Annotated in this window: 106 protein-coding genes and 1 tRNA gene (1 of these 107 running past the window's edge); 44 read left to right on the forward strand and 63 right to left on the reverse strand. The window is 67.3% G+C overall.

The features are described 5' to 3' along the window. Nucleotides 1-515 precede the first annotated feature (515 nt). The 4 genes from SB771_RS03960 (at nt 516) to SB771_RS03975 (ending at nt 4314) form a co-directional block, all read left to right on the forward strand. Nucleotides 516-1733: a DUF2863 family protein gene (locus tag SB771_RS03960; RefSeq protein ID WP_105830682.1), complete on the forward strand. Its 1218-nt coding sequence runs from the start codon at nt 516-518 to the stop codon at nt 1731-1733. A gap of 215 nt (nt 1734-1948) precedes the next feature. After that, entirely contained in the window at nt 1949-2779 is an 831-nt protein-coding gene (locus SB771_RS03965; RefSeq protein ID WP_105830683.1) for a LuxR C-terminal-related transcriptional regulator, read from the forward strand. 76 nt (nt 2780-2855) lie between these two features. Beyond that, nucleotides 2856-3530 (forward strand): energy-coupling factor ABC transporter permease, encoded by a 675-nt coding sequence (locus SB771_RS03970; protein WP_175660164.1) that lies wholly within the window; start codon nt 2856-2858, stop codon nt 3528-3530. A 136-nt stretch (nt 3531-3666) separates the two neighbouring features. Then, a complete protein-coding gene (locus tag SB771_RS03975) occupies nt 3667-4314 on the forward strand; it encodes a BspC domain-containing protein (RefSeq protein ID WP_041491223.1) in 648 nt (215 codons plus the stop codon). An 84-nt stretch (nt 4315-4398) separates the two neighbouring features. On the opposite strand, the gene SB771_RS03980 is transcribed toward SB771_RS03975, so the two are convergent. Together SB771_RS03980 and yaaA are read right to left on the reverse strand one after the other, a co-directional pair. Beyond that, nucleotides 4399-5553, reverse strand: a complete 1155-nt coding sequence (locus SB771_RS03980; protein WP_175660165.1) for a carboxypeptidase family protein — start codon at nt 5551-5553, stop codon at nt 4399-4401. A gap of 136 nt (nt 5554-5689) precedes the next feature. Further along, nucleotides 5690-6472, reverse strand: a complete 783-nt coding sequence (gene yaaA, locus SB771_RS03985) for a peroxide stress protein YaaA (RefSeq protein WP_175660166.1) — start codon at nt 6470-6472, stop codon at nt 5690-5692. A gap of 57 nt (nt 6473-6529) precedes the next feature. On the opposite strand from yaaA, the gene SB771_RS03990 reads away from it, so the two are divergent. Together SB771_RS03990 and SB771_RS03995 are read left to right on the forward strand one after the other, a co-directional pair. Continuing rightward, nucleotides 6530-7027 carry a putative toxin-antitoxin system toxin component, PIN family gene (locus SB771_RS03990; protein WP_011657467.1) on the forward strand — a complete coding sequence of 166 codons (498 nt, stop codon included), beginning with the start codon at nt 6530-6532 and terminating at the stop codon, nt 7025-7027. 31 nt (nt 7028-7058) lie between these two features. Beyond that, the gene (locus tag SB771_RS03995; RefSeq protein ID WP_410721764.1) at nt 7059-8231 is read left to right on the forward strand and encodes a pyridoxal phosphate-dependent aminotransferase; all 1173 of its coding nucleotides are present in this window, start codon (nt 7059-7061) and stop codon (nt 8229-8231) included. Between the two features lie 48 nt (nt 8232-8279). Here the strand turns inward: SB771_RS03995 and SB771_RS04000 are convergent, their stop codons facing one another. Then, nucleotides 8280-8936 (reverse strand): glutathione S-transferase, encoded by a 657-nt coding sequence (locus SB771_RS04000; protein ID WP_175660168.1) that lies wholly within the window; start codon nt 8934-8936, stop codon nt 8280-8282. A 211-nt stretch (nt 8937-9147) separates the two neighbouring features. Here SB771_RS04000 and SB771_RS04005 point away from each other — a divergent pair, with 211 nt between their 5' ends. Next, nucleotides 9148-9939 carry an oxepin-CoA hydrolase, alternative type gene (locus tag SB771_RS04005; protein ID WP_175660169.1) on the forward strand — a complete coding sequence of 264 codons (792 nt, stop codon included), beginning with the start codon at nt 9148-9150 and terminating at the stop codon, nt 9937-9939. 172 nt (nt 9940-10111) lie between these two features. Beyond that, nucleotides 10112-10804 (forward strand): glutathione binding-like protein, encoded by a 693-nt coding sequence (locus SB771_RS04010; protein ID WP_175660170.1) that lies wholly within the window; start codon nt 10112-10114, stop codon nt 10802-10804. A gap of 51 nt (nt 10805-10855) precedes the next feature. On the opposite strand, the gene SB771_RS04015 is transcribed toward SB771_RS04010, so the two are convergent. The 28 genes from SB771_RS04015 to SB771_RS04150 all read right to left on the reverse strand — a co-directional run bounded on the left by SB771_RS04015 (nt 10856) and on the right by SB771_RS04150 (nt 37550). Then, the gene (locus tag SB771_RS04015) at nt 10856-11332 is read right to left on the reverse strand and encodes a MaoC family dehydratase (protein ID WP_175656599.1); all 477 of its coding nucleotides are present in this window, start codon (nt 11330-11332) and stop codon (nt 10856-10858) included. Continuing rightward, the gene (locus SB771_RS04020) at nt 11329-11790 is read right to left on the reverse strand and encodes a MaoC family dehydratase (protein ID WP_011657473.1); all 462 of its coding nucleotides are present in this window, start codon (nt 11788-11790) and stop codon (nt 11329-11331) included. The genes SB771_RS04015 and SB771_RS04020 overlap by 4 nt, the downstream gene beginning before the upstream one ends. 34 nt (nt 11791-11824) lie before the next feature. After that, entirely contained in the window at nt 11825-12958 is a 1134-nt protein-coding gene (locus SB771_RS04025; RefSeq protein WP_175660171.1) for an acyl-CoA dehydrogenase family protein, read from the reverse strand. Nucleotides 12959-12977: 19 nt separating this feature from the next. Further along, the gene (locus SB771_RS04030) at nt 12978-14174 is read right to left on the reverse strand and encodes an acyl-CoA dehydrogenase family protein (protein WP_011657475.1); all 1197 of its coding nucleotides are present in this window, start codon (nt 14172-14174) and stop codon (nt 12978-12980) included. A gap of 54 nt (nt 14175-14228) precedes the next feature. Next, nucleotides 14229-14651 carry a DUF1178 family protein gene (locus SB771_RS04035; RefSeq protein WP_059499251.1) on the reverse strand — a complete coding sequence of 141 codons (423 nt, stop codon included), beginning with the start codon at nt 14649-14651 and terminating at the stop codon, nt 14229-14231. Between the two features lie 137 nt (nt 14652-14788). Beyond that, the gene (locus tag SB771_RS04040; RefSeq protein WP_012364314.1) at nt 14789-15379 is read right to left on the reverse strand and encodes an NUDIX domain-containing protein; all 591 of its coding nucleotides are present in this window, start codon (nt 15377-15379) and stop codon (nt 14789-14791) included. Between the two features lie 36 nt (nt 15380-15415). Then, the gene (locus SB771_RS04045; protein ID WP_175660172.1) at nt 15416-15712 is read right to left on the reverse strand and encodes a DUF2818 family protein; all 297 of its coding nucleotides are present in this window, start codon (nt 15710-15712) and stop codon (nt 15416-15418) included. Next, entirely contained in the window at nt 15712-17166 is a 1455-nt protein-coding gene (gene nuoN, locus SB771_RS04050) for an NADH-quinone oxidoreductase subunit NuoN (protein ID WP_175660429.1), read from the reverse strand. The genes SB771_RS04045 and nuoN overlap by 1 nt, the downstream gene beginning before the upstream one ends. Before the next feature lie 36 nt (nt 17167-17202). Next, entirely contained in the window at nt 17203-18693 is a 1491-nt protein-coding gene (locus SB771_RS04055) for an NADH-quinone oxidoreductase subunit M (protein ID WP_175660173.1), read from the reverse strand. An 18-nt stretch (nt 18694-18711) separates the two neighbouring features. Further along, nucleotides 18712-20766, reverse strand: a complete 2055-nt coding sequence (gene nuoL / locus SB771_RS04060) for an NADH-quinone oxidoreductase subunit L (RefSeq protein WP_105830695.1) — start codon at nt 20764-20766, stop codon at nt 18712-18714. A 17-nt stretch (nt 20767-20783) separates the two neighbouring features. Continuing rightward, the gene (gene nuoK / locus SB771_RS04065; protein WP_004185739.1) at nt 20784-21089 is read right to left on the reverse strand and encodes an NADH-quinone oxidoreductase subunit NuoK; all 306 of its coding nucleotides are present in this window, start codon (nt 21087-21089) and stop codon (nt 20784-20786) included. Nucleotides 21090-21106: 17 nt separating this feature from the next. Then, nucleotides 21107-21757, reverse strand: a complete 651-nt coding sequence (locus tag SB771_RS04070; RefSeq protein ID WP_006750464.1) for an NADH-quinone oxidoreductase subunit J — start codon at nt 21755-21757, stop codon at nt 21107-21109. 114 nt (nt 21758-21871) lie between these two features. Then, nucleotides 21872-22360 carry an NADH-quinone oxidoreductase subunit NuoI gene (gene nuoI, locus SB771_RS04075; protein ID WP_006398806.1) on the reverse strand — a complete coding sequence of 163 codons (489 nt, stop codon included), beginning with the start codon at nt 22358-22360 and terminating at the stop codon, nt 21872-21874. 15 nt (nt 22361-22375) lie between these two features. Beyond that, nucleotides 22376-23443 (reverse strand): NADH-quinone oxidoreductase subunit NuoH, encoded by a 1068-nt coding sequence (gene nuoH / locus SB771_RS04080; RefSeq protein ID WP_105830696.1) that lies wholly within the window; start codon nt 23441-23443, stop codon nt 22376-22378. Next, complete coding sequence (nuoG, locus tag SB771_RS04085) at nt 23444-25774, reverse strand: NADH-quinone oxidoreductase subunit NuoG (protein ID WP_175660174.1); 2331 nt, start codon at nt 25772-25774, stop codon at nt 23444-23446. It lies immediately after the preceding gene. 84 nt (nt 25775-25858) lie between these two features. Then, nucleotides 25859-27169, reverse strand: a complete 1311-nt coding sequence (nuoF, locus tag SB771_RS04090; RefSeq protein WP_006756904.1) for an NADH-quinone oxidoreductase subunit NuoF — start codon at nt 27167-27169, stop codon at nt 25859-25861. Continuing rightward, nucleotides 27166-27651: an NADH-quinone oxidoreductase subunit NuoE gene (gene nuoE, locus SB771_RS04095; protein ID WP_006756903.1), complete on the reverse strand. Its 486-nt coding sequence runs from the start codon at nt 27649-27651 to the stop codon at nt 27166-27168. Before nuoE ends, nuoF begins: the two co-directional genes overlap by 4 nt. A gap of 168 nt (nt 27652-27819) precedes the next feature. Continuing rightward, nucleotides 27820-29073, reverse strand: a complete 1254-nt coding sequence (locus tag SB771_RS04100) for an NADH-quinone oxidoreductase subunit D (RefSeq protein WP_011657482.1) — start codon at nt 29071-29073, stop codon at nt 27820-27822. A 9-nt stretch (nt 29074-29082) separates the two neighbouring features. Beyond that, a complete protein-coding gene (locus tag SB771_RS04105) occupies nt 29083-29685 on the reverse strand; it encodes an NADH-quinone oxidoreductase subunit C (protein ID WP_006750458.1) in 603 nt (200 codons plus the stop codon). Between the two features lie 21 nt (nt 29686-29706). Beyond that, nucleotides 29707-30186, reverse strand: coding sequence for a NuoB/complex I 20 kDa subunit family protein (locus SB771_RS04110; protein ID WP_006398799.1), 480 nt, complete (start codon nt 30184-30186; stop codon nt 29707-29709). A 63-nt stretch (nt 30187-30249) separates the two neighbouring features. After that, nucleotides 30250-30609, reverse strand: a complete 360-nt coding sequence (locus tag SB771_RS04115) for an NADH-quinone oxidoreductase subunit A (RefSeq protein WP_006398798.1) — start codon at nt 30607-30609, stop codon at nt 30250-30252. Nucleotides 30610-30763: 154 nt separating this feature from the next. Then, nucleotides 30764-30848: transfer RNA gene (locus tag SB771_RS04120), tRNA-Leu, on the reverse strand. A gap of 110 nt (nt 30849-30958) precedes the next feature. After that, the gene (gene secG / locus SB771_RS04125; protein ID WP_175660175.1) at nt 30959-31336 is read right to left on the reverse strand and encodes a preprotein translocase subunit SecG; all 378 of its coding nucleotides are present in this window, start codon (nt 31334-31336) and stop codon (nt 30959-30961) included. 72 nt (nt 31337-31408) lie between these two features. Further along, the gene (tpiA, locus tag SB771_RS04130) at nt 31409-32164 is read right to left on the reverse strand and encodes a triose-phosphate isomerase (protein ID WP_011657484.1); all 756 of its coding nucleotides are present in this window, start codon (nt 32162-32164) and stop codon (nt 31409-31411) included. A 141-nt stretch (nt 32165-32305) separates the two neighbouring features. Further along, nucleotides 32306-33325 (reverse strand): NAD(P)H-quinone oxidoreductase, encoded by a 1020-nt coding sequence (locus SB771_RS04135; RefSeq protein ID WP_011657485.1) that lies wholly within the window; start codon nt 33323-33325, stop codon nt 32306-32308. A gap of 143 nt (nt 33326-33468) precedes the next feature. Beyond that, entirely contained in the window at nt 33469-35613 is a 2145-nt protein-coding gene (gene pnp, locus SB771_RS04140; RefSeq protein ID WP_011657486.1) for a polyribonucleotide nucleotidyltransferase, read from the reverse strand. Nucleotides 35614-35904: 291 nt separating this feature from the next. Next, a complete protein-coding gene (gene rpsO, locus SB771_RS04145; protein ID WP_006398792.1) occupies nt 35905-36174 on the reverse strand; it encodes a 30S ribosomal protein S15 in 270 nt (89 codons plus the stop codon). Between the two features lie 116 nt (nt 36175-36290). Further along, complete coding sequence (locus SB771_RS04150) at nt 36291-37550, reverse strand: branched-chain amino acid ABC transporter substrate-binding protein (RefSeq protein WP_175660176.1); 1260 nt, start codon at nt 37548-37550, stop codon at nt 36291-36293. Between the two features lie 191 nt (nt 37551-37741). Here SB771_RS04150 and SB771_RS04155 point away from each other — a divergent pair, with 191 nt between their 5' ends. From SB771_RS04155 to SB771_RS04165, 3 genes are all read left to right on the forward strand, one after another. Continuing rightward, nucleotides 37742-38254 (forward strand): hypothetical protein, encoded by a 513-nt coding sequence (locus SB771_RS04155; protein ID WP_011657488.1) that lies wholly within the window; start codon nt 37742-37744, stop codon nt 38252-38254. A 393-nt stretch (nt 38255-38647) separates the two neighbouring features. Further along, nucleotides 38648-39289, forward strand: a complete 642-nt coding sequence (locus SB771_RS04160) for a carbonic anhydrase (RefSeq protein WP_175660177.1) — start codon at nt 38648-38650, stop codon at nt 39287-39289. Between the two features lie 37 nt (nt 39290-39326). Further along, nucleotides 39327-40877, forward strand: a complete 1551-nt coding sequence (locus SB771_RS04165; protein WP_175660178.1) for a SulP family inorganic anion transporter — start codon at nt 39327-39329, stop codon at nt 40875-40877. A 71-nt stretch (nt 40878-40948) separates the two neighbouring features. Here the strand turns inward: SB771_RS04165 and SB771_RS04170 are convergent, their stop codons facing one another. The 6 genes from SB771_RS04170 to SB771_RS04195 all read right to left on the reverse strand — a co-directional run bounded on the left by SB771_RS04170 (nt 40949) and on the right by SB771_RS04195 (nt 47944). Further along, on the reverse strand, nt 40949-42493 hold the full coding sequence (locus SB771_RS04170; protein WP_105830704.1) for a 2-isopropylmalate synthase: 1545 nt from the start codon (nt 42491-42493) through the stop codon (nt 40949-40951). 313 nt (nt 42494-42806) lie between these two features. Next, nucleotides 42807-43676 (reverse strand): CDP-diacylglycerol--serine O-phosphatidyltransferase, encoded by an 870-nt coding sequence (gene pssA, locus SB771_RS04175; protein ID WP_006750448.1) that lies wholly within the window; start codon nt 43674-43676, stop codon nt 42807-42809. Between the two features lie 15 nt (nt 43677-43691). Next, complete coding sequence (locus SB771_RS04180; RefSeq protein WP_006750447.1) at nt 43692-44336, reverse strand: phosphatidylserine decarboxylase; 645 nt, start codon at nt 44334-44336, stop codon at nt 43692-43694. Between the two features lie 127 nt (nt 44337-44463). Then, nucleotides 44464-45480 carry a ketol-acid reductoisomerase gene (gene ilvC, locus SB771_RS04185; RefSeq protein WP_006750446.1) on the reverse strand — a complete coding sequence of 339 codons (1017 nt, stop codon included), beginning with the start codon at nt 45478-45480 and terminating at the stop codon, nt 44464-44466. 96 nt (nt 45481-45576) lie between these two features. Beyond that, nucleotides 45577-46068 (reverse strand): acetolactate synthase small subunit, encoded by a 492-nt coding sequence (gene ilvN / locus SB771_RS04190; protein ID WP_006750445.1) that lies wholly within the window; start codon nt 46066-46068, stop codon nt 45577-45579. A gap of 112 nt (nt 46069-46180) precedes the next feature. Beyond that, complete coding sequence (locus tag SB771_RS04195) at nt 46181-47944, reverse strand: acetolactate synthase 3 catalytic subunit (RefSeq protein WP_006750444.1); 1764 nt, start codon at nt 47942-47944, stop codon at nt 46181-46183. A 354-nt stretch (nt 47945-48298) separates the two neighbouring features. On the opposite strand from SB771_RS04195, the gene SB771_RS04200 reads away from it, so the two are divergent. The 11 genes from SB771_RS04200 to SB771_RS04250 all read left to right on the forward strand — a co-directional run bounded on the left by SB771_RS04200 (nt 48299) and on the right by SB771_RS04250 (nt 57826). Beyond that, nucleotides 48299-48862 (forward strand): RNA polymerase sigma factor, encoded by a 564-nt coding sequence (locus SB771_RS04200; RefSeq protein WP_011657493.1) that lies wholly within the window; start codon nt 48299-48301, stop codon nt 48860-48862. Continuing rightward, complete coding sequence (locus SB771_RS04205; RefSeq protein ID WP_105830705.1) at nt 48859-49299, forward strand: DUF3619 family protein; 441 nt, start codon at nt 48859-48861, stop codon at nt 49297-49299. Before SB771_RS04200 ends, SB771_RS04205 begins: the two co-directional genes overlap by 4 nt. A 26-nt stretch (nt 49300-49325) precedes the next feature. Then, nucleotides 49326-50090: a DUF3106 domain-containing protein gene (locus tag SB771_RS04210; RefSeq protein ID WP_006754248.1), complete on the forward strand. Its 765-nt coding sequence runs from the start codon at nt 49326-49328 to the stop codon at nt 50088-50090. A 6-nt stretch (nt 50091-50096) separates the two neighbouring features. Next, the gene (locus SB771_RS04215; protein ID WP_165751784.1) at nt 50097-50606 is read left to right on the forward strand and encodes an RDD family protein; all 510 of its coding nucleotides are present in this window, start codon (nt 50097-50099) and stop codon (nt 50604-50606) included. 242 nt (nt 50607-50848) lie between these two features. Then, nucleotides 50849-51787 carry a UDP-2,3-diacylglucosamine diphosphatase gene (locus SB771_RS04220; RefSeq protein WP_175660179.1) on the forward strand — a complete coding sequence of 313 codons (939 nt, stop codon included), beginning with the start codon at nt 50849-50851 and terminating at the stop codon, nt 51785-51787. Between the two features lie 29 nt (nt 51788-51816). Further along, entirely contained in the window at nt 51817-52851 is a 1035-nt protein-coding gene (locus SB771_RS04225) for a glycosyltransferase family 4 protein (protein ID WP_175660180.1), read from the forward strand. Continuing rightward, a complete protein-coding gene (locus tag SB771_RS04230; protein WP_011657499.1) occupies nt 52848-53384 on the forward strand; it encodes a diacylglycerol kinase in 537 nt (178 codons plus the stop codon). Before SB771_RS04225 ends, SB771_RS04230 begins: the two co-directional genes overlap by 4 nt. Nucleotides 53385-53577: 193 nt before the next feature. After that, on the forward strand, nt 53578-54333 hold the full coding sequence (locus SB771_RS04235; protein ID WP_011657500.1) for a TetR/AcrR family transcriptional regulator: 756 nt from the start codon (nt 53578-53580) through the stop codon (nt 54331-54333). Further along, nucleotides 54330-54914 (forward strand): TIGR00730 family Rossman fold protein, encoded by a 585-nt coding sequence (locus tag SB771_RS04240; protein WP_011657501.1) that lies wholly within the window; start codon nt 54330-54332, stop codon nt 54912-54914. Before SB771_RS04235 ends, SB771_RS04240 begins: the two co-directional genes overlap by 4 nt. 22 nt (nt 54915-54936) lie before the next feature. Beyond that, complete coding sequence (locus SB771_RS04245) at nt 54937-55698, forward strand: SDR family oxidoreductase (protein WP_175660181.1); 762 nt, start codon at nt 54937-54939, stop codon at nt 55696-55698. Nucleotides 55699-55927: 229 nt separating this feature from the next. Then, nucleotides 55928-57826, forward strand: a complete 1899-nt coding sequence (locus SB771_RS04250) for an ArnT family glycosyltransferase (RefSeq protein ID WP_175660182.1) — start codon at nt 55928-55930, stop codon at nt 57824-57826. A gap of 80 nt (nt 57827-57906) precedes the next feature. Here SB771_RS04250 and SB771_RS04255 read toward each other — a convergent pair whose 3' ends face one another. The 16 genes from SB771_RS04255 to SB771_RS04330 form a co-directional block, all read right to left on the reverse strand. Continuing rightward, nucleotides 57907-58524, reverse strand: a complete 618-nt coding sequence (locus SB771_RS04255) for a DUF924 family protein (protein WP_126228238.1) — start codon at nt 58522-58524, stop codon at nt 57907-57909. Beyond that, on the reverse strand, nt 58521-59252 hold the full coding sequence (locus SB771_RS04260) for an alanyl-tRNA editing protein (protein WP_175660183.1): 732 nt from the start codon (nt 59250-59252) through the stop codon (nt 58521-58523). The genes SB771_RS04255 and SB771_RS04260 overlap by 4 nt, the downstream gene beginning before the upstream one ends. 104 nt (nt 59253-59356) lie before the next feature. Next, nucleotides 59357-59767: a group II truncated hemoglobin gene (locus tag SB771_RS04265; protein ID WP_175660184.1), complete on the reverse strand. Its 411-nt coding sequence runs from the start codon at nt 59765-59767 to the stop codon at nt 59357-59359. A 43-nt stretch (nt 59768-59810) separates the two neighbouring features. Further along, entirely contained in the window at nt 59811-62315 is a 2505-nt protein-coding gene (locus tag SB771_RS04270; RefSeq protein WP_175660430.1) for an ABC transporter permease, read from the reverse strand. A 107-nt stretch (nt 62316-62422) separates the two neighbouring features. Further along, the gene (locus SB771_RS04275) at nt 62423-63040 is read right to left on the reverse strand and encodes a DUF4126 domain-containing protein (protein ID WP_012364337.1); all 618 of its coding nucleotides are present in this window, start codon (nt 63038-63040) and stop codon (nt 62423-62425) included. Between the two features lie 222 nt (nt 63041-63262). Further along, nucleotides 63263-63583, reverse strand: a complete 321-nt coding sequence (gene sugE, locus SB771_RS04280) for a quaternary ammonium compound efflux SMR transporter SugE (RefSeq protein ID WP_011657508.1) — start codon at nt 63581-63583, stop codon at nt 63263-63265. A 170-nt stretch (nt 63584-63753) separates the two neighbouring features. Then, nucleotides 63754-64038 carry a DUF333 domain-containing protein gene (locus SB771_RS04285; RefSeq protein ID WP_175660185.1) on the reverse strand — a complete coding sequence of 95 codons (285 nt, stop codon included), beginning with the start codon at nt 64036-64038 and terminating at the stop codon, nt 63754-63756. 161 nt (nt 64039-64199) lie between these two features. Continuing rightward, entirely contained in the window at nt 64200-64898 is a 699-nt protein-coding gene (gene kdpE, locus SB771_RS04290) for a two-component system response regulator KdpE (protein ID WP_012364338.1), read from the reverse strand. Further along, nucleotides 64891-67728, reverse strand: coding sequence for a DUF4118 domain-containing protein (locus SB771_RS04295; protein ID WP_175660186.1), 2838 nt, complete (start codon nt 67726-67728; stop codon nt 64891-64893). Before SB771_RS04295 ends, kdpE begins: the two co-directional genes overlap by 8 nt. 145 nt (nt 67729-67873) lie before the next feature. After that, nucleotides 67874-68455, reverse strand: a complete 582-nt coding sequence (gene kdpC, locus SB771_RS04300) for a potassium-transporting ATPase subunit KdpC (RefSeq protein WP_175660187.1) — start codon at nt 68453-68455, stop codon at nt 67874-67876. A 24-nt stretch (nt 68456-68479) separates the two neighbouring features. Then, nucleotides 68480-70591 carry a potassium-transporting ATPase subunit KdpB gene (gene kdpB, locus SB771_RS04305; RefSeq protein WP_105830718.1) on the reverse strand — a complete coding sequence of 704 codons (2112 nt, stop codon included), beginning with the start codon at nt 70589-70591 and terminating at the stop codon, nt 68480-68482. Between the two features lie 54 nt (nt 70592-70645). Then, nucleotides 70646-72451, reverse strand: coding sequence for a potassium-transporting ATPase subunit KdpA (gene kdpA / locus SB771_RS04310; protein ID WP_175660188.1), 1806 nt, complete (start codon nt 72449-72451; stop codon nt 70646-70648). Further along, nucleotides 72448-72540, reverse strand: coding sequence for a K(+)-transporting ATPase subunit F (gene kdpF / locus SB771_RS04315; protein WP_006752209.1), 93 nt, complete (start codon nt 72538-72540; stop codon nt 72448-72450). Before kdpF ends, kdpA begins: the two co-directional genes overlap by 4 nt. A 309-nt stretch (nt 72541-72849) precedes the next feature. After that, nucleotides 72850-73824, reverse strand: coding sequence for a quinone oxidoreductase family protein (locus SB771_RS04320; RefSeq protein WP_175660189.1), 975 nt, complete (start codon nt 73822-73824; stop codon nt 72850-72852). Between the two features lie 183 nt (nt 73825-74007). Beyond that, nucleotides 74008-74400 carry a methylglyoxal synthase gene (locus SB771_RS04325; RefSeq protein WP_006752212.1) on the reverse strand — a complete coding sequence of 131 codons (393 nt, stop codon included), beginning with the start codon at nt 74398-74400 and terminating at the stop codon, nt 74008-74010. A 54-nt stretch (nt 74401-74454) separates the two neighbouring features. After that, nucleotides 74455-75234 carry an SDR family oxidoreductase gene (locus tag SB771_RS04330; RefSeq protein WP_105786948.1) on the reverse strand — a complete coding sequence of 260 codons (780 nt, stop codon included), beginning with the start codon at nt 75232-75234 and terminating at the stop codon, nt 74455-74457. Nucleotides 75235-75458: 224 nt separating this feature from the next. Here SB771_RS04330 and upp point away from each other — a divergent pair, with 224 nt between their 5' ends. From upp to SB771_RS04400, 14 genes are all read left to right on the forward strand, one after another. Further along, on the forward strand, nt 75459-76109 hold the full coding sequence (gene upp / locus SB771_RS04335) for a uracil phosphoribosyltransferase (RefSeq protein WP_006478229.1): 651 nt from the start codon (nt 75459-75461) through the stop codon (nt 76107-76109). A gap of 216 nt (nt 76110-76325) precedes the next feature. Further along, nucleotides 76326-77054 (forward strand): YebC/PmpR family DNA-binding transcriptional regulator, encoded by a 729-nt coding sequence (locus tag SB771_RS04340; protein WP_006752214.1) that lies wholly within the window; start codon nt 76326-76328, stop codon nt 77052-77054. Between the two features lie 105 nt (nt 77055-77159). After that, nucleotides 77160-78440, forward strand: coding sequence for a phosphoribosylamine--glycine ligase (gene purD / locus SB771_RS04345; protein WP_126228245.1), 1281 nt, complete (start codon nt 77160-77162; stop codon nt 78438-78440). A gap of 107 nt (nt 78441-78547) precedes the next feature. Continuing rightward, entirely contained in the window at nt 78548-79468 is a 921-nt protein-coding gene (gene hemF / locus SB771_RS04350; protein ID WP_011657520.1) for an oxygen-dependent coproporphyrinogen oxidase, read from the forward strand. Beyond that, nucleotides 79465-80223 (forward strand): nicotinate-nucleotide adenylyltransferase, encoded by a 759-nt coding sequence (locus SB771_RS04355; RefSeq protein ID WP_126228247.1) that lies wholly within the window; start codon nt 79465-79467, stop codon nt 80221-80223. Before hemF ends, SB771_RS04355 begins: the two co-directional genes overlap by 4 nt. 4 nt (nt 80224-80227) lie before the next feature. Continuing rightward, entirely contained in the window at nt 80228-80668 is a 441-nt protein-coding gene (rsfS, locus tag SB771_RS04360) for a ribosome silencing factor (RefSeq protein WP_006752218.1), read from the forward strand. A 19-nt stretch (nt 80669-80687) separates the two neighbouring features. Beyond that, entirely contained in the window at nt 80688-81158 is a 471-nt protein-coding gene (gene rlmH, locus SB771_RS04365; RefSeq protein ID WP_059468149.1) for a 23S rRNA (pseudouridine(1915)-N(3))-methyltransferase RlmH, read from the forward strand. Nucleotides 81159-81208: 50 nt separating this feature from the next. Then, entirely contained in the window at nt 81209-81841 is a 633-nt protein-coding gene (locus SB771_RS04370; protein WP_175660190.1) for a Maf family protein, read from the forward strand. Nucleotides 81842-81849: 8 nt separating this feature from the next. Next, nucleotides 81850-83319, forward strand: a complete 1470-nt coding sequence (gene rng / locus SB771_RS04375; protein ID WP_011657524.1) for a ribonuclease G — start codon at nt 81850-81852, stop codon at nt 83317-83319. A gap of 121 nt (nt 83320-83440) precedes the next feature. Then, nucleotides 83441-83776 (forward strand): YggL family protein, encoded by a 336-nt coding sequence (locus SB771_RS04380; protein ID WP_006752222.1) that lies wholly within the window; start codon nt 83441-83443, stop codon nt 83774-83776. Between the two features lie 456 nt (nt 83777-84232). Further along, nucleotides 84233-85411 (forward strand): collagen-like triple helix repeat-containing protein, encoded by a 1179-nt coding sequence (locus tag SB771_RS04385; protein WP_175660191.1) that lies wholly within the window; start codon nt 84233-84235, stop codon nt 85409-85411. A gap of 263 nt (nt 85412-85674) precedes the next feature. Next, nucleotides 85675-86640, forward strand: a complete 966-nt coding sequence (locus SB771_RS04390; protein WP_175660192.1) for a PRC-barrel domain-containing protein — start codon at nt 85675-85677, stop codon at nt 86638-86640. Next, a complete protein-coding gene (locus SB771_RS04395) occupies nt 86637-87896 on the forward strand; it encodes an MFS transporter (protein ID WP_105830725.1) in 1260 nt (419 codons plus the stop codon). Before SB771_RS04390 ends, SB771_RS04395 begins: the two co-directional genes overlap by 4 nt. Nucleotides 87897-87920: 24 nt before the next feature. Further along, entirely contained in the window at nt 87921-88487 is a 567-nt protein-coding gene (locus tag SB771_RS04400) for an FUSC family protein (protein ID WP_175660193.1), read from the forward strand. Between the two features lie 52 nt (nt 88488-88539). On the opposite strand, the gene SB771_RS04405 is transcribed toward SB771_RS04400, so the two are convergent. Then, a complete protein-coding gene (locus SB771_RS04405) occupies nt 88540-88920 on the reverse strand; it encodes an RcnB family protein (RefSeq protein WP_006752228.1) in 381 nt (126 codons plus the stop codon). Nucleotides 88921-89016: 96 nt separating this feature from the next. After that, nucleotides 89017-90768 (reverse strand): lipid A export permease/ATP-binding protein MsbA, encoded by a 1752-nt coding sequence (gene msbA, locus SB771_RS04410; protein WP_011657530.1) that lies wholly within the window; start codon nt 90766-90768, stop codon nt 89017-89019. Between the two features lie 223 nt (nt 90769-90991). Between msbA and SB771_RS04415 the strand changes: the two genes are divergently transcribed. The 3 genes from SB771_RS04415 (at nt 90992) to SB771_RS04425 (ending at nt 94149) form a co-directional block, all read left to right on the forward strand. Then, entirely contained in the window at nt 90992-91744 is a 753-nt protein-coding gene (locus SB771_RS04415; protein ID WP_175660194.1) for a glycosyltransferase family 2 protein, read from the forward strand. A 145-nt stretch (nt 91745-91889) separates the two neighbouring features. After that, nucleotides 91890-92732, forward strand: coding sequence for a glycosyltransferase family 2 protein (locus tag SB771_RS04420; protein WP_175656579.1), 843 nt, complete (start codon nt 91890-91892; stop codon nt 92730-92732). A gap of 136 nt (nt 92733-92868) precedes the next feature. After that, entirely contained in the window at nt 92869-94149 is a 1281-nt protein-coding gene (locus SB771_RS04425) for an O-antigen ligase family protein (RefSeq protein ID WP_175660195.1), read from the forward strand. A gap of 169 nt (nt 94150-94318) precedes the next feature. Here SB771_RS04425 and SB771_RS04430 read toward each other — a convergent pair whose 3' ends face one another. From SB771_RS04430 to dnaE, 3 genes are all read right to left on the reverse strand, one after another. Continuing rightward, nucleotides 94319-95497 (reverse strand): glycosyltransferase family 9 protein, encoded by a 1179-nt coding sequence (locus SB771_RS04430; protein WP_175660196.1) that lies wholly within the window; start codon nt 95495-95497, stop codon nt 94319-94321. Between the two features lie 573 nt (nt 95498-96070). Further along, nucleotides 96071-97165, reverse strand: coding sequence for a glycosyltransferase family 9 protein (locus SB771_RS04435; RefSeq protein WP_175660197.1), 1095 nt, complete (start codon nt 97163-97165; stop codon nt 96071-96073). A 323-nt stretch (nt 97166-97488) separates the two neighbouring features. Next, entirely contained in the window at nt 97489-101022 is a 3534-nt protein-coding gene (gene dnaE / locus SB771_RS04440) for a DNA polymerase III subunit alpha (RefSeq protein WP_175660198.1), read from the reverse strand. A 222-nt stretch (nt 101023-101244) separates the two neighbouring features. On the opposite strand from dnaE, the gene SB771_RS04445 reads away from it, so the two are divergent. Both SB771_RS04445 and gluQRS read left to right on the forward strand, forming a co-directional pair. After that, entirely contained in the window at nt 101245-102099 is an 855-nt protein-coding gene (locus SB771_RS04445) for a sulfurtransferase (protein WP_175660199.1), read from the forward strand. A 22-nt stretch (nt 102100-102121) separates the two neighbouring features. Further along, nucleotides 102122-103015 carry a tRNA glutamyl-Q(34) synthetase GluQRS gene (gluQRS, locus tag SB771_RS04450; RefSeq protein WP_175660200.1) on the forward strand — a complete coding sequence of 298 codons (894 nt, stop codon included), beginning with the start codon at nt 102122-102124 and terminating at the stop codon, nt 103013-103015. 255 nt (nt 103016-103270) lie between these two features. On the opposite strand, the gene SB771_RS04455 is transcribed toward gluQRS, so the two are convergent. From SB771_RS04455 to purT, 4 genes are all read right to left on the reverse strand, one after another. Then, the gene (locus SB771_RS04455; RefSeq protein WP_175660201.1) at nt 103271-104815 is read right to left on the reverse strand and encodes a DEAD/DEAH box helicase; all 1545 of its coding nucleotides are present in this window, start codon (nt 104813-104815) and stop codon (nt 103271-103273) included. A gap of 446 nt (nt 104816-105261) precedes the next feature. Then, a complete protein-coding gene (locus tag SB771_RS04460; RefSeq protein WP_166725539.1) occupies nt 105262-105645 on the reverse strand; it encodes an MliC family protein in 384 nt (127 codons plus the stop codon). Nucleotides 105646-105743: 98 nt separating this feature from the next. Next, nucleotides 105744-105938, reverse strand: a complete 195-nt coding sequence (locus SB771_RS04465) for a DUF6726 family protein (protein ID WP_175660202.1) — start codon at nt 105936-105938, stop codon at nt 105744-105746. An 18-nt stretch (nt 105939-105956) separates the two neighbouring features. Then, the gene (gene purT, locus SB771_RS04470) at nt 105957-107171 is read right to left on the reverse strand and encodes a formate-dependent phosphoribosylglycinamide formyltransferase (protein ID WP_126228264.1); all 1215 of its coding nucleotides are present in this window, start codon (nt 107169-107171) and stop codon (nt 105957-105959) included. Nucleotides 107172-107395: 224 nt separating this feature from the next. Here purT and SB771_RS04475 point away from each other — a divergent pair, with 224 nt between their 5' ends. Together SB771_RS04475 and SB771_RS04480 are read left to right on the forward strand one after the other, a co-directional pair. After that, entirely contained in the window at nt 107396-107941 is a 546-nt protein-coding gene (locus tag SB771_RS04475) for an META domain-containing protein (protein WP_175660203.1), read from the forward strand. Nucleotides 107942-108121: 180 nt separating this feature from the next. Next, nucleotides 108122-113050: a DNA translocase FtsK gene (locus SB771_RS04480; RefSeq protein ID WP_175705434.1), complete on the forward strand. Its 4929-nt coding sequence runs from the start codon at nt 108122-108124 to the stop codon at nt 113048-113050. Between the two features lie 101 nt (nt 113051-113151). Here SB771_RS04480 and SB771_RS04485 read toward each other — a convergent pair whose 3' ends face one another. After that, entirely contained in the window at nt 113152-114399 is a 1248-nt protein-coding gene (locus SB771_RS04485) for a lactonase family protein (protein WP_175660205.1), read from the reverse strand. A 166-nt stretch (nt 114400-114565) separates the two neighbouring features. Here SB771_RS04485 and SB771_RS04490 point away from each other — a divergent pair, with 166 nt between their 5' ends. Next, nucleotides 114566-115343: the beginning of a glycoside hydrolase family 15 protein gene (locus SB771_RS04490; RefSeq protein ID WP_105830617.1), read on the forward strand. It continues 1058 nt past the right edge of the window; 778 of the gene's 1836 nt are visible here — the first part of the coding sequence; it begins with the start codon at nt 114566-114568; the stop codon falls past the right edge of the window.

Raw genomic sequence — 115343 nt, forward strand, 5'->3', positions numbered from 1 at the left:
TGACAGGAATATGAATCACTTCATAAACCTGACTTACTTTAGTGTGAGACTCTTGATACTTTCGCTATCTGATCCGAGGATCAGCTCGCTTCCATCAAGCGCCCACACTTATCGGCTGTTAATTTTTAAAGAGCATTTCTGCGAGAAACCTTCTGTTCCTCAGCAGCGCTGCGTTTTCAGCAGCAGAGAAGCGAGATTATGAACCGTCTTTCTTCGCTCGTCAACAACTTTCTGAACTGCTTCGTTGCGACGGCGAGGGGTTCAACTTCGTGTGCGCCGGGGCTTCTACAACCTTCCCCGTCAGCACCGCTTCCCTCCCCTCCCGCGCCGCGTTTCCGTTAGCGCGAAAGAGGCGTGATTGTAGGCACCCGCCTCGAACCGCGCAAGGGGTTTGATGGATTTTTCTTCGCCCCCGTCGAGACGGCCTTCCGGCCATGCCGAAGCACAAGGCCGCTTATGGTGCAAAGAACGGACTAGAATGTGAGGCTCTTCGCCCCTTTCTATACGTATTTAATATGCGCCAGCGAATCGCCAAACGCCTCCCCCCCGACGCCGACAAACTGGTCGGCCTGTCGCTTGCGCTCTTCGCCTCGGGCAGCCGCATCGAGGATCGCTTCTGGGAAGCGAAGCTCGACGCACTGCTCGCCAAGATCGTTCGCAACGGCAACCAGACCACGCTCGACGCGGCACTCGACCATCTACAGCAGAACCACCCCGATGCCTACGGCGCGCTCGCCGACATGGCCGAGACGCACAGTGAATCGATGGTGATCGAGCACGACGGCCAGCCGTACGATGCACTGCTGGTGGCCGTCCCCGTTCTCGCGTGGACGCGCTACATGATTCCATCAGGCCCGCTGAAAGGCGATGTCGCCGACGCACTGCGCACGCAACTGCAGGCGCACGTGCTCGCGAGCGGCACGCTCGTCGGACTGGCCCCGTTCCTGTACAGCATCGACCAGCTGCCGCGCCACCACGTCGAGACCTACCGGCTCGCCCAGCAACTCGCGCATGCGGCAATCGGCCAGCACGCCGCCAAGCTGAGCTTCGGCGACCTGCCCGAAACTTCGCCGATCCTCGCCGACCCGCGCTTCCTGCTCGCCGTGGTGGCCGCGCCGGCCGGTGCACCGCTGTTCCGCTGGCAGGAAGAAGAGCACGGCAACCGGATCGAACGCGGCCAGTGTCTCGAGCAGTGGACCGCCCAGGGCGGCCCGAGCCTGTCGGTCGCCCTCCCCGGCTGCGAGTTCGAATGCCTGCTTCCGGACGCGTACTACTCGGCCTGCCGCGATGCGGACGAGAGGATCCGTCCGCACACGGTCCGAACGGCCATCCGTTATCTTTTCGACACACTTGGTGCGGCACCGCAGGAACTTCGCGCCGTGGTCGCGGGCTTCGGCGAGCGCCGGATCGACGAGTATCGCGTCGGCTTCACGCGACGTGCCAGCAACGACGTGATCTATGGCGTCGTGTGGCCGCTGTACGGCCGCGAGAACGGCGACGTGTCGACCGACAACGCGACGCTCGAAGGCGAAGCGCCGATGGAAGGGCCGATGGAGGAAATCGTGAGTCTGCTGAAGGAATGCGGCGTAACCGACGTCCGGCGGCACGCAGGCCGCTTCGAGCCCGAGTACTGCGACGACTGCGGCGTGCCGCTCTATGCGGACCCACTCGGCGAGATTGTCCACGCCGAAATGCCGGAAGACGCATCGCCGGCCCAGCCGCACTTTCACTGATCGCGCACTGCAGGCTCGTCGAGCCTGCCCGACAAAGCCGCTCCCGGTTCCTGCCGGAGCGGCTTTTTTCTCGCCCGCATTTCCCTCCATTCAAAATTTCGGACTTTTCCTAAGCCTTTCAGCCAAGCAGACATCGTGTAAGGTCTTTGTCATGATCGGATCCAAGCCAAGACATGCCGACGATAGATCAATGACTCACCTTATGGAGCTTGAATATGCGATTCCTGGTGTTGAACTCAGACGCCGAACGGCGTGACGGACTGAAGGCCCTGCTGCGGCAGATCGACCGTCACGCCAGCATCAACGATGCGCCCGACGGTTTCCAGGCGCGCCGATTGCTGCGCGCCCAGCGTTTCGACCTCGTCGCAATCAACTGGCCGGACGTCGGCCGGCTCAGCGAACTGCAGGCACTCTGCAGCGCCTGCTCGCCGACGCCCGCCGCGGTATTGATCGACGAATCCACGCCGGAAGCCATCCAGCGCTTCTACAACTATGGCGTCGCGGGCGTGATTCCGCACTCCATGCGGCCGCACCTGATCGTGCGAGCTCTCGAAATGGTGCTGCTGGGCGGGCACTACATTCCGCCCATTGCGCTCAGCCTGCTGCCGTCCGCCGCCGCGGCCCGCCACGACGCCCATTTCCAGACGCTCGCCGGATCGCTGCCGCGCCGCCCGGCAAGCCGCCTCCTGTCGCCGAGACAGGCGCAGATCATGCGCTTCGTCCACATGGGCAACACCAACAAGATGATCGCCCGCACGCTCGGCATCAGCGAAGGCACCGTAAAGATCCACCTCGCCAGCATCTTCCAGCAGCTTGGCGCGGCAAACCGGGCCGCGGCCGTCGCGATCTACAACGGCTGGCTGTCGCCGCATCTCGAGGTGCTGCTGGCAAACCGTGAGCGTGCGGACAAGCCGACCATCGGCGAACGCGGCCCGGTCCCGCTGCGCATGCAACGGAAGAACCGTCCGTATCCGCTGCCGGACGCAAACACCGCGGACCTGCCGCTCGCGGCCGAACCGCCGGCGCGTTTTCGGCGCGAACGCTAGTCGGACTAGTATCGATATTGCGACGGTCAGCAAGTGCGGATTCCCACCTTTGATGCTCAACGAGTAATATGGACGCATGGGTTTTCTTTTCACACCGCTTCCGCTCTGGGTTGGCATCGGCGGCTGGATCGGCGCCGTGGCTCTGCTCGCGCTCGCGCTCTGGAATCGCCCCTTCGTCCGCCTGCAGGACGCAACGCTCCAGCACGTGTGGCTCGCGCTCGTCACTGCAATTACGGTTCTGTGGGCCTCGAATGCATGGCTCGAGGACGGCATCGTCATGCACCTCCTCGGCGCGACGCTGCTCGTCACGCTGTTCGACTGGACGCTTGCGCTGATCGCGATGGGTGCCGTCACGGGCATCGCCGCGATCGTCTTCGACGCGCCGTGGCACGGCATCGGCCTCACCTATCTGATCTACGGCGCGCTACCGGTGGCCGTGTCCGCGTTGCTGCAGCGCGCCGTGATCGCATGGCTCCCGCCTAACCTCGCATCGTTCATCACCGGCCAGGGATTCCTGTCTCCGGCCATCGCGATCGTCGCGGTCGCCGCGGCCGCGGCCGGCGTCCAGCTCGCGCTCGCGGACGGCGTGCCCGTCGTGATTCCCGCCGGCTATCTGCTCAATACCGCGCTGCTCGCGCTTGGCGAAGCGTGGTTCACCGGCATGGCCACCGCGCTCATCGCCGTCTATCGTCCGGCGTGGGTCACCACGTTCGACGTGCGGCGCTATCGTCTCGGCGGCCCGCGCGCCTGAGTGCGCCGGTTCCGATGCGATCGGCACACGCGCCGATCCGCTTGCGCAGCGCGGGAGAGTGCGGCACCTACTGCCGCCCAACTTTTTTACGCTAAGATTGAACTCCTGTTCTTCATCGGGCATCTATACCTGCCCGATGCCTCATTCGCTCCTCACCAATAACCAGATGGACAGCTCTCCTGCCTCGCTCCGGATTTTCCGGGCGCTCGGCAAGCTGGCAGCCTGTGTCGCCGGCCTGTCGCTTGCGCTTCCGGCACCGGTATTCGCCGACCTCCTCGACCAGCGCTCCGAACTGATCAACAAATTCGTCAACGAGATGCATGCCGATCCGATCGTCGCCGATTGTGCGGCGCACGGTAGCTTCATCGCCAGCACGTCGTCGGCCTTCGATCGCGTCGACTTCGCGCCGAAGGCGTTCGAAAGCGGCAACGCGGCGATCACGCCGTGGAACGATTCGTTCGATCAGGGCAAGCAGCGCGTAAAGGTGGACAACATCGTCACCGTCGACGGCCTCGGCATCCATAGCGACGGCAGCGACCCGACACCGCTGAAATTTCGCTGCGGCTATGTCGGTCAGCAAATGCTTGCGTTCAGTTGGAACGATCCGGTGCCGCCGCTGAAGCCGCGCGTCGAGCGTCCGTCGTCGTCGACGAAGAAGTTCACGGGCAAGTCGCACCGCGGCAAGGTCAAGGCAACGAGCCGCACCGGCAAGAAAGCCGCCGCAACGAAGAAATCAAGCGGCCAGAAGAAAGTCGTGAAGAAGAAAACCGCGAAGAAGTCCTGATCGGACGGTAGCGGCCACGACAGAAGCGAAAAAGCCGGCGCATCGCACGATGCGCCGGCTTTCTTCATGTCGACGGCGATGCGCTTACGCGAACGTCTCGACGTGCACCAGGATTGCCGCCAGCATCGCGGCACCCAGCGCCGCACTGCGTTCGCCGTTCCAGCCGACCCGCTCGTCGGGCAGGTTCGCGTTGTCCTTGAACGGCATCTCGAGCGTCAGCGACAGGCACCCGAACTGGTGGCCGATGTACTTCGATGCGAGCTTGAGCGCGTCTTCCTTGTACTTGCTCGCCGCGTAGCCGTGCTCGGTCTGGAAATCCGGGCTCGCGACCTTGAACGCATCGATGAACGCGGTCTGCTCCTTGCGCTGCTGCTCGGTGAAGCTCGGCAGCATCTCCGAACCCGCGACAAACACGTACGGCAGATCCTCGTCGCCGTGAATGTCGAAGAACATGTCGCAGCCGATCGCATGGATCGCGTCGCGCACGGCCAGCACCTCGGGGCTGCGCTCGGCATCGGGCTCCATCCACTCGCGGTTCAGGTTCGCGCCCGCCGCGTTGGTGCGCAGGTTGCCGTGCACGCTGCCGTCCGGATTCATGTTCGGGACGATGTAGAACGTCGCGCGATCGTAAAGCTTGCGCGCCACCGGATCGCCCGCCCAATCGCCCCATCCGGCCAGCCGCTTGACGAGCCCTTCGATGAACCACTCGGCCATCGTCTCGCCGGGGTGCTGACGCGCGATGACCCACACCTTCTTCTTCGGTGCGCCGTCGACTTCCGGCGTACCCAGCGTCAGCAACGACATCGGCCGGTCTTCGACCGTGCGGCCAAGCTCGACGACGCGCGCCTGCGGCAATTGCTGGATCGCGCCGAGGAACGCCGCGTGGCGCTCTTCCGAATACGGCTCGAAATACGCGTAGTAGATGCTGTCGAACTCGGGCGTATGGTCGATGGTCATCGTCTTGCCGTCGAAGGTCGTCGGCACGCGGAACCAGTCGACGCGGTCGTAGCTCGCGACCGCGCTGTAGTTACGCCATCCCGACGGATACGCGCATTCGGCCGCATTCTCGAACGACATCACGCAACGCTCGCCGCGCGCGCCCGTGACGCGGTAGTAGAACCATTGGGCGAATTCCGAGCGGTTGTCGCCGCGCACGCGCAGCCGGATCGCGTCCGGGCTGTCGCACGACACGACGTCGATGGCGCCCGCGTCGAAATTGCTGGTGATCGAAAGGGTCATCTGTCTCTCCTGTGTCGACGGGAGTTAGTGCTTCAGCACTTACTCCGGGCCCATGCAAAGCTGTCGAGCGGAACGGGCGGTTGGCCGCCTGCCCGGCCGCATGCATGCGCCGGCCGTCTCGTGAACGGCCGCCAGGTCACTCGCCGATTCGCCGGCGATATACGTAAGTCGAATCGTTCGATGCAGCGGCGTCGAACGCGTAGTCTTCCATCGCGAAATCCTTCAGCGCCGCCGGTTCGGCGATGCGGTTCTCGACGATATAGCGCGCCATCAGGCCACGCGCGCGCTTCGCGTGGAAGCTGATGATCTTGTAGCGGCCGCCCTTCCAGTCCTCGAACACCGGCGTGACGACCGGTGCGGCCAGCAGTTTCGGCTTGACCGACTTGAAGTACTCGGTCGACGCGCAGTTGACCAGCACGCGCGCCGCGCCGCTGCGCGTCTCGAGCTGCTCGTTCAGCGCACGCGTGATCCGGTCGCCCCAGAACGCATACAGATCCTTGCCCCGCGCGTTCGCGAAACGGGTGCCCATCTCGAGCCGGTACGGCTGCAGCAGGTCGAGCGGACGCAGCAGTCCGTACAGGCCCGACAGCACGCGCACGTGGTGCTGCGCGTAGTCGAGATCGGCAGCCGACAGCGATTTGGCATCGAACCCTTCGTACACGTCACCGTTGAACGCGAGCACCGCCTGCTTCGCATTGGCCGGCGAGAAGGTCGGCGACCAGTCCGCGTAGCGCTGGAAGTTCAGGCGCGCGAGCGGGTCGGAAATGTCCATCAGCGTCGCGATGTCCTGCGGCGACAGCTTGCGCAGGCCGTCGATCAGTTCCGACGCATCGTCGACGAATGCAGGCTTCGTGTAAGACGGGACGTGGGCGGGCGTATCGTAGTCGAGGGATTTGGCGGGAGAGAGAACGATTATCATAGAGGCTCGCTGGCACGCCGTGCCTTGCGGTCAGACGAAAACCACCGATTGTAACGAATGACCCGCTCCTCCGCCCCGCACGCCGCACATCGCGTCGTGCTCGACTCGAACGTCTGGATCGACATACTCGTATTCGACGACCCTGCCACACGCCCGATCCGCGCTGCGCTCGAACGCGGCACGCTGGCCGCCGTGATCGACGGCCGCTGCCTGAACGAACTCGAGCTCGTGCTCGACTACCCGCAGTTCCGCGAGCGCGCGATCGACAAGGCCGAAGCGCTCGCGACCGTCGCACGCCTGACGAGCCGCGTCGAGCCGCCGCCCGTCGACGCCGACGCGCCGCCGCTGCCGAAGTGCAAGGACCGCGACGACCAGAAGTTTCTCGAGCTCGCGCGCGCCGCGCAGGCCGACTGGCTCGTGTCGAAGGACCGTGCGCTGCTCAAGCTCGCGAAGCGCACCGCACGCGACTTCGGCTTCCGGATCGCGCAGCCCGCGCCGTTTACCGAAGCCTGCGCGCTCGATGCCGCGTCGGCCATCCCCACCACGCCGGCCTGACGGGCCGACGCAACACGCTGCGACCGTATCGATGAACGCTCCTTCCGACATGCCTACGAATCCCGTTTTCCCATCGCGCCTGCCGAACGTCGGCACCACGATCTTCACGGTCATGAGCGCGCTCGCCGCCGAGAAAGGCGCCGTGAATCTCGGCCAGGGCTTCCCGGATTTCGACTGTGATCCGCGCATCGTCGACGCGGTCGCGGCCGCGATGCGCAACGGCCACAACCAGTATCCGCCGATGGCGGGCGTCGCGCCGCTGCGCGACGCGATCGCCGACAAGATCGCGCATGTCTACGGCCGGCGCTACGACCCGGCCACCGAGATCACGGTGACGGCCGGCGCGACGCAGGCACTGCTGACGGCGATCCTGTGCGCGGTGCATCCGGGCGACGAGGTGATCGTCGTCGAGCCGACCTACGATAGCTACCTGCCGTCGATCGAGCTCGCCGGCGGCAAGCCGGTGTTCGTCACGCTGGAGGCGCCCGACTACGCGATCCCGTTCGATCGTCTCGCCGCCGCGATCACGCCGAAGACGCGGATGATCATGATCAACACGCCGCACAATCCGACCGGCACCGTGTGGCGCGAGGCCGACATGCGCAAGCTCGAGGCGATCGTGCGCGGTACCAACGTGCTGATCCTGTCCGATGAAGTGTACGAGCACATGGTCTACGACGGCGCCCGGCACGAGAGCGTCGCGCGCTACCCGGAATTGGCCGAGCGCAGTTTCATCGTGTCGAGCTTCGGGAAGACTTACCACGTGACGGGCTGGAAGGTCGGCTATGTCGCTGCGCCTGCCGCACTGATGGCGGAGTTCCGCAAGGTCCATCAGTTCAACGTGTTCACGGTGAACACGCCGACGCAGATCGGGCTCGCCGACTACCTGCGCGACCCGGCACCGTACCTGACGCTGTCCGACTTCTACCAGAAGAAGCGCGACTTCTTCCGCGCCGGCCTCGAACGCACGCGCTTCAAGCTGCTGCCGTGCACGGGCACGTACTTCCAGTGCGTCGACTATTCGGCGATCAGCGACCTGCCCGAAGCGGAATTCTCGAAGTGGCTCACGTCGGAAATCGGCGTGGCGGCGATTCCGGTTTCGGCGTTCTATCACGAGCCGCACGAATCGGGCGTCGTGCGCTTCTGCTTCGCGAAACAGGAAAGCACGCTCGCGTCCGCACTCGAACGGCTCGCGCGCCTGTAAGTCCGGCACGGGCAGCAAGGCGCTGCCCGCTCTGTGTCCGGCTTGTGCTTACGAACGCGTGGCGGCTGTCGCCTCGACATAGGCCTTGCGATCGGCCGCCACGCGCTGCGCGGCCGGCCGCTCACCCACCAGCTTCGCGTGCGCCTTCCAGTCGATGCCGGCGTCGAGCAGGAAATCGCGGCCGAAGATGACCTTCGTCGCCATCCCGATCACCGGCAGGTGGACCGATGCGGCGATGTCTGCCAGACCAAATGTGTCGCCGAGCACGTAGGGCGAGAACTGCGTCATCCGCTTGAATGCTTCGATCGCACGCGGCAGCCGCTTCTCGACATGCGCCTTGGTCCCGTCGCTGACCTTGCCGCCGAAAAACGCTTCCGTATAGACCTCACGCGCGGGCCATTCGAGATACAGCTCGAGCGTCTCGACGAGTTCGCGCACCTTCGCGGCCGCGAACAGCCCCGCCGGAAAAATGGCCTTGTCGGGATAACGCGCGGCCAGATACTCGATGATCACCTGCGACTCGAACAGCGCACCCTCTTCCGTCTTCAGGAACGGAATCTTGCCGAGCGGCGAATCGGCGAGCAATGCAGGATCGCTGACCGGCAACGTGCATGTCGCTTCCTCGAACGGGATGTCATGTTCGAGCAGGACGAACTTCACCTTGTTGTAATAGTTGGACAACGGAATACCGCACAGCTGTAGCATCGGAGTCTCCTTCGTTGCGGGAGCGCGGCCGCAGCGACGCCGGCCGCACCAGGATTCGTCGCGCTGAAAAGCACGTTCGTGCTAGTCTAAAGCAGTTTCATGTCCGTCACGACAACAATGCATCCGCTGCGGCAGCGCCCTCGCGGGTATGCGCACGAGCCCGCGCAACGCGCGGCGCCGCAGCCTCGCCATCCGATGGAGACACCCCCGCATGAGTGCTGAACTGCTGGCCTCGCGTCCGCCCGAGAGCGAATCGACGCTCGTCCTCACGCTGTCCAATCCCGGCGCGCGCAATGCGCTGCATCCCGACATGTATGCGGCCGGCGTCGAAGCGCTCGCCACCGCCGAGCGCGATCCCGCGATTCGCGCGGTCGTGCTCACGGGCGCCGATCGTTTCTTTTGCGCGGGCGGCAACCTGAACCGGCTGCTCGAGAACCGCTCGAAGGATCCGTCCTACCAGGCCGACAGCATCGATCAGCTCGGCGCGTGGATCACGGCGATCCGCGCATCGACGAAACCCGTGATCGCGGCGGTCGAAGGGGCGGCGGCCGGCGCGGGCTTCTCGCTCGCGCTCGCGTGCGACCTGATCGTCGCCGCACACGACGCGAAGTTCGTGATGTCATATGCGCGCGTCGGCCTCACGCCCGACGGCGGCGGCTCGTGGTTCCTCGCCCGCGCGCTGCCGCGCGCGCTGGCCGCCGAAATCCTGTTCGAAGGCAAGCCCGTCGCGGCCGAACGCCTGCATGCGCTCGGCGTCGTCAATCGGCTCGCCGTGCCGGGTTCCGCATTGTCCGATGCGCTCGCGTGGGCCGACTCGCTTGCCGGCATCTCGCCGAACGCACTCACGCGCATCAAGTCGCTGCTCGACGATGCGCCCGCACAGCCGCTCGAAACCCATCTCGGCACCGAGCGCGATCACTTCGTCGCATCGCTGCATCATGCGGACGCGTTCGAAGGCATTACCGCGTTTCTCGAGAAACGGCAGCCGCGCTACAAGCGCTGATCCGCGCAATCCCGCTGTTCTAACGGCCTCGCCGCGCCGCATCGACACGCGTGCGCCGGCGCGCGGCCGCGCCGGGCCGCCGCCTGCAGCGCACGTCGATCCATGCTCTAATGACCGCCTGTCGCGGCGTCCTGCCGGCGCCGTTTTCGCGCATGCAACGAAGGAGTTGACGATGATCGACGTCTACAGCTGGGCGACCCCGAACGGCCACAAGGTACACATCATGCTCGAGGAAACGGGCCTCGCGTATCGCGTGCATCCGGTCGATATCGGTGCGGGCGACCAGTTCAAGCCTGAATTCCTGAAGATCAGCCCGAACAACAAGATCCCCGCGATCGTCGACGCGGACGGCCCCGGCGGCAAGCCGATCTCGCTGTTCGAATCGGGCGCAATCCTCGTGTACCTTGCGGAAAAGACCGGCAAGTTCCTGCCGACCGACCCGGCCGGGCGGTACGCGACGCTCGAATGGCTGATGTTCCAGATGGGCGGCATCGGCCCGATGCTCGGGCAGGCGCACCACTTCCGCCTGTACGCGCCGGAGCAGATCGAATACGCGGTCAATCGCTACACGAACGAAGCGAAGCGCCTGTACAACGTGATGGAAAAACGGCTCGGCGAATCCGAATATCTCGCGGGCGACACGTACACGATCGCGGACATCGCGACGTTCCCGTGGACGCGTTCGTGGCAGAACCAGGGCATCGTGCTCGATGAACTGCCGAACGTGAAGCGCTGGCAGGAAGCGATTGCCGCGCGTCCGGCCGTGCAGCGCGGCGTCGAAGTCCTCGCGTCGATGCGCAAGGCACTGCAGGACGACAAGGCGCGCGAGATGCTGTTCGGCGCGACGCAATACGCGAAGCACTGAAGCAGCACGCGCGGGCAACGCGGGCGGCATCCGTCGATGCCGCCGCGCGCATCAGAAGTAGTGCAGCGTAATGAATTCCGCCGCGCAAACCAGCAACGGCGTGTCGGGACGCTCGGCCTGCATCGATACCGACCATGTGACCTGCACGCCGCCCCGCGCGGCCTCCGCGGTTTCCTTCACCGCGAACAGCGCGCGCACACGCGTGCCGACCGGCACCGGCTTCAGGAACCGCACGCGATTCAGTCCGTAGTTCACGCCCATCTTCTGCTCGAAGCGCATCGCCTCGGCCATCAGCGCGGGAATCAGCGACAGCGTGAGGAATCCATGCGCGATCGGACCGCCGAACGGCGACTCGCGCCGCGCGCGCTCGGGGTCGACGTGGATCCACTGGCGATCGCCGGTCGCGTCGGCGAAACCGTCGACCCGACGCTGGTCGATCTCGACCCAGCCGCTTGCCAGCGGTTCCGCGCCGATCTGTGCATGGAGCGCCTGCGGCGACGCGATCAGCGGCAATGTCACGTCCGTCATGCGCCCGCTCCTTGCGGATGGCGCAGCCCGAAGATCACCTTGGTATGCACGGAGATCACCGTGTCGCCGGCGCCGTTGATGCCGATCCACTCCGACGACACGATGCCGCGGTCGGGCTTGCTCGCCGACACGCGCTTGTCGTGGATCTTCTGGAGCATCGTGATCGTATCGCCGGCACGCACGGGCTTGAGCCAGCGGATCGAATCGATGCCGGGCGAGCCCATGCTGGTCGAATCCGGCCCGAGCTTCTTGACGAGGAGGCTCATGAACACCGAACACGTATGCCAGCCGCTCGCGACCAGTCCGCCGAACGGCGATGCCTTGCCGGCTTCCTCGTCCAGATGGAACGGCTGCGGATCGTAGCGTTGCGCGAACGCCTTGATGTCGTCCGGTTCGAACGTGTAGCGGCCGATTTCGGTCGTACTGCCGACTTCAAGGTCTTCGTAACTGATACCCACTGTGTGTCTCCTGTGGCGCGCTCGCGCGTCGCCGTCATGCCGCGTCGGCCTGCGCGAAATCCGGCAGGGCCGCGATGCGCGCAAGGTGGTGATCGGTGTCGCCGAGGGTCGTCTCGATAATCGACAGCCGCTTGAACAGATGCGCGGCGGCGACCTCGTTGGTCACGCCCATGCCGCCGTGCAGTTGCACGGCCTGCTGGCCGACGAAGCGCGCTGCCGCGCCGACCCGCGCCTTCGCGGCCGACACCGCCTTGCGCCGCGCATCGGCATCGCCGCCCGCGTAACGCACCGCGGCCAGGTAGGTCAGCGAACGCGCCTGCTCCGCGTGAATCAGCATGTCGACCATCCGGTGCTGCAGCGCCTGAAAACGCGCGATCGGCACGCCGAACTGTTCGCGCGTCTTCGTGTATTCGACCGTCGCGCGGTTCAGTTCGTCGAGTGCGCCGACCGCTTCCGCGCAGAGCAGGAAGGTCGCGTAATCGGCAATCTGCTCGAGCGCGGCCGCATCGCGTGCGCCGCCGGTCAGTTGCCGCGCGGGCGTTTCATGCAGCTCGATGGTTGCGGCGCGCTGGCCGTCGATCGTCCGATAGTCGACGAGCTTCACTCCCGCGGCGTCGCGCTCGACGACGAACAGGCCGATGCCGCCGCCGTCGACCCGCGCGGGCACGATCCACGCATGCGCCTGTGCGCCGTGCTGGACGACCGACTTGGCGCCGGTCAACCGGCAAGCACCGCCCTGCTCGCGTGCCTGCGTGCCGAGTTCGTACAGGTCGTAGCGCGCCCGCGGTTCGTGAAATGCAACCGCCAGGCGCTTCTGCCCCTGTGCGACCGCTTCCAGCAGCGCGGCATCGTCGCCCGTGCCGGACCCGGCAATCCGCAGCGCCTCGATGCCGACCGCCGTCGCCCAGTACGGCTCGACCACGAGTGCGCGGCCGAGCTCCTGCATCGCGACCAGCATGTCGACCGGGCCGCCGCCGAATCCGCCCTGTGCGTCCGGCACGGGCAGCGCGGTCAGGCCCAGCTCCGCGAATGCGCTCCATTGCGCGTCCGACACGCCCGCATCGCTGCGCACGATGGCCTGGCGCGCGTCGAAACCGTACTGCTCGCCGAGATAGCGGCGCAGCGCGTCGGCGAACTGTTGCTGCTCATCGGTAAAGCTGAAATCCATGGTTGTCTCCGTTCCCTGATCACAGCCCGAGGATCATCTGCGCGATGATGTTCTTCTGAATCTCGTTCGAGCCGCCGTAGATCGACGTCTTCCGATAATTGAAGTAGTACGCGGCGAGCGGCGCGGCATCGTCGTCGCCGGCGATGCTGTGTTCGCGCTCGCCCTCGAGGAACGGCACGTCGAACGGCGCCGCGAGCGGCCCGATCGCCTCGAACATCAGCTCGGTGAGCGCCTGCTGCACCTCGGTCCCCTTGATCTTCAGCATCGACGCCTCGGGGCCCGGCCCCTTGCCGCTCGTCTCGCGGCTCACGACGCGCAGCACCGTCACCTCGAGCGCCATCAGCTCGACCTCGAGCGCCGCGACCTTCGCGGCAAACACGGGATCCGCGAGCAACGGCTTGCCGTTCTTCTGCTGGTGCGACGCCACACGCTTCAGGAACACGAGCTCGCGCTTCGACGCGCCGACGCGCGCGATACCGGTGCGCTCGTGGCCCAACAGGTATTTCGCGTAGGTCCAGCCGCGGTTTTCGTCGCCGACGAGATTCTCGACGGGCACCTTCACGTCCTCGAAGAACACCTCGTTGACCTCGTGATCCTCGTCGAGCGTGATGATCGGACGCACCGTGATGCCGGGCGTCGCCATGTCGATTAGCAGGAACGAGATGCCCTCCTGCTTCTTCGCCGCGGGATCGGTGCGCACGAGGCAGAACATCATGTCCGCGAACTGGCCGAGCGTGGTCCAGGTCTTCTGACCGTTGACGACGTAGTGATCGCCGTGGCGTTCGGCGCGCGTGCGCAAGGAGGCGAGGTCCGAACCGGAGCCCGGCTCCGAATAGCCCTGACACCACCAGTCGGTGCCGTCGAGGATGCGCGGCAGATAGTGGCGCTTCTGCGCTTCGCTGCCGTATTTCATCAGCACCGGCGCGACCATCGACACGCCGAACGGCAGCACGGTCGGCGCGCCGATGCGGGCGCACTCCTCGTCCCAGATGTGGCGCTGCGTCGCGTTCCAGCCCGGGCCGCCGTATTCAGCCGGCCACGCGGGCGCGGACCAGCCGCGCTGGCCGAGAATCCGGTGCCAGCTCGCGAAATCCTCGCGGTCGAGTCGTTTGTGATCGAGTACCTTGGCGCGCAGGGCGTGAGGCAGATTGGCCTCGAGCCAGGCGCGGACGTCAACGCGGAACGCGTCGTCGGCGGGGGAATAGTCCAGATCCATGCGCAGTGTCTCCTGACCGCGGCCATCCGGCCCGGCCAGGACCCACTGCGTATGTCATTGCAGCGGTTCTTTCAGCGCGGCGGGAATCGGCAGCGGCATCACGTCGATGCCTTCTTCAACCAAGGATTGCGCATCCTCCGGCGTCGTGACGCCGCGAATGCTGCGTGCCGGCGCCTCGTTGTAATGGATGCGCCGCGCTTCCTCGGCGAAGCGCTCGCCCACATTCTCGGTCTTCTCCAGCACCTCGCGCAGCGCGCGCATCACCTGCGCCTGCAGCGCACGCGGATCGACCGGCTGCGCCTGCGTCGCACCCGACAGGTTCAGGCGCGGCGCCGACGGCATCCGGTTGATCTCGGTCGTCCCGCACACCGGACATTCGACCAGCTTGCGGGACAACTGCGCTTCGAACTCATCGGCGGAAGCGAACCAGCCTTCGAACCGATGACCGTGCGGGCACTGTAAATCGAGGACCTTCATGCTGTGAATCAGGGCGTGTGACGAGTGTAGCGCAAAACGCGCTTTTGTGAACGATCGTGCTAAATCGGATCGCGCGGCCGGAAAGCGGCCGCGTCACCGGATTGTAACGCGGCGCCCCACCCGCCGCTGACGCGCGGTCAGGGCTTCACGACCGGGCCGAGCGGCCAGGTGCCGGACAGTACCTTGTCGAGCCACATCATGCCGATGATGGTCTTCACGTCGGTGATCTGGCCCGTGCGCACCCATTCCTGCAGGTCGGCTTGCGTCGCCGTGAAGGTTTCGAGGAATTCGCCTTCGTCTAGCTTGCGCTCGCCGGCCGTCAGCCCGCGCGCGAGATACAGGTCGATGAATTCGGTCGAGTAGGAAATGATCGGATGAATGCGGGCCAGGAACACGTATTCGCGTGCCGTGTAGCCGGTTTCCTCGCGCAGCTCGCGCACCGCGCAGGCGAGCGCGCCTTCGTCCGGATCGAGCTTGCCGGCCGGGAATTCGGCCATGACCTTGCCGATCGGATAGCGATACTGGCTTTCCATCAGCACGCGGCCGTCGTCGAACAGCGGGATCACCATCACCGCGCCCGGGTGCTGAACGTATTCGCGCGTGGCGCGCTTGCCGTCCGGCAAACGGACGGTATCGCGCTTGAGCTTGAGGAATGAGCCTTCGAAAATCGCCTCGCTCTCGAGGCAGGTTTCGGTCAGTGCGGCGTCGTGATTAGGTAGTTCGGCCATCGGCGGCTCCGTGGATGAGCACGACGGCCGAAGCCGTCAGCGTCGTTTGACGAGATACTGGAACGTGAAGCCGGGAAACGCGAACACGACAAAGAGACTGAAGGTGATCGCGTAAAACTGCCAGCCCTGTTCGAAGTGGTTGCCGGCACGCGACTCGAGCCAGAAGCCGAGGGCGCCGACGACGAAATACAGCACGATCAGCTCGCCGATCCGAACCCACGCGTTCTTCTTCGTCGCGCCGAACGGCACGACGGCGAAGAGGCGTTGGTTCAGGAACGGCACGTTGGCGCAGACGAGCGCCAACAGCACGATGAACCAGCCGGCTGCCGACATTACAGCGGCAGCGTATGACGGATCGCCTGCAGGCAGGCCGTCAGCAGGTGGCTCGGGAACAGGCCGAGCACGACGACCGCGACGCCGTTCAGCGCGAGGATCGTGCGCTTGCAGAAATCGCCGGTGATCGGGGCCGTGTCCTGCGGCGCATCGAAGTACATCAGCTTGACGATGCGCAGGTAGTAGAACGCGCCGAACAGCGACGTGATCACGGCCAGCACGGCCAACCACGTGAGACCCGCGTTGACGGTCGCCTCGAGCACCGCGAGCTTCGCGTAGAAGCCGACGGTCGGCGGGATACCGGCCAGCGAGAACATCATGACCATCATCACGAACGCGAACACCGGGCTGCGCTTGTTGAGGCCCTTGAAGTCGTCGATCGTCTCCGCTTCGAAATCGCGGCGTGCGAGCAGCATCACCACGCCGAACGAGCCGAGCGTCGTGATCAGGTAGACGATCGCGTAGAACATCGCCGAGCTGTACGCGTTCGCCGGTGCGGCCGCGTCGCCCTTCACGATGCCGGCCAGCAGGCCGAGCAGCACGAAGCCCATGTTCGAGATCGCCGAATACGCGAGCATCCGCTTGATGTTGCGCTGGACGATACCGGTGATGTTACCGACGATCAGCGACAGCGCGGCGAGGATCACGAGCGCGGTCTGCCAGTTCTGGGCGAGCGGCAGCAGGCCCATCACCAGGAAGCGCAGACCCCACGCGAACGCGGCAACCTTCGGGCCGCCGCCGACGAACAGCGTCATCGCGGTCGGTGCGCCCTGGTAGACGTCCGGCACCCACATGTGGAACGGCACGGCGCCAAGCTTGAACGCGATACCGGCGACGATGAACACCACGCCGAACATCAGCACGGCTGCGTCGGTGTTGCCGCCGACCGCCTTGTACACCTCGCCCAGCTCGAGCGAGCCGGTCGCGCCGTAGAGCATCGAGATGCCGTACAGCACGAAGCCCGACGCGAGCGCGCCCAGCACGTAGTACTTCATCGCGGCTTCGCTCGACTGCGGCGCATCGCGACGCAGCGCGATGACCGCGTACAGCGACAGCGACATCAGTTCGAGGCCGAGGTACAGCGTCAGGAAGTTGTTGCCCGACACCATCACCAATTGACCGAGCAGCGAGAACATGCCCAGCAGGAAGACGTCGCCGCGGAACATGTCGCGGTCTTCGAGGTACTTGCGCGAATAGACGAGCGAGACCGCGAAGCCGATCGACACGACGGCCTTCATCATGCTCGCGAACGAGTCGACGACGACCATCCGCGAGAAGAAGTAGTACTGGTGCGGGTCGAGCGCCTGCACCGCGAACCACACGCCGGCGACGACCGACGAAACCACCGCGATCAGATAGGTCAGGCGGCGGCCAGCGGCACCGGTAAAGGTGTCGTTCAGCCATGCGACGACGACGGCGACCATCACCAGCGCGTCAGGCAACAGGACATTCATAGGTGCGTTCATGATCTTGATTTCCTCCGCTCGCGATTACTGGGCCAGCGGCAGTTTCGACTGCCCGACATGGGAGAGGAGGTTTTCCACGGAAACGTGCATCACGTCGGTGAAAGGCTTCGGATACAGGCCCATCAGCATCGTGAACGCGGCCAGCACGGCCAGCATCAGGAATTCGCGACGGCCGATGTCCTTCAGCTTGGCAACGTGATCGTTCGCGACCGCGCCGAAGTACACGCGCTTGTACATCCACAGCGTGTAGGCGGCGCCGAGGATCAGCGTGAATGCCGCGCCGAATGCGATCCAGAAGTTGTACTGGACGGCCGCGAGAATCACCATGAACTCGCCGACGAAGCCCGACGTGCCCGGCAGGCCGCAGTTGGCCATCGAGAACAGCATCGCGAATGCCGCGAACTTCGGCATCACGTTCACGACGCCGCCGTAGTCGGCGATCTGGCGCGAGTGCACGCGGTCGTACAGCACGCCGATGCACAGGAACATCGCACCCGACACGAAACCGTGCGAGATCATCTGGATGATCGCGCCTTCGACGCCGAGCTGGTTGAAGATGAAGAAGCCGAGCGTCACGAAGCCCATGTGCGCGATCGACGAATACGCGACCAGCTTCTTCATGTCGGCCTGCACCATCGCGACGAGGCCGATGTAGATCACCGCGATCAGCGACAGCGTGATCACGACCGGCGCCAGGAAGTGGCTTGCGTCAGGCGTGATCGGCAGCGAGAAACGCAGGAAACCGTACGCGCCGAGCTTCAGCATGATCGCCGCCAGCACGACCGAGCCGCCCGTCGGCGCTTCCACGTGCGCGTCCGGCAGCCAGGTATGCACCGGCCACATCGGCACCTTCACCGCGAACGCGAGGAAGAATGCAATGAACAGCAGGATCTGCGGCGTCATCGCGATCTTGGCGTTCTGCCACGTCGCGAGGTCGAACGAATGCGTCTGCGTGTACAGGTAGATCAGCGCGACCAGCATCAGCAGCGAGCCGGCCAGCGTGTACAGGAAGAACTTGAATGCCGCATACACGCGGTTCGGGCCGCCCCACACGCCGATGATGATGTACATCGGGATCAGGGTCGCCTCGAAGAACACGTAGAACAGCAGGCCGTCGGCCGCCGAGAACACGCCGATCATGATCCCGGACAGGATCAGGAAGGCCGCGAGGTACTGCGCGACGTTCTCGGTGATCACTTCCCACGCGGCGATCACGACGATCACCGTGATCAGCGCGGTCAGCACGACGAACCACATCGAAATGCCGTCGACGCCGAGGTGGTACGCGATGTCGAAGCGTTCGATCCAGGTCGACTTCTCGACGAACTGCAGCGCGGCCGTGCTCGAGTCGAAGCCCGTGATCAGCGGGATCGTGACCGCGAGACCGAGCAGCGAACCGATCAGCGCGACCCAGCGGGCCGTCCCCGGATTTTTGTCGTTACCCACCGCGAGCACGAGGAGGCCGAAAACGATCGGCAGCCAGATCGCGGTACTGAGAATCGGAAAAGCGTGCATTAGTGTTGTCTCCCCGCCTTATTTGCCGCCGAGCGTTACAAACAGGGTCAGGAGCCCCAGCATGCCGATGATCATGGCGAACGCGTAGTGATAGATGTAACCGGATTGGAGGAAGCGGATCACGCCGGCGAACCAGCCGATGAACCGGGCGCTGCCGTTGACGAGGCCGTCGATCACGACGACGTCACCTTCCTTCCAGAGGCCGCGGCCGATCGCCACCGAACCACGGGCGAACACCACTTCGTTGATCTTGTCCATGTAGTACTTGTTGTCCAGCAGCGTGTAGATCGGGCCGAACGCGCGGCGGATCGACGCCGGCAGCTCCGGACGCTTCAGGTACAGGAACCATGCGACGACGACACCGGCGAGCGCCAGCCATACCGGCAGGCCCGACACCGAGTGCAGGCCCATGCCGACCCAGCCGTGGAACTCTTCGGCCATCTCGGCCAGTGCCGGATGGTTCGCGCCGATGAAGATCACCTTGTCGAATGCGACGCCGTGCTGGAAGAAGTCGCCGAACAGCATCGGGCCGATCGCGATCGCGCCGATGATCACCGACGGAATCGCCAGCAGGACCAGCGGCACCCACACGACCCACGGGGTCTCGTGCGGCTCGTGCGCATGGTCGTCATGACCGTGGCCATGGCCGTGATCGTCGTGGCCGTGCGCGGCCGCCATGCCCATCGGCGATTCCGGATGCTTCGGCTTGCGGAAGCGCTCTTCGCCGTGGAACACAAGGAAGTACATGCGGAACGAGTACAGCGCCGTGACGAACACGCTCGCGACGACCGCGAAGTACGCGAAGCCGGAGCCCGGCAGGTGCGACAGCTTCACCGCGTCGATGATCGAGTCCTTCGAGTAGAAGCCCGAGAAGAACGGCGTACCGATCAGCGCCAGCGAACCGACGAGCGACGTGATCCACGTGATCGGCATGTACTTGCGCAGGCCGCCCATGTTGCGCATGTCCTGATCGTGGTGCATGCCCATGATCACCGAACCGGCGCCGAGGAACAGCAGCGCCTTGAAGAACGCGTGCGTCATCAGGTGGAACACGGCGACCGGGTAAGCGGACACGCCGAGCGCGACGGTCATGTAGCCGAGCTGCGACAGCGTCGAGTACGCGACCACCCGCTTGATGTCGTTCTGGACGATCCCGAGGAAGCCCATGAACAGTGCCGTGATCGCGCCGATCACCGTGATGAACGACAGCGCGGTATCCGACAGCTCGAACAGCGGCGACATGCGCGACACCATGAAGATGCCGGCGGTCACCATCGTCGCCGCGTGAATCAGCGCGGAGATCGGGGTCGGGCCTTCCATCGAGTCGGGCAGCCACACGTGCAGCGGGAACTGCGCCGACTTGCCCATCGCGCCGATGAACAGGCAGATACAGGCAACGGTCAGCAGGCCCCAGTCGGTGCCCGGGAAGTGCAGGCTCGCGAGCTCGGCACGCTTCGCGAACACTTCGCCGTAGTTCATCGAACCTGCGAACGCGAGCAGCAGGCCGATGCCCAGCAGGAAGCCGAAGTCGCCCACGCGGTTCACGAGGAACGCCTTCATGTTCGCGTAGATCGCGCTCTCACGCGTGAAGTAGAAGCCGATCAGCAGGTACGACACCAGACCCACCGCTTCCCAGCCGAAGAACAGCTGCAGGAAGTTGTTGCTCATCACGAGCATCAGCATCGAGAACGTGAACAGCGAGATGTACGAGAAGAAGCGCTGGTAGCCGTCTTCCTCCGACATGTAGCCGATCGTGTACACGTGCACCATCAGCGAGACGAAGGTCACGACGACCATCATCATCGCGGTCAGCGAATCGACGAGGAAGCCGACTTCGAGTTTCAGCGAGCCGACGTTCATCCATTCATAGACGGTCGCGTTGAAGCTCGCGCCGCCCATCACGTCGAGGAAGACTTTCGCCGACAGGAGGAACGCGATCAATACGCCGAGGATCGTGATCCGGTGTGCGCCCTTGCGCCCCACTGCGTTCCCGAACAGCCCCGCAATCAGCGAGCCGGCCAGCGGAGCGAGCGGAATCGCCAGCAGCAGGTTTTCATTGAGTGTCATTGACATAACAGCGTTGCCTGAAATTAACCTTTGAGCTGATCGAGATCCTCGACATTGATCGTGTCGAGCTTACGGAACAGGGTCACCAGAATCGCGAGACCGATCGCGGCTTCCGCTGCGGCGACGGTCAGCACGAAGAACACGAAGATCTGGCCGTGCACATCGCCGAGGTAGTGCGAGAACGCGACGAAGTTGGTGTTCACCGCCAGCAGCATCAATTCGATCGCCATCAGGATGATGATGATGTTGCGGCGGTTCAGGAAAATCCCGACGATCGCGATCGCAAAGAGGATCGCGCCGAGTACGAGGTAGTGAGCAAGAGTCAGCATGGTTTCTTTTCCTCCGCTTAGCCGTTGGTGCTCGTACCGGCTTCGCTCTGCGCCGTTTCCGGCTGCGGCTTTTCCGCTTCCATCTTCACGAGGCGCACGCGGTCGTTGCGGCGCACCTTGACCTGATCCGACACGCGTTGGCGCTTGCTGTCCTTGCCCTTGCGCTCGGTCAGCCCGATCGCGGCGATGATCGCGACCAGCAGCACCAGGCCGGCGATTTCAAACGCGAAGATGTAGTCGGTGTAGATCACCTTGCCGATCAGTCGCGTGTTCGACCAGTCGGCCATCGCGCCCGTCGCCATGGCGTGCACCGTGTGCGTGTCGCCGTAGCCGCGCCACAGGATCAGCGCGGTCTCGACCACGATGATCGCGCCGACCACCGTTGCCATCGGCACGAAACGCTTGAAGTCGCGGCGCAGGTAATCGATGTTGATGTCCAGCATCATCACGACGAACAGGAACAGCACCATCACGGCGCCCACGTACACCAGCACCAGCAGGATCGCAAGGAACTCCGCTTCCAGCAGCATCCAGATCGCGGCGGCGTTGAAGAACGCCAGCACAAGGAAAAGCGCAGACGCCACCGGGTTGCGCGAAGTGATCACCTTCAGCCCTGATACCACCAGGAGCAGCGCGAAGATGTAGAACAGTACGGTCGTGAATTCCATGATTACCGGTTCATCGTTAGGCCATAGTCAGGCGCGGCTTGCGGGACGCTCTCGCGTGCCGCACCCGTCGCGGCGGCTCGACCCGTTCATGCCGGGCCGGCACTGCAAACACAATCAACGATACGGCGCGTCGGCGGCCTTGGCCGCAGCGATGTCCTTCTCGTAGCGATCGCCCACCGCGAGCAGCATTTCCTTCGTGAAATACAGGTCGCCGCGCTTTTCGCCGTGATACTCGAGAATCTGCGTCTCGACGATCGAATCGACCGGGCAGCTCTCTTCGCAGAAACCGCAGAAGATGCACTTCGTCAGGTCGATGTCATAGCGCGTCGTGCGGCGCGTGTTGTCCGCACGCGTTTCCGATTCGATCGTGATCGCCAGCGCGGGGCACACGGCCTCGCAGAGCTTGCACGCGATGCAGCGCTCTTCGCCGTTCTCGTAGCGGCGCAGCGCATGCAGCCCGCGAAAGCGCGGCGAAATCGGAGTCTTCTCTTCCGGGAACTGCACGGTGAACTTGCGCCGGAACGTGTAGCGACCGGTCAGCGCGAGCCCTTTCAGCAGCTCCGTCAGGAAGAAGGTCTTAAAGAAGTGTTGGATTGCCGTCATGATTTCGTCCGATCTTTACTTCACCCAGATGTTGAGCGGCGACATCATCCAGAAGCCGACCACGACCACCCAGATCACCGTGACGGGCAGGAACACCTTCCAGCCCAGACGCATGATCTGGTCGTAACGGTAGCGCGGGAACGTCGCGCGAACCCAGATGAACACCGACAGCAGCGCGAACACCTTCAGCACCAGCCAGAAGACGCCCGGAATGAACGACAGGAATTCGAACGGTGCATCCCAGCCGCCGAGGAACAGCGTCGCGGCGAGCGCCGAGATCACGATCATGTTGATGTACTCGGCGAGGAAGAACAGCGCGAACGCCATGCCCGAGTAATCGATCATGTGACCCGCGACGATCTCCGACTCCCCTTCCACCACGTCGAACGGGTGGCGGTTCGTTTCGGCGATGCCGGACACGAAGTAGACGACGAACGCCGGCAGCAGCGGCAGCCAGTTCCACGACAGAAAATTCACGCCGTGGCCGGCGAAGAAGCCGTGCTGCTGCGAGCCGACGATTTCCGACAGGTTCAGGCTGCCGGCCGTCATCAGCACGAGCACCAGCGCGAAGCCCATCGAGATTTCATACGACACCATCTGCGCCGCCGCGCGCATCGCGCCGAGGAACGCGTACTTCGAGTTCGACGCCCAGCCGGCGAGAATCACCGCGTACACGCCGATCGACGAGATCGCCATCGCATACAGCAGGCCGGCGTTCACGTTCGCGAGCACGGCTTCGGCCTGGAACGGGATCACCGCCCAGACGGCGAACGCCGGCACGACGGTCATGACCGGCGCGATCAGGTACAGCCAGCGGCTGGCGGCGCTCGGCTGAATGACTTCCTTCAGCAGCAGCTTCAGCACGTCGGCGATCGGCTGCAGCAGGCCGGCGGGGCCGACGCGGTTCGGGCCGAGACGCACGTGCATCCAGCCGATCAGCTTGCGTTCCCACAGAATCAGGTACGCGACGCACAGCAGGATCACGACGGCGACGACGAGGATGCGCACGACTGCCCACACCGTCGGCCATGCGATGCCGAGAAGCTGGGCTCCGCCCGCGTTGATCGTATCGAACAAGCTCATTTACGCCTTCTCCACCACCAGTTCACCGGACAGGCTGCCGAGCGCTGCGCCGGCAGGCGTCGCCGCCGACACGCGAACGACCGTCTCCGCAAGATTCGCGTCGCGCACGGCCGGCAACTGCACCGCACGCTCGCCCTGGCGCACGCGCACCGCGTCGCCTTCCTTCAAGCCCAGCTTGTCGAACAGCGCGGCCGGCAGGGCTGCGGCGTTCGCCACCTTCGCGGCGGCCGTCAGGTGCAGCGCACCTGCACGGCGCACGAGTGCGTCGGCGTGATAGATCGGCACATCGGCGAGGCGCTCGAAACCGCCGTTCGCGGCAGTCGCCGCGACGCGTGCCGGCGCGACCGACGCCTGGTTCGACAGACGGCTCGCGACACCTGCGTCGCCGAGCGCCGCGAGACGCACTTCTTCGGCGGTCTCGTATTCGAAGTTCGGCAGGCCGAGCAGGCTGCCGAGCACGCGCAGCACCTTCCACGCCGGACGCGTGTCGCCGAGCGGACGCACGACGCCGTTGAAGCTCTGCACCGAGCCTTCCGCGTTCACGTACGTACCGGCCGTTTCCGTGAACGGCGCGATCGGCAGCAGCACGTCGGCGTAATCGAGGCCGTGCTTGAACGGCGACATCACGACGACCATTTCGGCCTGGTTCAGCGCGGCAAGCGCCTGCGCCGGATCGGCGGTGTCGAATTCCGGTTCGACGTTCAGCAGCACGTAGCCCTTGCGCGGCTGCGCGAACGCTTCGCGCGCGTTCAGGCCGCCTTCGCCCGGCAGCGCACCGACGACGTGCGCGCCGACCGTGTTCGCCGCTTCGGTCAGGAAGCCGAACGTGGCGCCGGTGTTGTCGGCGATCCACTGTGCGACGGCGTGCAGCTGCGCGAATTGCGGATGACGGACGGCCACGTTGCCGAGCAGCACCGCACGGCGCTCGCCGTTCGCGAGCGACTGGGCGACCGCTTGCGCGGCCGGCGACGCGGTGACGCCCGCGAGCGTGTCCGGCAGCGCGACGCCGCGCAGTTGCGCGACGGCCGCGGCGACGCCGGCCAGTTCGTCGAGCCATGCCGACGGCGCGGCGACGATGCGCTTCGCGGTCGGGATCAGGGAATCGTCGGCGGTTGCGTTCAGGAAGTGCAGCTTCGCGCCGTTCTTCGCGGCCTGACGCAGGCGTGCGGCGAACAGCGGGTGGTCGCGGCGCAGGAACGAACCGACGACGAACGCGGCATCCACGTTCGACAGGTCGGCGATCGGCATGCCGAGCCACGGTGCACCCTGGACCGGCGCCGAGAAATCCTGCTGACGCAGACGGAAGTCGACGTTCGGCGTCTTCAGTTCGTTGGCGAGCTGCTTCACGAGGAACAGTTCTTCAGCGGTGCTGTGGGCGCTCGCGAGCATCGCCAACGCGTTCGCGCCGTGATCCGCGGCGATGCCCTTCAGGCCCTTCGCGACATACTCGAGTGCCGTCTGCCAGTCGGTTTCGATCCACTGGCCGCCCTGCTTCAGCATCGGCTTCGTCAGGCGCTCTTCGCTGTTCAGGCCTTCGTACGAGAAACGATCCTTGTCCGAGATCCAGCATTCGTTGATCGCTTCGTTCTCGAACGGCAGCACGCGCATCACGCGGTTGTTCTTCACCTGCACGACGAGGTTCGCGCCGACGGAATCGTGCGGGCTCACCGACTTGCGGCGCGACAGTTCCCACGTACGGGCGCTGTAGCGGAACGGCTTGCTGGTCAGCGCGCCGACCGGGCACAGGTCGATCATGTTGCCCGACAGCTCGGAGTCGACCGTCTTGCCGACGAACGTCGTGATTTCCGAGTGCTCGCCGCGACCCAGCATGCCGAGTTCCATCACGCCGGCGATTTCCTGGCCGAAGCGGACGCAGCGCGTGCAGTGGATGCAGCGCGACATCTCTTCCATCGAGATCAGCGGGCCCACGTTCTTGTGGAACACCACGCGCTTTTCTTCCGAGTAGCGCGACGACGACTTGCCGTAGCCGACCGCCAGATCCTGCAGCTGGCATTCGCCGCCCTGATCGCAGATCGGGCAGTCGAGCGGGTGATTGATGAGGAGGAATTCCATCACCGACTGCTGCGCCTTCACGGCCTTGTCGGACTGCGTGCGCACGATCATGCCGGCCGACACGGGCGTCGCGCAGGCGGGCACGGCCTTCGGCATCTTCTCGACTTCGACGAGACACATCCGGCAGTTGGCCGCAACCGACAGTTTCTTGTGATAGCAGAAGTGAGGAATGTACGTATCCGCCTTGTGCGCAGCCTGGATCACCATGCTGCCTTCGGGCACCTCGACCTTCTTGCCGTCTATTTCAAGTTCAACCATGATGGTGAATGGTCCTTAACCTATTTCCGCCCGTTCGCGCCTTCGCCCGACCGTGCGCTCAAATTCCGCAACCGGTGCTTCGCTTCAGGCTGCCGCAGCGTGCGCGTGACCGCCGACCATGCAGTGCTTGTGCTCGACGTGGTACGCGAATTCGTCCCAGTAATGCTTGAGCATCCCGCGCACCGGCATCGCCGCCGCATCGCCGAGCGCGCAGATCGTGCGGCCCATGATGTTCTCGGCAACCGAGTTCAGCAGGTCCAGATCTTCCTGGCGCCCTTCGCCGTGCTCGATACGATTCACGACGCGATACAGCCAGCCGGTGCCCTCACGGCACGGCGTGCACTGGCCGCACGATTCCTCGTAGTAGAAGTACGACAGGCGCAGCAGCGAACGCACCATGCAGCGCGTCTCGTCCATTACGATCACCGCGCCGGAGCCGAGCATCGAGCCCGCCTTCGCGATCGAGTCGTAATCGAGATCGGTCTGCATCATGATGTCGCCCGGGATCACCGGCGCCGACGAACCGCCCGGAATCACGGCCTTGATCTTGCGACCGCCGCGCATCCCGCCGGCGAGCTCCATCAGCGTCGCGAACGGCGTGCCGAGCGGCACTTCGTAGTTGCCCGGACGCTCGACGTCGCCCGACACCGAGAAGATCTTCGTGCCGCCGTTGTTCGGCTTGCCGATCTCGAGGTAATTCTGCGGCCCGATCGACAGCAGGAACGGCACCGCGGCGAACGTCTCGGTGTTGTTGATCGTGGTCGGCTTGCCGTACACGCCGAAGCTCGCCGGGAACGGCGGCTTGAAGCGCGGCTGGCCCTTCTTGCCTTCGAGCGACTCGAGCAGCGCCGTTTCCTCGCCGCAGATGTACGCGCCGTAACCGTGGTGCGCGTGCAGCTGGAACGAGAATTCCGAGCCCATGATGTTGTCGCCGAGGAAACCCGCGGCACGCGCTTCATCGAGCGCGGCCTCGAACCGTCGATACACTTCGAAGATTTCGCCGTGGATGTAGTTGTAGCCGACGGTGATGCCCATCGCGTACGCGCCGATGGCCATGCCTTCGATCAGCGCATGCGGGTTCCAGCGCAGGATGTCGCGATCCTTGAACGTGCCCGGTTCGCCTTCGTCCGAGTTGCAGACGAGGTACTTCTGCCCCGGGAACTGGCGCGGCATGAAGCTCCACTTCAGGCCGGTCGGGAAGCCCGCACCGCCACGGCCACGCAGGCCCGACGCCTTCACGTCGGCGATCACCTGCTCCGGCGGAATCTTTTCTTCGAGAATGCGGCGCAGCTGCTTGTAGCCGCCGCGCGCAACGTAATCTTCGAGATGCCAGTTCTCGCCGTTCAGACCAGCGAGGATCAGCGGTTTGATGTGACGGTCGTGAAGGGACGTCATTTCGAAAGCTCCTCAAGCAGCTGGTCGATCTTCTCGCGGCTCATGAAGCTGCACATTCTGTGATTGTTCACCAGCAGCACCGGCGCATCGCCGCACGAGCCCATGCATTCGCCTTCCTTCAGCGTGAACTTGCCGTCGGGCGTGGTCTCGCCGAAGCCGATGCCCAGCTTCTGTTTCAGGTAGTCGGCCGTCGCCTCGGCGCCGCCGTGCGGACCAAGCTGGCACGGGAGGTTCGTGCAGAGCGTGATCTTGTGCTTGCCGACCGGGTTGAGCTCGTACATCGTGTAGAACGTCGCGACTTCCTGCACGGCGACTGCCGGCATGCCGAGATAGTCCGCGACGAACTGCATCAGTTCGGGCGACAGCCAGCCGTGCTCTTCCTGAGCAACGGCCAACGCCGACATCACGGCGGACTGTTTCTGATCGGCGGGATACTTCGTCAACGCTCGATCGATTTCCTTCAGGCCTTCAGCTGAGATCATTTTCAGACACGACTCTTTCAATTCCTACCGAACGAACAACCTGCCGCACTGCTGTGCATGGACGGCAGACCTGGCGCTCACTGTTGACAGCTTGCGAAGCCGCGCCGGCTCAGCGCGCATCGCGTGTGACTTACTGCTCGCCGCCCGCACGCGCAGGCGGCGCAACCATTAGCGATCGATTTCGCCGAACACGATGTCCTGCGTACCGATGATCGTGACGGCGTCGGCAATCATGTGGCCGCGCGCCATTTCGTCGAGCGACGCGAGATGCGCGAAGCCCGGGGCGCGAATCTTGAGGCGATACGGCTTGTTGGCACCGTCCGACACGAGGTAGATGCCGAATTCGCCCTTCGGATGCTCGACTGCTGCGTACGCCTCGCCTTCCGGCACGTGAAAACCTTCGGTGAAGAGCTTGAAGTGGTGAATCAAGTCTTCCATGTTGGTCTTCATGCCGACGCGCGACGGCGGTGCAACCTTGTGATTGTCCGTCATCACCGGGCCCGGATTCTTGCGGAGCCACTCAATACACTGTTTCGCGATGCGGATCGATTGGCGCATTTCTTCGACGCGCACCAGATAGCGGTCGTAGCAATCGCCGTTCACGCCGACCGGCACGTCGAAATCCATGCGGTCGTACACTTCGTATGGCTGCTTCTTGCGCAGATCCCACGCGATACCCGAACCGCGCAGCATCGGGCCCGTCAGGCCCATCTGCAGCGCGCGCTCCGGGCTGACGACACCGATCCCGACCAGGCGCTGTTTCCAGATCCGGTTGTCGGTCAGCAGCGTTTCGTATTCGTCGACGCACTTCGGGAAGCGCGTGAAGAAGTCGTCGATGAAGTCGAGCACCGAGCCGCTGCGCGCTTCGTTCATCCTCGCGAGCGCCTTCTCGTTGCGAATCTTCGACGCCTTGTATTGCGGCATTGCGTCAGGCAGGTCGCGGTAGACGCCGCCCGGACGGTAGTACGCCGCGTGCATCCGTGCGCCGGACACCGCTTCGTACACGTCCATCAGGTCTTCGCGCTCGCGGAATGCGTACAGGAACACCGCCATCGCGCCGACGTCGAGTGCGTGCGCGCCGATCCACATCAGGTGGTTCAGCACGCGCGTGATTTCGTCGAACAGCACGCGGATGTACTGCGCGCGCTCCGGCACGTCGATGCCGAGCAGACGCTCGATCGCGAGCACGTAGCCGTGCTCGTTGACCATCATCGACACGTAGTCGAGACGGTCCATGTACGGCACGGACTGGATGAAGGTCTTGCTTTCCGCGAGCTTTTCGGTCGCGCGATGCAGCAGGCCGATGTGCGGATCGGCGCGCTGGATGACTTCGCCGTCGAGCTCGAGCACCAGGCGTAGCACGCCGTGCGCTGCCGGGTGCTGCGGGCCGAAGTTGAGGGTGTAGTTCTTGATTTCTGCCATGACGCCCCCTTAATGTTTCAGACCGCCATAGCGATCCTCGCGGATCACGCGCGGCGTGATTTCGCGCGGCTCGATCGTCACCGGCTGGTACACGACCCGCTTCTCTTCCGGGTCGTAACGCATTTCGACATAGCCCGACACCGGGAAGTCCTTGCGGAACGGGTGGCCGATGAAGCCGTAGTCGGTGAGGATGCGGCGCAGGTCGGGGTGTCCCTCGAACACGAGGCCGTACAGGTCGAACGCTTCGCGCTCGTACCAGTTTGCGGAGGTCCAGATGTCGACGAGCGACGCGACGATCGGCAGATCGTCGTCCGGCGCGAACACGCGCAGGCGCAGGCGCCAGTTGTTCGTGACCGACAGCAGCTGCGACACGGCCGCGAAACGCGGGCCGTCGTACGCACCGTCGCCGTAAGTCTGGTAGTCGACGCCGCAGAGGTCGATCAGCTGCTCGAAACGGAGCTTCGGATCGTCGCGCAGCGTCTTTGCGACTTCGAGGTAATCGCTCGCCTTCACGACGAGCGTCAGTTCACCGATCGCTTCGGTGAGGCTCACCACGCGCGCGCCGAGCGCGGCTTCGAGGTTTGCCTTCAGGATCTCGATTTTGCTTGCCATATTGAGGGGACGCTCGGGGCTTTATTGACGGGCGATGGTGTTGGTGCGGCGGATCTTCGCCTGAAGCTGGATCACGCCGTAGACCAGCGCCTCGGCCGTGGGCGGGCAGCCCGGCACGTAGACGTCGACCGGCACGATCCGGTCGCAACCGCGGACCACCGAGTACGAGTAGTGGTAGTAGCCACCGCCGTTCGCGCACGACCCCATCGAGATCACCCAGCGCGGCTCGGCCATCTGGTCGTACACGCGGCGCAGTGCGGGCGCCATCTTGTTGCACAGCGTGCCGGCGACGATCATCACGTCCGACTGACGCGGGCTCGGACGGAACACGACCCCGAACCGGTCCAGATCGTAACGGGCCGCGCCCGCATGCATCATCTCGACGGCGCAACATGCGAGCCCGAACGTCATCGGCCACAGCGAGCCGGTACGCGTCCAGTTGATCAGCTTGTCAGCCGTCGTGGTGACAAACCCTTCCTTCAAGACCCCTTCGATACTCATTTGCTTTCCACTCCAGACGAGCGACCCAGCGTGGCCGCCCATGCAAACCGGCGATTAACCCCATCACTCCCAGTCGAGACCGCCTTTCTTCCAGATATAGGCAAAGCCCAGCAGGAATTCGAGCAGAAAAATCATCATTGCGATGAAACCGGGCCAGCCGATGTCCCGCAGCGCGACGCCCCACGGAAACAGGAACGCGGTTTCGAGATCGAAGATGATGAACAGGATGGCGACGAGGTAGTACCGGACGTCGAATTTCATCCGGGCGTCTTCAAAGGCTTCGAAGCCGCACTCGTATGGTGCGTTCTTCTCGACGTCCGGCTTGTTGGGACCAAGGAGCTTGCCGATGCTGACCAGCGCTATACCTAAACCAGTGCCCACGAGGAGGAACAACAAGACGGGGTAATAGGCTGCGAGGTTCAAGGCAATCCTCTATCGGTTGGTTCTGAGCGTCCGGAGAATACCACTTCCGGCGGAAGGAATCATTTCGGAGTGCGTGCGATCACAAGACAATCGCAAGACATACCCCACAAATGAAAAATGCCAGCCACTAGAAGCGGCTGGCATTGAGTAACTTTGGTGCCGACGGCGAGACTCGAACTCGCACAGCTTTCGCCACTACCCCCTCAAGATAGCGTGTCTACCAATTTCACCACGTCGGCACTGCATGCAACTCGGGTTGTGCTGCTTGTTCCCGCGAATCGCTTCAAGAATTAAATTCTAACCCGAGTTCCAGATTTGTTCAACGCACAACCGCAAAAAATTTGGCTTTTTATTTCGGGACATCCTGGCCCGGCGCGCTCGCGGTCGAAGCCGCTGCAGCGGACGCGGCGACGGCCGGTGCCGACGCTGCGGGCGCCGATGCCGGTGCGGTTGCAGCCGCGCCGAGCACGCCTGCCGACGGCGTCGACTTGTACGAGCCGAGGTACGTCAGCGCGAGCGTCGCGACAAAGAAGATCGTGGCCAGCACGCCCGTCGTGCGCGACAGAAAGTTCGCCGAGCCCGTCGCACCGAACAGGCTGCCCGACGCACCGCTGCCGAACGCGGCGCCCATGTCGGCACCCTTGCCGTGCTGCAGCAGCACGAGCCCAATCACACCGAGTGCAGACAGCACCTGCACGACAATAATCAGCGTCTTGAATAACAGCATCACACCCACCCGATTGGATCAGGCGACCGGACCAACCGGCCGCCATCATGTTTCAATTCGACCCCGGACCGCTCAACGTGCGGCCCGGCAGATCGCCAGGAAATCTTGCGCCTTCAGCGACGCGCCGCCGATCAGGCCGCCGTCGATGTCCGGCTGCGCGAACAGCTCTTCCGCGTTGTCCGGCTTCACGCTGCCGCCGTACAGCACCGACACGTGCGCCGCACCCTTCGCCGCGAGACGCGCACGCAGGAACGCGTGCACATCCTGCGCCTGCGCCGACGTCGCGCTCTTGCCGGTGCCGATCGCCCACACCGGCTCGTACGCGACGACGATGCGAGCTGCTTCGTCAGCCGTCAGCACGGCCAGCACCGCGTCGAGCTGCGCACCGACCACCTGCTCGGTCGCGCCCGCTTCACGCTCGTCGAGCGTTTCGCCGACGCACACGACGGGCGTGAGGCCCGCCGCGAGCGCGCGCTGCGTCTTCGCCGCGACGGTCTCGTTGCGCTCGCCGTGATACGCGCGACGCTCCGAGTGACCGACGATCGCATAATGCGCACCGAACTCCGCCACCATCGCCGCAGCGACTTCGCCGGTGAACGCGCCCTGCTCGTGCGCGGACACGTCCTGCGCACCGAACACGACACGGCCAGCGCCGAGCTGCGCCTGAACCTGCGCGAGGTACGGGAACGGCACGCACACGCCGATCGACGTTTCAGCCGCCACCGCGCCCGCGCCCTGCACCACTTCATTCAGCAACGCCTGGTTGCCGGCCAGCCGGCCGTGCATCTTCCAGTTGCCGATCACTCGCTTTGTTCGTTGTTTCGACATCGTGTCTGTCTCGTCACTATCGTGTCATTAACGTACCGGAAACCGGCCGTCAGGCTGGATCTGGCGAAGCAAACCCGCGATTTTACTGCGCGCGGCTTGAACCGGTCAAACCGCGTATGTCAAGTCCGGCCGCCGAAGGCTTCAGGCGGTCGTACCCCAATCGAGCACGATCTTGCCGATATGCTCGCCGCTCTCCATCAGCGCATGCGCCTGCGCGGCCTCGCCGGCCGGCAGCACACGGTAGATGACGGGCTTGATGCGACCGTCCGCGAGCAGCGGCCAGACACGCGCCTTCAGCTGCGCGGCGATGCGCGCCTTGAACTCGACCGGACGCGGACGCAGCGTCGAACCCGTCACCGTCAGCCGGCGACGCAGGATCTCGTTCAGGTTGACCTCGGCCTTCGCGCCGCCGAGCAGCGCGATCAGCACGAGGCGGCCGCCATCCGCGAGCGCGGACAGTTCACGGGGCACGTACGAACCGGCCACCATGTCGAGAATCACGTCGACGCCGCGATCGTGCGTCAGCGACTTCACGACTTCGACGAAGTCCTCGGTCTTGTAGTTGATCGCGCGTTCCGCCCCCAGCGCCTCGCACGCACGGCACTTGTCGGCGTTGCCGGCCGTCGCGAACACGCGAAAGCCGAGCGCATGCGCGATCTGGATCGCCGTCACGCCGATCCCGCTCGAGCCGCCCTGCACGAGCAGCGTTTCCTGCTCGCCGCCCTCGCCCGCGCCCAGCAACGCACGGTCGAACACATTGCTCCACACGGTGAAGAACGTTTCGGGCAACGACGCGGCTTCGATGTCGGTCAGCCCGTCAGGCACCGGCAGACATTGCGGCAACGGCGCGACCGCATATTCGGCGTAGCCGCCGCCCGCGAGCAACGCGCAGACACGGTCACCGAGCTTCAGGCCGAACGGGTTCAGCGCGGCATCCGACAGGTCGCCGCCGACGATCTCGCCCGCGACCTCGAGGCCCGGCAGATCGGAGGCGCCCGGCGGCGGCGCATAGGCGCCCTTGCGCTGGAAAACGTCCGGCCGATTCACGCCGGAAGCCGCCACCTTGATCAGCACTTCGCCGCGCTTCGGTTCGGGGCGCGGACGCTCCGCGAGCTTCAGCACGTCGGGGGCGCCGAATTCGGTGATTTCGATGGCTTTCATGGGTGGTCGCTCCAGGATCGGAATCGGGGGCGCATCCGTGCGCGGCACGGGCGCGTCGCCGGCGCTGCTGCGCCGCGCAACGATGCTACAGAAAAAACGGCCGGCGCGCTTTCGCACGGCCGGCCGTTCTCACGCCTTTACGCTTACTGCTGCGGCGGCGTATCCGATTGCGACGCCGCTGCTTCGTTCAGCAGCGCCTTCGCCGACAGACGCACGCGCCCCTTCTCGTCCGTCTGGATCACCTTGACCTTAACCTGCTGACCTTCCTTCAGGTAGTCGTTGATGTCCTTCACGCGCTCGTTGACGATTTCCGAGATGTGCAGCAGGCCATCCTTGCCCGGCAGCAGGTTCACGATCGCACCGAAATCGAGCAGCTTGAGCACCGTGCCTTCGTACACCTGGCCGACTTCGATCTCGACCGTGATGTTCTCGATGCGCTTCTTCGCTTCGGCCATGCCTTCGCTGCTCGTGCTCGCGATCGTCACGACGCCGTCATCCGAGATGTCGATGGTCGTGCCCGTTTCTTCCGTCAGCGCGCGGATCACCGAACCGCCCTTGCCGATCACGTCGCGGATCTTTTCCGGGTTGATCTTGATCGTGATCATGCGCGGCGCGAATTCCGACAGCTGCGTGTTCGCACCCGAGACCGCCGACGTCATCTTGCCGAGGATGTGCATGCGGCCTTCCTTCGCCTGCGCGAGCGCGACCTGCATGATTTCCTTCGTGATGCCCTGGATCTTGATGTCCATCTGCAGCGCCGTCACGCCTTGCTCCGTGCCGGCCACCTTGAAGTCCATGTCGCCGAGGTGATCTTCATCGCCGAGGATGTCGGTCAGCACCGCGAACTTGTTGCCTTCGAGGATCAGGCCCATCGCGATACCCGCGACGTGCGCCTTCATCGGCACGCCGGCGTCCATCAGCGCGAGGCAGCCGCCGCACACCGACGCCATCGACGACGAACCGTTCGACTCGGTGATTTCCGACACGACGCGGATCGAGTAGCCGAATTCGTCGGCGCTCGGCAGGCACTTGACCAGCGCGCGCTTCGCGAGGCGGCCGTGGCCGATTTCGCGGCGCTTCGGCGAGCCGACGCGGCCCGTTTCGCCGGTCGCGAACGGGGGCATGTTGTAGTGGAGCATGAAGCGCTCGCGGTATTCGCCTTCGAGCGCGTCGATGATCTGCTCGTCACCCTTCGTGCCGAGCGTCGCGACGACGAGCGCCTGCGTTTCGCCACGCGTGAACAGCGCCGAACCGTGGGTGCGCGGCAGCACGCCGGTGCGGATCTCGATCGGACGCACGGTGCGCGTGTCGCGACCGTCGATGCGCGGCTCGCCGTTCAGGATCTGCGAACGGACGATCTTTGCTTCGATGTCGAACAGGACGTTGCCGACGGTGGCCTTGTCGGCCGCGACCGTGCCGGCCGCTTGGGCATCTTCCTCGAGCTTCGCCGAGGTCGCCGCGTAGACTTCCTTCAGCTTCGTCGAACGCGCTTGCTTGTCGCGCAGTTGGTAAGCGGCGAGCAGGTCGCCGTGCGCCAGTTCCGTCACGCGCGCGATCAGCGCCTCGTTCTTCGGGGCCGGCTGCCAGTCCCACTCGGGCTTGCCGCCTTCGCGCACGAGTTCGTGGATCGCGTCGATCGCCGTCTGCATCTGCTCGTGGCCGAACACGACCGCGCCCAGCATCACGTCTTCCGGCAGTTGATCGGCTTCCGATTCGACCATCAGCACCGCGCGCTCCGTACCGGCGACGACGAGGTCGAGGCTCGAGGCCTTGAGCTGGTCACGCGTCGGGTTCAGCACGTATGCGTTGTCGATGTACGCCACGCGCGCGGCACCGACCGGACCGTTGAACGGCAGGCCCGACACGGCGAGCGCGGCCGACGCGCCGATCAGCGCGGGGATGTCCGCCGGGATTTCCGGGTTCACGGACAGCACGTGGATCACGACCTGCACTTCGTTGTAGAAGCCTTCCGGGAACAGCGGACGCAGCGGACGGTCGATCAGGCGCGACGTCAGCGTCTCGTGTTCCGACGGACGGCCTTCGCGACGGAAGAAGCCGCCCGGGATCTTGCCGGCCGAGTAGGTCTTTTCGAGGTAGTCGACGGTCAGCGGGAAGAAATCCTGGCCCGGCTTCGCCGACTTCGCGCCGACGACGGTTGCCAGCACGACGGTGTCTTCCACGTCGACGATCACGGCACCGCTCGCCTGACGCGCGACTTCACCGGTTTCGAGGCGCACCTTGTGCTGGCCCCACTGGAATTCCTTCACGACCTTGTTGAACATGGACATGGTTGCTCCTTTGAATTCATTCATTTCATTCGCCGTGCGGGCCATCCCGCGCGGCGGCGTCCCGACCGAATCACCCGGAGCAAGGTGTGTTTTTTATGCCATTCCAGCGCGGCGCTCGATGAGCAACGCGATGGAATGACACAAATCCCGACCCCGGCATCAGCCGTTCCGGCAGTCCGGCAAGCGCGTGCCGAACAACCTGCGGTGCGCGTGACGCTACGCACCGTGCAAAAACAAAATGCCTGCATCAGCGGACTGACACAGGCATCTTGCTGGCGGCAATCGCCTCGATTACTTACGCAGACCCAGCTTCTCGATCAGCGCGCGGTAACGGTCGGCATCCTTGCCCTTGAGGTAGTCGAGCAGCTTGCGGCGGCGGCTCACCATGCGCAGCAGGCCGCGACGGCTGTGGTGATCCTTCGCGTGGGTCTTGAAGTGACCCGTCAGTTCGACGATACGTGCGGTCAGCAGTGCGACCTGGACTTCGGGCGAGCCCGTGTCGTTGGTACCACGGGCGAACTGAGCAACGACTTCCGACTTCTTGATATCTGCAACAGACATGTGATTTCCTTTTTCCTACTAGCTAACTGAACAGGCGGACACGGAAGAATGGCCGTGCCGTGACTTACAACCGGCGGGCATTGTAACACAACTGCACGCCGTTCCATCGCCTCCTGTCACGGGCGCGTCATCGAGCAGGTCGACGGTATCGGCGTACGCTGGGCGGGCACCGCGAGGACCGTCCGGAAGCCGTAGCCCGACCCCTCGTTGTCGAAGCGCACGCCCGGCGTGCCGGCCTTGTCCATTTCCATCACGTAAAGGGGCTGAATCAACTGGTGATCCTGCGCGCGCATCGTCGACGCGTGAAAGCCGTCGTCGAACGACAGCCCCTCCAGCGCGCGCGCCACCGCGACCGGGTCGGCCGAGCCGGCCCGAGTCATCGCCGCCGCGAGCATGTCGATCATCAGGCTCATGCGCCGCACCGGATAGTCGTCCTGCGCCGCGGGGAAACGGGCCCGGAACGCGCGGTAGAACGCGTCCGACTTCGCGCCGCCGGCGTTCGGATGCCAGTCCGCGACGGCGATCACCCGCCCGACGCCGGCGTCGCCGAGCGCGGCCGGCGCGCCGAGGCTGTTGCCGTAGAACGTATAGAACTTCGCGTTCAGCCCCTGCTCGCGCGCCGCCTTCACGAGCAGCGTGAGATCGTTGCCCCAGTTGCCGGTCACGACGGCGTCCGCGCCGCTCGCGCGGATCTTCGCAATGTACGGCGAGAAATCCTTGATGCGGCCGATCGGGTGGAATTCGTCGCCGGCGATCGTCACGTCCGGGCGCCGTTCGGCCAGCGTCTGCCGCGCGAGCGTGCTGACGTCGTGACCGAAGCTGTAGTCCTGGTTCAGCAGATAGACCTTGCGCAGCGCGCGGTCGCGCGCCATCACGTCCGCCAGCGCAGCCATGCGCATCCCCGCGTGCGCATCGAAACGGAAATGCCAGAAGCTGCAGCGCGCGCCGGTCAGCGCCGGATCGTCGGCCGAATAGTTCACGAATAGCATCCGGCTGTCCGGATTGCGCGCGTTCAGCTTGTCGAGCGCCGCGACGAGCGCGGCCGCGACCGCCGAACTGTTGCCCTGCGCGACGAAACCGATGTGGCGGTCCGCCGCGGCGCGCAACTGCACGAGCGCCTCTTCCGGGCTGCCCTTGCTGTCGAGCACGACGAGCTCGAGCGGATGCGCGCCATCGCGCAGCTTCACGCCGCCCGCCGCATTGACCTGCTCGACGCCGAAGCGGAGGTTACGCTCGACCGCCGCGCCCGCATTCGCGAACGGGCCCGACATTCCTTCGATCAGTGCGATCCGCACCGGCTCGCCTGCCGCGAACGCGGACGACGCCAGCATCCACCCCGCGCTCAATGCGAGCGCGCACCGTTTCCACTGCTGCATCGGCTACCTGCCCTTCAATCTGTCCGAGAAGCGCGGATCATAGGCCGCGGGCGCTGCCGGCCGCAAGCGCGGTGCGACACCGCGCCCCCGGGCGCACACCGCCGGCGATCCGCACCGATTTTTTCGGCACGACGCGCCGGCGCGCGCCGTCCGTGATACAACTGAACGGTCAGAGTGTTCTGGAGAATCCGATGCGCATTCGCATTCCCGTGCGCCTGCCGGTACTGGTCGCCTGCGCGGCGGCACTGCTCGCCGGCTGCGCGCAACCGTGGCAGCAATACCAGGCCGGCCAGGACGAGTCGGCGATCGTGGCACGCATGGGCCCGCCGCGCGAAATCTACGACCTGCCGGGCGGCGGCAAGCGCCTGATGTGGCCGACCCAGCCGATGGGCGAGATCACCGTCGCGGCCGATGTCGACGCGGCCCACCGCATCATCAACGTGCGCCAGGTGTTGCAGCCGAGCGAGTTCTATCGCGCGGAAATCGGCAAGTGGACCAAGACCGACGTGCTCGTGAATTTCGGCCGCCCGGTCGAGACGTCGTACTTCCCGCTGATGAAGCGCGAGGTATGGACCTACCGCTATCTCGAAGACAACGTCTGGTACATGATGTACAGCTTCTACTTCGATCCGCAGGGCATCCTGCGCACGACGCAGAAAACACCGGATCCATTGCACGATCCCGATCGCCGCAATCTGTTCTGACCGATTACGCATTTATCTGCAATTTTCGCAATGGCCATTCACGCATTATTGCGTGAATGGCCATTTCATTTTTTCCGCTATATACGATTAACTCCCCAATCGCGCGGCAATCCTTTCCGATTGACGGCATTCGGCAAGCAATCCCGCGCAACGCCGCCCCACGGGGGCGCCGGCGGGAAACAGGTATATACGATGCATCTGATGCGTCGCAGTGGTGCATTCAATGCACCTTGCCCGATCGAGTTGAAACAATTTGTATCAGTGGCACCCGGCGTTAGGGCATACCCCTAATATCAGTCGAAATTGAACCTTTCAGTTCAGAAAGGATCCTATTGCTCCACATCGTCCCGTCTTTGTTTGCCATTTGTTTTCCTTTATCGGAAAGGAGTCCTTATGAACCGCCCCAAGAGCATGCTGGTTGCCAACATCGCCTGGGCCCGCGAGACGCGCGATCACACGCCCGGCTTCTTCGACGCGCTTGCACGCGGCCAGAACCCGCGCGTGCTGTGGATCGGCTGCGCCGACAGCCGGGTGCCGGCTGAAACCATCACGCACAGCGTGCCGGGCGAGCTGTTCGTCCATCGCAACATCGCCAACCTGTTCCATCCCGACGATGACAATTCGGCCAGCGTGCTCGAATACGCGGTGCGCGTGCTCGAAGTCGACCACGTGATCGTGTGCGGCCACTACGGGTGCGGCGGCGTGCGCGCGTCGCTGCTGCCGCCGCCCGCCGACCTGCCGCACGTCGCGCGCCGCATCGCGCCGCTTTGCGCGCTCGCGCGACGTCATCGCGACGCGCTCGACGGACTCGACGACACGGCCGCCGCCGACCGCCTGGCCGAGCTGAACGTGCTCGAACAGGTGCGGCTGCTGCGCGCGTCGCCGATCGTGCAAGGCCGGAACCGGCCGCCGCTCGTGCATGGCTGGATCTTCTCGCTCGCCGACGGCCTGCTGAAGGAACTCGACTCCGGCTATGCGGCACCGCCGGCCGAAGCCGAACCGGAGCATGCCGCCACGGCCGCCGCAGCCGCCTGACCCGCACCCTTCCCCAACGCTACGAAATCGCCCAACCATGAAACTGAACGAGCGCCTGTCCACCCTGCCGCGCGATATCGTCGCCGGCATCGTCGTTTTCCTCGTCGCGCTGCCACTGTGTCTCGGCATCGCCAATGCATCCGGTGTCGAACCGTTCGCCGGGCTCGTGTCCGGCATCGTCGGCGGCCTCGTCGTCGCGCTGCTGAGCGGCTCGTCGCTGTCGGTCAGCGGGCCTGCCGCCGGCCTCGTCGTGATCGTCGTCGAAGGGATCGCGCAACTCGGCAGCTTCTCCGCGTTCCTGCTCGCGGTGCTGCTGTCCGGCGTGCTGCAGTTCGGCTTCGGCATGCTGCGTGCCGGCCGCTTCGCCGCCTATGTGCCGTCGCCCGTCATCAAGGGCATGCTCGCGGCGATCGGCCTGCTGCTGATCCTGAAGCAGATTCCGTTCGCCTTCGGCCTTGGCGGCTCGGCCGCGCAATCGTTTGCATCATGGGCGAGCCTGCCGACCGCCTGGGCCGCCACGGCCATCGCGCTCGCGTCGCTCGGGTTGCTGGTCGCCTGGGACACGCCGGCGCTCAAGCGCTTTGCCTGGGTGCGCTCGGTGCCCGCGCCGCTCGCGGTCGTCGTGTTCGGCATCGGCGCCACGCTGCTGCTCGGCGCGTTCGTGCCGTCGGTCGCGCTGGGTGCCGCGCATCGCGTCACGTTGCCCGAGCTCGAATCGTTCGCGGCGCTCGCGGCCTCGCTGAAGCACGCCGAGCTCGGCCCGAACTTCGCGCAGCTCGTCAATCCGGACGTATGGCGCGTCGCGATCACGCTCGCGGTCGTCGCGAGCCTCGAAACGCTGCTGAGCCTGGAGGCGGTCGAACAGATCGATCCGAAGCGTCGTCCGACCCAGCCGGACCGCGAACTGAAGGCGCAGGGCGTCGGCAATCTCGTCGCGGGCGCGGTCGGCGGCCTGCCGATCACGTCGGTGATCGTGCGCAGCTCGGTCAACGTGAACGCGGGCGCGCAGAGCCGGATGTCGGCGATCGTGCACGGGATCCTGCTGCTCGCCAGCGTGTTCGCGCTCACCGGGCTGATCAACCTGATCCCGCTCGCGAGCCTCGCGGCCATCCTGATCCACACCGGCTTCAAGCTCGCGAAACCGGCGCTGTTCCGCTCGGTGCTGAAACAGGGTCCGGCCGCGTTCGTGCCGTTCGCCGCGACGATCGCGGGCGTGCTGGCGGTCGACCTGCTGTTCGGCATCGCGGTCGGCCTCGCGTGCAGCGTGCTGGCGGTCGCGGTGGCGAACCTGAAGAGCCCCGTCACGCTTGCGCAGCACGACGATCACTTCCTGCTGTCGTTCCGCAAGGACGTGTCGTTCCTCGGCAAGGTGCAGGTCAAGCATCACCTGCGGCACATCCCGGACCGCGCGGCCGTGATCATCGACGCGACGCGCGCCGACTACATCGATCACGACGTGCTCGAACTGCTCGATGCGTTCGTCGCCGATGCGCCGCGGCGCGGGATCACGGTGGAATTCCGCCGCCGCAATCCGGCGCCCCGCCCGGCCACGCGCCGCTGGCTGTTCCGCGCACCGGCCGCCGAATGAGCGGCGCATGAAAAAACGCCCCGGGCGGCGCAGGGCCGCACGGGGCGTTTAGGGCGCTCGGCGCGCAGCGCTTACGAGCGCTGCGGGTTGAGCTTGTCGTCCTTCGAGTGCAGCTTGTTCAGCGCGGCGATGTACGCCTTCGCGGAAGCCGCGACGATGTCGGGGTCGGTGCCGACGCCATTGACGATCCGGCCGCTCTTCGACAGCCGCACCGTCACTTCGCCCTGCGCCTGCGTACCGGTCGTGATCGCGTTGACCGAGTACAGCAGCAGTTCCGAACCGCTGCCGACTTCGCCCTCGATCGCGTTGAACGTCGCGTCGACCGGGCCGTTGCCACGTGCCTCGCCGGTCACTTCCTTGCCATCGAGCGCGAACACGACCTTGGCCTGCGGCTGCTCGCCGGTTTCCGAGCGCTGCGACAGCGACACGAACTTGTAGTGCTCCTGCTCCTGCGCGAACGCCGACTCCTCGGAGACGATCGCGATGATGTCTTCGTCGAAAATCTCCGACTTGCGGTCGGCCAGATCCTTGAAGCGCATGAACGCGGCGTTCAGTTCGGTTTCGCTGTCGAGCGACACGCCGAGCTCCTGCAGGCGCTGCTTGAACGCGTTGCGGCCCGACAGCTTGCCGAGCACGATCTTGTTCGCCGTCCAGCCCACGTCTTCCGCGCGCATGATCTCGTACGTGTCGCGCGCCTTCAGCACGCCGTCCTGATGGATGCCGGACGCGTGCGCGAACGCGTTCGCGCCGACCACGGCCTTGTTCGGCTGCACGACGAAACCGGTGATCTGCGACACGAGCTTCGACGTCGGGACGATCTGCGTGGTGTCGAGGCCGACGTCGAGGCCGAAATAGTCCTTGCGGGTCTTCACGGCCATCACGATTTCCTCGAGCGACGTGTTGCCCGCGCGCTCGCCGAGACCGTTGATCGTGCACTCCACCTGCCGCGCGCCGCCGATCTTCACGCCGGCGAGCGAGTTCGCCACCGCCATTCCGAGGTCGTTGTGGCAATGCACGGAGAAGATCGCCTTGTCCGAGTTCGGAATGCGTTCGCGCAGCGTCTTCACGAGGTTGCCGTAGAGTTCCGGCACGCCGTAGCCGACCGTGTCGGCGATGTTGATCGTCGTCGCCCCTTCGGCGATCACGGCTTCCAGCACGCGGCACAGGAAGTCGAGATCCGAACGGCTGCCGTCTTCCGGCGAGAATTCGACGTTGTCGGTGAACTTGCGCGCGAAGCGCACCGCGAGGCGCGCCTGCTCGAACACCTGATCCGGCGTCATCCGCAGCTTCTTCTCCATGTGCAGCGGCGACGTCGCGATGAACGTGTGGATCCGCGCGCTATTGGCCGGCTTCAACGCGTCGGCCGCGCGCTGGATGTCCTTGTCGTTGGCGCGCGCCAGCGAACAGATCGTGCTGTCCTTCACGAGACCGGCGATCGTGTGGATCGCGTCGAAGTCGCCGTTCGAGCTGGCCGCGAAGCCGGCCTCGATCACGTCGACCTTCATCCGCTCGAGATGCTTCGCGATGCGGATTTTCTCTTCCTTCGTCATCGACGCGCCGGGCGATTGTTCACCGTCACGCAACGTCGTATCGAAAATGATCAGCTTGTCTGTCATGGGGGGCTCCAGGGCTCTTTATACGGGAATCAAACGTAATGAGATCGCGCCACCGCTGGCGACGCTCAACAACAGACGAGGCTTGACGGGGGGCGAGAACGGTCAGCGCGGCAGGCGCGCCAAAGCTAGCGCGCGTAGCGGCGCACCGGCTAGAAGGAGGGAGAGGCGGGAAAATGCAGTCATGCCAAAGACTATAGCGGCATTCCGCAAGGCGCGCAATCGGACGGCACCCGCGAGAGCGGGCCGCGCGCTGCGGAAAAGGGGCACATGAAAACGGCGGCCCCGAGGCCGCCGTTTCCGCGCAGGTTGTGCGTCAGTGATCGCGCTGCGACGAGCGTGCGGGATTCGCCCGCCCGCGGATGGCCATGTAGGCCCAGAACACGTAGCCGGACAGCCCGTACAGCACGAACAGGCAGAACAGCATCAGCGGCGGATCGGACGATACGAGCACGAACGCGACAACCACCAGCAGGATCGCCGCGAACGGCACGCGGTGCCGCACGTCGAGCGCCTTGCCGCTGTAGAACGGCGCGTTCGATACCATCGTCACGCCCGCGTAGATCGTCAGCACGAACGCGACCCACGGCAGCCAGCCGAGCTTCATCGGCACGCGGTTGTCGGTCGCGAGCCACACGAAGCCGGCGATCAGCGCGGCGGCGGCCGGGCTCGGCAGCCCCTGGAAGAAGCGCTTGTCGACGACGCCGATGTTGGTGTTGAAGCGCGCAAGGCGCAGCGCGGCGCCCGAGCAGTAGACGAACGCGGCGAGCCAGCCCCAGCGGCCGAGATCCTTCAGCACCCACTCGTACATCACGAGCGCGGGCGCGACGCCGAACGACACCATGTCCGACAGGCTGTCGAACTGTTCGCCGAACGCGCTTTGCGTATGCGTCATCCGTGCGACGCGCCCGTCCATCCCGTCGAGCACCATCGCGACGAAGATCGCGATCGCGGCGATCTCGAAGCGCACGTTCATCGCCTGCACGACCGCGAAGAAACCGCAGAACAGCGCGGCGGTCGTGAACGCGTTCGGCAGCAGGTAGATGCCGCGCGTCTTCAGGAACCGCTGGCGCGCGGCACGGCGGCTTTCCGGCACCGGATCAGGCGCCATTATCTTGTTGCGGCGGAACGGGCGTGGCGTCTGGCTGGACCCGTTGCGCGGCCGGCGGGGTTTGAATGCGGCCATCGTGGGCTCCGCCGGTTACTGTTCGAGCTCGGCGAGGATCGTCGACGACGCGTAGACCTTCTCGCCGATCGAGACCTTCGCGCGGCTGCCGAGCGGCAGGTACACGTCGACGCGCGAACCGAAGCGGATGAAACCGTAGCGCTGGCCGCGCGACAGCGGCTCGCCGGCGCGCACGTAGCAGAGGATCCGGCGGGCGACGAGGCCGGCGATCTGCACGGCGGTGACGGTCTTGCCGCTCGCCGTCTGGATCACGAGCGCATTGCGCTCGTTCTCGGTCGACGCCTTGTCGATTGCCGCGTTCAGGAACGCGCCCGGGAAATACTCGACCTTGGTGACCGCGCCGTCGACCGGCGAACGCTGCGAATGGACATTGAAGACATTCATGAACACGCTGATCTTCAGCGCTTCGCGGTTCGCGTACGGATCCTGCGTGGTCTCGACCGCGACGATGCGGCCGTCCGCCGGACACAGCACCGCGTTCGGCTGCGCCGGAATCGGGCGCTGCGGATCGCGGAAGAACTGGACGACGAAGACGAGCAGCAGCCAGAACGGCCACGCGAAGCCGAAGCCCCCGACGGCGTGGATCAACAGCGCGATGACGGCAGCAATCGCGATGAACGGCCAGCCTTCGCGCGCGATGATCGGATGAGGATAGTTCATGGATTCGTTCTGTGTTCGGTGAATTGCAAAGCCCGTAGGATAGCAAAAGCCGCCCGGGGCACTACTGCCTTCGGGCGGCTTTTTGATGCCGACCCTCCACTCGAAGGGCCGGAACGGCGTGCAATGCTTAGTTCTTCGTCTGGTCGACGAGCTTGTTCTTCGCGATCCACGGCATCATCGCACGCAGCTTCGCGCCGACCTGCTCGATCTGGTGCTCGGCCGTCAGGCGGCGACGCGACTGCAGCGTCGGGGCGCCTGCCTTGTTCTCGAGGATGAAGCTCTTCGCGTATTCGCCCGTCTGGATGTCGGTCAGGCACTGCTTCATCGCCTTCTTCGTCTCTTCCGTGACGACGCGCGGGCCCGTCACGTACTCGCCGTACTCGGCGTTGTTCGAGATCGAGTAATTCATGTTCGCGATGCCGCCTTCGTAGATCAGGTCGACGATCAGCTTCAGCTCGTGCAGGCACTCGAAGTACGCCATTTCCGGCGCGTAGCCGGCTTCGACCAGCGTCTCGAAACCTGCCTTGATCAGCTCGACCGTACCGCCGCACAGCACGGCCTGCTCGCCGAACAGGTCGGTTTCGGTCTCTTCACGGAAGTTCGTCTCGATGATGCCGGCACGGCCGCCGCCGTTCGCTGCCGCGTACGACAGCGCGATGTCGCGTGCCGCGCCCGACTTGTTCTGCGCAACCGCGATCAGGTGCGGCACGCCGCCACCTTGCGAGTACGTGCCGCGCACGGTGTGGCCCGGTGCCTTCGGCGCGATCATGATCACGTCGAGGTCGGCACGCGGGATCACCTGGCCGTAGTGGACGTTGAAGCCGTGCGCGAATGCCAGCGCCGCGCCCTGCTTGATGTTCGCGTGCACTTCCTTCGCGTACACGTCGGCGATCTGCTCGTCCGGCAGCAGCATCATGACGACGTCCGCGCCCTTCACCGCTTCAGCGACTTCCTTGACCGACAGGCCTGCGTTTTCGGCCTTGCTCCACGACGCGCCGTCCTTACGAAGGCCGACCGTCACGTTCACGCCGCTGTCCTTCAGGTTCAGTGCGTGCGCATGGCCTTGCGAGCCGTAGCCGATGATCGTGACTTGCTTGCCCTTGATGAGGGAGAGGTCGGCGTCTTTGTCGTAGAAAACGTTCATGATGGGTTCCTTCGCTAATTCAAAAATTCAACAATTCGTTCGGATTGGGTACTGCGGGCCGGGACATGACGGCGCACCCGGCGTGCCTCTTCGGCATTACACCTTCAGGATGCGCTCGCCGCGTCCGATGCCGGAGCTGCCGGTACGCACGGTCTCTAGGATCGCGCTGGCGTCCAGCCCCTGGATGAATGCGTCGAGCTTGTCGCTCGCGCCCGTCAATTCGATCGTGTAGGTCTTTTCGGTCACGTCGATGATGCGGCCGCGGAAAATGTCCGACATCCGCTTCATTTCTTCGCGCTCCTTGCCCACTGCACGTACCTTGATCAGCATCAGCTCGCGTTCGATGTGTGCACCGTCGGTCAGGTCCACCACTTTCACCACCTCGATCAGGCGGTTCAGATGCTTCGTGATCTGTTCGATCACGTCGTCCGAGCCAATGGAAACGATGGTCAGCCGCGACAGCGATTGGTCTTCGGTCGGCGCCACCGTCAAGGTTTCGATGTTGTAGCCGCGTGCGGAAAACAGACCGACCACGCGCGACAGCGCGCCCGGTTCGTTCTCCAGCAGGACGGAAATGATGTGTCTCATGTTCGCTTCTTCCAGAATGTGTCCGTGTCGATTCACTCGCGCCGCGCGCCGCCCGGTGCCGCACCGCCCTTCGTGAAGGCGGCCGCTCCGGCCCCACGCGCGCGTCGCGCCGTTACAGATCTTCCGATCCGAGCAGCATCTCGGTGATGCCCTTGCCGGCCTGTACCATCGGCCAGACGTTTTCGGTCGGATCGGTCTGGAAATCGAGAAACACGGTGCGGTCCTTCAGGCGCAGCGCTTCCTTCAGCGCCGGCTCCACATCCGAGGTCTTTTCGATCCGCATGCCGACATGGCCGTACGCTTCGGCGAGCTTCACGAAATCGGGCAGCGCATCCATGTACGAATGCGAATAGCGCTTGCTGTATTCGATCTGCTGCCACTGGCGGACCATGCCGAGATAGCGGTTGTTCAGCGAAATGATCTTCACGGGCGTGTCGTACTGCAGGCAGGTCGACAGTTCCTGGATGCACATCTGGATCGAGCCTTCGCCCGTGATGCACAGCACGTCGTCGTCCGGGTGCGCCATCTTGACGCCCATCGCTGCCGGCAGGCCGAAGCCCATCGTGCCGAGGCCGCCGGAGTTGATCCAGCGACGCGGCTTGTTGAAACGGTAGAACTGCGCGGCCCACATCTGGTGCTGGCCGACGTCCGAGCACACGAACGCGTTGCCGTCCGTCAGCTCCCACGCCTTCTCGACCACGTACTGCGGCTTGATGATCTCGCTTTCGCGGTCGAACTTCAGGCAGTCCTTCGAGCGCCAGCCCTCGATGTCCTTCCACCATTGCGCGAGCGCGTCGGTATCGGGGCCATGCTCGGCCGTCTGCAGCTGCTCGATCAGCTCCTTCAGCACTTCCTTCACGTCGCCGACGATCGGGATGTCGACCTTCACGCGCTTCGAGATCGACGACGGGTCGATGTCGATGTGGATGATCTTGCGCGGACGCGACGCGAAGTGCGCCGGGTCGCCGATCACGCGGTCGTCGAAGCGCGCGCCGATCGCGATCAGCACGTCACAGTGCTGCATCGCCATGTTCGCTTCGTAGGTGCCGTGCATGCCGAGCATGCCGAGGAATTTCTTGTCCGACGCGCGATAGCCGCCAAGGCCCATCAGCGTGTTCGTGACCGGGTAGCCGAGCAGGTCGGCGAACTGGTTCAGCTCGCGCGCCGCGTCGGCGAGGATGATGCCGCCGCCCGTGTAGATGTACGGACGCTTCGCGGACAGCAGCAACGACACGGCCTTGCGGATCTGGCCCGAATGGCCTTTCGTGACGGGGTTGTACGAACGCAGCGACACGCTCTTGACCGGCTCGTACTGGCACGGGGTCTTGGAGATGTCTTTCGGGATGTCGATCAGCACCGGGCCCGGACGGCCGGTGCGGGCGATGTAGAACGCCTTCTTGACGGTTTCCGCGAGGTCGCGCACGTCCTTCACGAGGAAGTTGTGCTTCACGCACGGACGCGTGATGCCGACGGTGTCGCACTCCTGGAACGCGTCCTGGCCGATCGCGGCAGTCGGCACCTGGCCGCTGATCACGACCATCGGGATCGAATCCATGTAGGCCGTCGCGATGCCGGTCACCGCATTGGTGACACCGGGGCCGGACGTCACGAGACAGACGCCGACGTTGCCGGTGGAACGCGCATACGCATCGGCTGCGTGCACGGCCGCCTGTTCGTGGCGCACCAGCACGTGCTGAATCTTGTCCTGCTTGTAAAGCTCGTCGTAGATGTAGAGTACCGAGCCGCCGGGGTAGCCCCAGATGAATTCGACGTTCTCGTCGGCCAGTGCCTTCATGAGCACGGTGGCGCCGATGGAGTCGCTATCGGGAGGGGAAAGGGGTTCCGACGTGGAGAATTCCGCGCTGGGCATGTTCATTTTGACCTTTCGAATTTTCGGCAAAAAATTGATCGGGTGCTCTCTGCCGGGCTTGTGGCTCGGGTTCAAGCGGCGCGTCCAGTTTGAAGGGCGGGCTTCTTGGGCCAGCCTCAAATGAGACCATCACTTCATGTTGCGAATCGCTGACGATAGCCGGTCACGATTGGGCCGTCAAGCAAAATATCCCGCAGCGCATCATGGCCGCCGCCCGGCGGCCCGCGGACGCGGCTCGCACACAACGTGGCGCGCCGCAACCGGTGCCAAGTCGCGCGAAAATTTGTTAGCATCCGCGGGTTTTACGAAATTTTTCGACCCTTTTCACACGCCGCAGTCCGCAGCGCATACCTTTACGGAATGGCATCAGACAAGGAACTCGCCGACTTTCTGGCGGGCGTCGAAAGGCGCGCGTTCAAGCAGGCTGCCTACGCCGTGCGTGACGACGATGCGTCGCTCGACATCGTGCAGGACGCGATGATCAAGCTGGCGGAGAAATACGGCGACCGGCCGGCGGCCGAGCTGCCGCTGCTGTTCCAGCGGATCCTGCAGAACGCCATCCACGACTGGTTCCGCCGGCAGAAGGTCCGCAATACGTGGGTCACGCTCTTCTCGTCGCTCAACAATACGGACGACGACGACTTCGATCCGCTGGAAACGCTCGAATCGGCGGACGACAATGCGGGTGTCGAGAGCACGGAGCACCGCCTCGAGCGGGAACAGGTTCTGGCCCTGATCGACGAAGAAATCCAGAAACTTCCGGCGCGTCAACGGGAAGCGTTCCTGATGCGTTATTGGGAAGATATGGATGTCGCCGAGACTGCCGCCGCAATGGGGTGCTCCGAAGGCAGCGTCAAGACGCACTGCTCGCGAGCCACTCATACCCTGGCACACGCGCTCAAGGCCAAAGGAATCACGCTATGAGCTCCGCTCCCGTAAATCGAGAATACGAATTCGCGCTGAAGGTCCGCCGCGCGCTGGACGAACGTGCCGCGGCGCTGCCTGCCGCGACCACCGACCGTCTGGCCGTCGCGCGCCGGGCCGCGCTCGCGCGCAAGAAGCCGGAACCCGCGAGCGCGCCGGTGTTCGTGCCCGCCTTCGCCGGGGCGGCCGGCGCATACGGCATGCCGCCCGCGAGTAACCCGCAGGCAGGCCGCCCGTCCGCGTCGCTCGCGCGCCGGCTGCTGCGCGCGTGGCCGCTCGCGCTGCTGCTGGCGGGGCTCGTCGGCATCGCCTACTGGGAAGACATGCAGCGCACCGCCGAGCTCGCCGACATCGACGCGGCGATGCTCAGCGACGACCTGCCGCTCAACGCGTATCTCGATCACGGGTTCAACGCGTATCTTTCGCACGCACGCTAACAGACAATAACGAGGGGATCGCACGGGTGAATCAGAAACGCGGCCTGGCCGTATTTTTCGGATGCGTGATCGCGATCGCCGTTTCCTACGTCGCCACCTACTCCCGATTCAACCCGCCCCCCGCGACGGTCTCCGCCGCGGCCAGCAGCGCACCCGCGCCGACCTCGGCCGCCGCCTCGCTGTCCACCGAACTCGCCCCGCTGCCCCTGCCGCTGCCGGCCGCCAACGGCCCGCTGTCGTGGGCGCGGCTGACGCCCGCACAACATGCGGCGCTCGCGCCGTTCGCCGATCAGTGGGACGGCTTCAGCGATGCACGCAAGCGTAAATGGCTGAAGATCGCGTCGCGTTTCGCGAAGTTGACGCCGGATGAGCAAAAACACCTGCAGGACAGAATGTCCGAATGGGCGCGGATGACGCCCGAGCAGCGGCGCGTCGCACGCGAGAATTACCAGAGCGCGAAGGAGCTGTCCGCGCAGGCGCGCGAGCGCGCGTGGAAGGCCTATCAGCAATTGCCCGAAGAGCAGAAGCAACGGCTCGCGGCGACCGAGCGTCGCCGCCGGCCGAGCGTCGTCAGCGCGCCGCCGACCGTCGCCGACCGCGACGTGCGCCGCCTCGTCAATTCGCACGAGCATCCGGCGAGCAACGTCGCCGCCGTGCCGGTGCCCGCATCGGCCAGTGCCGGCTTGCCGCCCGCCGCGTCCTCCACGTCCGGTACCGCGCCTGCACCCGCACCGGCCGTCGTCACGCCGGTGTCACCGGCCGACGCGCCGTCGATGTTCAAGGGTTCCTGATCGGCCGTGGCGAGCGCCCCCGCACCCCAGGCCCCGGCCATCGCCGCGCCGTCCGTGCGGCGGCGCCTCGCGGCGATGCTGTACGAAGCCGTGCTGCTGTTCGGCGTCGTGTTCTTCGCGGGCCTCGCATTCAGTCTCGCGATGCAGCAGCGCAACGGGCTCGTCCATCACGACCTCCTCGCCGCGTGGATCGCGCTCGTCGTCGGCGCGTATTTCGTCTGGTTCTGGACCCACGGCGGCCAGACGCTGCCGATGAAGACCTGGCGGCTGCGGCTCGAATCGTCGAGCGGCCGGCCGCTGAGCGCCGCGCATGCGCTCGTCCGCTATGCGCTCGGCTGGCTGTGGTTCCTGCCGCCGCTCGCGCTGCATCCGCTGCTCGGCCTGTCGGTGCCCGTCACGCTCGCGCTCGCCGCCGCGTGGATCGTCGCGTGGGCCGGCGCCGCCCGCCTGCACGCCGATCGCCAGTTCCCGCACGACCGCCTCGCGCGCACGCGCGTCGTCGCGATTCCGCGCTGACGAGCTGACGCCTCGCGCGGTCCGCGCATCCGTCAGACGAAATCCGTCGAAACCGCCCGGAGCGCCGCCCCGCGCGGCTTGCCCGATAGCGACAGGCCCGTCGGTTCGGCAAGTTACACAACCCCGTCCCATTCACTGCTAAACACGCCGCGACGACAGTAATAAGAACGTCTCGTGACTGTCACGGCATGGTCACGCCCACATGGCGCAATGCCGGTAATGTCAATCGGCGCGAGTCATGCATGGGCCAGAAAACGTCCGCGACCTCCCTGTTCCGTCAACCGCTCGGCGCCCGCGCCGTCACCGCCTTCGTGTCCGGCGCGGCCGCAACCGACGCCCTTTCGGCGCACGAGCCGCCGACCGCGCACGCGACGCAGCACGACGATCCCGAACCGTCCGCGCATCGTTACCGCACGATCTGGCTGTCCGACATCCATCTCGGCTCCAGCGGCTGCCAGGCGCCGTACCTGCTCGACTTCCTGCGCCACAACGATTCGGAGTACCTGTACCTCGTCGGCGACATCATCGACGGCTGGCAGCTGAAGAAGGGCTGGTACTGGCCGCAGGCGCACAACGACGTGGTGCAGAAGGTCCTGCGCAAGGCGCGCAAGGGCACGCAGGTGGTCTACATCCCGGGCAACCACGACGAAGGCGCGCGGCAGTTCTGCGACCTCGCGTTCGGCGACATCCAGGTGCGCGGCGAGGCGTTTCACACGACGCTCGCGGGCAAGCGTCTGTGGATCGTGCACGGCGACCTGTTCGACGGCGTGATCCAGCACGCGAAATGGCTCGCGTATCTCGGCGACACGCTCTACACGCTGATCCTCGTGCTGAACCGCTGGTTCAACCGGATCCGCAGCCGGCTCGGCTTCCAGTACTGGTCGCTGTCGCAGTACCTGAAGCACCAGGTGAAGAACGCGGTGAACTTCATCTCGCAGTTCGAGACCGTGATGACCGACGAAGCGCGCCGCCGCGGCTGCGACGGCGTCGTGTGCGGGCACATCCACAAGGCCGAGATCCGCGACATCGACGGCGTGCTGTACTGCAACGACGGCGACTGGGTCGAGAGCCTGTCCGCCCTCGTCGAAACGATGGAAGGCGAACTGAAGATCGTCTACTGGACGGCGATGCGCACCGCGCCGTCCGCAGCCCCGTCGCGCAAGGCCAAGGCCACCGCCTGACACAACTCCACTTACAGGACACAGCCGCGATGAAGATCATGATCGTCACCGATGCATGGGAACCGCAGGTCAACGGCGTCGTGCGCACGCTCAAGAGCACCTCCCGCGAACTCACCGCGCTCGGCCACCGGGTCGAAATGCTGACGCCGCTGGAATTCCGCACGGTGCCCTGCCCGACCTACCCCGAGATCCGCCTGTCGATCCTGCCGTACCGCAAGCTGCGCGCCCGTATCGATGCGTTCGCACCCGACGCGCTGCACATCGCGACCGAAGGCCCGCTCGGCCTCGCCGCGCGACGCTATGCACGCTCGCGCAAGCTGCCGTACACGACCGCGTATCACACGCGCTTTCCGGAATACGTGCAGGCGCGCTTCGGCATTCCGCTGTCGGCCACCTACAGGTTCCTGCACTGGTTCCACGGGCCGTCGCTCGCGGTGATGGCGCCGACCCCGGTCGTGAAGCAGGATCTCGAGAAGTTCGGATTCACGAACGTCGTGCTGTGGACGCGCGGCGTCGATCTCGACATCTTCCGGCCGATGGAGTCGAAGGTGCTCAACACCGCGCGGCCGATCTTCCTGTACGTGGGCCGCGTCGCGATCGAGAAGAATGTGGAGGCGTTCCTGCGTCTCGACCTGCCCGGCTCGAAGTGGGTCGCGGGCGAAGGCCCGGCCCTCGCCGAACTGAAATCGCGCTATCCGGAAGCGAACTATCTCGGCGTACTGTCGCAAGCCGAGCTCGCCAAGGTGTATGCTGCGGCCGACGTGTTCGTATTCCCGAGTCGCACCGACACGTTCGGCCTCGTGCTGCTGGAGGCGCTCGCGTGCGGCACGCCGGTCGCCGCTTACCCCGTGACGGGCCCGATCGACGTGCTCGGCGGGGGCGCTGCCGGCGCGATGCACGAAGACCTGCAGGAAGCCTGCCTCGAGGCGCTGAAGATCGAACGCGACACTGCCCGCGCGTGGGCCGAGCGCTTCTCGTGGCGCGCGGCGTCCGAGCAGTTCGCGTCGCATCTGAAGCCGCTGCCAAAGACCGCGTACTCGCCCGCCGAAGGTGCCGCCGTTTGAAACGAGACCTGAACGACAAGACCCCCGACGCTGCCGCGACAGCGCAACTGCATCATCCGTTCGATGAAGAAGAGCCGCACGCCGATGCGGACGTGCACACGCACGAACCGCTCGGCCCCGACGATCGCCTGGCGCCGCTGCCGCCGAATCCGTACAAACGCCACCGCGGCATCACGCGCGCGTGGTACGCGCTCAAGCATTCGCTGAACGGGTTTCGCGTCGCGATCCGCGAGGAGAGCGCATTTCGCCAGGAACTCACGCTCGCCGCGCTGATGCTGCCGATCGGTGCGTTCTCACCGGTCCCGGCCGCGTCGCGCGCGCTGCTGATCGCGTCGGTGCTGCTCGTGCTGATCGTCGAGCTGCTGAACTCGAGCGTCGAGGCCGCGATCGATCGCATCTCGCTCGAGCGCCACGAACTGTCGAAGCGCGCGAAGGACTTGGGCAGCGCGGCGGTCACGGTCGCGCTCTTCGCGTGCGTGACGACGTGGGGCTTCGTGCTCGGCCCGGTCGTCGCGCGCTGGCTCGGCTTCTAGCGGCATCCGCGGCAGCACCGCCGTGCGGCGGTGCACCATGCGGCGGGAACGCGCGGCGATCACGAAATGCGCCGTTGGCAGGAAACAGCGGTTTATAATCGTCCGCTAGACTTAGAACAGCAACCCGCGCCGGACGAATCTCGCAGCATCGATTGCAGCGCCCGCCAGTCCGGCACACACAGGGCCGGACGACATGGAAGCGAAACCTCCCCGCCGCACCCGCGAACGGATTCTCGAGTTGTCGTTGAAACTCTTCAACGAGATCGGCGAGCCGAACGTCACGACCACGACGATCGCCGAGGAAATGGAAATCAGTCCAGGCAACCTGTACTACCATTTCCGCAACAAGGACGACATCATCAACAGCATCTTCGCGCAGTTCGAGCAGCAGATCGAACGGCGGCTGCGCTTCCCCGAAGATCACCGTCCGACGATCGACGAAACCTGGTCGTACCTGCAGTACATGGCCGACTTCATGTGGACCTACCGGTTCCTGTATCGCGACCTCAACGACCTGCTCGCGCGCAACCGCACGCTAGAGACGCACTTCAAGCAGATCATCAGCCACAAGGTGCGCTTCGCGCACGACATGTGCGAACTGCTCGTGTCCGACGCCGAAATGGTCGCGACGCCGGCCGAGATCGAAGTCATCGCCACCAACATGGCCGTGATCTCGACGTACTGGCTGTCGTATCAATACGTGATGCATCCGCGCAAGTACAACGATCAGGACGCGATCCGCGAAGAGCTGCACCAGGTGAGCATGCACGTGATCTCGGTGATGGCCCCGTACCTGCGCGGCCGTTCGCGCCAGCTGTTCGACGATCTCGTCTCCGGCAAGCTGCCCAAGCGCCAGTTCACCGACTACCTGCCGCCGCGCGACGGTTCGCCGCGCCCCGCCGGCAGCCCGGTCACCGCCAGACCCGCCGCGAAGGATACGAAACAATGAAGGCAGTGTGCGTTTACTGCGGCTCGTCGTCCGGCGTGCGGCCCGTCTATGCGGACGCCGCGCGCGCGTTCGGCCGCGCGCTCGTCGATGCGGACCTGACGCTCGTCTACGGCGGCGGCCGTGTGGGCCTGATGGGCGTGATCGCCGATGAGGTGATGGCCGCCGGCGGCCGTGCGGTCGGCGTGATCCCCGAGCTGCTCGTCGACAAGGAAGTCGGTCATACCGGGCTGTCGGAGCTGCACGTCGTGCCCGACATGCACCACCGCAAGAAGATGATGGCCGACCTGGCCGACGCGTTCGTCGCGATGCCCGGCGGCGCCGGCACGCTCGAGGAACTGTTCGAGGTCTATACGTGGGCGCAGCTCGGCTATCACCGCAAGCCCGTCGCGCTCTACAACATCGATTCGTTCTACGATCCGCTGATCGCGCTGCTGCGCCATACGGTCGACGAAGGCTTCATGCGTCCGACCTACTTCGACGCGCTGTGCATCGATGCCGAACCGGTCGCGCTGATCGATCAGCTGCGCCGCTACCAGCCGCCCGTCCGCGACAAGTGGGCGTCCGACGACGCGGCCAAGTAACGCTTACGGAGAGCCACGCGCGATGCCTGCACTGTCCGATCGCAAGGCCGTCCTGATCACCGGCGCGAGCCGCGGCATCGGCCGCGCGACCGCCGTGCTCGCGGCCAAGCGCGGCTGGGACGTCGGCATCAACTACGCGCGCGACGCGGCCGCCGCCGAACTCACCGCGCAAGCGGTTCGCGACGCCGGCGCACGCGCGTGCGTCGTCGCCGGCGACGTCGCGAACGAGGCGGACGTCATCGCGATGTTCGACGCAGTCACGGCGGCGTTCGGCCGCCTCGACGCGCTCGTCAACAATGCGGGGATCGTCGCGCCGTCGATGCCGCTCGCCGACATGCCGGTCGACCGGCTGCGGCGGATGTTCGACACCAACGTGCTCGGCGCTTATCTATGCGCACGCGAAGCCGCGCGCCGGCTGTCCACCGACCGCGGCGGGCGCGGCGGCGCGATCGTCAACGTGTCGTCGATCGCGTCCCGGCTCGGTTCACCGAACGAATACGTCGACTACGCGGGCTCGAAAGGCGCGGTCGATTCGCTGACGATCGGCCTGGCGAAGGAACTCGGCCCGCACGGCGTGCGCGTCAACGCGGTACGCCCGGGCCTGATCGAAACCGAAATCCATGCCAGCGGCGGCCAGCCGGGGCGCGCTGCGCGCCTCGGCGCGCAGACTCCGCTCGGCCGTGCGGGCGAAGCGCAGGAGATCGCCGAGGCGATCGTCTGGCTGCTCGGCGACGCGGCGTCATACACGACGGGCGCCCTTCTCGACGTCGGCGGCGGACGATAATCGCCCCGCAGGCGCCTCAACGCGCCGACTGAAACATTCTTCTGGTCACGACACCACAAATCTCCACAATATCGTGACCATTTCAGTAAACATTCGTAACACTTCCATGCTCTACTAGCGCCAAGCCTGAAAACGGTCGGTCATCCGGCTGTCTTTCTCGCGTTGATGCGCCCCTTATTGGTTCCGGCCCATGTCGCCGGACCGGCTTGACCCGACCGAGATCTTTTCCATGCCCGGAACCGCAGCACCCGGCCGGCGACGCACGTCCTCCGTGCCCGCTTCGGCCACGCACGCCCGATCAGCCGCCGATCCCGCTCCCAACGCGACGCTCAATGCCGCCGGCACGCCCGCCGTGGCAGGCGCCACCGCGACGAACGGCGCCGGCGATCGCGTGCTACGGCTCGGCTGGCGCGTGTGGCTGCTGGTCGCCGCGCTGGTCTGCGCGTATACGCTGCCCGGCGTGCTCGGCCACGATCCGTGGAAGCAGGACGAAACCTATACGTTCGGCATCATCCAGCACATGCTCGAGACGGGCGACTTCGTCGTGCCGACCAACGCCGGCCTGCCCTTCATGGAAAAGCCGCCGCTCTACGCGTGGGTCGCGACGAGCCTCGCGTGGCTGCTGCAGCGCGTGATGCCGCTGCACGACGCGGCACGGCTCGCGAGCGCGCTGTTCGCCGCGCTCGCGTTCGGCTTCATCGCACGCGCGGCACGCAGTGCCAGCCGGGCCCAAGGCTGGCTCGAGCTGCGCGTGATCGGCCCCGTCGTGCTGAGCGCGGGCACGCTCGTCGTCATCAAGCACGTGCACGACATGATGACGGACGTCGCGCTGTTCGCCGGCACCGCGATGGCCTTCTGCGGCCTGCTCGAGCTCGTGATGCAGCACGTCGCGCGCGCGCAGCAGATGCGGCATGCGCTGCCGATGCAGCCGTCGGGCCGCTGGGCCGCGCCGATGTTCGGCGCGGGCGTCGGCATCGCGCTGATGGCGAAGGGGCTGTTCGTGCCGCTCGTGTTCGCCGCCACGCTCATGGGCGCGCTGGTGCTCTACCCGGCCTGCCGCACGCGTGCGTTCGCGCGCTCGCTCGGTATCGCCGCGCTCGTGTTCGCACCGTTCGCGCTGATCTGGCCAATCGCGCTGTTCCTGCGCTCCGAGACGCTGTTCATGACGTGGTTCTGGGACAACAACGTCGGCCGCTTCTTCGGCTTCTCAGTGCCGGAACTCGGCGCGGAAAACGACAAGCCGTTCTTCATCCTGCGTGCGTTCCTGCTCGTCGGCTTCCCGGTCGCGCCGCTCGCGATCGTCGCGCTGGCGCGCGGCGCATGGCGTGACTGGCACGCGCCGCGCGTCGCGCTGCCCGTGCTGTTCGCCGGCATCGGCCTGGCGGTGCTGCAAGTGTCCGCGACCTCGCGCCAGCTCTACATCCTGCCGTTCTTCGCGCCGCTCGCGCTGATCGCCGCGCAGGCGATCGAACGCCTGCCGCGCGGGCTGCATCTCGCGTGGGATTACCTCAGCCGCCTGCTGTTCGGTAGCGCCGTCGCGCTCGCGTGGGTGATCTGGGCGGTGATGGCCGATCCGCGCGCATCGCGGGCGAGCCTCGCCCCGCTCGGCCGCTGGCTGCCGCTCGACTGGACGATGCCGATCGTGCCCGGGTTCGTGATCGGCGCGCTGGTGCTGACCGTCGGCTGGCTGTCGCTGCTGCCGAAGCTGCGCACGACCGGCCCGTGGCGCGGCGCGCTGTCGTGGGGCGCGGGCGCGCTGGTGGCGTGGGGCCTCGTGTATACGCTGCTGCTGCCGTGGCTCGACGTCGCGAAGAGCTACCGGTCCGTATTCGACGACCTGGACGCGCATCTCGCGCTCGAATGGCGCGACGACGACTGCATGGCAAGCCTGCACGGGCTCGGCGAGTCGGAAGCGCCGATGCTGTACTACTTCTCCGGGATCCAGCACACGCCGATCGACGACGCGAAGACGACGCGCTGCACGTGGATGATCGTCCAGGGCGTGCGGGCCGTCGATCCGGCGCCGGGCAGTGAGTGGAAACTGTTCTGGAGCGGCGCGCGCCCGGGCGACAACGCGGAACTGCTGCGCGTCTACGTGCGCACGCCTGAAGCACACGACACGCCGTGATGCAACGCGGCGCCGCGCAACGGCGCCGTCGTAGTGATCCCCGGCCCGGCGTCACGCCCCGCGCGCCACCGCTGCGCATGTCAAAACGACGAACCGGGCTCGCGCAGGAAGGCCGCCTCTTCGTCGGTCGACGCGCGACCGAGAATCGCGTTCCGGTGCGGGAACCGCCCGAAGCGCTCGACCACGGCCGCATGGCGCAGCGCGAAGTCGTGATAGCTCTCGCACCCGGCCTCGTCGCGAATGCCCGCGCACAGCCGCACGGCCTCGCGCTGGCTCTCATGCGACTCGTCATGTTCGAACGGCAGGTACGCAAACGCGCGATGATGCCCGCTCGGCAGTTGCGCGTCCCACCCGGCCGCGACGACGCGCCGGGCGAGCGCCAGCGCCTTCGGATCGGCGGAGAATGCGCGCGGCGTGCCACGATGAATGTTGCGCGAGAACTGGTCGAGGACCACGATCAGCGCGAGCGCACCAAGCGGCGTGGCGGCCCAGTGATCGCACGCGCCGTCGCATGCGGCGTCGAGCAACGCGCCGTAGCGCGTGCGCAGCACGTCGTCGAACGCCGCGCCGCCGTTGAACCACACCTTGCGCGCGTGGCCGAACTCGGCGGAACCCGGCTCGCCGAACCAGAAATCGAGAATCTCGCGTGCTTGCGGATCGAGCGCCGCGGCGGTGTCGGTCAGGTTGTCGATCGTCATGCAAACTCCAGTACGACGCGGCGTGTGCGCGCGCTCTTCTTTTCAAGTTTGGCGACCCGCAGGTCGCCGATCTCCGACGTGTTGCGCACGTGCGTGCCGCCGCACGGCTGCAGGTCGACGCCGGCGATGCGCAGCAGCCGCACGCGGCCCAGCCCCATCGGCGGCTTCACGCTCATCGTGCGCACGAGCTCGGGCCGCTCGGTCATCTCCGCGTCGGTGATCCATTCGGTCGTGACCGCATGCGCGCCGCTGACCAGCTCCGCGAGACGGCGCTCGACGTCGGCGCGGTCGATCGCGTCGGACGTCGCGAAATCGAGCCGCACGTAGTCGGCCGTCACGCTGCAGCCGTCGACCGGGTACGGCAGCACCGCGCACATCAGGTGCGCGGCCGTATGCAGCCGCATGTGCCGGTAGCGGCGCTGCCAGTCGATGCCCGCGACCACGCGCGCGCCGGGCGCGAGCGCCGCGACGCGCGCTTCCTGGCCCGGCGCGGGCACGTGCACGGCGTCGTCGGGGGTTGCGCCGTCGAACTTCGCCTTGCGCGTGTCGGCGATCGCGATCGTGCCGCCGTCGGGCAGCGTCAGCATGCCGGTGTCGCCGGCCTGCCCGCCGCCGAGCGGATAGAACACCGTGCGATCGAGCCGGATGCCGTCATCGCCGACGGCCGCGACGACGGCGTCGCATTGCGTCAGATAGGCATCCTCGCGAAACAGGGCTTGGGTCGTCATCGGGGGAACCTCGTATCGAGCGGGGAAACGGTCAGTGTCGCGCCGCACCGCAGCGGCGCCCAGACGCAGATCGTCCGGCGTCCGGACAGCGGCGTACCGGTCGATCAACCGGGCCGGTTGCGCATCCAGTCGGCCGTGTCGTAGAACGAATGCATGAGCCGCTCGCGCAGCGGCTCGGGCAGGCCGGCGTCCTCCATCGCCCACGCCATGCAGCGCAGCCACTGGTCGCGCTCGACCGACGCGATCGGGAACGGCAGGTGCCGTGCGCGCAAGCGCGGGTGGCCGAACCGGCTGATGTAGTGGTCGGGGCCGCCGAGCCAGCCGCACAGGAACCAGAACAGCTTGTCGCGCGAGCCGTCGAGCGACGCAGGATGCAACGCGCGAATCTCCGCGAACTCGGGCTCGAGGTCCATCAGGTCGTAGAAACGGTCCACCATCTCGCGCACGCGGCCTTCGCCGCCCACGAGCTCGAACGCCGTCGGCTGCGACGGCGCATCATCATTCACATCGGTCATTACGGATAATCGGAAACGGGATATTCGGGGCCGCCGGCGACGCTCACGCGTCGCGCAGCGACTGCAGCGCGGGGCGCCGCAACACATTATGCAGGCTCAGCCAGCCGGCCGCACCGGCGCACGCGACGCCGGCCGCGATGCCGGCCGGCACGAGCCACGGATCGACGGCGAGCTGGAAGTCGAACACGCGCGATGCGAGCACCCAGCCGACCGCGATCGCGCCCGCCGACGCCAGCGCACCGGCGAGCGCGCCGACGACGATGAATTCCGCGCGCTGCACCGCGTTGACCTGCGCGCGCGACGCGCCGAGCGCGCGCAGCAGCGCGGCCTCGTGCACGCGCTCGTCGCGCGAGCCGGCGAGCGCCGTGTACAGCACGAGCACGCCGGCCGCGAGCGTGAACCCGAACAGGAACTGCACCGCGCCGACCACCTGCAGCATCATCCGCTGCAGCTGCGCGAGGATCGGCGCGACGTCGATCGCGGTGAGGTTCGGGTAGCGCGCGATCAGCGGATCGAGCAGCGCGGCCTGCTCGGCCGGCAGGTGGAAGCTCGTCAGGTAGACGGCCGGGAAATCCTTCAGCACCGGCGGCGGCATCAGCACGAAGAAATTGACGCGGAACGAGCCCCAGTCGAGCTTGCGCACGCTGGTGATCGGCGCATCGACCGTCAGCCCCGTCACGTCGAAGCGCAGCGTGTCGCCCGGCTTCACGTTCAGGATCTTCGCGAGCCCGTCCTCGATCGAGATCTCCGGCCTGGCCGAGTGACCGAACCAGTCGCCCGCGACGATCCGGTTGTCGGACGGAAGCTCGGTCGTATACGACAGGTTGAATTCGCGGTCGACGAGCCGGCGCGCGTCGTCCGATGGATACGCGTCCGGGTTCACCGGCTTGCCGTTGATCGCGACGAGCCGGCCGCGCACCATCGGCGCGGGCACCGCGTCGCGCACGCCGTGCGCGGCGAGCCACGCCGCGACGTCGTCGCGCTGGTCGGGCTGGATGTCGATCAGGAACTGGTTCGGCGCATCGGGCGGTGTCGACTGCCGCCAGCCGGCGACGAGGTCGTTGCGCGTAATCGCGATCAGCAGCAGGCACATCAGGCCCAGCGCGAGCGCGGTGATCTGCAGCGCACTCGCCGTGCCGCGCCGGTGCAGCGACGCGAGCGCGTAGCGCCAGCCGATGCCCGCGGCCACGCGCGCATTGCGCACCGCGCGCGCCGCCGCGTACAGCACGAGCCGCGCGATCAGCGAGAAACCGACCAGCGCGCCGGCGAACCCGCCCGCGACGATCAGCCCGAGCTTCAGGTTGCCCGCCGCGACGATCAGCAACCCCGCGAACAGCACGACGCCGATCGCATACGCGGCCCACGCGATACGCGACGCGTCGCCCCAGTCGCGCCGCAGCACGCGCACCGGCGGCACGCGCGTGAGCGGCGCGAGCGGCGGCAGCGCGAAGCCGAGCAGCAGCACGAGCGCGGCGCCCACCCCGACGAGCGCGGGCCAGAGGGTCGGCGCCGGCAGCGCGACCTCGATCAGGCCGCCGAGCGCGGCCAGCAGCGCCCAGTGGCCGACGTAGCCGAGCACCGCGCCCGCGATGCCCGAGACGATGCCGATGCCGGCGAATTCGAGCGCGAACAGCGCGCCGAGCGTGCGCCGGCTCACGCCGAGGCAGCGCATCGTCGCGCAACCGTCCAGATGGCGCCGCATGTAGCGCTGCGCGGCCATCGCGATCGCGACCGCGGCGAGCAGCGCGGTCAGCAGCGCGACGAGCGTCAGGAAATGGCGCGCGCGATCGAGCGTCTGGCGCACCTGCGGCTGACCTTCCTGCAGCGATTCGAGGCCGACGCCGCGCAGCTTGCCGCCGTCGACGCGCCCGTGCGCGTAGGCCTCGAAGCGCGCGACGGCCGGCGTGTCGCCGGCAATCAGCAGCCGGTACGTGACGCGGCTGCCGTAGCCCGTGAGTCCGGTCGCGGCGAGTTCGTCCGCGCGCATCATCAGCCGCGGCGAGAAATTGACGAACGAGAAGCCGCGATCGAGCTCGCGGGAAATAGACGCGGCGACCGTGAACGTGCGCAGCCCGACGCGCACGGTGTCGCCCGCCTTCAGATGCAACGCATCGAGCAGCGCGGGATCGGCCCACACGGTGCCAGGCGCGGGAATCGTGGTTGCCTTGTGCGCGGCGCTCGCGCCGGCCGGCACGATCTCGACCGCGCCGCGCAGCGGATAGCCGGGCGACACGGCCTTCACGGCCGCGAGGCGCGCGGGTGCCGCGCCGCTCGCGTGACCGCCGGCGGCTGACGCGATCATGCTCGGGAAGATGGCGGTCGTCGCGGTGCGCAGCCCGAGCGCGCGCGCCTCGCGATCGAACGACGGATCGACGGGATGGTCGGCGCGCACGACGAAATCGGCGCCGAGCATCTGGCGCGCATCGCGCTCGAGCCCCTGGCGCAGCCGATCGGCGAGAAAACCGACGCTCGTGAGCGCCGCGACTGCCAGCACCAGCGCGAGCACGAGCAGCGTCAGCTCGCCGGCGCGCCAGTCGCGCGCGGTCATCCGCGCGGCCTGATGGATCAGGTCGTGCCAGCCGAAGCGGCCGGCATGGCCGGGCCGCCCGGCCGGCGACGGGTCAGCGTGCTGCCGCTCGGCGGGTGACGGCGCCTTCAATCGCGCTTGCCCCCGATCGAGTTGAGCCGCGTCACCATGTGGTTCGCCATCCCGCGGAACCCGCCGGACACGCCGCGCCACAGACGCGGCAACGCCCACGCCGACGCCGCGATGAACGCGGCGAGCAGCACGAGGAACGCAAGGGGAACGAAGAACGCGAGCGCGAGGCCGCCGAACACGAGCCCGTCCTCGGTGGACGATGCGACCCAGTTGGAGATCGGTTCCGGAGAGAGATTGATGAGCGCGCGCGTGCCGGCCTTCGCGACGTGCGCGGCGCCGGCGAGCGAACCGCCGGCCAGCCCGGCGACCGCGAGCACGGTCGGGTCGGCATGGCCGAGCGCACCGGCGGCCAGCACCGCGCCGGCCGGAATGCGGATGAACGTGTGCACGGCGTCCCACAGCGAATCGAACGCGGGGATCTTGTCGGCAAGGAATTCGGTGACGGCGAGCACGGCGGCGGCGCCGATGACCCACGGCGACGTGAGGACCGCGAGCGTATCGGGCAGATGAAGCCAGCCGACCCGCGCGAGCACGCCGGCAATCAGAACCGTCAGGTAAAGGCGCAGCCCGCTCGCCCACGCGAGCCCCGCGCCGAGCGAAATGGCTTCGATCATGGCCCTCTCCTTGCACGTGCCGTGCGATTTGCCGATTGATCGGATCGAGTCGGTATGACCGGCCGCGCGGCGCGTGGCGACCGGCCCCGCCTGCCGCGAACGGCGCAACGGCATTCAGGCCCGAATGCGTTCCATTATAGACAGGCTGTCAGGAGGGCCGACGCAATTCCGCGGTGCGTCACGGCCGGGCGCGGGCGCCGGCCGGCGCCCGGCAGGCCGGTATCAGGCGGACGACGACAGTTTCAGGCCGACCAGCCCGAGCACGATCAGCGACGCGCTCGCGACGCGGGCGACGGTCAGCGCCTCGCCCATCATGACAATCCCGAATATGAACGCGCCGACCGCGCCGATCCCCGTCCACACCGCATACGCGGTGCCGAGCGGCAACTGGCGCATCGCGACCGCGAGCAGCCCGAAGCTGGCGAGCGACGTGACGATCGTAAACACCGACGGCCAGAGTTTCGTGAAACCCTCTGACGATTTCATGCCGGCCGCCCAGGCCACTTCCAGCAAACCGGCGATCAACAACAATACCCACGCCATCTCGACCTACTCCGTCTCGGATGGGGCCGTCCCCGTTGAAGCGAATGACCCGGGGTCGTCCCCGGGCGGCGCCGAGTATAACAAGAGGCTTACAGGTATGCAGGATGCCCACATTGCGAATCGGGCCGGAGCAGGGTCCGGCCGCGGCGGCCGCGGCGGCCGCGCCGAGCTCAGTTCGCCGCGCGCTTGGCGCCGCCGCCGCCGACGCAGCGGTCGTCACGGTACAGCGCCCATTCGTCGCACACGCGGCCATCCTTGAACACGCACATCCCGACCTGACCGCTCGGCAGGTTGCGGATCATGTGGCGGCCGCCGAGCTTCACGCAGTTGACCGACGCGGGATTGGCAAGCGCCGCTTGCGGCGCCGAAGGCTGCTGCCCCGGGGGCAGCGGCTGCGCGAACGCGCCCGATGCGGCAAGCGCCAGCGCACACATGACGACCAGACGGACGGACATTGCACCCTCCTCGGTTTCGTTCGCGTAACGGTCAGCATAGCGGGGAACGCGTGGCCGGTGTGCGCGGCCGGCGCGTGCGGCGACGATGTCGCGCCGACGCAACTTCACCGGCGCGCAGCCTTGCATTCCGGCCGCATCACGCGGCGGGCATCACGCCGCGGTCACGCAGCGCCGACGAGCCGATAGCCGACGCCTGTCTCGGTGACGATGTGCTCGGGCTGCGCGGGATCGCGCTCGAGTTTCTGGCGCAGGTGCGCCATGTAGATGCGCAGATAGTGATGGCTCTCGACATGCGACGGCCCCCACACGTCGCGCAGCAGCTGGCGATGCGTGAGCACGCGTCCCGCGTGCCGCACGAGCGTCGCAAGTAGCCGGTACTCGAGCGGCGTCAGATGCACGATCTCGCCATCGCGCCACACCTGGCGCATCGCGAGATCGACGCTCACGCCGCCGAAGCTGACCTTCGGCGATTCGTTCGCGCCGCCCTGGTTGCGCCGGCGCAGTTGCGCACGGATCCGCGCGCGCAGTTCGGACACGCCGAACGGCTTGGTCAGGTAGTCGTCGGCGCCCGCGTCGAGCGCGGCGACCTTCTCGTCTTCCTGCGTGCGCGCGGACAGCACGATCACCGGCACTTCCGACCAGCCGCGCAGTTCGCGGATCACGTCGAGGCCGTCGGTATCGGGCAGGCCGAGGTCGACGATCACGAGATCGGGCTTGCGGGTCGCCGCGTCGATCAGCCCCTGCTTGCCCGTCTCCGCCTCGAACACGGCGATGTCCTCCTCTTCGAGCGCGGCGCGCACGAAACGGCGGATCTGTTTTTCGTCCTCGATCAGGACGACGGTCAGGCTCGGTTCACTCATGGTCTGGCAAGGGCTCGGAGGGTGACGATGCGCCGGGCACGTCGAGGTCGTCGTCGGGTGCGGCAGGCACGGCCGGCGGCGTGTCGACCGGCAGCGTGAACCAGAAGCGCGCGCCCGTCACGCGGCCGTCGGGCCCGGTCCGGTTGAGCGCGCCGATTCTACCGCCGTGCGCTTCGACGATCGCGCGGCAGATCGCGAGGCCGAGCCCGATGCCCGGCGTCGCCGATTCCTTCTCGCCGCGCGTGAACTTGTCGAAGATGCGCGTTTCCATCCCGCTCGGCAAGCCCGGGCCGTGATCGTCGACGTGCACGCGCACGAACGGGCGCCCGTCGTCGGTCACGCGCTCCGCGCCGATGTCGATCGGCGTGTCGGCCGGCGTGTACTTCGCCGCGTTCTCGAACAGGTTGGTGAACAGCCGCTCCATCAGCACCGCGTCCATCTGCAGCAGCGGCAGGTCGGCCGGCAGCGACACGCGCGCGGGATGCTGCGCCAGCACGCGCTTGCACGCGGCGAGCGCGGCGCCCACGGTTTCCTCGAGCAGCGACCACTCGCGCTTGAGCTGCACGCTGCCGGCCTGCAGCCGCGCCATGTCGAGCAGGTTCGTGACGATGCCCGTCATCCGCAGCGCCTCGTCGTGGATCGCGTCGACGAGTTCGCCTTCGCGCTGCGCGGAGCGTTCGGCCGCCGGCGTGTGCGGCGCGGCCGCGCGCGCGTTCGCGAGCATCGACGAAAAGCCGACGATCGTCGTGAGGGGCGTGCGCAGGTCGTGCGAGATCGCCGACAGCAGCGAGTTGCGCAGCCGCTCGGACTCCATGTTGACGAGCGCATCGCGCGCGATCTCGACGTAGTGCACGCGTTCGAGCGCGAGCGCGATCTGCGCGGCGAACGCATCGAGCATGCGCAGCTGCTCGGGCACCTCGAGCTCGCGCGGATCGCGCGACGCCACCGCGAGCACGCCGCGCGTGCGCATCGGCGCCTTCAGCGGCAGGTACAGCGCGGTGGTCGCGGGCAGCGTGTCGGTGCCGCGCCCGGCCGGCTTCTGCTGGTCGTACACCCACTGGCCGACGTCGCAGTCGAGATCCGCGCCCGTCAGCGTGACGACCGCGTCGGGCTCCTCGATCTTCTGCCGCACCTGATCCGCGCTGTCGGGCAGCAGGAACGCGACGCGCGCGCGGAACACCTCGCCCACGTGGCGGCTGCCGATCTCGACGATCTGCTCGGTCGTCAGCGCCGCGCCGAGTTCGCGCGCCATCGCGTAGATCGCGCCGGTCCGGCGCTCGCGGCGCTGCGCGATGCTCGCCTGGCGCGTCAGCGTCGACGTCAGGTGGCTGATCACGAGCGACGTGAGCAGCATCCCGAAGAAGGTCAGCAGGTATTGCGTGTCGCTGACCGAGAACGACATGCGCGGCGGCACGAAGAAGAAGTCGAACGCCGCGACCGACAGGAACGACTGCAGCACGCCCGGGCCGCGCCCGAGCCGCACGGCAGAGAACACGACGCCGAGCAGGTACAGCATCACGAGGTTCGTCAGGTCGAGCCGTGCGGACACGACGCTCGCGACACCGGTGATCGCCGCGCAGATCGCGGCGGCGTACAGGTAGTGTTGCAGCGGCGAACGACGCGTGCCGAGGTGCGCAAACGCATCGCGCCAGTCGCGTGCGCCCGCGTCGAGCGGCACCGCGCGCACTTCGTCGCTCGCCGACGCGCGGATCAGCATCAGGTCGACGTCGCCCGCGCGTTCGGCGAGCTTTTCGCCGAACGGCCGCGCGAAGCGGCGCGCGAGCCCGACCTTCGACGAGCCGCCCGCGACGATCTTCGACACGTTGCGCACCTTCGCATAGCCGATCAGCGCGGCGACCGCGTCGTCGCCGGCGAGCGTGGCCGTCTCCGCGCCGAGCTCGGCCGCGAGCTTCAGCGCATCGAGCGTGCGCTGCCGCCGCGCGTCGGGCAGCCGCTGCAGCCGCGGCGTCTCGACGTACACGGCGATCCAGTCGGCCCTCACGCTCGCCGCGAGCCGCGCGGCCGCGCGCACCAGCGTGGGCGCCTCGGGGCCGGGACCGACGCACACGAGCAACCGCTCGCGCGCCTGCCAGATGCGCTGGATCGAACGGTCGGCGCGGTACTCGCGCATCTGCGCGTCGACACGGTCGGCCGTGCGCCGCAGCGCCAGTTCGCGCAGCGCGATCAGGTTGCCCTTGCGGAAGAAGTTGCGCACCGCGCGCTCGGCCTGCTGCGCGAGATACACCTTGCCGTCGCGCATCCGCTCGAGCAGCTCCTCGGCCGGCAGGTCGACCAGCGTGACCTCGTCGGCCGCGTCGAACACGCGGTCGGGCACGGTCTCCCACACGCGAATGCCGGTGATCGCGCCGACCACGTCGTTCAGGCTTTCGAGGTGCTGGACGTTGACGGTGGTGTACACGTCGATGCCCGCGTCGAGCAGTTCGTAGACGTCCTGCCAGCGCTTCAGGTGACGCGCGCCCTGCACGTTCGAATGCGCGAGCTCGTCGACGAGGATCAGCTGCGGGGCGCGCGCGAGCGCGCCGTCGAGATCGAATTCGGCGAGCGTGCGGCCGCGATACTCGATGCGCGCGAGCGGCAGCACGTCGAGGCCGTCGAGCAGCGCGGCGGTTTCGCCGCGGCCGTGGGTCTCGACGATGCCGACGACGACGTCGACGCCGTCCTGCAGCCGCTGGCGCGCGGCCTGCAGCATCGCGTAGGTCTTGCCGACGCCCGCGGACGCGCCGAAGAAGATCTTCAGCTGGCCGCGCCGCTGCTTTTCTTCATCGCGCTGCAGCTTGTCGAGGAGTTGGTCGGGATCGGGACGGTTCATGCGTGACGAAGGCGAAGCGCCGGATGGCGCGCGAGTATCGGCATTGTTGTTCCAAATCGCCGCAAAAGGCAAAGACGGCGCAAGCGCCGTCGGAAAAATCGGACCCCGCGCGCCGCAAGCCGCGCCGGGAAGCCAGCGTCCACTTTCAGTGCGCGGCCTGCGCCGCGTCGAGCGCGAGATTCAGCTTCAGCACGTTCACGCGCGGCTCGCCGAGCACGCCGAACTGGCGGCCCGCCGTGTTCGCGGCGACGAGCTGCGCGACCGCGTCGGCGCTCAGGTTGCGCGCCTTCGCGACGCGCTCGACCTGGTATGCGGCGGCGGCCGGCGTGATCTCCGGATCGAGGCCGCTCGCCGACGCCGTCACGAGGTCGACCGGCACGGGCTTCGACAGGTCGGTGCCCGCGTCGCGCAGCGCGGCGATGCGCGCCTTCACCTGCTCGGCGAGCGACGGATTGAGCGGGCCGAGGTTCGAGCCGCCGGAGCCGCTCGCGTTGTACGGCATCGGCGAGGTGGCCGACAGCCGGCCCCAGAAGTATTTCGGCGCATCGAACGGCTGGCCGATCAGCGCGGAGCCGACTGCACGGCCGTCCTTCTCGATCAGGCTGCCGTTCGCCTGCGACGGGAACACGGCCTGGCCGAACACGGTCATCACGGCCGGGTAAGCGAGCCCCGTCACGACGGTCAGTACGACAAAGATCACGACGAGCGGGCGAATCAACGTTTTCATGATGGTTCCTTCAGGTACGGCGCATCAGGCCCAGCCGAGCGCGGCGAGCGTCATGTCGATCAGCTTGATGAACGGGAACGGCAGCAGCAGGCCGCCGAGGCCGTACACCAGCAGGTTGCGGCGCAGCAGCGACGCGGCGCCGAGCGGCCGGTAAGGGACGCCCTTCAGCGCGAGCGGGATCAGCGCGACGATGATCAGCGCGTTGAAGATCACCGCCGACAGGATCGCGGATGCCGGCGAGCTCAGGTGCATGATGTCGAGCACGCGCAGCTGCGGGTACGTCGTCACGAACGCGGCCGGGATGATCGCGAAGTACTTCGCGATGTCGTTCGCGATCGAGAACGTGGTCAGCGAGCCGCGCGTCATCAGCATCTGCTTGCCGATCTCGACGATCTCGATCAGCTTCGTCGGGTTCGAATCGAGGTCGACCATGTTGCCGGCTTCCTTCGCCGCCTGCGTGCCGGTGTTCATCGCCACGGCCACGTCGGCCTGCGCGAGCGCCGGCGCGTCGTTGGTGCCGTCGCCCGTCATCGCGACGAGCCGGCCGGCCGTCTGGTGCTCGCGGATCGTCGCGAGCTTGGTTTCCGGCGTCGCTTCCGCGAGGAAATCGTCGACGCCCGCCTCCGCCGCGATCGCCGCGGCCGTCAACCGGTTGTCGCCCGTCACCATCACGGTCTTGATGCCCATCTTGCGCAGTTCCGCGAAGCGCTCCTTGATGCCGCCCTTCACGATGTCCTTCAGCTCGATCACGCCGAGCACGCGCGCCACGCCGTCATGCAGGTCGGCCACGACGAGCGGCGTGCTGCCGCGGCGCGCGACGTCGTCGACCGCGCGGCGCACTTCTTCCGGGAAGCGGCCGCCGTGCGTCTCGACGTAGCGGCGAATCGCGTCGGCCGCGCCCTTGCGGATCTCGCGACCGGGCGCGCCGGCGGGCGTCCCCTCGGGGAACAGATCGACGCCGCTCATGCGCGTCTGCGCGGAAAAGCCGAGGAACGTCGCGTGCAGTTGCGCCATGTCGCGCTGGCGGATGTTGAAGCGCTCCTTGGCCAGCACGACGATGCTGCGCCCTTCCGGCGTTTCGTCGGCGAGCGACGACAGCTGCGCGGCGTCGGCCAGCGCTTCCTCGGTCACGCCCGGCGCGGGCACGAACATCGACGCCTGGCGGTTGCCCAGCGTGATCGTGCCGGTCTTGTCGAGCAGCAGCACGTCGACGTCGCCGGCCGCTTCCACCGCGCGGCCCGACGTCGCGATCACGTTCGCCTGCATCATCCGGCTCATCCCCGCCACGCCGATCGCGGACAGCAGGCCGCCGATCGTCGTCGGGATCAGGCACACCAGCAGCGCGACGAGCGCGGTGATGGTCACTACGTGACCGGCCTTCATCGCTTCGACCGAGAACATCGAGAACGGCAGCAGCGTCGCGGTCGCGAGCAGCATCACGATCGTCAGCGCGACGAGCAGGATCGTCAGCGCGACCTCGTTCGGCGTCTTCTTGCGCTTCGCGCCTTCGACCATCGCGATCATCCGGTCGAGGAACGCCTCGCCGGGGTTCGCGGTGACCGTCACGACGATCCAGTCGGACAGCACGCGCGTGCCGCCCGTCACCGACGAGAAGTCGCCGCCCGACTCGCGGATCACCGGTGCGGATTCGCCGGTGATCGCCGATTCGTCGACTGACGCGACGCCGTCGATCACCTCGCCGTCGGCCGGGATCACGTCGCCGGCCTCGACCAGCACGACGTCGCCGCGGCGCAGGTCGGACGCGGTCGTGATGCGGATCGGCGACTTCGGATGCGGCTCGTTCAGCTTCTTCGCCAGCACATCCTTCTTCGCGCTGCGCAGCGACGCGGCCTGCGCCTTCGAACGCCCTTCGGCGAGCGCTTCGGCGAAGTTCGCGAACAGCACGGTGAACCACAGCCACAGCGCGATCGCGAGGATGAAGCCGGCCGGCGCCTCGGCCTGGCCGGCGAGCGCCGCGATCCACAGGATCGTGGTCAGGATGCTGCCGACGTACACGCAGAACATCACCGGATTGCGGAACTGCGTGCGCGGCGTGAGTTTCTTGAACGAGTCCACGATCGCCGGACGCAGCAGCGCCGGATCGAACATGGACCGTGTTGCGGAATGTTGAGTCATTGCGATCTCTTCAATCTCTTCAGTCGTTTCAACGTGTCGCGATGCGCTCGCGCGTTACGCGCCCAGCCACATCATCAGATGCTCGACGCCCGGGCCGAGCGCGAGCGCCGGCACGTAGGTCAGCGCGCCCACCAGCAGCACGGTGCCGAGCAGCAGCACGACGAACAGCGGGCCGTGCGTCGGCAGCGTGCCGCTCGTCACCGCGATGCGCTTCTTCGCGGCGAGCGAGCCGGCGATCGCCAGCACCGGCACGATCGTGCCGAAACGGCCGAACCACATCGCGATCGCGGTCATCCAGTTGTAGAACGGCGTGCCGACCGTCAGGCCCGCGAACGCGCTGCCGTTGTTGTTCGCGGCCGAGCTGAACGCGTACAGGATTTCCGAGAAGCCGTGCGGGCCCGGATTCGCGATGCCGGCCTTGCCTGCGTCGGCCAGCACCGCGATCGACGTGCCGACCAGCACGAGCAGCGGCGTGAGCAGCACGACGATCGACACCATCTTCATCTCGTACGACTCGATCTTCTTGCCGACGTATTCGGGCGTGCGGCCGATCATCAGGCCGGCGACGAACACCGCGAGCAGCGCGAACACGAGCATCCCGTAGAGGCCCGAACCGACACCGCCGTAGACCACCTCGCCGAGCTGCATCAGCAGCATCGGCACGAGGCCGCCGAGCGGCGTCAGCGAATCGTGCATCGTGTCGACCGCGCCGCACGACGCGGCCGTCGTCGCGACCGTGAAGATGCCGGTCTGCGCGATCCCGAAGCGCGTTTCCTTGCCTTCCATGTTGCCGCCCGGCTGCAGCGCGCCGGCCGACTGGTCGACGTGAAGCGCGGCGAACGTCGGGTTGCCGCCCTGCTCGGCGCTCACCTCGACGCCGACCGCGACCGCGAACGCGACCGTCATCGCCGCGAGCACCGCGATGCCCTGCCGGCGGTCGCCGATCATGCGGCCGAACACCAGGCACAGCGCGGCCGGGATGATCAGGATCGAGAAGATCTGCAGGAAGTTCGCGAACGGCGTCGGGTTCTCGTACGGATGGGCGGAGTTCGCATTGAAGAAGCCGCCGCCATTCGTGCCGAGCATCTTGATCGCTTCCTGCGACGCGACCGGGCCCATCGCGAGCGTCTGCTTCACGAGCGGGGTCGGCACCGTCACCGGGTTGCCCTTGTCGTCCTTCACCGGGCTGCCCTGCGCGTCGAGCTTCGGCGCCGCGTAGGTGCTCGCCTGCAGCACCGGCACGTCCTGGTACGCCTTCATGTTCTGGATCACGCCCTGGCTCATCAGCAGCGCCGCGACGAGCGCGGCCATCGGCACGAGCACGTACAGCGTCACGCGCGTGAGGTCGACCCAGAAGTTGCCGATCGTCTGCGCGGTGTGGCGCGCGAAGCCGCGGATCAGCGCGATCACGACGACGATGCCGGTCGCCGCCGACAGGAAGTTCTGCACGGTCAGGCCCAGCATCTGCGTCAGGTAGCCGACCGTCTGCTCGGGCGTGTAGTCCTGCCAGTTCGTGTTGGTGACGAAGCTGACGGCCGTGTTGAACGCACCGTCGGGCGTCATCGCGCCGAACTGCTGCGGGTTGCCGGGCAGCAAGCCCTGCAGGCGCAGCAGCCCGTAAAGGAACAGCACGCCGAGCGCGTTGAACGCGATCGTCGCGATCGCGTATTGCTTCCAGTTCATTTCGGTGCCGGCGTCGACGCCGGCGATGCGGTACAGCACCCGCTCGAGCGGCCCGAACACGCGCACGACGCGCGAGCTGCCGTCCATCACGCCGCTCAGGTAGCGCGCGACGGGTACGGCCGCCGCGAGCAGCACGACGATGAACAGCAGTATCTGCAACAGGTTGTTCGCGTTCATTCGATGTCCTCCGCGCGCAGCAGCGCAAAAACGAGGTACGCGAACAGCAGGGCCGTCGACGCGCCCGCCAGCCAAAGCATCCAGGTCATGCCCGCCCCCCGCGACCGTATTGCACGAGCTTCTCGCAACCGGCAAGCAAACCGAGGATCAGCGCGGTGAACAGCACCAGTGCACCGATGAAAACCCCATCCATTTTTGTGTTCTCCGTCGTCGAAATCTGACGACTCGAACCTTATGGGAACGCGCGTAAAGGACGGGTCAAAGGTGATCGGGCGGGTGTAAAAAACGCGTAAACGCGTGCAGCGGAGGACGGCGGGCGGGAGAGCGGACAGGACGGGCGGCGGCCGGCGCCGCCCGCAAGGGGCGCGTGCCGGCGGGGTGCCGGCACGACGGAAGGGTCAGGGAATGAGGATCGTCGAGCCGGTCGTCTTGCGCGACTCGAGGTCGGCATGCGCGCGGCCGACTTCCGCGAGCGGATAGCGCTGGTTGATGCTCGTCTTCACCTTGCCCGTCAGGATCACGTCGAACAGCTCGGCGGCCGCGGCTTCGAGATCGGCGCGCTTCGCGATGTACGAGAACAGCGTCGGCCGCGTGAAGAACAGCGAGCCGCGCGACGAGAACTCCTTCGAGTCGATCGCCGGCAGCGGGCCCGATGCATTGCCGAAGCTGACGAAGTAGCCGAGCGGCGCGAGGCAGTCGAGCGAACCGATGTAGGTGTCCTTGCCGATCGAATCGTAGACGACCGGCACGCCCGCGCCGTTCGTGATCTCCTTCACGCGCTGCGTGAAGTTCTCGCGCGTATAGACGATCGGATGATCGCAGCCGTGCGCCTTCGCGAGCGCGGCCTTCTCGTCGGAGCCGACCGTCCCGATCACGGTCGCGCCGAGCGCCTTCGCCCACTGGCACACGAGCAGGCCGACGCCGCCGGCCGCCGCATGGATCAGGATCGTGTCGCCGGCCTTCACCGGGTACGTGCGGCGCAGCAGGTAGTGCGCGGTCAGCCCTTGCAGCATCACCGAGGCCGCGTCGTCATAGCTGATCCCGTCCGGCAGCTTCACGAGCCGCTCGGCCGGCATCACGCGCTCCTGCGCATACGCGCCCGGCGGCTGCCCGACGTACGCGACGCGATCGCCCGCCTTGAAGGCGGTCACGCCGTCGCCGACGGCCGTCACCTCGCCCGCCGCCTCCATCCCGAGGCCACCGGGCAGCGGCTGCGGATAGAGGCCCGTGCGGAAATACACGTCGATGTAATTGAGCCCGACCGCCTGCTGCCGGATGCGGACTTCGCCGGCCTTCGGCGCGCCGACCTCGACATCGACCCACTTCATCACGTCCGGGCCGCCCGGCTGGTCGTATCGGATTGCTTTCGGCATCGTTTCGCTCCTCGTTTCTGAATCGCTCAGGGGAATATTCGGTTCGCCGACGCGCCGGCCGGCGCCGCCCCGTGCGGGCGGGCACCGACGTCAGCTGCGCGTCGCGACGCCCGATTCTCGCGCGCAACCGCGAGGCGTGGGCATGGCCCTGACGCAAGCAGGGGCAATCGGGCCGGCAGGCGGCTAGCAGACGTCCTGCATGTTGCGCGCCAGATCGTCGAGCAGCATCCGCGCGGTCGCGACGTTGGTCGCGACCGGCACGTCGTGCACGTCGCACGCGCGCACCAGCGCGGTGATGTCCGGATCGTGCGGCTGCGCGGTCATCGGGTCGCGCAGGAACACGACGATGTCGACGCGGCCGTCGGCCAGCTCCGCACCGATCTGCAGGTCGCCGCCGAGCGGCCCCGACAGCTTGCGCTCGACCTCGAGCCCGTGCGCGGCGGCGATGCGGCCGCCCGTCGTGCCCGTCGCGACCAGCCGGCATTGCGCGAGCGTCTCGCGGAACTGGCCCGTGAGCGCGACGATGTCGTCCTTCTTCGCGTCGTGCGCAATCAATGCGATGCGGGGTTTGCTCATCTCCGGTTCCTTCGTGGTTCGATGGTTGTCGTCTTTTGAATGGCGGTGCGTGCGTCAGAACGTGCCCGGATACGCGCCGCCGTCGAGCAGCCAGTTCTGCCCGGTGATATAGCCGGCATGCACGCTGCAGAGGAACGCGCACGCGGCGCCGAATTCGGCACGCGTGCCGAGGCGCCCGGCCGGGATCTCCTTCGCGCGCCGCGCGCGCAGTTCGTCGACCGTCACGCCCTGCGCCTTCGCCGACGCGGCAAGCGTCGTCGCGATCCGGTCGGTGTCGAACAGCCCCGGCAGCAGGTTGTTGATGGTCACGCCCTGGCCGGCGACCTTGCGCGACAGCCCCGCGACGAAGCCGGTCAGCCCCGAGCGCGCGCCGTTCGACAGCGCGAGCACGTCGATCGGCGCCTTCACGGCCGAACTCGTGATATTGACGATCCGGCCGAAGCCGCGCCCGATCATCCCGTCGACGGTCGCGCGGATCAGCTCGATCGGCGTCAGCATGTTCGCCTCGAGCGCGCGGATCCAGTCGTCGTGCGAGAAATCGCGGAAGTCGCCGGGCGGCGGGCCGCCCGCATTGTTCACGAGAATGTCCGGCTGCGGGCAGGCGGCGAGCGCGGCCGCGCGCCCGTCGGGCGTCGTGATGTCGCACGCGACGGCGGTGACCGACACGTTCGCCCCGGCGCGGATCTCCTCGGCGGTTTCCTCCAGCGTGTCGCGCGTGCGCGCGACGATCACGAGATTCACGCCCTCGGCGGCCAGCGCTTCCGCGCAGCCGCGCCCGAGGCCCTTGCTCGCCGCGCACACGAGGGCGGTCTTTCCTGCGATGCCGAGATCCATCGTCGATTCCTTTATGGCGACGCGCGCCGGCGCGGCCCGGCCCCGGCCGCATCGCCGGACGGGCGAACGGTCGCGAACGGGCTGGCACGACGCGCGGATTGTCGTGAGACGTCGATAATATCCGGATCGCGCGGCGCGCCTTGGTAAAATTGCGGCCATAAGCGGCAGCCGGCTTGCGCCCGCCGCCGCCCCCGATCCCCTTTTGCCGGCAAGGCGCCCCCGTCATGAAACAGGACAGCCGTTTCCCGAATCTCTTCATCACCGATCACCCGCTGATCCAGCACAAGCTCACGCACATGCGCGACAAGGACACGTCGACGCGCACGTTCCGCGAGCTGCTGCGCGAAATCACGCTGCTGATGGGCTATGAGATCACCCGCAACCTGCCGATCACGACCAAGCGGGTCGAAACCCCGCTCGTCGCGGTCGACGCACCGGTGATCGCGGGCAAGAAGCTGGCGATCGTGCCCGTGCTGCGCGCGGGCATCGGGATGTCGGACGGCCTGCTCGACCTGGTCCCGTCCGCGCGGGTCGGCCACATCGGCGTGTACCGCGCGGAAGATCACCGCCCGGTCGAATACCTGGTGCGCCTGCCGGACCTCGAAGACCGCATCTTCATCCTGTGCGACCCGATGGTCGCGACCGGCTACTCGGCCGTGCACGCGGTCGACGTGCTCAAGCGCCGCAACGTGCCGGCCGCGAACATCATGTTCGTCGCGCTGGTGGCCGCGCCCGAAGGCGTCCAGGTGTTCCAGGACGCCCACCCGGACGTGAAGCTGTTCGTCGCGTCGCTCGACTCGCACCTGAACGAGCACGCGTACATCGTGCCGGGCCTGGGCGACGCGGGCGACCGCCTGTTCGGCACCAAGAACTGACGCGCCGCGGCCGGACCGACCGGCCGGTGCGCGGCGACGGCCCGCACCGGCCGTTCGGCCATGCGCGGCGGCCCCGAAGCGACGGTCGCCGCGTGATAAAATCACGTTCTACTCGACACGCGCGGCCCCGCGGCATCACGCCCGCCGACACGGCCGCCGATTCAACGACACATTGGCACAATCGCCCGCGCTGCGCGCCCGGGCACGGAGAAAGGTATGGCTGGTCATTCGAAATGGGCCAACATCAAGCACAAGAAGGCAGCGGCCGACGCGAAGCGCGGCAAGATCTGGACTCGCCTGATCAAGGAAATCCAGGTCGCGGCGCGCCTCGGCGGCGGTGACGCGAACTCGAACCCGCGTCTGCGTCTCGCGGTCGACAAGGCGGCCGACGCGAACATGCCGAAGGACAACGTCAAGCGCGCGATCGACCGCGGCGTCGGCGGCGCGGACGGCGCGAACTACGAAGAAATCCGTTACGAAGGCTACGGCATCAGCGGCGCGGCCATCATCGTCGACACGCTGACCGACAACCGCACCCGCACGGTCGCGGAAGTCCGCCACGCGTTCTCGAAGTTCGGCGGCAACATGGGCACTGACGGTTCGGTCGCGTTCATGTTCGATCACGTCGGCCAGTTCCTGTTCGCGCCCGGCACGTCGGAAGACGCGCTGATGGAAGCAGCGCTCGAAGCCGGCGCGGACGACGTCAGCACGAACGACGACGGCTCGATCGAGGTGCTGTGCGACTGGCAGGCGTTCTCGGCGGTGAAGGACGCGCTCGAAGCCGCGGGCTTCAAGGCCGAACTCGCCGAAGTGACGATGAAGCCGCAGAACGAAGTCGAATTCACCGGCGACGATGCGGCGAAGATGCAGAAGCTCCTGGACGCGCTCGAGAACCTCGACGACGTGCAGGAGGTGTATACGAACGCCGTCATCGTCGAGGAATGAGATGCCGGCCGCCGTGCACACGATCACGGCGGCGGCTCGACCGATTTCGCGGCCGGCGCGCCTGAGCGTGCCGGCCGCCCTGTTTTCTAGTCTGCGGGGAATCCCATGAAACTACTCGTCGTCGGTTCAGGCGGCCGCGAACATGCGCTCGCGTGGAAGCTCGCGCAATCGCCGCGCGTCCAGATGGTCTACGTCGCGCCGGGCAATGGCGGCACGGCGCAAGACGAGCGTCTGAAAAACGTCGACATCACGTCGCTCGACGCGCTGGCCGATTTCGCGGAAAGCGAAGGCGTCGCGTTCACGCTCGTCGGGCCGGAAGCGCCGCTCGCGGCCGGCATCGTCAACCTGTTCCGCGCCCGCGGCCTGAAGGTGTTCGGTCCGACCCGCGAAGCCGCGCAGCTCGAAAGCTCGAAGGATTTCGCGAAGGCGTTCATGAAGCGTCACGGCATTCCGACCGCCGACTACGAAACCTTCTCCGACGCCGCCGCCGCGCACGCGTACATCGACGCGAAGGGTGCGCCGATCGTCGTGAAGGCCGACGGCCTCGCGGCCGGCAAGGGTGTCGTCGTCGCGATGACGCTGGAAGAAGCGCACGCCGCGGTCGACATGATGCTGTCGGGCAACAAGCTGGGCGACGCCGGCGCGCGCGTCGTGATCGAGGAATTCCTCGACGGCGAGGAAGCGAGCTTCATCGTGATGGTCGACGGCAAGCACGCGCTGGCACTCGCATCGAGCCAGGACCACAAGCGCCTGCTCGACGAGGACCGCGGCCCGAACACGGGCGGCATGGGCGCCTATTCGCCCGCGCCGATCGTCACGCCGCAGATGCACGCACGCGTGATGCGCGAAATCATCATGCCGACGGTACGCGGGATGGAGAAGGACGGCATCCGCTTCACGGGCTTCCTGTATGCGGGCCTGATGATCGACAAGGAAGGCAATCCGCGCACGCTCGAGTTCAACTGCCGGATGGGCGACCCCGAGACGCAGCCGATCATGGCGCGCCTGAAGAGCGATTTCTCGAAGGTCGTCGAACAGGCGATCGCGGGCACGCTCGATTCGGTCGAGCTCGACTGGGATCGCCGCACCGCGCTCGGCGTCGTGCTGGCCGCGCACGGCTATCCGGACGCGCCGCGCAAGGGCGACCGTATCAACGGGATCCCGGCCGAGACGGCACAGGCCGTGACGTTCCATGCAGGCACGACGCTCGCCGAAGGCGACAAGCTCATTACCTCGGGCGGCCGCGTGCTGTGCGTGGTCGGCCTCGCCGATTCGGTGCGCGAAGCGCAGCAGCATGCATACGACACGATCAACCAGATCAATTTCGAAGGCATGCAGTACCGGCGCGACATCGGCTTCCGCGCATTGAACCGCAAGAGCGCGTGACACACTGACCGCCTGCCCGCGCAGGCCCCTCTGCCGGGGTTCGATAGAATGCCCGGCAGTGGCCTTTTTTACGGCCCCCGCTTCGCGCGGGGGCATCCAGTCCAGACATGACCGATTCCACCTACGACGTGCCCCGCGTGCGCACGTACCTCCAGGGCCTGCAAGCTCGCATCGCCGACGCGCTCGGCGCGCTCGACGGCACGCCGCTTGCAACCGACGCATGGCAGCGCGGCCCTGAAGAGCGGCTGCGCGGCGGCGGCTGTACGCGGATTCTCGAAGGCGGCCGCGTGTTCGAGCGCGCGGGGATCGGTTTTTCCGACGTCGCGGGCGACGCGCTGCCGCCGTCGGCGAGCGCCGCGCGCCCGCAACTGGCCGGCCGCGGTTTCGAGGCGCTCGGTGTGTCGCTGGTGCTGCACCCGCGCAACCCGTACTGCCCGACCGTGCACATGAACGTGCGGATGCTGATCGCGACGAAGCCGGGCGAGGCGCCGATCTTCTGGTTCGGCGGCGGCATGGATCTGACACCGGTTTATCCGTTCGAGGACGACGCGCGGCATTTCCATCAGGTCTGCAAGGACGCGCTCGATCCGTTCGGCGCCGAGCTCTACCCGCGCTTCAAGACCTGGTGCGACGAATATTTCTTCCTGAAACACCGCAACGAGACGCGCGGCATCGGCGGGATCTTCTTCGACGATTTCTCCGAGCCCGGATTCGAACGCTCGTTTGAGATGATGCAAAGCGTCGGCGACGCGTTCCTGAACGCGTACCTGCCGATCGTCGAGCGCCGCGCGGCGCTGCCGTACGGCGAGCGCGAGCGCGACTTCCAGGCTTATCGGCGCGGCCGCTACGTCGAATTCAACCTCGTGTTCGACCGCGGCACGCTGTTCGGCCTGCAAAGCGGCGGTCGGACCGAATCGATCCTGATGTCGATGCCGCCGGTCGCGAACTGGCGCTACAACTGGCAGCCCGAGCCGGGCTCGCCGGAAGCGCGCCTGAGCGAGTTTCTCGTGCCGCGCGACTGGGTGTGAGCCCGCCGCGCCCCGCCGCCCCAAGAACAGGACACGTTTTTCTGGACACCACCGCCCGCCCCGCCCCGCAGCCGCACCCGCCGTTACGTCGCATCGGCCTGCTGGGCGGCACGTTCGACCCGATCCACGACGGTCACCTGGCGCTCGCGCGCCGGTTCGCCGACGTGCTCGGCCTGACCGAGCTCGCGCTGCTGCCGGCCGGGCAGCCGTACCAGAAACGCGACGTGTCGGCCGCCGAGCATCGGCTCGCGATGACGCGCGCCGCTGCCGGCTCGCTGCATCTGCCGGGCGTGACGGTCACCGTCGCAACCGACGAGATCGAGCATGCCGGGCCAACCTATACGGTCGAGACGCTCGCGCGCTGGCGCGAGCGGATCGGCCCCGATGCATCGCTGTCGCTGCTGATCGGCGCCGACCAGCTGGTTCGGCTCGACACCTGGCGCGACTGGCGCAAGCTGTTCGACTACGCGCACGTGTGCGCGTCGACGCGCCCGGGTTTCGACCTTGGCGCGGCGTCACCGGCCGTCACGCAGGAAATCGCGCGGCGGCAGGCCGGCGCCGACGTGCTGAAAACGACGCCGGCCGGCCACCTGCTGATCGATACGACGCTGGCGTTCGATATCGCCGCAACCGACATCCGCGCGCATCTGCGCGAATGCATCGCGCGTCACGCGCAAATGCCCGATGCGTCGGCCGAGCATGTGCCGGCCGCCGTCTGGGCCTATATTCTTCAACATCGTCTCTACCATTCCTGATTCCATGGATATCCGCAAACTGCAGCGCGTGATCGTCGACGCACTCGAAGACATCAAGGCGCAAGACATCAAGGTGTTCAACACCAGCCACCTGACCGAACTGTTCGACCGCGTGATCGTCGCGTCGGGCACGTCGAACCGCCAGACCAAGGCACTCGCGTCGAGCGTGCGCGACAAGGTCAAGGAAGCCGGCGGCGACATCGTCAGCTCCGAGGGCGAAGACACCGGCGAATGGGTGCTGGTCGACTGCGGCGACGCCGTCGTGCACATCCTGCAACCGGCGCTGCGCCAGTATTACAACCTCGAGGAAATCTGGGGCGACAAGCCCGTGCGGATGAAGCTCGGCGGCGGTAAGGACGGTTTCGCGACGGCCAGCGAAGGCGAGGACGACGAGGAAGAAGCGCCCGCACGCCCGGCGCGCAAGACGGCGGCCCGCCGCCGCTGAGTCGCAGCGAGTCGTCCCGATGAAGCTTTTCATCCTCGCGGTCGGCCACAAGATGCCCGGCTGGATCGCGTCCGGCTTCGACGAATACACGAAGCGGATGCCGCCCGAGCTGCGCATCGAGCTGCGCGAGATCAAGCCCGAACTGCGTTCGGGTGGCCGCAGCGCGGAAAGCGTGATGGCGGCCGAGCGGCAGAAGATCGAGGCCGCGCTGCCGAAGGGCGCGCGCATCGTCGCGCTCGACGAGCGCGGCCGCGACTGGACCACCATGCAGCTCGCGCAGGCGCTGCCCGGCTGGCAGCAGGACGGCCGTGACGTCGCGTTCGTGATCGGCGGCGCCGACGGGCTCGATCCGGAACTGAAAGCGCGCGCCGACGTGCTGCTGCGCATCTCCAGCATGACGCTGCCGCACGGGATGGTACGCGTGCTGCTTGCCGAACAGCTTTACCGGGCGTGGAGCATCACGCAGAATCATCCCTATCATCGCGCATGACGTGCCGTCCTCGGACGCGCGCCGCGCGCGCTCACCGAGATAACGACACCATGCCGTCCAGCACGTCCTCCGCCCTTTTCCCGCTCCTTTACCTCGCTTCACAAAGCCCACGCCGCCAGGAATTGCTGCAGCAGATCGGCGTGCGCTTCGAGCTGCTGCTGCCGCGCGCCGACGAGGACGCCGAGGCGCTCGAAGCCGAACTGCCCGGCGAAGCCCCCGACGCGTACGTGCGGCGCGTCACCGTCGCGAAGGCCGAGGCCGCGCGTGCGCGCCTCGTCGCGAGCGGCAAGCCGGCCGCGCCGGTGCTCGTCGCCGATACCACGGTGACGATCGACGGCGCGATCCTCGGCAAGCCGGCCGATGCCGACGACGCGCTCGCGATGCTGTCCCGCCTCGCGGGCCGCGAACACGAGGTGCTGACCGCGGTTGCCGTAATCGGCGCCGACGGCGAACTGCTGCCGCCCGCGCTGTCGCGCTCGTCGGTGCGCTTTTCGGCCGCACCGCGCGATGCCTTCGCGCGCTACGTCGAAACCGGCGAGCCGTTCGGCAAGGCGGGCGCGTATGCGATCCAGGGGCGCGCCGCCGAATTCATCGAGCGAATCGACGGTTCCCATTCGGGTATCATGGGTCTGCCCCTTTTTGAGACTGCCGCGTTGCTCCGCACCGCGCGCCTCGCCTTCTGAATCCCACCATGAACGAAGAAATCCTGATCAACCTCACGCCCCAGGAAACACGGGTCGCACTCGTCCAGCAAGGCGCGGTGCAGGAGCTTCACGTCGAGCGCACGCTGTCGCGCGGGCGGGTCGGCAACATCTACCTCGGCAAGGTCGTGCGCGTGCTGCCCGGCATGCAATCGGCGTTCATCGACATCGGCCTGGAGCGCGCGGCGTTCCTGCACGTCGCGGACATCTGGCATCCGCGCCTCGCCGGCGAGCCGCAGTCGGGCACGCCGCACCAGCCGATCGAGAAGATCGTGTTCGAAGGCCAGACGCTGATGGTCCAGGTGATCAAGGATCCGATCGGCACGAAGGGCGCGCGACTGTCGACGCAAGTCAGCATCGCGGGCCGCACGCTCGTGTACCTGCCGCAGGAGCCGCACATCGGCATCTCGCAGAAAATCGAGAGCGAGGCCGAGCGCGAGGCCGTGCGCGCGCGCCTGACCGCCGTGATCCCGCCGGACGAGAAAGGCGGCTACATCGTGCGCACGATCGCCGAGGATGCGACCTCCGAGGAGCTGGCCGGCGACGTCACGTACCTGCGCAAGACCTGGGCGACGATCGTCGCGCAGGCGCAGCGGCTGCCGGCGACGAGCCTGCTGTACCAGGATCTCGACCTCGCGCAGCGCGTGCTGCGCGATTTCTCGAACGACGACACGACGCGTATCCAGGTCGATTCTCGCGAGACGTACCAGCGCCTCGCGGAATTCGCGGACGAGTTCACGCCGGCGGTGAGTCCGAAGCTGCATCACTACACCGGCGAGCGGCCGCTGTTCGACCTGTACAACATCGAGACGGAGATCCAGCGCGCGCTGTCGCGCCGCGTCGACCTGAAGTCGGGCGGCTACCTGATGATCGACCAGACCGAGGCGATGACGACGATCGACGTGAACACCGGCGGCTACGTCGGCGCACGCAACTTCGACGACACGATCTTCAAGACCAACCTCGAGGCCGCGCACACGATCGCGCGGCAATTGCGGCTGCGCAATCTCGGCGGGATCATCATCATCGACTTCATCGACATGGAGAACGCCGAGCATCGCGACGCGGTGCTGTCGGAGCTGAAGAAGGCGCTGTCGCGCGACCGCACGCGCGTGACGGTCAACGGCTTCTCGCAGCTCGGGCTCGTCGAGATGACGCGCAAGCGCACGCGCGAATCGCTCGCGCACGTGCTGTGCGAGCCGTGCCCGACCTGCCAGGGCAAGGGCCAGGTGAAGACGTCGCGCACCGTGTGCTACGACATCCTGCGCGAGATCCTGCGCGAGTCGCGCCAGTTCAATCCGCGCGAATTCCGCGTGATCGCCGCGCAGCAGGTGATCGACCTGTTCCTCGACGAGGAGTCGCAGCATCTCGCGATGCTGATCGACTTCATCGGCAAGCCGGTGTCGCTGCAGGTCGAGTCGAACCTGAGCCAGGAGCAGTACGATATCGTGCTGATGTAACCTCCTGCCTGCCCGCCGCCGGCTTCGCCGCGCGGCGCCCCGACGCGGCCGCCCGGGCCGCTTGCGCATGCCGCGCCAGCGCCCGCCGCCGCCCTTTTTCTTTTCACGTACATCACACACCATGAGCCAACGCCACAACCGCCGCCAGCGCAAGAAACTCCACATCGCCGAATTCCAGGAACTCGCGTTCAACGCGACCGCGCAATACCGCAACGAGCTGTCCGATCTCGAGCGTGGCCAGCTGATCGATTCGTTCATCGATTTCGTCGAAGCGAACGGGCTGCTCACCGTCGCGTCCGCCGACGAAGGGATCGGCGCGTACGTGATCTCCGGCGCACCGCGCGGCACGACGACCGACGCCGACCGCGAGAGCGTGCGTGCATGGCTGGCAGCACGGCCGGAGCTGACCGACGTCCAGGTCAGCGAATTCAGCGACGCGTGGTATCCGGACGCCTGACGCTCCGCTTGCTTCGTCCGTCACGCGCCGCCCGCGCCTGCCCCCGTGAGGGCGGACCGGGCCGGCGCCGCCGCTTCACCCGCACGTCTCTCCTTCCTCTCTTCTCCTCCCGCCCATCACACGACGCGCCCCGTGTCGATCGTGATTAGCCCGATTCCGGCAGTGAATCGGACGCTTACTTCAATTTAACGATCATTAAAAGACGGCTCGCGCAGACGGTCCTACTCTGATCGTACGAATCCGGTGATTTCCGGCACGATCGGCAAGCAAGACGAAAGAATGCAAACGACTCGTCCTGCAAGCGCTCCGGATTCCGACTCAGGCGAAGACGCGACACGGCGACAGGTCAATCAGGGAGACAACAACGACGCGCGCGCCGCTTCACTTCCGCAGCGACCGCACGCCGGCGCACACGAAGGCCGCCTGATCCATTTCCATAATCGAGACGAGGAAGACATGAACGCGCCCACCACCCATCAAGCAGGACTCCGAATGATCATGATCGCGGCAGGCGCTGCGGCGCTGATGTCGCTGGCCGCGTGCGGCGGCTCCGGCTCGCTGAGCAAGGGCACTGGCGGTTCCGGGTCGGGGTCCGGCGACACGACGGCGTCGACCGGCGGTACCGGCAACGGCACGAGCGGCACGTCGGCGTCGAATGGCGGAACAGGCGGCACCGGCAGCACCGATGGCACCGGCAATGGTGCAAGCGGCTCGTCGGCCAACGGCGTCGGCCAGACGCTCGCGGCGTCGAGCAACATCGTGACGGCCGGCGGCAGCGCCATCTCGGGCGTCGGCACGGCGATCGGGGCCCAAACGCTGCCCGGCACCAACCCCGCGACCACGCAGGGTCTCGGCGCGGTCGTGCAGGATGTCGGCGCGGCCGTCACGACGCTCGGCACCGGCCTCGGCTCGGGCCTCGGCCAGCTCGGCGCGTCGTCGAATCCGGTCGGCACGACGGTCGCGAGCACGGGCGGCGTGGTCACGGATCTCGGCCTGGCCGTCGCCGCGACGGGCGGTGTCGTGTCGAGCCTGGGGGCCAGCGGTTCCGCACTGGCGCCGCTTGCGCCCGTCACGTCGCCCGTCGGCGGTGCCGTGACGATGCTCGGCAACACGATCGCGGGCGGCGGCGCGACGCTCGGCACGCAGCTGTCGACCGGCCCGGTCGCGCAGGTGACGGGCTCGGCCAGCTCGGCGATCACGCCGATCACGACGACGGTCGGCTCGCTCACGCAGACGGCCGCCGCCAGCACGCCGCTCGGCGCGCCGCTGACGAACCTCGTCACGACCGTCGGCAACGGCGTCGCGAACGCCGGCACGACGATCGCGAAGACGGGCAACAATCCGGTCACGACCGGCGTCGGCAACGTCGTGACCGCGACCGGCAACACGGTCGCCACCGCCGGCACCGCGCTGCTGGGCGGCGGCGCGGCCGCGACGAATCCGCTCGCACCGGTGACGGGACTCCTGTCGACCGGCGCACTCGGCGGCACGACGAGCGGCAGCAAACCGGCCGGCACGCTCACGTCGGCGGTCGGCGGCCTGACGGGCGGCAGCGGCACCGGCGTGCTGTCGAATACCGGCGGCGGCCTGCTCGCGCCGGTCACGACGACGCTGGGCACGCTGGTCAAAAAGTAAACGCCGGCAGCCCCTGCGGCGCCCGTACCGTCGTCGACGGTCGGGCGCCGCGTGCGTTATGGCCCCTTACGCATCCGCTGCCGCCCGCCGCGCGTTCGATCGCTACCCCTTCCCCGCCATTGCGCGCCCGATCCTGCGCAGAAATCGGTCCTGAAAGGAAGACACGTTAAACTCTCACCTCGCGAGGTGCGCCGCCCGCACCCGCCATCCATCGCCAGCCGCGCGCCTGCAGGCCCGGCCCCCGACCCATGGAGTGAGTGTCAATGAGCGGCGGACTCCCGTTTCCCGCATCCCGAATGTCGTTCCCGTCCTCGACGGTCTTCCTGGTGCTCGCCGCCGCGCTGCTGTCCGGCTGCAGCTTGCTGCCGACCCAGAATCCGCCCGCGCCGATCAGCGAGGCGCTCATCGAGCCCGTCCGGGAAACCGCCGGCGAGCCGCTGACGATGCCGCCCGTGCCCGCGCCGACGCACCCGGAGGAACCGGAAGCGCCGAAAAAGCCGCACCGCGAGGTGCCGCGGCCGAAGCCGGTGCAACGTGCCGAACCGCCGGCCCCGCCGCCTCCGCCGCCGCCCCCGCTCGTCGCGACCCGCCCGCTCGACCGCACCCAGATCCATGCGCTGCTCGACAGCGAAGTCGCGCGCCGCAACGGCAAGGTGATCGGCCGCGCGGTCGACATGGTGATCGACACGAGCGGCAAGCCGCGCGAGATGATCGTCAACCTGCAGGGCTTCATGGGCATCGGCGACCGCAAGGTCATCTTCCCGTGGAACGTGTTCCGCTTCACGCCGGGCGGCAAGCAGGAGCCGATCGTGCTCGACGTGCCGTCGGGCGACCTGCCGCCTGCCGCGAGGCCCAAGGCCGTGCCGCTGTCGGGTTCGGCCGCGGCGTCGCCCGCCACGCGGTTGCCGCTGCTCGACAGCGACGTCGAGCGCCCGAACGGCACGAAGATCGGCCGCGTCGTCGACGTGCTGATCGACCGCGCCGCGCAGCCGCAGGCCGTCGTGCTCGACCTCGGCGGCCTCGTCAATACCGACCGCCGTTCGATCGCCGCGAGCTGGGGCGCGCTGCGCTTCGTCACGCGTGACAAGGCGCTGCGCCCGCAGCTCGACCTCAACGACGCACAGATCAAGGCGGCGCCGCCCTACGCGGCCGACAAGCCGATCGTCGCGGTCTACCCGCCCGTTGCCCCGGCACCGGTGCAGGCTTCCTCTGCGAGTGCGACCCGATGACGATCAAGCATTCCGTCACCGTACGTAGTCTGCGGTCCCTCGACTGGCTCAACTTTTTCGTTGCAAACGTTCAAACCGGGTTCGGTCCGTTCATCGCGTCCTACCTCGCGTCGCACAAGTGGACGCAGGGCGAGATCGGCATGGTGCTGTCGATCGGTACGATCAGCGCGATGGTCAGCCAGGTGCCGGGCGGCGCCGCCGTCGACGCGCTGAAGAACAAGAAAGGCGCGGCCGCCTGGGCGATCGTGGCCATCATCCTGTCCGCGGTGCTGCTCGCGTCGAGCCCGACGATCGTGCCGGTGATCGCGGCCGAAGTGTTCCACGGCTTCGCGAGCTGCATGCTCGTGCCGGCGATGGCCGCGATCTCGTTCTCGCTGGTGGGCCGCGCCGACCTCGGCGACCGGCTCGGCCGCAACGCGCGCTGGGCGTCGATCGGCAGCGCGGTCGCGGCGGGCCTGATGGGGCTCACCGGCGAGTATTTCTCCGCGCGCGCGGTGTTCTGGCTGACCGCGGTGCTGGCGTTGCCCGCGCTGTTCGCGCTCGCGATGATCCAGCCGACGCACGAAGTGATTCCGCAGTCGTCGAAGCCCGACGATCACGACGAAGGCGAGCACCGCGAGACGCTGCTCGAGCTGCTGCGCGATCGCCGGATGCTGATCTTCGCGTCATGCGTCGTGCTGTTCCACCTGTCGAACGCGGCGATGCTCAACCTCGCGGCCGGCGAAGTCACGGCCGGGATGGGCGAGAACGTGCAGCTCGTGATCGCCGCGTGCATCATCGTGCCGCAGGCGATCGTCGCGATGCTGTCGCCGTGGGTCGGCCGCTCGTCGCAACGCTGGGGTCGAAGGCCGATCCTGCTGCTCGGCTTCTCCGCGCTGCCGGTGCGCGCACTGCTGTTCGCCGGCGTGAGCAGCCCGTACCTGCTCGTGCCGGTGCAGATGCTCGACGGCATCAGCGCGGCCGTGTTCGGCGTGATGCTGCCGCTGATCGCGGCCGACGTCGCGGGCGGCAAGGGCCGCTACAACCTGTGCATCGGGCTGTTCGGACTTGCGGCCGGAATCGGCGCGACGCTCAGCACGGCCGTGGCCGGCTATGTCGCCGATCACTTCGGCAACACGACCAGCTTCTTCGGGCTCGCCGCGGCCGGCGCGCTCGCGGCGCTGCTGGTGTGGCTCGCGATGCCCGAAACGCGCGTCGACAACGGCGACGTGACCGCCGGCGAGCCGGCCGACGCGTCGCCCGAACAGGCGCACTGACGCCCCGCTTCCCGGCACGACACGATGGATACGATCAGGACACTCAACGAAGCCCGCCAGCAGATCCAGCAGTCGATCTTCGATCTGTTCAAGGGGCTGACCTTCGGCGAACGGCTCACGCAGGGTGCGCTGATGGCGCTGCAGGCGGTGTGCGGCGCGTGCCTCGCGTACACGATCGGCCGCGCGCTGCACACCGAACAGGCCGTGTGGGCGGCGGTCACCGCGATCGCCGTCACGCAGCACAACTACTCGGACACGATGTCGCTGTCGCGCGACCAGTTCATCGGCGCGATGATCGGCGGCCTGCTCGGCTTCGCGGGCGCGGCGCTCGGCGGCGACCGCCTCGTCGCCTATGCGCTCGCGGTCGCGCTCACGATCGTCAGCTGCTGGTGCCTGAACGTCGGCAGCGCGGCGCGGCTCGGCGGCGTGACCGCGACGATCGTGCTGCTGTTTCCGGGCAACGGCCCGCTATGGGACATTCCGCTGATGCGGCTCGGGGAAGTGGCGCTCGGCACCGTGTGTGCGCTGGCCGTGTGCTGGGCGATGTCGCTGATCGAGCGACGCTGGTTCCGCCGGGTGGCGGCAAAGTGACGCGGCGCCGGGCAACACGCCCGGCAGCCGGATGAACGATCGGAAAGAAACGTTACGGACCGACCCGCAGCACGATGCCCGAACCGATCTGCACGAGCAGGTAGTCGCCACCGACGCCGACCCACTGATAGCCGCGCGGCGGCGCACTCAGGTGATAGCCGCGCCAGTCCTCGACCACGTACTGGCGATCGCGGAATTCGCCGGGAAGCCGGTCGCCCTTGTGCCACTCGCGATGCGGCTGGTCGGCCCAGCGCGGCGGCACGTCGTCCTCATGGCGCATCTGGCCGGGCGGCATGTGCTTCGGGCCATGCCCGCGGTGCATGCCATGATTGCCGTGGTTGTCGTCGTTGCCATGACCCTGCGCCATGGCCGCGGGTGCCGCGAAACCCGCCACGATCAGCGCGGCCAGCATCGTCCCGTGCATCTTCTTCATTGTTCTTCCCTCCGAGTTGTCACGTCGAACCGGAAACAACGGTGCCTGCCCGATCAAGACTAGCACACCGGCATGACCTGGCGGCATGCCCCGGCGTCACGCCGCCTGCTGCTGGTACTGGATCCGGTGGAGGTGCGCGTACAGCCCGCCGTGGCGCAGCAATTCTTCGTGGCTGCCCTCTTCGACGATCTTGCCGGCTTCGAGCACGAGGATCCGGTCCGCACGCTCGATCGTCGACAGCCGGTGCGCGATCACGAGCGTCGTGCGCCCTTCCATCAGCCGCTCGAGCGCGGCCTGCACGTGGCGCTCGGATTCCGAATCGAGCGCGGAGGTTGCCTCGTCGAGGATCAGGATCGGCGCGTCCTTGTAGATCGCGCGCGCGATCGCGAGCCGCTGCCGCTGGCCGCCCGACAGACGCATCCCGTTGCCGCCGACCAGCGTGTCGAGCCCGTCGGGCATCGCGGCGACCGCGTCGGCAAGATTCGCGGCCTCGAGTGCCGCCTGCACGCGTGCGCGGTCGGGCGTCTGGCCGTACGCGACGTTCGCGGCGATCGTGTCGTTGAACAGCACGACGTCCTGGCTGACCATCGCCATCTGGCCGCGCAGCGCGTGGAGGTCGTAGTCGGCCACCGGCACGCCGTCCACCAGGATCGCGCCGCCCGTGGGATCGAAGAAGCGCGGCAGCAGGTTCACGAGGGTCGTCTTGCCGCTGCCCGACGGCCCCGCGAGCGCGATCATCTCGCCCGGCGCGACCTTGAACGAAATGCGGTCGAGCGTCGGCCGCTCGGATGCGCCGTAGTCGAACGACACGCCGCGGAACTCGATCTCGCCGCGCGCGTGCGGCAGCGCACGGCCGCCGCCCTGCGGCTCGCCCGGCTCGTCGATCAGCCCGAAGATCAGCTCGGCGGCCGTCATCCCGCGCTGCAGCGGCTGGTTCACGTCGATCAGGTGCTTGAGCGGCGAAATCACGAGCAGCATCGACGTGACGAACGCGACGAAGCCGCCGACCGTCGTCTGATCGTTGGTCGACTGCACGACCGCGATCGTGATCACGACCGCGAGCGCGATCGACGCGAGGAACTGCGTCAGTGGCTGCGCGAGCCCGCCAGAAATCGTCATGCGCATCGCGTAGCCGCGCAGGCGCTTGCTCATCGCGGTGAAGCGGTCCATCTCGTACGTCTCGCCGTTGTGCACCTTGACGACCTTGTAGCCGCCGACCGTCTCCTCGACGATGTACGACAGCTCGTTGGTCAGCGTCTGGTGCTCGCGGTTCAGGCGGCGCAGGCGGCGGTTGATCTTGCTGACGAGCCAGCCGATGCCCGGCAGGATCACCGCGACGATCAGCGTGAGCCGCCAGTTCAGGTAGAACAGGTAGCCGAGCAGGAACATCACGGTCAGCGAGTCGCGCACGAGCGTGACCATCACGCCGGTCAGCACCGCGAGGATCTGGTTGACCTCGAACACGATCGCGTTGATCACCGTGCTCGCCGTCTCGCGCTGGAAGAACGACGCGCCCGTGTGCAGCATCCGCTGGAACATTTCGAGCCGCAGCTGCAGCAGGATGCGGTTCGATACGTAGTTGAGCAGGTAATTCGATGTGTACTGCGACACGCCGCGCACGAGCGCGAGGCCGATCACGGCCATCGGCACGTACCATTTCGCGCGATCGCTGCCGTGCGAGCCGAAGCCATGGTCGAGCAGCGGCTTGAGCAGCGCCGGAATCCCGGCTTCGGTGGCCGCGACGACGCCCATCGTGACGACGGCGAGCACCACGATGCCGATCAGCGGCCGGATGTACGGCCACAGGCGCTTGAGAACCGTGAACGGCGACGTGCCCGTGCCGTCCATCGGTTTGCGAAGAGTGTTCTGGGTTTCCAAGGCAATCCTTCTTGAGCCGCGACGCGGCGCCCGGGGCATGGCTGCCCGGGATTCGCCCAGTCCGGCGGTTGCCGAAAAAGGCCCAACATTATAGCTGTACCGCCCGCGCCGGCACGGCCGTTGCCGAAGCGGCCGCCGGCCGGTGCGCGGGTATACTGCCGCTCACCGTTTTCTCCGCCTTTTCGACGATTTCATGGCAGAACCCACCCTCGGCGTCGCCCTCATCGCCCTCAACGCGGCCGCGCGGCTTGCGCAGTGCCTCGACGCGCTGGCCTTCGCCGACGACGTCGTCGTGATCGACGGCGGCAGCAGCGACGATACCGTCGCGATCGCCCGTGCACATGGCGCCCGCGTGATCGTCGAGCGCGACTGGCCGGGCTTCGGCCCGCAGAAGAACCGCGCGCTCGCCGCGCTCGACACCGACTGGATCCTGTCGCTCGACACCGACGAGGTGGTCAGCCCCGAACTCGCGCAGTCGATTCGTGCGGCCATCCGCGCGCCGGCCGCGCAAGTCTACGCGCTCGACCGGCTGTCGAGCTTCTGCGGCCAGTGGATCCGCCACAGCGGCTGGTATCCGGACTGGGTGCCGCGCCTGTTCCGGCGCGGCGCCGCACGCTTCTCCGACGACCTGGTGCATGAACGGCTCGTGTTCGACACGCCCGCGCAGCGGCTGCCGGGCAAGCTGATGCACTATTCGTACGAGGATTTCGAAACCGTCGTGCGCAAGCTCGATGCGTATTCGACGGCCGGCGCGCGCCAGCGCCGCGCGGCCGGCCAGCGCGGCGGCTTCGGCAAGGCGCTCGCGCGCGGCGCATGGGCGTTCGTGCGGACCTATGTGCTGCGGCGCGGATTTCTCGACGGACGCGCGGGCTTCATGATCGCCGTGTTCAACGCGGAAACGGTGTACTACCGGTTCCTGAAGCTCGGCCACGAGCCGGCCCGCTGAGCGCGGGCCGCCCCGCCCCATCCCGACGCCGCCGGCATGCGGCCGGCCCGGCGTTACAATGCCGGGCTGCCCGCGTGCCATGCGCACCCCAAGCGCGGCGCCGCGCCACGCGCCGCCGACACGACGACCACCGAATCCGACCGCCATGTTCTCCATCATCATCCCGACCTGGAACAACCTGCCGTACCTCAAGCTCGTCGTCGACAGCCTGCGCCGTCATTCGGCCTACGACCACCAGATCATCGTGCACGTGAACGACGGCTCGGACGGCACGCTCGACTGGGTGCGCGGCGAAGGCATCGAGCACACCGCGTCGCCGACCAACATCGGCATCTGCCACGCGGTGAACCTGGCCGCCGCGCGCGCGACGCGCGACTACGTCGTCTACATGAACGACGACATGTACTGCTGCCCCGGCTGGGATGCGGCGCTCGTGCGGCGCATCGAGCAGATGCCGACCGACCTGTTCATGCTGTCCGGCACGATGGTCGAGCCGGTCGACACGCGCAACCCGTGCGTCGTGGTCAGCAATTTCGGCCGCGACGCCGAGCAGTTCGACGCGGCCGGCCTCGTCGCGGCCACGCCGCGGCTCGCGCGCGCGGACTGGCTCGGCTCGACCTGGCCGCCGACGCTCGTGCACCGCGACTGGTGGAACCGCATCGGCGGCTACAGCAGCGAGCTGTCGCCGGGGATGAGCAGCGACAACGACTTCTCGATGAAATTCTGGGACGCCGGCTGCCGGATCTTCCTCGGCGTCGGCGACAGCCTCGTCTATCACTTCCAGCAGAAGAGCACCGGCAAGATCGTCAAGAACGACGGCCGCCGCCAGTTCCTCAACAAATGGGGCATGACGCAGGCCACGTTCGACCGCTATTACCTGCATCGCGGCGAGCCGGCCGGCTCGCGCATCGTGCTCGACACGCCGGCTGTCGACGGGCGCCTCAAACGCGCGCTGCTGCGCTCGCGGATCAAGCGCGCCTTCAGCTGATCCGGCCCCGGAAACGTCACGGAAACGCGCGCCGGTTCGCGTATACTGCGCGCTTCGTCCCGGGCACTGCCGCCGCGGGGCGCGCGGCGCGCAGCACAGTGCCCGCATGCCGCATTCGTCCATTCGACAGGTTCCGATGCTTTCGTTTTCCGCTCCCGCCACGCGGCGCCTGACCGCCGCCCGCGCCTTCGCCGTCATCGCGCTCTGCATGGTGCCCGTCTCGACCGCGCTGACCAACGTGTTCTGCGGGCTGTTCGCCGCCGCGCTCGTGATCTCCCCCGAATTCTGGCGCGAGCTGCGCTCGTTCGTCACCGACCCGGCGTCGCTCGCCGCGCTCCTCATCCTCGCGGCGCTGACCGCGAGCATCACCTATACCGTCGCGCCGCACCCGAAGGCGTGGAACTGGATCGGCAAGTACGACAAGCTGCTGCTGCTGCCGTTTGCGGTGCTCGCGTTCCGCCATTCGAACTGGGCGCCGATCGTGCGGCGCGCGTGGTTCGGCACGCTGTGCGTGATCCTGTTGCTGTCGACCACCAACTATCTCGGCCTGACCGCGATCGGGCCCGCGCATGCGAGCGATCTGCCGCTGTCGCGCGCGTGGGTGTTCAAGAACCATATCGCGGCCGGCATGTTCGGCGCGCTGCTGTTCTATCAGGCCGCCGACCTCGCGCTGTCGGCCCGCACCGCGCTGTCGCGCGCCGCGTATGGCGCCGTCGCCGCGTGGTCGTTGATCAACGTGTTCGTGATGCTGCAAGGGCGCACCGGGCAGGTCATCGCGCTGCTGCTGATCCTCGTCGTCGCGGTGCGTTTCGTGTTGCTGCTGCGCCGCCAGTCGGCGCTGCGCGCCACCCTCGCCGCCGGAACGCTGGTCCTGGCCGGCGTCGCGCTGGTCGCTGCCGCGTGCACGATGCACAACGGCCGCCTCGTGAAGGTCGTGACGGAAGTGCAGCAGTATCGGCAGACCGATGCGGCCACGTCGACCGGGCTGCGTCTCGAGTGGTACAAGAAGGGGCTCGAGCTGTATCGCATGCGCCCCGTGGTCGGCTACGGCGCGGGCGGTCTCGAGTTCGAGTTCGAGAAGCTCACGGCGGGCAAGACGGCCGCCGAAGGCCAGCTCACGTCGAACCCGCATAACGAATACCTGCTGATGGCCGTGCAGCTCGGCACGCTCGGGGTCCTGCTGTTCGTGAACCTGATCGTGCAGATCGCGCGCGGCAGCCGCGCGCTCGACCCGCGTTCGCAGCACCTGCTGCTCGGATGGCTCGCGATCTTCGCGATCGGCAGCCTCGCGAATTCGCTGCTGCTCGATTTCGCCGAAGGCCACCTGCTGGTGCTGCTCGCCGGCATCCTGCTCGGTTGCGCCGAGCGCGGCGAAGCGCTGCCGCGCGAGACGTCGGCGATCCGGCGCAGCGCGTAACGCGCGGGGGTAGCGGACTGGCGAGCGGCGCATGTTGCCGCTCACCTCGGCTCGTCTTCAATGATGGCGGCGCGCGCCGCTGCCCGATGCGCGGCCGCAAGCCTTCGATGCGTGGCACCGCGGTGCCACGCTCTGCCCTTCAAATCAGGAAACGTGCGGGGTTCGCGCGTCAGTCCGAGCGCGCGCGATGCAGCCGCGACGTGTCGATGACCGCATCGGCGGCGTCCGGCGGATTCAGCCCGAGCATCTCGGCCGCCGCCATCTTCACACGCTGCGTGCCGAGATTGACGAGGCAGTCACTGTGGCTGTCCACATGGCGCTCGCAGCCCTCCTGCCGGCACGGCACGCAATCGCCCTCACCCTGCAGCAGCCATACGTTGCCGTGCCGCGCGGAGCCGCGCAGCGCCCACGGGTTTTCGGTCGGCGGCCAATGCTGCGGCCACGGCCCCCAGCGCACCGGGTCGGACGGACCGAACAGCGCGATCGTGTCGACACCCGTCGCGGCCGCAACGTGCGTCGCGCCCGTATCGGGCCCGATGAATAGCCGCGCGCGCCGCACGAGTTCCGCGCTTTCGCCGAACGTGAGGCGGCCCACCAGGTTCAGCACGTCGCCGCCGGCCCCGGCCGCGACCTGCTCCGCGTACTCGCGCTCGCGATCGGCCGGGCCGCCCGACAGCGCGATCGCGAACCCCTGCCCGCGCAGCCATTCGATCATCTCGATCCAGCCTTCGAGCCGCCATTGCTTGTAGCGAAACATCGGATACGGATGCAGCACCACGAGCGGCTTGCCGTCGCGGATGGCCGGCGACTCCGCAAGCCATGCGTCGAAACGCGCGCGCCGCGCGGGATCGTCGCCGATCCCCGGCGCCACGACCTCGGACACCGGCTCGATGCCAATCACCGGCGCGAGCGCGAGCGTGCTGACGACCGTGTGCGCGGACTCGTGGTGATTGATCGCGATGCCGTTCAGCATCATCCGCGTGAGCCACGTGACGCGGTTCGGATCGACGAGGCCGACGCGCTTGCGGCCGGCGAACCAGCTATAGAAGCGCGGCCGGTCGGAACTCAGTGCCGCGCACGCGAGATCGTAGCGGCGCCACATCGACAGCGCGTCGCGCAGCCGTTCCCGGAACCCGGCGCGCTGCGCGACGACGATCACGCGCCGCACGTCGGGGTTGTGCTCCAGCACGCCCTCGGTGCCGCGAAACACCAGCATGTCGATCTGCGCGTCGGGCCAGCGCGCCTTCAGCGAACGCACGAGCGGCGTCGTCAGCAGCACGTCGCCGATGCGGCGCGGTGCGGCGACGAGGATGGTTCTGGGCGGGCGGGCGGAAGAAAACAGGGACACGACGATCGTTCCGTCTAGCTGGCTGGACAAGGCTCGCAATGTACAGGATTTTGCGGCGGCAGGCGTGGCGTCGGGTGGCGGGCTTCGAGTGTGGGCGGCACGTTCAGGCGGCGGGTGGTAGCCGGTGCCGCCGTTTCTGGCGACGCGGTAACGGCGGGTGGGGGATGGCGGGGGGCGGGTGGCGGGTGGCGGGCCCCGGAATTCGAGCGCGGGCGGCAGGTCCCGGCGGCGGTAAGTAGCCGGCGCTGCCGTTTCTGGCGACGCGGCAACGGCGGGCAGCCGGCGGCCGGCGTCTAGCGTGGGTGGCACGTCCCGGCGGCGGCCAGTAGCCGGCGCTGCCGTTACTGGCGACGCGGCAACGCGCCAACGGCGGGCGGCGGGCGTCGAGCATGGGCGGCACGTTCCAGCGGCGGCCGGTAGCCGGCGCGGCCGTTTCTGGCGACGCGGCGACGGCGCTCCGCGCGCGGCGTGCCTGCGGCCACCGCGCCCCGTTTCGCCCGTTTCGCCCGTTTCGCCCGTTTGCTCCCGTTTCCTGCCGCTCGCCTGCCCCCGGCTCAGCGCCGGCCGGGCGCGCTACGAAACGATCGCACCGACCTCAGGCAGGACTAGCGTGACGTCCGGAAGCGGCAGCGCGCAGCCCGTCGCGTCGTCGGCCTGCCCCGGCTTCTCCAACAGATGCAGCACCGCGCGCTCAACCGCGTCGACGCCGATCGCGTCGACCGTCGCGCCGGCCCGCAGGATCATGTGCGGCACGCCGAGCGGATGCCAGCGCCGGTATTTCTCGGGACGGTCCTCGAACAGCGCGGCCACCGGCACGCCGAGCGCCGACGCGAGATGCACGGGCGCGCTGTCGGCCGACACGATCGCGTCGAGCAGGCTCGCGGCGGCCACCAGTTCGGCCACCGACGACGGCGCGACATGCCGGGCGTTCACATCCCGCCACGCGTCGCCGGCGGGGCCGGCGCCGGCCGACACCGCGGGATCGCGGAACACGATCACGTCGGCGAACGGCGCGAGCCGCCGGCCGAGATCGCACCATCGATCGGCCGGCCAGCGCCGCTCCACCGCCTTGTTCGAGACGAACAGCCCGACGCGCGGCTTCGTGCGGGCCCCGAGCAGCCGATACCAGGTGTCCTGCAGCGCGCGATCCGGATGGACGGACAGCGCGAGACCGTCGAGATCGGTACGACCGAGTTCGGGCACGAGCCGGAATCCCGACAGCGCTTCATGGCACATCGGCCGCGTCGCGACGTGTGCGGGCTTGCGATCGTCGAATTCGGAATCGGCATCGTGCCAGCGGCAATCCTTGACGCCGAGCTGCCGTGCCAACTGGATGCTGCTGCGATGCATGCCGCCGTTCGGCACGACCACCAGGTCGAACCGCAGGCGGCGCAGCCGTCGCACGAGCCGCAGCCGGTCGAAGAACGCGCGCATCCGTCCGGGGCGGTCGTTGCGCTCGCACTGACGGCTGTACACATACGTATGGACCGCGTGCACGTCCGGGTTGCCGTCCAGCGCGCTCGCGTTGTAGCGGTTCGCGACCACGTGCAGTTCCGCGTCCGGCCAGCGGCGTTTGAGCGCGCCGAGGAAAGCGGTCGTGCACAGCATGTCGCCCAGAAAATCAATCCGGATCACGAGGATCCGCCGCTTCGGTGTCTCGTTGGCCATTGTTATCGCGTAACTGTCGATTTCTTATCGTCGTGCACCGACCGGCATCCTGACGTCCAGCGCCGTGCCGGCCTCCTCGCGTGGTCGCTCACGGCACCGCGCCGCATCGTGTGCGGCGCGCAACCGCCCCCGTTTTCGAGCGCGTGGCAGCATGCCAGCCGGTGGACGGACCACGGCCGGCGGCGGATCTGCATCGCGCGCGACGGATTGTATAGCGTCCTGATGACAGCCCCAAGCACCTGCCAAAATGGAAACGGCCCGCCGCACCGCGCGAAGGCGATGCGACGGGCCGCGGAAGTGCCGACCGTCCGGCGGGGCCGCGCTCAGTACGTGATTTCGACGACGCTGCCGTCGAACGTCGCGCGCAGCTCCGCGAGCAGCGTGTCGCTCGGCTTCACGCGCCACGCGTCGCCAAGACGCATTTCACCCTGCGCGCGTGCGTTGCTGTAGTGAACCTGCACCGCGAGGCCGTTCGGCAACGGTGCCTGCGGGCGACGGCCGCCGTCGCGCCCGCCGCCACGCGGCACGGGCGCGTCGAACGCGGGCGCGGCCGCCGAATCGTCCTTCGACACGTGCGGTTCGAGCACGCGGCGCAGCGCCGTCGCATCCGCATTGCCGTTCATCGTGAGCCGCACCGCCTGCGCGTAGCGGCTGCGCGCACGCTCGAGATCCATCACCGTGTCGGCCGTGAAGCGCAGACCGCCGGTGAACGCGTCGTTGCGCGCCTGCCCCTGCACGATCAGCAGTTCGTCTTCCTTGAACAGCGCCTTGTTCGCCTCGAACTGCTCGTTGAAGATCGTGATCTCGCACTGGCCCGAACCGTCGTCGAGCAACGCGATCAGCATCTTGCCGCGCTGGGTCATCTGCGTGCGCAGCGACGCGATGATGCCCGCGACGAGCTTGTCGCGCCCCTCCTTCAGATCGCCGATCTTCTGCCTCACGAACCGGCGCACTTCGTCGCGATACGCGTCGAACAGGTGGCCGGACAGGTAGAAGCCGAGCGCGCCCTTCTCTTCCTGCAGGCGGCGCTTGTCGTCCCACGCGGGTTCGTCGACGAGCGCATGCGCGTGCGGCGACTCGGCGCCCATGTCGAACAGGCCGGCCTGCATCGCGTTCGCCGCGGCCTGCTCGGCCGCTTCCATCGCGAGCGGCACCGACGCGAGCATCTGCGCGCGGTTCGCGTTCAGCGAATCGAACGCGCCGGCGCGGATCAGCGCCTCGACCGTGCGGCGATTGACGACGCGCCGGTCGATCCGCTCGCAGAAGTCGAACAGGTCGGTGAACGGCTTTTCCTCGCGCGCACGCAGGATTTCCTCGATCGCGTTCTGGCCGCTGCCCTTCACCGCGCCGAGGCCGTAGCGGATCGTGCGCGAGCGCTTGCCGTCGGCTTCGCCGACCGGCTCGAAGCGGTAATGCGACTGGTTGATGTCCGGCGGCAGCACGACGAGGTTGTTCACGATGCAATCGTCGAACAGGATCTTCACCTTGTCGGTGTCGTCCATCGCGAGCGTCATGTTGGCCGCCATGAATTCGGCCGGATGGTGCGCCTTCAGCCACGCGGTGTAATACGCGAGCAATGCATAGGCTGCCGCGTGCGACTTGTTGAAGCCGTAGCCCGCGAACTTCTCCATCAAGTCGAAGATCTCGTCGGACTTCTCGCGCGTGAGGCCGTTCTTCGCCGCACCCTCGGCGAAGATCTCGCGATGCTTGACCATCTCCTCGGGCTTCTTCTTGCCCATCGCGCGACGCAGCAAGTCGGCGCCGCCGAGCGAGTAGCCGCCGATGATCTGCGCCATCTGCATCACCTGCTCCTGATAGACCATGATGCCGTAGGTCTCTTTCAGGACGGGTTCGACGCGCGGATCCGGATACTCGACCTTCTCGCGGCCGTGCTTACGTGCGCAAAAGCTCGGGATCAGGTCCATCGGGCCCGGACGGTACAACGACACGAGCGCGATGATGTCCTCGAAGCGGTCGGGCTGCGCGTCCTTCAGCATGCCCTGCATCCCGCGGCTTTCCAGCTGGAACACGGCGACCGTGTTGGCCTTCTTCAGGATCTGGAACGACGCGGGATCGTCGAGCGGCACCTGCGCGAGCGACCAGTCGGCCTTCGACGCATCGAGGCGGCGGATGTAGCGCTCGGCCCAGTCGAGGATCGTCAGCGTCGTGAGACCCAGAAAGTCGAACTTCACGAGGCCGACGGCTTCGACGTCGTCCTTGTCGTACTGGCTGACGACGCCGCCGTCGTCGCCCTGCGTGTACAGCGGGCAGAAATCGGTCAGCTTGCCGGGTGCGATCAGCACGCCGCCCGCGTGCATCCCGACGTTACGCGTCAGCCCCTCGACGCGCTGCGCGAGGTCGAGCAGCTGGTGCACTTCGTCCTCGTGGTCGTAGCGCTCCTGCAGTTGCGGCTCTTCCTTCATCGCGTCGGCAATCGTCACGTGCTTGCCCGGCTTGAACGGGATCAGCTTCGCAATGCCGTCGGTGAACATGTAGCCGAGATCGAGCACGCGGCCGATGTCGCGCACGGCCGCCTTCGCGGCCATCGTGCCGAAGGTGGCGATCTGCGACACGGCGTCCGCGCCGTATTTTTCCTTCACGTACTGGATCACGCGATCGCGGCCGTGCTGGCAGAAGTCGATGTCGAAGTCGGGCATCGACACGCGTTCCGGATTCAGGAATCGCTCGAACAGCAGGTTGTAGCGCAGCGGATCCAGATCGGTGATGCCGAGCGCGTACGCGACCAGCGAGCCGGCGCCCGAGCCGCGGCCCGGGCCGACCGGCACGCCGTTGTTCTTCGCCCAGTTGATGAAGTCGGCAACGATCAGGAAGTAGCCCGGGAAGCCCATCTTCGTGATGGTCCCGCACTCGAATTCGAGCCGCTTGTAGTACGTGTCGCGCTGCGCGTCACGCTCGGCCGTATCCGGAAACAGCTGTTCGAGGCGCTTCTCGAGCCCCTCCTTCGACAGCTGGACCAGGTAATCGTCGAGCGACATGCCGTCCGGCGTCGGGAACAGCGGCAGCTTCGGCTTGCCGAGCTCGAGCTTCAGGTTGCAGCGCTTCGCGATCTCGACCGTGTTCGCGACCGCCGACGGCAGATCGGCGAACAGCGCGACCATCTCGTCCTGCGTGCGGAAGTACTGATCGGTCGTAAAGCGTTTCTGGCGCCGCGGATTCGCGAGCATGTCGCCTTCCGAGATGCACACGCGCGCTTCGTGCGCGGTGAAATCATCGTCGGTCATGAACTGCGTCGGATGCGTCGCGACGACCGGCAGACCGAGCGACGCGGCGAGCGTCGCGGCCTGCTGGATGTACGCCTCGGCGCCCGGCTGGCCGTAACGCTGCAGCTCGATGTAGAAGCCGCCCGGGAACACCTTCGCCCAGCGCTCGGCATGACGGCGCGCGGCTTCCTCGTTACCGGCCGCGAACGCGAGCCCGATATCGCCCTGCTGCGCGCCCGACAGCGCGAGCAGCCCTTGCGACAGCTCGCCGTCGAGCCAGCTCGCGTCGAGCTCCGCGCGGCCGCGGTACTGGTTCGTGAGCCATGCCTTCGACAGCAGCTCGCACAGGTTCAGGTAGCCGACCTTGTCCTTCACCAGCAGCAGCAGGCGCGACGGTTTGTCGCGATCGTCCGGATTGGTGATCCAGACGTCGCAGCCGGCGATCGGCTTGATGCCCTTGCCGCGGGCTTCCTGGTAGAAACGGACGAGGCCGAATGCGTTGCCGAGATCGGTGAGGGCGAGCGCGCCCTGGCCGTCCGCGGCCGCCGCCTTGACGATGTCGTCGAGACGCACGATGCCGTCGGCAATCGAGAATTCGGAGTGAACGCGAAGATGGACGAAGCGAGGATCTGACATGGGCGTTATTGTAGCCGCGTCGTCGCGCAGGCTGCCCAAAAAATCCCCGCGCCCGGCCGTTCGGCCGATGCATGCGATGCTGGCCGAACGGTCGGGTGCCGGCGCATGCGCAGTTTGCGGGATAATACGGGTTTTCGAATCTTCGCCCCGGCTTCGCACCCTTTTTTGCGGGGCCGCCGTGCGCCCCGCCGCACGGCCGCGGCCGTTTCCCGTCGGACCATCATGACCATCGTCAACCTCGCCGCCTACCACTTCGTGTCGATCGACGCGACCGAGCAATGGCGCCCCCTCGTCACCGCCCGCTGCAACGAACTCGGCCTGCGCGGCACGATCCTGCTCGCGCCGGAAGGCATCAACCTGTTCGTCGCCGGCCCGCGCGAAGCGACCGACGCGTTCATCGACTACATCCGCCACGATCCGCTGTTCGAAGGCAAGTTCGCGACGCTGCAGTTCAAGGAGAGCCTGTCCGACTCGCAGCCGTTCCGCCGGATGCTCGTGCGCCTGAAGCGCGAGATCATCACGATGAAGAAGCCCGCGATCAAGCCCGAGCTCGGCCGCGCGCCGTCGGTCGACGCACGCACGCTGAAGGCGTGGCTCGACCGCGGCCACGACGACGCCGGCCGCCCGGTCGTGATGCTCGACACGCGCAATGCGTTCGAAGTGGACGTCGGCACGTTCGACGGCGCGCTCGACTACCGAATCGACAAGTTCAGCGAGTTCCCGGAAGTGATCGACGCGAACCGCGCCGATCTCGAGGGCCGGACGGTCGTGTCGTTCTGCACCGGAGGGATCCGTTGCGAGAAGGCGGCGATCCACATGAAGGAAATCGGCATCGACAACGTGTACCAGCTCGAGGGCGGGATCCTGAAGTATTTCGAGGAAGTCGGCGGCGCGCACTATCACGGCGACTGCTTCGTGTTCGACTACCGCACCGCGCTGAACCCGCAACTGCAGCCGACCGAGAACGTCACGTGCTTCGCGTGCCGCGCGGTCGTCACGGCGGAAGCGCAACAATCGCCGAGCTACGTGCCCGGCAAGTCGTGCCCGGCCTGCGCGCAGGCAGCCAGCGCCGCGTAAGCGCGCGTTGCGCCGTGCCCCGATGAACGGCTACCGCGGCCGCTTCGCGCCGTCGCCCACCGGCCCGCTGCATTTCGGCTCGCTGGTCGGTGCGCTCGCGAGCTGGCTCGATGCGCGCACGCACGGCGGCGCGTGGCTCGTGCGCATCGAGGACATCGACGGCCCGCGCACGGTGCCCGGCGCCGCCGACGACATCCTCGCGACGCTCGCGCATTTCGGCATGACGCCCGACGAGCCGCCCGTCTGGCAAAGCACGCGCGACGCCGAGTATGCGGCCGCGCTCGCACGGCTCGTCGCCGCGGGGCGCGTCTATCCGTGCGGCTGCACGCGCAAGGAAATCGCCGATTCGCTGCGTGCCGCGCACGAGCGCCACACGACGCTCGCGTACCCGGGCACCTGCCGCACCGGCCTGCACGGCAAGCCCGCGCGTGCGTGGCGGCTGCGCGTGCCGGACGGCGACGATGCGATCGTCACGTTCGACGACCGCTGGCAGCACACGCAAACGCAGAACCTCGCGACCGAAGTCGGCGATTTCGTGCTGAAGCGCGCGGACGGCCAATGGGCGTATCAGCTCGCGGTCGTGGTCGACGATGCCGACGCGGGCATCACGCACGTGGTGCGCGGCGCCGACCTGCTCGATTCGACCGCGCGCCAGATCTACCTGCAGCGCTGTCTCGGCGTGCCGACACCCGCCTATCTGCACGTGCCCGTCGTCGTCGACGCGAATGGCGAAAAGCTCAGCAAGCAGACGGGCGCGATCGCGCTCGAACGCGACGATCCGCTGCCGGCACTGCGGGCCGCCGCCGCGCATCTCGGCCTGGCGATCGATGGCGATCCGTCGGGCGATACGATGGATGCGTTCTACGCGGCCGCGACCAACGCGTGGGCGCGTCGCTTCGGACAGCGCGCCGATTGAATCGCGCGCGGGACACCGGTCCGTGCCGACCGTGTTCCTGCATCCGTCAGCGCCGAATCCGGTGGCACGAGGCAGCACGCCCGCTGACCACAACGCACCGGAGCGTCACCCGGACTACGCCCTCCCCACGCGGCACGTCATGGCCCCCGCCTCCCCGCAATCCGCTCGCCCAATAAAAAACGGGCACATGCTCATCGCATGCACCCGTTTCAGCGGCAGCGCTCGCGCGCCGCACCAACCGCTTGAACCGCCCGCTTACGCCGACGGCTTGCGCGGCATCCCGAAGCCGCCGAGCAGCGCGGCGACCTGACGCTTCGGCCCCTTCTTCTCGTGCTGCGCGGACTGCGTCTCTTCCGGCTGCGTCGCCGGCACCGACGGTTCGTACGGCTTCAGGAAGAAATCGTCGACCGGCGCCTCGTGGCGACGATGATGGCCGCTACGCTCGGACCCACCCGAACGACGCGCCGACGCACCGCGATGCTCGTCGCGCTCGCGACGGCCGCCGCGTTCACCACCGCGTTCGCCGCTGCGCTCCCCGCCGCGCTCGTCGTGACGATGACGCGACGGCTTGTCGAGCGCGAGCGTCTGCACCTCGAGCGGACGCTTGATCAGCTTTTCGATATCGGCCAGCTGCTTGCGCTCGTTCGGGCTGCACAGCGACAGCGCATCGCCCGTCGCGCCCGCGCGGCCCGTGCGGCCGATCCGGTGCACGTAGTCTTCCGCGTTGAACGGCAGGTCGAAGTTGATCACGGCCGGCAGTTCGGCGATATCGAGACCGCGCGCGGCCACGTCGGTCGCGACCAGCGCCTCGATCTCGCCACGCTTGAACGCGTCGAGCGCCTGCATCCGCTCGAGCTGCGACTTGTCGCCGTGGATCGCCGACGCGACCACGCCGTCGCGCTCGAGATTGCGCGCCAGCCGGCTCGCGCCGATCTTGCTGTTGCAGAACACGAGCACCTGCTTGAGCCCGCGATCGCGCAACAGCTGCACGACGGCCCCGTGCTTGTCGCCTTCGGCGACGTCGTAGACGATCTGCGTGACGTTCGCGTTGGTCGAGTTGCTGCGCGCGACCTCGATCGTCTGCGGGTTGCGCAAGTAGGTCGATGCGAGCTTCTTGATTTCCGGCGAGAAGGTGGCCGAGAACAGCAGCGTCTGGCGTTCCTTCGGCAGCAGGTTCAGGATGCGCTGCAGGTCGGGCAGGAAACCCATGTCGAGCATCCGGTCGGCTTCGTCGAGCACGAGGATCTGGACCTGACCGAGGTTCGCCGTCTTTTGCTGCACGTGGTCGAGCAGGCGGCCCGGCGTCGCGATCAGGATCTCGACGCCGCGGCGCAGCTCGGCCATCTGCGGATTCATGTCGACGCCGCCGAACACGACCGCGCTGCGCAGCGACGTGTGCTTCGCATACGCGTGCACGTTCGCGGCGACCTGGTCGGCGAGCTCGCGGGTCGGCGTGAGGATCAGCGCGCGCACCGGGTGTCGCGCCGGGGACGCGCTCGTGCTGGCCTGCGGCAGCAGCCGCTGGATGATCGGCAGCGAGAAGCTCGCGGTCTTGCCGGTACCCGTTTGCGCGGCGCCCATGACGTCGCGGCCGGCGAGCACGACCGGAATGGCCTGCGCCTGGATCGGCGTCGGCGTCGTATAACCCTGCTCCGCAATGGCTTTCAGGATATCGGCGGCAAGGCCGAATTGATCGAAGGTTGCGTCGACTGGCTTGGCGACAGAATCGGACATGGTGGCGTTTCGCTCAAAAGGCGCGGCGGGGACATCGTGCGTCAGGCCCGCCGGGCCTGCGCTCATCACAATTCGGAAGTAGACGGAGCCGCGGCGCGCCGCGCGGCGCCGCTCTGGCGCTCGGGACCGGTTCGATTCGAACAACGGGCACCACAGGCCGTGCGGACTCCGTTCGGCGCGAATGCCGGCGGAAAGGGCCGTATTGTAGCACTGCCCGGCCATCTGTCCGTGACAACACCGAGAACGGCCCTGGGGGGCGGTTCGCGGCATGCGCCGGGAGGCCGGGCGCGGGCGATGTGGCGGGCAATCGGGCTATCCCGATCGGCCGATGGTTGCCATTCGGGGCCGGATCGCGGTCGTGTTGATCGGGAAAATCACTGGGCAGCCGGCGAGGCCCCGGGGGCCGCCCGATCTGCCGTCCGGTTCAGGAAGCGCCCCGGGCGGCCGAGCCGGGCGCGCCGGTCGCAGCGCGATCCGCTCACCCGCATCGCGTACCCAATCGCGTCCGGCACTCAGCCCTTCTTCTTTTTCTTCTTCTCGACCTGCATGCAGTCGCCCAGCAGCGGTGCCGCATTCTGGTCGGCGATCTCATCGCGCAGCGTCCCTTCCCTGCCCTTCGTCCACCACGTATAGCGTCCGGCCTGATAGCGCGCGCCCGACGCCGATACGGTGTCGACGAACAACAACTGCTGCCCGTTGACCGGCACCAGCGCGAAGCTCTGGCCGTTGGCCGCGCGCCAGTACGACACGCGTACCGGCTGCTTCAGGTTCGCGCACTGATAGACGGTCTGCTCGCGCGCATCGGCGTCGATTTCCTCGACGGTCAGTTGCGCGGCATGCGCGACGGAAACGGCAGTGCCGGCCAGCGCGAGCGCGGCGAAGGTTTGGCGAATCATGCAGATCCTTTCACGAGACGGGTGAAAGCGCGCCCTCGCTGAACGCGCGGTTATCGTTGGTGATTGACCGAGGGGCCGAGAGGACGAGGGTTCGGCGCTCAGGGATCGATGACGTCGGCGCACGCGTCGGTCGGCGCGGCCGCGACATGGCCGACGAGCGGCACGATCTTCAGCCCGGCCGATGCGATCCGGCACGGTGCGGCCGCGACGCCGCAACCCGTGAGACTCGCGATCAGCGCCAGCCCGGCGCCCAGCCTGCCGATTCGTCCGATCCACCGCCATGTCGATGCCATTGCGCGCGCCTCCTCTCGTCAGCGCGCCGACACGGGCCGCACGGCCGCCGCGGCACGCTTCGCGCGTTCGCGGGCTTCGTCGACGCTCGCGCCGGTCGCGAGTGCGACGCCCATGCGCCGCTTCGCAAAGCTTTCCGGTTTGCCGAACAGGCGCAGGTCGGCGCCCGGCACGGCCAGCGCGTCGCGCACACCCTCGAACGCGATGCCGCGCTCGTCGAGCCCGCCGTAGATCACCGCCGACGCGGCCGGCGAACCGAGCGTCGGATCGACCGGCAGCCCGAGAATCGCGCGCGCATGCAGCTCGAACTCCGACTGGCGCTGCGACGCGAGCGTGACGAGGCCGGTGTCGTGCGGCCGCGGGCTCACCTCGGAGAACCAGACGTCGTCGCCGCGCACGAACAGCTCGACGCCGAACAATCCGCGCCCGCCGAGCGCCTCGGTCACCTTGTGCGCGATCTCGCGCGACTTTTCCAGCGCGAGCGCGCTCATCGGCTGCGGCTGCCACGATTCGACGTAGTCGCCCGCCACCTGCACGTGGCCGACCGGCTCGCAGAAGTAGGTGCGCGTCTCGAGCGTCGCCGGGTCGATCGCGCGCACGGTCAGCTGCGTGATCTCGTATTCGAAATCGATGAAGCCTTCGACGATCACGCGGCCGTGGTTCACGCGGCCGCCCGCCATCGCGTAGTCCCACGCGGGCTTCACGTCGGCTTCGCTCCGCACGACCGACTGCCCCTTGCCCGACGACGACATCACGGGCTTCACGACGCACGGCATGCCGATCTTCGCGACGGCCGCGCTGAATGCGTCGAACGAATCCGCGAACGCGTACGGCGACGTCGCGAGCCCGAGCTCCTCGGCCGCGAGCCGGCGGATGCCTTCGCGGTTCATCGTGAGCTGCGTCGCGCGCGCGGTCGGAATCACCTCGGCCAGGCCGGCCGCCTCGATCGCGGCGAGCGCGTCGGTCGCGATCGCCTCGATCTCCGGCACGATCAGGTGCGGACGCTCGGCCTCGACGACCGCGCGCAGCGCGGCGGCGTCGGTCATGTCGATCACGTGCGCGCGATGCGCGACCTGGTGGCCGGGCGCGTCCGGATAGCGGTCGACCGCGACGACTTCGACGCCGAGCCGCTGCAACGCGATGATGACTTCCTTGCCGAGTTCGCCCGCGCCGAGCAGCATGACGCGCGTGGCCGAGGGAGAAAGCGGCGTACCGAGCCGCTGACCGATCTGCATGTGATTTCCCGCTGGTTCTGTTGGAGGACGAAAACGGCTTCGATGTTAACACGCGCACCGGCGCCGGTTTGGCCGCTTTCGTCGCGCCGTCGCGCCGCCGCCCCGCCGCGCGCGGCCCTCAGGCGGGATGCGAACGTTTTCACGCGCGAAGTGTCGGCTCGCCTCGCGCGGGGCGGGTGCGTTACTCTTACGCCTTGTTCAGAATCCGATGAGGAACGAGGCTCATGTCCCACTTGTCCGCCGCCGCACGCGCTCGCACCGGTCTGCTTCGCCCGTTGCGCGCGTCGCTCTGCGCGTTGACGCTTGCCACGCTTCTCGCCGCCTGCGCGATGCCGACCCACCCCGATTCCGCCGCCCCCGCACCCGACCCGTACAACCCGGCCGCCGTCCAGCTGCTCGACGACACGAGCTGGGAGCTCACGAGCTGGCTGAACGCCGACGGCACGTCGCGCACGATTCCGCACGGCGACAACGGCGAGCCGATCAAGCTCGCGCTGTCCACCGAATCGGGCGTGCGACGCGCCAGCGGCTTTTCGGGCTGCAACCGTTACATGGGCACCTATGCGCTGAAGAACGGTCTGCTGAGCTTCGGGCCGCTCGCCGGCACGCGCATGGCGTGCCCGAACGCGCTCGGCGGCCAGCTCGAGCACGCGTACCTCGATGCGCTCGCGCACATCGAAAAGACCGGCGTGCAGATGCGCGAGCCGCAGCAACTGCAAATCGTGACCGAAGCCGGCGCGACGCTGACCTTCACGCGCCGGAGCCCCTGATGCAGCGCGCGGGCGAAGGCCGGCCGGCCGCCTTCACCACGCGCGGAACCCGGACGCATCCGTCCCGCAGCGTGGAAGCGCACCGCTGCCTTCATGCTGCATTAGAGTCCTGTTCGTCGGCCGGTTAAACTCGGCGGGTCGCGCACCGCGCTCCCCGCCCTCTTCCTGTTTCATCAAAGCATGCACACGGTTGTCTTCGGCTGGTTCGGCATCTCCGCCGTCTGGCTCCTCCTTCTCTTCTGGCGTCTCGTTCAGGCGATGCTGCCCGGTGGCGGCGGCCTCGCCGGCCGCGGCTCGATTCGCCTGTGGCTGGGCTTCGCGGCCGTGTTCATCGCGAGCTGCGCGCTGACGAGCCCGTTGTCGGGCCCCGACACGAATGCGCTCGGCCACGCGTTCTCGAACGGCTTCGCGCACGTGCTCGGCCCGATCGGCACGCCGGTCGCGATGGTCGTGCTGTTCTTCGCGGGCCTGCCGTGGCTGTCCGGCATCGGCTGGCGGCAGTTCGCCGCGTGGGTCGACACGTCGTTCGGCGTCAAGCTCGCGCGCGACGTCGACGACGACGTGCGCGGCGTCGCCGATCTGCCGCGCAGCGCGCTGCACCGCGACGACGACCTCGTGCAGCCGACGACCGCCCATACCGTCAACTCGATGGCGCCGCGGCAGAACGGCCGGTATTCGCGCCCGACGGTGTGGAAACCCGATCCGCAGGCCCGGCCGAAGCCGCGCAGCAAGCCAGCGCCGCGTCCGGTCGCGGAGCCGGTCGCGCCGTCGGGCTGGCTGAAGCCGACGCCGGCCAGCCGGATGCCGGCACCGCCCGCACCGGGCACGGCGAGCGCCATGCCGCCCCCGACGACCGGCAGCACCGCCAGCCTCGCGCGTGCCGCCGCGAACGCACAAGTTCCGCGCCCCAGTCCGGCCCCGCTGCCGGCCGGGTTCGAGCCCGTTCGGCCGCAACCGACCGCCGCGCGACCGGCAACGGCCGCACTGAAGCAGCCGGCCGCGCCACGCACCGCGGTCACGCCGCGTCCGGTTGGCGCGCCGCCGCCGCGCACGCCGGCGCGCCCGGTGACGGGAATCGGCGCCGGTGCCGGCGGCCAGTCGCAGGATGCTGCGCGCCGCCGCCCCGCGCCACCGGCGCCGGCACGCGCGCCGCTCTATGCTTGGGTGCAACAGCCCGCGGAGCCGATCACGCCCGCGCCGAGCGTTCACGACACGCTGCGCTCCATCGAAGCCAGCACCGCGCAGTGGGCGGCGCTGGATGGCGTGCGCCCGATGGATGCGTCGCCGGCGACGGCCGCCGGAGCGACCGTAGCGACCGTGGTCGGCACGGTTGCTGCTGCGGGCAGTGCAGCCGCGGCTGCATCGATGGCATCGACCGCATCGACCGCATCGACCGGATCGATCGCATCGATCGCATCGATCGCATCGACGACATCGACGACATCGACGGCAGTACCGGCTGGCGTCGTTCAGGATGTGCGTCAGTTCGCACCTCACGACGCAGGCCGTCCGGATGCGCACGAAGCTGCGTCGGCATACGACGATAACGCACCGATCGTGCTGGATGCGTTCATGCCGGCCGAGCCGACCGTGCGCGCGCCTGCTGTTGATGCAGTTGATGTTATTGATACCGGCACCTCGACGTTCAGTGACGCCGCGCGATATGCCATGTCGGATTCCGCCGTCGAGACCGACGCGCCGACGCGTCATGCGGACAGCCAGCATCCGCACGGTGTCGATGTCCCTGCCGCGCCGGCATTCGATGCGCCGATCGACTTTGCGCCGTGGGAAGACATCGTCAGCTCACCGGTTTCCGGACTCGGCGAATCACAGCAGAGTCCGATTGCTGCGCCGTTGTCGGCCACGCGTGAGCCGTTGGCGGCACATGCGGCTGTCGAAGCGCCTGCGGCCGCCGTTACACCGACGGCAAACGATACGAGTCGCACCGTCGATGCGAAGGACACGGCCATGGCCGCCGGGATCGTCGGCCACTTCCAGCCGCAATCCGCGCCTCCTGCCAATACCGGCGTAGCGGTCGAGGCTAAGCAAGATGCACGTGCAACCCCGGACGACGTGAAGCCCGTCCAGCAGGTCGCGCCGGGCACTCCCCTCCCCGCTTCGTCGATCGCGGCAACGCCAACGCGTCAGACCGCCGACGCAATGCCCGTCGCGGCAGCGACGACGGCGCCCTTTGCCGCGTCGAATACCACACTGGCCGACACCGTTACGGGAACGGTCTGGAAGGCTCCGGAAAAACATACTGGCGAAACCGCGCCCTTGTCCGCAGACACGCAACGCGCGACGCCTGCGTCAGCATCTGTGTCTTCTGCGTCGACCTTTGCAAGCGCTGAACCCGCGTCCGTCGAATCCGCTGCGCCCACGTCGTGGTCGAAACCGCTGTCCGCTGAACCCTTCGCTGCCGCGCAGACAGCCCCGGTAGCTGGCACGCCGTCGCACATCGGCACCGCGCCCGGTTCCGCAGCGCCGACACCGGCGAACACGTCGAACAGCACGCCGCTCGCCGCCACGCCTTCGTTTGCCGGCATGACGCACACGGCCTCCGGTTCGCTGTCGCAACCGGCCGCATCGGTCGCGGCGTCCGTCCCGACGGCCGCAGTGGGCGCTTCCAGCCCGACCACGGCGCCGTCTTCCGTATCCGCACCGTTTGCAGCGGCCGCGCCCTCTGCGACGTCTGCAACCTCTGCGCCCTCTGCAACCTCTGCAACCTCTGCAACCTCTGCAACCTCGGCGACCTCTGCAACCTCCGCGACGGGCGCGTCGGGCATGCTCGCCGCACAACCTGCTGCGACGGCGCCGACCGTGACGGCCTCCTCGGCACCTGCATCGACCGGCGCGTCCTTCAACGCAGCCGCCTCGCAACCGGCACCAAGCACGCCGGTGTCGCCTGCCGCCGTGTCGTCAGCCGCGTCAGGGAGCGCATTTACCGCGACGTCGAGCGCGTCGGCCACGCCTTCGGCAGCACTGTCGAGCCGCGTGCCTGACGCTTCGGCGATCGGTCAACCGTCCATGTCGACTGCCGCAGCGCGGACGGCAACCGGCCGCACCGCGCCCGCCGCTGCCGCTGGCGTTGCCGCCTTCCCGGCATCGTCGTCCGGCACGCTCGCCCCGACGACCCCGATCGCGGCCGCTTCGCCCACCGCCTTCGGCGGCACGCCAGCCTCCCCAAGCAACGCGCTTGCCTCCGTCGCCGCAACTCCCACCGCGACGGCACCGGCCACGCCCCCGACTTCCGCGAACCCGTCGGCGTCGGCATCGCTGATCGTCTCCGTTCCGGGCGCCGCCTCCATCGACGCGTCGACACCGACGCCACCGATCGCGCCCACCCCGGCGCCGCAGGCCCAGCCGTTCACCGCCGCGCCGGCTCCTGCTGCCGCGCCATCGAGCTGGGCGATGCCCAGCGCCGGCGCAACGCCCACAACGACCGGCACCGCGATCCCGACCGCCACGACCGCGCCGCTGCCGACCGCAACGCTTCCCGCAGCCACCCTGCCGCCTGCAGCCGAACCCACCGCACTCGCAGAACCGAGCGCCCGGGCCCCCGACGCGCCCGCCGCACCCGAACGCCCGCCGCGTCCGAACGCATTCGAATTCCACGCGCCCGCGTCGTTCAACGTCGAACTGCCGACGCTTGATCTTCTCGAGCCCGCATCCTTCGACGTCGAACCGATCACCGAGGAACATCTCGCGCAGACGGCCCAGGTGATCGAACAGCGCCTGCAGGAGTTCAAGGTGCCGGTGACGGTGGTCGGCGCATCGGCGGGCCCGGTGATCACGCGCTTCGAGATCGAACCTGCGCTCGGCGTGCGCGGCAGCCAGATCGTCGGCCTGATGAAGGACCTGTCGCGCGGCCTCGGCCTCACGTCGATCCGCGTCGTCGAGACGATTCCCGGCAAGACCTGCATGGGCCTCGAACTGCCGAACGCGAAACGCCAGATGATCCGCCTGTCGGAAATCCTCGAATCGCGCCAGTACCAGCACTCGACGTCGCAGCTGACGATCGCGATGGGCAAGGACATCACCGGCCACCCGGTCGTCACCGATCTCGCGAAGGCGCCGCACATGCTGGTCGCCGGTACGACGGGCTCCGGCAAGTCGGTCGCGATCAACGCGATGATCCTGTCGCTGCTGTACAAGGCGACGCCCGAGGACGTGCGGCTGATCATGATCGACCCGAAGATGCTCGAGCTGTCGGTCTATGAAGGCATCCCGCACCTGCTCGCGCCGGTCGTCACGGACATGAAGCTCGCGGCGAACGCGCTGAACTGGTGCGTCGGCGAAATGGAGAAGCGCTACCGGCTGATGTCGGCCGTCGGCGTGCGCAACCTCGCGGGCTTCAACCAGAAGATCCGCGACGCGGAAGCGAAGGAAAAGAAGATCGGCAACCCGTTCTCGCTGACGCCCGAAGATCCCGAGCCGCTGTCGAAGCTGCCGCTGATCGTCGTCGTGATCGACGAGCTGGCCGACCTGATGATGGTCGCCGGCAAGAAGATCGAGGAGCTGATCGCCCGTCTCGCGCAAAAGGCGCGCGCGGCCGGCATCCACCTGATCCTCGCGACGCAGCGCCCGTCCGTCGACGTGATCACCGGCCTCATCAAGGCCAACATTCCGACGCGTGTCGCGTTCCAGGTGTCGTCGAAGATCGACTCGCGCACGATCCTCGACCAGATGGGCGCCGAATCGCTGCTCGGCCAGGGCGACATGCTGTTCCTGCCGCCGGGCACCGGCTACCCGCAGCGCGTGCACGGCGCGTTCGTCGCCGACGAGGAAGTGCACCGGATCGTCGAATACCTGAAGCAGTTCGGCGAGCCGCAGTACGAGGAAGGGATTCTCGACGGCCCCGCCGCCGACGGTGCGACGCAGGACCTGTTCGGCGACGCGCCGGATGCGGAAGCCGATCCGCTGTACGACGAAGCGGTCGCGTTCGTCGTGCGCACGCGGCGCGCGTCGATCTCGTCGGTGCAGCGTCAGCTGCGCATCGGCTACAACCGCGCCGCGCGTCTCGTCGAACAGATGGAAGCGGCCGGACTCGTGTCGGCGATGGGCATCAACGGCAGCCGCGAGGTGCTCGTGCCGGCCGCGGCCGACTGAGCATCGCGGCCGCATGGCCGCCGGCGATCGATCCGGGCGGCCCCGCGCAAGCGGCCGCCCGACGCGGAAAGGGCGCTGCCTCGGCAGCGCCCTTCGTACATTTACTGCGCCACCGGCACCAGCTTGAAGTCGACCGGGCTGCCGAGCGCCACCTTCTGCGGATTCGCGCCGAGCTGCCCCGTTTCGACATCGCGGCTGAACACGTAGAACGTGTCGCTGTCCTGGTTGCCGACGATCAGCCACTTGCCGGTCGGATCGATCAGGAATTCACGCGGCGTCTTGCCGAGGCTCGACTGACGGCCGACGGTCTTCAGTCGTCCATCCGTCTGGTTCACCGCGTAGATCACGATCTCGTTCACGTCGCCGCGGTTGGTCACGTACAGGAAGCGGCCGTCCGGCGACAGATGAATCGCGCCGCCGCCGACCTTGCCCTTGAAGCCCGGCGCCGTCATCGGCAGCGTCTGGACCGGCGTCAGCTTGCCGTCGTGGTAGCCGAACACCTCGACCGATGCGTTGAGTTCGCTCGTCACGTACGCGAACCGGCCGTCGGCGCCGAACACCATGTGACGCGGGCCGGAGCCGGTCTTCACGGGCGTGTAGCGCGTGTCGGTCGGGCTGATCAGCCCGCGGCTGCCGTCCACCGTGTAGCGGTAGCCGTAGAGCTTGTCCGCGCCGAGATCCTGCACGAACAGGTAGCGGCCATCGGGCGAGAACACCGTCGAGTGCACGTGCGCGCCGTCCTGGCGGCCCTTCACGGGCCCCGTGCCTTCGTGGTGCACGGTCAGCACGGCCGGACCGACCGAGCCGCCGTCGCGGGTCGGGAACACCGCGAAGCTGCCGCCCGGATCGGCCGCGACCGAGTAGTTCGCCGTGACGAGGTACTTGCCGTCCGGCGACAGGGCGAGATAGCACGGGTCGTTCCCTTCCGACGACACGCGGTCGATGAATGTGAGCGCACCCGTTTTCGGATCGAAGCCGAACGCGCTGATGCCGCCGCGCTGCGTGGCCGGTCCGTTGTCGCCGGGCAGTTCGTTGACCGCGTAGACGGTGCGACCGTCGCGGCTTGGCAACAGATAGGACGGATTTACCGTCTTCGCCGACGACACGGGCGCGACGCTGCCCGTTTTCGTATCGAAGCGGTACACATAGATGCCGTCGCTGCCGCGCCCCGTATAGGTGCCGACGAGCAGGTGGAAGGCGCCGTCGGCCGGTGCCGGCGATTGTTGTGCAAAGCTGGAGGTCGCGGACAAGGAAAGCACGAGCGCGAAACCTTTCATCCAGTGAGCGAGCCTAAGCGGGAACCCTCGTGTCGAAGCGCGTGCGTCATGCTCGCGTAAACGGTTGGGCATTGAATCCTCCTTGCATCGAGTCGCTTCAAGTGTTGAGATAGGACGAAACGCCGGCCGTTCCTGCGCTCCGCCGCCCGGCCGAGTATACGGGGCGCGACGCCGACACGTGAAGCCCGGGCGCCGCAGCCTGCATTGTGAACTCGAATAACCCAAGGACCGCTTGCCCATGCCCGCCTTGATCGAAGACTACGCCCTCGTCGGCGACGGACACACCGCCGCGCTGATTTCGAAAGACGGCTCCGTCGACTGGCTGTGCTGGCCCCGCTTCGATTCGGGCGCCTGTTTCGCGGCGCTGGTCGGCACGCCGGAGCACGGCCGCTGGCTGCTCGCGCCGGCCGCCGACGCCGCGATCACGCACACGTCACGCCGCTACCGCGGCGACACGCTGATTCTCGAAACCGACTACGAAAGCGCCGACGGCGCCGTGACCGTGATCGACTTCATGCCGCCCGGCAACGGCTGGTCGGAACTCGTGCGGATCGTCGTCGGCCGGCACGGCACGATGAAGATGCGCATGGAGCTGGTGTTGCGCTTCGACTACGGTTTCTCGATCCCGTGGGTCACGCAGCTGTCACGCGAGAACGGGGTGAAAGCAATCGCCGGACCCGATACGGTCGTGCTGCGCACGCCGGTCGAACTCACCGGCAAGAACCTGCACACGCTCGCCGAATTCACGGTGAGCGCCGACGAGCGCATCCCGTTCTCGCTCGGCTACGCGGCGTCCCACCTGCGGCTGCCGCCCGCGCGCGATCCGCTGTCGATGCTCGCGCGCACCGAGAACTACTGGCTCGAATGGTCGGGCCGCTGCCAGGTGCAGGGCCGCTATGCGGCCGCCGTGCGCCGCTCGCTGATCACGCTGAAGGCGCTCGCATACGAGCCGACCGGCGGCATCGTCGCGGCACCCACCACGTCGCTGCCCGAGAAGATCGGCGGCAACCGCAACT

Origin of the sequence: Burkholderia sp. SIMBA_051 (assembly GCF_046534915.1) — a bacterium.
GTDB classification, from domain to species: domain Bacteria; phylum Pseudomonadota; class Gammaproteobacteria; order Burkholderiales; family Burkholderiaceae; genus Burkholderia; species Burkholderia ambifaria.

Excerpts from the sequence above, each read along its gene's own strand:
- SB771_RS04255 (WP_126228238.1), bottom strand. The coding sequence starts at position 58,524 with ATGACGATCGACAACCTGACCGACACCGCCGCGGCGCTCGATCCGCAA.
- SB771_RS04165 (WP_175660178.1), top strand. The coding sequence starts at position 39,327 with ATGAAACTGAACGAGCGCCTGTCCACCCTGCCGCGCGATATCGTCGCC.
- SB771_RS04270 (WP_175660430.1), bottom strand. The coding sequence starts at position 62,315 with ATGACCGCGCGCGACTGGCGCGCCGGCGAGCTGACGCTGCTCGTGCTC.
- SB771_RS03965 (WP_105830683.1), top strand. The coding sequence starts at position 1,949 with ATGCGATTCCTGGTGTTGAACTCAGACGCCGAACGGCGTGACGGACTG.
- SB771_RS04385 (WP_175660191.1), top strand. The coding sequence starts at position 84,233 with ATGAACGCGCCCACCACCCATCAAGCAGGACTCCGAATGATCATGATC.
- SB771_RS04030 (WP_011657475.1), bottom strand. The coding sequence starts at position 14,174 with ATGGATCTGGACTATTCCCCCGCCGACGACGCGTTCCGCGTTGACGTC.
- SB771_RS04295 (WP_175660186.1), bottom strand. The coding sequence starts at position 67,728 with ATGAACCGTCCCGATCCCGACCAACTCCTCGACAAGCTGCAGCGCGAT.
- nuoG (WP_175660174.1), bottom strand. The coding sequence starts at position 25,774 with ATGGTTGAACTTGAAATAGACGGCAAGAAGGTCGAGGTGCCCGAAGGC.
- SB771_RS04445 (WP_175660199.1), top strand. The coding sequence starts at position 101,245 with ATGACCATCGTCAACCTCGCCGCCTACCACTTCGTGTCGATCGACGCG.
- nuoL (WP_105830695.1), bottom strand. The coding sequence starts at position 20,766 with ATGTCAATGACACTCAATGAAAACCTGCTGCTGGCGATTCCGCTCGCT.
- pnp (WP_011657486.1), bottom strand. The coding sequence starts at position 35,613 with ATGTCCATGTTCAACAAGGTCGTGAAGGAATTCCAGTGGGGCCAGCAC.
- SB771_RS04100 (WP_011657482.1), bottom strand. The coding sequence starts at position 29,073 with ATGGCAGAAATCAAGAACTACACCCTCAACTTCGGCCCGCAGCACCCG.
- SB771_RS04420 (WP_175656579.1), top strand. The coding sequence starts at position 91,890 with ATGTTCTCCATCATCATCCCGACCTGGAACAACCTGCCGTACCTCAAG.
- rlmH (WP_059468149.1), top strand. The coding sequence starts at position 80,688 with ATGAAGCTTTTCATCCTCGCGGTCGGCCACAAGATGCCCGGCTGGATC.
- msbA (WP_011657530.1), bottom strand. The coding sequence starts at position 90,768 with ATGGACGGCACGGGCACGTCGCCGTTCACGGTTCTCAAGCGCCTGTGG.
- dnaE (WP_175660198.1), bottom strand. The coding sequence starts at position 101,022 with ATGTCAGATCCTCGCTTCGTCCATCTTCGCGTTCACTCCGAATTCTCG.
- ilvN (WP_006750445.1), bottom strand. The coding sequence starts at position 46,068 with ATGAGACACATCATTTCCGTCCTGCTGGAGAACGAACCGGGCGCGCTG.
- SB771_RS04330 (WP_105786948.1), bottom strand. The coding sequence starts at position 75,234 with ATGGATCTCGGCATCGCAGGAAAGACCGCCCTCGTGTGCGCGGCGAGC.
- pssA (WP_006750448.1), bottom strand. The coding sequence starts at position 43,676 with ATGGCCGCATTCAAACCCCGCCGGCCGCGCAACGGGTCCAGCCAGACG.
- secG (WP_175660175.1), bottom strand. The coding sequence starts at position 31,336 with ATGCTGTTATTCAAGACGCTGATTATTGTCGTGCAGGTGCTGTCTGCA.
- rsfS (WP_006752218.1), top strand. The coding sequence starts at position 80,228 with ATGGATATCCGCAAACTGCAGCGCGTGATCGTCGACGCACTCGAAGAC.
- SB771_RS04425 (WP_175660195.1), top strand. The coding sequence starts at position 92,869 with ATGCTTTCGTTTTCCGCTCCCGCCACGCGGCGCCTGACCGCCGCCCGC.
- SB771_RS04040 (WP_012364314.1), bottom strand. The coding sequence starts at position 15,379 with ATGGCCGAACTACCTAATCACGACGCCGCACTGACCGAAACCTGCCTC.
- SB771_RS04045 (WP_175660172.1), bottom strand. The coding sequence starts at position 15,712 with ATGTCGGCAGCCGGCTGGTTCATCGTGCTGTTGGCGCTCGTCTGCGCC.
- SB771_RS04265 (WP_175660184.1), bottom strand. The coding sequence starts at position 59,767 with ATGACCGATGTGAATGATGATGCGCCGTCGCAGCCGACGGCGTTCGAG.
- SB771_RS04135 (WP_011657485.1), bottom strand. The coding sequence starts at position 33,325 with ATGAAAGCCATCGAAATCACCGAATTCGGCGCCCCCGACGTGCTGAAG.
- SB771_RS04480 (WP_175705434.1), top strand. The coding sequence starts at position 108,122 with ATGCACACGGTTGTCTTCGGCTGGTTCGGCATCTCCGCCGTCTGGCTC.
- nuoK (WP_004185739.1), bottom strand. The coding sequence starts at position 21,089 with ATGCTGACTCTTGCTCACTACCTCGTACTCGGCGCGATCCTCTTTGCG.
- nuoH (WP_105830696.1), bottom strand. The coding sequence starts at position 23,443 with ATGAGCTTGTTCGATACGATCAACGCGGGCGGAGCCCAGCTTCTCGGC.
- SB771_RS04325 (WP_006752212.1), bottom strand. The coding sequence starts at position 74,400 with ATGAGCAAACCCCGCATCGCATTGATTGCGCACGACGCGAAGAAGGAC.
- SB771_RS04285 (WP_175660185.1), bottom strand. The coding sequence starts at position 64,038 with ATGTCCGTCCGTCTGGTCGTCATGTGTGCGCTGGCGCTTGCCGCATCG.
- kdpA (WP_175660188.1), bottom strand. The coding sequence starts at position 72,451 with ATGAACGCGAACAACCTGTTGCAGATACTGCTGTTCATCGTCGTGCTG.
- nuoN (WP_175660429.1), bottom strand. The coding sequence starts at position 17,166 with ATGAATGTCCTGTTGCCTGACGCGCTGGTGATGGTCGCCGTCGTCGTC.
- SB771_RS04150 (WP_175660176.1), bottom strand. The coding sequence starts at position 37,550 with ATGCAGCAGTGGAAACGGTGCGCGCTCGCATTGAGCGCGGGGTGGATG.
- kdpC (WP_175660187.1), bottom strand. The coding sequence starts at position 68,455 with ATGAAAACGTTGATTCGCCCGCTCGTCGTGATCTTTGTCGTACTGACC.
- SB771_RS03990 (WP_011657467.1), top strand. The coding sequence starts at position 6,530 with ATGACCCGCTCCTCCGCCCCGCACGCCGCACATCGCGTCGTGCTCGAC.
- hemF (WP_011657520.1), top strand. The coding sequence starts at position 78,548 with ATGACCGATTCCACCTACGACGTGCCCCGCGTGCGCACGTACCTCCAG.
- SB771_RS04000 (WP_175660168.1), bottom strand. The coding sequence starts at position 8,936 with ATGCTACAGCTGTGCGGTATTCCGTTGTCCAACTATTACAACAAGGTG.
- SB771_RS04035 (WP_059499251.1), bottom strand. The coding sequence starts at position 14,651 with ATGAAGGTCCTCGATTTACAGTGCCCGCACGGTCATCGGTTCGAAGGC.
- yaaA (WP_175660166.1), bottom strand. The coding sequence starts at position 6,472 with ATGATAATCGTTCTCTCTCCCGCCAAATCCCTCGACTACGATACGCCC.
- SB771_RS04240 (WP_011657501.1), top strand. The coding sequence starts at position 54,330 with ATGAAGGCAGTGTGCGTTTACTGCGGCTCGTCGTCCGGCGTGCGGCCC.
- SB771_RS04105 (WP_006750458.1), bottom strand. The coding sequence starts at position 29,685 with ATGGCAAGCAAAATCGAGATCCTGAAGGCAAACCTCGAAGCCGCGCTC.
- SB771_RS04320 (WP_175660189.1), bottom strand. The coding sequence starts at position 73,824 with ATGCCGAAAGCAATCCGATACGACCAGCCGGGCGGCCCGGACGTGATG.
- nuoE (WP_006756903.1), bottom strand. The coding sequence starts at position 27,651 with ATGATCTCAGCTGAAGGCCTGAAGGAAATCGATCGAGCGTTGACGAAG.
- SB771_RS04260 (WP_175660183.1), bottom strand. The coding sequence starts at position 59,252 with ATGACGACCCAAGCCCTGTTTCGCGAGGATGCCTATCTGACGCAATGC.
- SB771_RS04395 (WP_105830725.1), top strand. The coding sequence starts at position 86,637 with ATGACGATCAAGCATTCCGTCACCGTACGTAGTCTGCGGTCCCTCGAC.
- kdpE (WP_012364338.1), bottom strand. The coding sequence starts at position 64,898 with ATGAGTGAACCGAGCCTGACCGTCGTCCTGATCGAGGACGAAAAACAG.
- kdpF (WP_006752209.1), bottom strand. The coding sequence starts at position 72,540 with ATGACCTGGATGCTTTGGCTGGCGGGCGCGTCGACGGCCCTGCTGTTC.
- SB771_RS04225 (WP_175660180.1), top strand. The coding sequence starts at position 51,817 with ATGAAGATCATGATCGTCACCGATGCATGGGAACCGCAGGTCAACGGC.
- nuoF (WP_006756904.1), bottom strand. The coding sequence starts at position 27,169 with ATGACGTCCCTTCACGACCGTCACATCAAACCGCTGATCCTCGCTGGT.
- SB771_RS04170 (WP_105830704.1), bottom strand. The coding sequence starts at position 42,493 with ATGACAGACAAGCTGATCATTTTCGATACGACGTTGCGTGACGGTGAA.
- sugE (WP_011657508.1), bottom strand. The coding sequence starts at position 63,583 with ATGGCGTGGGTATTGTTGTTGATCGCCGGTTTGCTGGAAGTGGCCTGG.
- SB771_RS04405 (WP_006752228.1), bottom strand. The coding sequence starts at position 88,920 with ATGAAGAAGATGCACGGGACGATGCTGGCCGCGCTGATCGTGGCGGGT.
- SB771_RS04025 (WP_175660171.1), bottom strand. The coding sequence starts at position 12,958 with ATGGATTTCAGCTTTACCGATGAGCAGCAACAGTTCGCCGACGCGCTG.
- SB771_RS03960 (WP_105830682.1), top strand. The coding sequence starts at position 516 with ATGCGCCAGCGAATCGCCAAACGCCTCCCCCCCGACGCCGACAAACTG.
- SB771_RS04110 (WP_006398799.1), bottom strand. The coding sequence starts at position 30,186 with ATGAGTATCGAAGGGGTCTTGAAGGAAGGGTTTGTCACCACGACGGCT.
- SB771_RS03975 (WP_041491223.1), top strand. The coding sequence starts at position 3,667 with ATGCCTCATTCGCTCCTCACCAATAACCAGATGGACAGCTCTCCTGCC.
- SB771_RS04400 (WP_175660193.1), top strand. The coding sequence starts at position 87,921 with ATGGATACGATCAGGACACTCAACGAAGCCCGCCAGCAGATCCAGCAG.
- SB771_RS04015 (WP_175656599.1), bottom strand. The coding sequence starts at position 11,332 with ATGACGGACGTGACATTGCCGCTGATCGCGTCGCCGCAGGCGCTCCAT.
- SB771_RS04340 (WP_006752214.1), top strand. The coding sequence starts at position 76,326 with ATGGCTGGTCATTCGAAATGGGCCAACATCAAGCACAAGAAGGCAGCG.
- upp (WP_006478229.1), top strand. The coding sequence starts at position 75,459 with ATGAAACAGGACAGCCGTTTCCCGAATCTCTTCATCACCGATCACCCG.
- SB771_RS04275 (WP_012364337.1), bottom strand. The coding sequence starts at position 63,040 with ATGATCGAAGCCATTTCGCTCGGCGCGGGGCTCGCGTGGGCGAGCGGG.
- SB771_RS03980 (WP_175660165.1), bottom strand. The coding sequence starts at position 5,553 with ATGACCCTTTCGATCACCAGCAATTTCGACGCGGGCGCCATCGACGTC.
- SB771_RS04200 (WP_011657493.1), top strand. The coding sequence starts at position 48,299 with ATGGCATCAGACAAGGAACTCGCCGACTTTCTGGCGGGCGTCGAAAGG.
- SB771_RS04455 (WP_175660201.1), bottom strand. The coding sequence starts at position 104,815 with ATGAGCGCAGGCCCGGCGGGCCTGACGCACGATGTCCCCGCCGCGCCT.
- SB771_RS04160 (WP_175660177.1), top strand. The coding sequence starts at position 38,648 with ATGAACCGCCCCAAGAGCATGCTGGTTGCCAACATCGCCTGGGCCCGC.
- SB771_RS04485 (WP_175660205.1), bottom strand. The coding sequence starts at position 114,399 with ATGCCCAACCGTTTACGCGAGCATGACGCACGCGCTTCGACACGAGGG.
- SB771_RS04195 (WP_006750444.1), bottom strand. The coding sequence starts at position 47,944 with ATGAACATGCCCAGCGCGGAATTCTCCACGTCGGAACCCCTTTCCCCT.
- SB771_RS04460 (WP_166725539.1), bottom strand. The coding sequence starts at position 105,645 with ATGATTCGCCAAACCTTCGCCGCGCTCGCGCTGGCCGGCACTGCCGTT.
- tpiA (WP_011657484.1), bottom strand. The coding sequence starts at position 32,164 with ATGTCGAAACAACGAACAAAGCGAGTGATCGGCAACTGGAAGATGCAC.
- SB771_RS04070 (WP_006750464.1), bottom strand. The coding sequence starts at position 21,757 with ATGGAATTCACGACCGTACTGTTCTACATCTTCGCGCTGCTCCTGGTG.
- SB771_RS04055 (WP_175660173.1), bottom strand. The coding sequence starts at position 18,693 with ATGCACGCTTTTCCGATTCTCAGTACCGCGATCTGGCTGCCGATCGTT.
- kdpB (WP_105830718.1), bottom strand. The coding sequence starts at position 70,591 with ATGACTCAACATTCCGCAACACGGTCCATGTTCGATCCGGCGCTGCTG.
- SB771_RS04370 (WP_175660190.1), top strand. The coding sequence starts at position 81,209 with ATGCCGTCCAGCACGTCCTCCGCCCTTTTCCCGCTCCTTTACCTCGCT.
- SB771_RS04465 (WP_175660202.1), bottom strand. The coding sequence starts at position 105,938 with ATGGCATCGACATGGCGGTGGATCGGACGAATCGGCAGGCTGGGCGCC.
- SB771_RS04415 (WP_175660194.1), top strand. The coding sequence starts at position 90,992 with ATGGCAGAACCCACCCTCGGCGTCGCCCTCATCGCCCTCAACGCGGCC.
- purD (WP_126228245.1), top strand. The coding sequence starts at position 77,160 with ATGAAACTACTCGTCGTCGGTTCAGGCGGCCGCGAACATGCGCTCGCG.
- gluQRS (WP_175660200.1), top strand. The coding sequence starts at position 102,122 with ATGAACGGCTACCGCGGCCGCTTCGCGCCGTCGCCCACCGGCCCGCTG.
- purT (WP_126228264.1), bottom strand. The coding sequence starts at position 107,171 with ATGCAGATCGGTCAGCGGCTCGGTACGCCGCTTTCTCCCTCGGCCACG.
- SB771_RS04250 (WP_175660182.1), top strand. The coding sequence starts at position 55,928 with ATGCCCGGAACCGCAGCACCCGGCCGGCGACGCACGTCCTCCGTGCCC.
- SB771_RS04155 (WP_011657488.1), top strand. The coding sequence starts at position 37,742 with ATGCGCATTCGCATTCCCGTGCGCCTGCCGGTACTGGTCGCCTGCGCG.
- SB771_RS03995 (WP_410721764.1), top strand. The coding sequence starts at position 7,059 with ATGAACGCTCCTTCCGACATGCCTACGAATCCCGTTTTCCCATCGCGC.
- SB771_RS04380 (WP_006752222.1), top strand. The coding sequence starts at position 83,441 with ATGAGCCAACGCCACAACCGCCGCCAGCGCAAGAAACTCCACATCGCC.
- SB771_RS04220 (WP_175660179.1), top strand. The coding sequence starts at position 50,849 with ATGGGCCAGAAAACGTCCGCGACCTCCCTGTTCCGTCAACCGCTCGGC.
- SB771_RS04005 (WP_175660169.1), top strand. The coding sequence starts at position 9,148 with ATGAGTGCTGAACTGCTGGCCTCGCGTCCGCCCGAGAGCGAATCGACG.
- ilvC (WP_006750446.1), bottom strand. The coding sequence starts at position 45,480 with ATGAACGTTTTCTACGACAAAGACGCCGACCTCTCCCTCATCAAGGGC.
- SB771_RS04390 (WP_175660192.1), top strand. The coding sequence starts at position 85,675 with ATGAGCGGCGGACTCCCGTTTCCCGCATCCCGAATGTCGTTCCCGTCC.
- SB771_RS04235 (WP_011657500.1), top strand. The coding sequence starts at position 53,578 with ATGGAAGCGAAACCTCCCCGCCGCACCCGCGAACGGATTCTCGAGTTG.
- SB771_RS04475 (WP_175660203.1), top strand. The coding sequence starts at position 107,396 with ATGTCCCACTTGTCCGCCGCCGCACGCGCTCGCACCGGTCTGCTTCGC.
- rng (WP_011657524.1), top strand. The coding sequence starts at position 81,850 with ATGAACGAAGAAATCCTGATCAACCTCACGCCCCAGGAAACACGGGTC.
- SB771_RS04245 (WP_175660181.1), top strand. The coding sequence starts at position 54,937 with ATGCCTGCACTGTCCGATCGCAAGGCCGTCCTGATCACCGGCGCGAGC.
- SB771_RS04180 (WP_006750447.1), bottom strand. The coding sequence starts at position 44,336 with ATGAACTATCCTCATCCGATCATCGCGCGCGAAGGCTGGCCGTTCATC.
- SB771_RS04205 (WP_105830705.1), top strand. The coding sequence starts at position 48,859 with ATGAGCTCCGCTCCCGTAAATCGAGAATACGAATTCGCGCTGAAGGTC.
- rpsO (WP_006398792.1), bottom strand. The coding sequence starts at position 36,174 with ATGTCTGTTGCAGATATCAAGAAGTCGGAAGTCGTTGCTCAGTTCGCC.
- SB771_RS04435 (WP_175660197.1), bottom strand. The coding sequence starts at position 97,165 with ATGGCCAACGAGACACCGAAGCGGCGGATCCTCGTGATCCGGATTGAT.
- SB771_RS04010 (WP_175660170.1), top strand. The coding sequence starts at position 10,112 with ATGATCGACGTCTACAGCTGGGCGACCCCGAACGGCCACAAGGTACAC.
- nuoI (WP_006398806.1), bottom strand. The coding sequence starts at position 22,360 with ATGACGGCAATCCAACACTTCTTTAAGACCTTCTTCCTGACGGAGCTG.
- SB771_RS03970 (WP_175660164.1), top strand. The coding sequence starts at position 2,856 with ATGGGTTTTCTTTTCACACCGCTTCCGCTCTGGGTTGGCATCGGCGGC.